The 115,343-nt window shown below is 51.9% G+C and carries 97 protein-coding genes (2 of these 97 cut by a window edge); 58 read left to right on the forward strand and 39 right to left on the reverse strand.

Going from position 1 to position 115,343, the window contains the following annotated elements:
- Window positions 1-265: the 3' portion of an MATE family efflux transporter gene (locus D9A02_RS05285; RefSeq protein WP_120499952.1), read on the forward strand. 1,094 nt of this gene lie to the left of the window's left edge; the window shows 265 of its 1,359 coding nt (coding positions 1,095-1,359); its start codon lies off the left edge, out of view; it ends in the stop codon at window positions 263-265.
- A 30-nt stretch (window positions 266-295) separates the two neighbouring features.
- On the opposite strand, the gene D9A02_RS19150 is transcribed toward D9A02_RS05285, so the two are convergent.
- Both D9A02_RS19150 and D9A02_RS05290 read right to left on the reverse strand, forming a co-directional pair.
- The gene (locus D9A02_RS19150; RefSeq protein WP_162932970.1) at window positions 296-472 is read right to left on the reverse strand and encodes a hypothetical protein; all 177 of its coding nucleotides are present in this window, start codon (window positions 470-472) and stop codon (window positions 296-298) included.
- Window positions 473-514: 42 nt separating this feature from the next.
- Window positions 515-1,402: a LysR family transcriptional regulator gene (locus D9A02_RS05290; RefSeq protein WP_120499953.1), complete on the reverse strand. Its 888-nt coding sequence runs from the start codon at window positions 1,400-1,402 to the stop codon at window positions 515-517.
- Between the two features lie 91 nt (window positions 1,403-1,493).
- Here D9A02_RS05290 and D9A02_RS05295 point away from each other — a divergent pair, with 91 nt between their 5' ends.
- Window positions 1,494-2,504 (forward strand): quinone oxidoreductase, encoded by a 1,011-nt coding sequence (locus D9A02_RS05295; protein ID WP_120499954.1) that lies wholly within the window; start codon window positions 1,494-1,496, stop codon window positions 2,502-2,504.
- A 49-nt stretch (window positions 2,505-2,553) separates the two neighbouring features.
- On the opposite strand, the gene D9A02_RS05300 is transcribed toward D9A02_RS05295, so the two are convergent.
- Together D9A02_RS05300 and D9A02_RS05305 are read right to left on the reverse strand one after the other, a co-directional pair.
- On the reverse strand, window positions 2,554-3,546 hold the full coding sequence (locus D9A02_RS05300; RefSeq protein WP_120499955.1) for an MBL fold metallo-hydrolase: 993 nt from the start codon (window positions 3,544-3,546) through the stop codon (window positions 2,554-2,556).
- Between the two features lie 116 nt (window positions 3,547-3,662).
- Window positions 3,663-4,625, reverse strand: coding sequence for a LuxR C-terminal-related transcriptional regulator (locus tag D9A02_RS05305; RefSeq protein WP_120499956.1), 963 nt, complete (start codon window positions 4,623-4,625; stop codon window positions 3,663-3,665).
- A gap of 159 nt (window positions 4,626-4,784) precedes the next feature.
- Here D9A02_RS05305 and D9A02_RS05310 point away from each other — a divergent pair, with 159 nt between their 5' ends.
- The 7 genes from D9A02_RS05310 (at window position 4,785) to D9A02_RS05340 (ending at window position 12,251) form a co-directional block, all read left to right on the forward strand.
- Complete coding sequence (locus D9A02_RS05310; protein ID WP_120499957.1) at window positions 4,785-5,111, forward strand: helix-turn-helix transcriptional regulator; 327 nt, start codon at window positions 4,785-4,787, stop codon at window positions 5,109-5,111.
- A gap of 13 nt (window positions 5,112-5,124) precedes the next feature.
- Complete coding sequence (locus D9A02_RS05315; RefSeq protein ID WP_120499958.1) at window positions 5,125-6,156, forward strand: permease; 1,032 nt, start codon at window positions 5,125-5,127, stop codon at window positions 6,154-6,156.
- 109 nt (window positions 6,157-6,265) lie between these two features.
- Window positions 6,266-7,513 carry a Na+/H+ antiporter NhaA gene (locus D9A02_RS05320; protein WP_120499959.1) on the forward strand — a complete coding sequence of 416 codons (1,248 nt, stop codon included), beginning with the start codon at window positions 6,266-6,268 and terminating at the stop codon, window positions 7,511-7,513.
- Between the two features lie 191 nt (window positions 7,514-7,704).
- Window positions 7,705-8,358 carry an ABC transporter ATP-binding protein gene (locus D9A02_RS05325; protein WP_120499960.1) on the forward strand — a complete coding sequence of 218 codons (654 nt, stop codon included), beginning with the start codon at window positions 7,705-7,707 and terminating at the stop codon, window positions 8,356-8,358.
- Window positions 8,294-9,895 (forward strand): capsule biosynthesis protein, encoded by a 1,602-nt coding sequence (locus D9A02_RS05330; protein ID WP_254054557.1) that lies wholly within the window; start codon window positions 8,294-8,296, stop codon window positions 9,893-9,895. The genes D9A02_RS05325 and D9A02_RS05330 overlap by 65 nt, the downstream gene beginning before the upstream one ends.
- A gap of 3 nt (window positions 9,896-9,898) precedes the next feature.
- A complete protein-coding gene (kdsA, locus tag D9A02_RS05335) occupies window positions 9,899-10,732 on the forward strand; it encodes a 3-deoxy-8-phosphooctulonate synthase (RefSeq protein WP_120499962.1) in 834 nt (277 codons plus the stop codon).
- 22 nt (window positions 10,733-10,754) lie between these two features.
- Window positions 10,755-12,251: a phosphomannomutase/phosphoglucomutase gene (locus tag D9A02_RS05340; protein WP_120499963.1), complete on the forward strand. Its 1,497-nt coding sequence runs from the start codon at window positions 10,755-10,757 to the stop codon at window positions 12,249-12,251.
- A gap of 69 nt (window positions 12,252-12,320) precedes the next feature.
- On the opposite strand, the gene D9A02_RS05345 is transcribed toward D9A02_RS05340, so the two are convergent.
- The 4 genes from D9A02_RS05345 to D9A02_RS05360 form a co-directional block, all read right to left on the reverse strand.
- Entirely contained in the window at window positions 12,321-12,818 is a 498-nt protein-coding gene (locus D9A02_RS05345; RefSeq protein ID WP_120499964.1) for a hypothetical protein, read from the reverse strand.
- Window positions 12,815-13,297 (reverse strand): RNA pyrophosphohydrolase, encoded by a 483-nt coding sequence (locus D9A02_RS05350; RefSeq protein ID WP_120499965.1) that lies wholly within the window; start codon window positions 13,295-13,297, stop codon window positions 12,815-12,817. The genes D9A02_RS05345 and D9A02_RS05350 overlap by 4 nt, the downstream gene beginning before the upstream one ends.
- Window positions 13,294-15,306 carry a M3 family metallopeptidase gene (locus D9A02_RS05355; RefSeq protein WP_120499966.1) on the reverse strand — a complete coding sequence of 671 codons (2,013 nt, stop codon included), beginning with the start codon at window positions 15,304-15,306 and terminating at the stop codon, window positions 13,294-13,296. The genes D9A02_RS05350 and D9A02_RS05355 overlap by 4 nt, the downstream gene beginning before the upstream one ends.
- Window positions 15,307-15,437: 131 nt before the next feature.
- Window positions 15,438-16,178: a glutamine amidotransferase gene (locus D9A02_RS05360; RefSeq protein WP_120500399.1), complete on the reverse strand. Its 741-nt coding sequence runs from the start codon at window positions 16,176-16,178 to the stop codon at window positions 15,438-15,440.
- Between the two features lie 155 nt (window positions 16,179-16,333).
- On the opposite strand from D9A02_RS05360, the gene D9A02_RS05365 reads away from it, so the two are divergent.
- From D9A02_RS05365 to lpxK, 3 genes are read left to right on the forward strand one after another with little or no spacing between them, the layout of a single operon-like run.
- The gene (locus tag D9A02_RS05365; RefSeq protein ID WP_120499967.1) at window positions 16,334-16,576 is read left to right on the forward strand and encodes a DUF4170 domain-containing protein; all 243 of its coding nucleotides are present in this window, start codon (window positions 16,334-16,336) and stop codon (window positions 16,574-16,576) included.
- 11 nt (window positions 16,577-16,587) lie between these two features.
- Window positions 16,588-17,802 (forward strand): 3-deoxy-D-manno-octulosonic acid transferase, encoded by a 1,215-nt coding sequence (locus tag D9A02_RS05370; RefSeq protein WP_254054579.1) that lies wholly within the window; start codon window positions 16,588-16,590, stop codon window positions 17,800-17,802.
- Window positions 17,802-18,794: a tetraacyldisaccharide 4'-kinase gene (gene lpxK / locus D9A02_RS05375; RefSeq protein WP_120499969.1), complete on the forward strand. Its 993-nt coding sequence runs from the start codon at window positions 17,802-17,804 to the stop codon at window positions 18,792-18,794. The genes D9A02_RS05370 and lpxK overlap by 1 nt, the downstream gene beginning before the upstream one ends.
- A gap of 6 nt (window positions 18,795-18,800) precedes the next feature.
- Here lpxK and D9A02_RS05380 read toward each other — a convergent pair whose 3' ends face one another.
- Window positions 18,801-19,481, reverse strand: a complete 681-nt coding sequence (locus tag D9A02_RS05380; protein WP_120499970.1) for a DsbA family protein — start codon at window positions 19,479-19,481, stop codon at window positions 18,801-18,803.
- 21 nt (window positions 19,482-19,502) lie between these two features.
- The gene (locus D9A02_RS05385; RefSeq protein ID WP_120499971.1) at window positions 19,503-20,015 is read right to left on the reverse strand and encodes a DUF721 domain-containing protein; all 513 of its coding nucleotides are present in this window, start codon (window positions 20,013-20,015) and stop codon (window positions 19,503-19,505) included.
- 80 nt (window positions 20,016-20,095) lie between these two features.
- On the opposite strand from D9A02_RS05385, the gene mutY reads away from it, so the two are divergent.
- From mutY to D9A02_RS05430, 8 genes are all read left to right on the forward strand, one after another.
- A complete protein-coding gene (gene mutY / locus D9A02_RS05390) occupies window positions 20,096-21,157 on the forward strand; it encodes an A/G-specific adenine glycosylase (protein ID WP_120499972.1) in 1,062 nt (353 codons plus the stop codon).
- A 38-nt stretch (window positions 21,158-21,195) separates the two neighbouring features.
- Window positions 21,196-22,335: an alkane 1-monooxygenase gene (locus D9A02_RS05395; RefSeq protein ID WP_120499973.1), complete on the forward strand. Its 1,140-nt coding sequence runs from the start codon at window positions 21,196-21,198 to the stop codon at window positions 22,333-22,335.
- Between the two features lie 148 nt (window positions 22,336-22,483).
- Window positions 22,484-23,734, forward strand: a complete 1,251-nt coding sequence (locus D9A02_RS05400) for a hypothetical protein (protein ID WP_254054558.1) — start codon at window positions 22,484-22,486, stop codon at window positions 23,732-23,734.
- Window positions 23,735-23,849: 115 nt separating this feature from the next.
- Window positions 23,850-25,136 (forward strand): ABC transporter substrate-binding protein, encoded by a 1,287-nt coding sequence (locus D9A02_RS05405; RefSeq protein ID WP_120499975.1) that lies wholly within the window; start codon window positions 23,850-23,852, stop codon window positions 25,134-25,136.
- 247 nt (window positions 25,137-25,383) lie between these two features.
- Complete coding sequence (locus D9A02_RS05415) at window positions 25,384-26,388, forward strand: DctP family TRAP transporter solute-binding subunit (RefSeq protein ID WP_120499977.1); 1,005 nt, start codon at window positions 25,384-25,386, stop codon at window positions 26,386-26,388.
- 60 nt (window positions 26,389-26,448) lie between these two features.
- A complete protein-coding gene (locus D9A02_RS05420) occupies window positions 26,449-27,120 on the forward strand; it encodes a TRAP transporter small permease (RefSeq protein ID WP_120499978.1) in 672 nt (223 codons plus the stop codon).
- Window positions 27,120-28,514, forward strand: coding sequence for a TRAP transporter large permease (locus D9A02_RS05425; protein WP_120499979.1), 1,395 nt, complete (start codon window positions 27,120-27,122; stop codon window positions 28,512-28,514). The genes D9A02_RS05420 and D9A02_RS05425 overlap by 1 nt, the downstream gene beginning before the upstream one ends.
- An 81-nt stretch (window positions 28,515-28,595) precedes the next feature.
- The gene (locus D9A02_RS05430) at window positions 28,596-31,604 is read left to right on the forward strand and encodes an aminotransferase class III-fold pyridoxal phosphate-dependent enzyme (RefSeq protein WP_174232025.1); all 3,009 of its coding nucleotides are present in this window, start codon (window positions 28,596-28,598) and stop codon (window positions 31,602-31,604) included.
- A gap of 60 nt (window positions 31,605-31,664) precedes the next feature.
- Here D9A02_RS05430 and D9A02_RS05435 read toward each other — a convergent pair whose 3' ends face one another.
- From D9A02_RS05435 to rpiA, 6 genes are all read right to left on the reverse strand, one after another.
- On the reverse strand, window positions 31,665-33,050 hold the full coding sequence (locus D9A02_RS05435; RefSeq protein WP_120500401.1) for a Do family serine endopeptidase: 1,386 nt from the start codon (window positions 33,048-33,050) through the stop codon (window positions 31,665-31,667).
- 206 nt (window positions 33,051-33,256) lie between these two features.
- Window positions 33,257-33,454, reverse strand: coding sequence for a DUF2065 domain-containing protein (locus D9A02_RS05440; protein ID WP_174232026.1), 198 nt, complete (start codon window positions 33,452-33,454; stop codon window positions 33,257-33,259).
- Window positions 33,454-34,344: a protease modulator HflC gene (gene hflC, locus D9A02_RS05445; RefSeq protein WP_120499980.1), complete on the reverse strand. Its 891-nt coding sequence runs from the start codon at window positions 34,342-34,344 to the stop codon at window positions 33,454-33,456. Before hflC ends, D9A02_RS05440 begins: the two co-directional genes overlap by 1 nt.
- A gap of 1 nt (window position 34,345) precedes the next feature.
- Window positions 34,346-35,470, reverse strand: a complete 1,125-nt coding sequence (hflK, locus tag D9A02_RS05450; RefSeq protein WP_120499981.1) for an FtsH protease activity modulator HflK — start codon at window positions 35,468-35,470, stop codon at window positions 34,346-34,348.
- A gap of 69 nt (window positions 35,471-35,539) precedes the next feature.
- Window positions 35,540-36,895: a glutathione-disulfide reductase gene (gene gor / locus D9A02_RS05455; protein WP_120499982.1), complete on the reverse strand. Its 1,356-nt coding sequence runs from the start codon at window positions 36,893-36,895 to the stop codon at window positions 35,540-35,542.
- Between the two features lie 12 nt (window positions 36,896-36,907).
- Window positions 36,908-37,696, reverse strand: a complete 789-nt coding sequence (rpiA, locus tag D9A02_RS05460; protein WP_120500403.1) for a ribose-5-phosphate isomerase RpiA — start codon at window positions 37,694-37,696, stop codon at window positions 36,908-36,910.
- Between the two features lie 310 nt (window positions 37,697-38,006).
- Here rpiA and D9A02_RS05465 point away from each other — a divergent pair, with 310 nt between their 5' ends.
- Together D9A02_RS05465 and D9A02_RS05470 are read left to right on the forward strand one after the other, a co-directional pair.
- Window positions 38,007-39,380, forward strand: coding sequence for an L-serine ammonia-lyase (locus D9A02_RS05465; protein WP_120499983.1), 1,374 nt, complete (start codon window positions 38,007-38,009; stop codon window positions 39,378-39,380).
- Window positions 39,380-40,291, forward strand: a complete 912-nt coding sequence (locus D9A02_RS05470; protein WP_120499984.1) for a DMT family transporter — start codon at window positions 39,380-39,382, stop codon at window positions 40,289-40,291. The genes D9A02_RS05465 and D9A02_RS05470 overlap by 1 nt, the downstream gene beginning before the upstream one ends.
- An 8-nt stretch (window positions 40,292-40,299) precedes the next feature.
- Here D9A02_RS05470 and D9A02_RS05475 read toward each other — a convergent pair whose 3' ends face one another.
- Window positions 40,300-40,968, reverse strand: a complete 669-nt coding sequence (locus D9A02_RS05475; RefSeq protein WP_120499985.1) for a thiamine diphosphokinase — start codon at window positions 40,966-40,968, stop codon at window positions 40,300-40,302.
- A gap of 229 nt (window positions 40,969-41,197) precedes the next feature.
- Between D9A02_RS05475 and D9A02_RS05480 the strand changes: the two genes are divergently transcribed.
- The 4 genes from D9A02_RS05480 to D9A02_RS05495 all read left to right on the forward strand — a co-directional run bounded on the left by D9A02_RS05480 (window position 41,198) and on the right by D9A02_RS05495 (window position 44,665).
- A complete protein-coding gene (locus D9A02_RS05480; protein ID WP_120499986.1) occupies window positions 41,198-42,469 on the forward strand; it encodes a hypothetical protein in 1,272 nt (423 codons plus the stop codon).
- Window positions 42,470-42,828: 359 nt separating this feature from the next.
- Window positions 42,829-43,548 carry an FkbM family methyltransferase gene (locus D9A02_RS05485; RefSeq protein WP_254054559.1) on the forward strand — a complete coding sequence of 240 codons (720 nt, stop codon included), beginning with the start codon at window positions 42,829-42,831 and terminating at the stop codon, window positions 43,546-43,548.
- A 68-nt stretch (window positions 43,549-43,616) separates the two neighbouring features.
- Window positions 43,617-44,183 (forward strand): HD domain-containing protein, encoded by a 567-nt coding sequence (locus D9A02_RS05490; protein ID WP_120499988.1) that lies wholly within the window; start codon window positions 43,617-43,619, stop codon window positions 44,181-44,183.
- Complete coding sequence (locus tag D9A02_RS05495; protein ID WP_120499989.1) at window positions 44,180-44,665, forward strand: GNAT family N-acetyltransferase; 486 nt, start codon at window positions 44,180-44,182, stop codon at window positions 44,663-44,665. The genes D9A02_RS05490 and D9A02_RS05495 overlap by 4 nt, the downstream gene beginning before the upstream one ends.
- On the opposite strand, the gene D9A02_RS05500 is transcribed toward D9A02_RS05495, so the two are convergent.
- On the reverse strand, window positions 44,662-45,213 hold the full coding sequence (locus tag D9A02_RS05500) for an ActR/PrrA/RegA family redox response regulator transcription factor (RefSeq protein WP_120499990.1): 552 nt from the start codon (window positions 45,211-45,213) through the stop codon (window positions 44,662-44,664). The genes D9A02_RS05495 and D9A02_RS05500 overlap by 4 nt on opposite strands.
- A 55-nt stretch (window positions 45,214-45,268) precedes the next feature.
- A complete protein-coding gene (locus D9A02_RS05505; protein ID WP_120499991.1) occupies window positions 45,269-45,898 on the reverse strand; it encodes an SCO family protein in 630 nt (209 codons plus the stop codon).
- An 88-nt stretch (window positions 45,899-45,986) separates the two neighbouring features.
- Between D9A02_RS05505 and regB the strand changes: the two genes are divergently transcribed.
- The 9 genes from regB to hslV all read left to right on the forward strand — a co-directional run bounded on the left by regB (window position 45,987) and on the right by hslV (window position 58,518).
- Window positions 45,987-47,372, forward strand: a complete 1,386-nt coding sequence (gene regB / locus D9A02_RS05510) for a sensor histidine kinase RegB (protein WP_120499992.1) — start codon at window positions 45,987-45,989, stop codon at window positions 47,370-47,372.
- A gap of 83 nt (window positions 47,373-47,455) precedes the next feature.
- Window positions 47,456-48,964, forward strand: a complete 1,509-nt coding sequence (locus tag D9A02_RS05515; protein WP_254054560.1) for a PAS-domain containing protein — start codon at window positions 47,456-47,458, stop codon at window positions 48,962-48,964.
- Window positions 48,965-49,004: 40 nt separating this feature from the next.
- Window positions 49,005-49,487 (forward strand): tRNA (adenosine(37)-N6)-threonylcarbamoyltransferase complex ATPase subunit type 1 TsaE, encoded by a 483-nt coding sequence (gene tsaE, locus D9A02_RS05520; RefSeq protein ID WP_120499993.1) that lies wholly within the window; start codon window positions 49,005-49,007, stop codon window positions 49,485-49,487.
- Window positions 49,474-50,496, forward strand: a complete 1,023-nt coding sequence (locus tag D9A02_RS05525) for an aminoglycoside phosphotransferase family protein (RefSeq protein WP_120499994.1) — start codon at window positions 49,474-49,476, stop codon at window positions 50,494-50,496. Before tsaE ends, D9A02_RS05525 begins: the two co-directional genes overlap by 14 nt.
- Entirely contained in the window at window positions 50,472-51,164 is a 693-nt protein-coding gene (locus tag D9A02_RS05530) for a nucleotidyltransferase family protein (protein ID WP_120499995.1), read from the forward strand. The genes D9A02_RS05525 and D9A02_RS05530 overlap by 25 nt, the downstream gene beginning before the upstream one ends.
- The gene (addB, locus tag D9A02_RS05535) at window positions 51,157-54,105 is read left to right on the forward strand and encodes a double-strand break repair protein AddB (protein WP_120499996.1); all 2,949 of its coding nucleotides are present in this window, start codon (window positions 51,157-51,159) and stop codon (window positions 54,103-54,105) included. Before D9A02_RS05530 ends, addB begins: the two co-directional genes overlap by 8 nt.
- A complete protein-coding gene (gene addA / locus D9A02_RS05540; protein ID WP_120499997.1) occupies window positions 54,102-57,464 on the forward strand; it encodes a double-strand break repair helicase AddA in 3,363 nt (1,120 codons plus the stop codon). Before addB ends, addA begins: the two co-directional genes overlap by 4 nt.
- 63 nt (window positions 57,465-57,527) lie before the next feature.
- Window positions 57,528-57,848: a thioredoxin gene (trxA, locus tag D9A02_RS05545; protein ID WP_120499998.1), complete on the forward strand. Its 321-nt coding sequence runs from the start codon at window positions 57,528-57,530 to the stop codon at window positions 57,846-57,848.
- Between the two features lie 115 nt (window positions 57,849-57,963).
- Complete coding sequence (hslV, locus tag D9A02_RS05550; RefSeq protein WP_120499999.1) at window positions 57,964-58,518, forward strand: ATP-dependent protease subunit HslV; 555 nt, start codon at window positions 57,964-57,966, stop codon at window positions 58,516-58,518.
- 42 nt (window positions 58,519-58,560) lie between these two features.
- Here the strand turns inward: hslV and D9A02_RS05555 are convergent, their stop codons facing one another.
- The gene (locus tag D9A02_RS05555) at window positions 58,561-58,959 is read right to left on the reverse strand and encodes a DM13 domain-containing protein (RefSeq protein WP_120500000.1); all 399 of its coding nucleotides are present in this window, start codon (window positions 58,957-58,959) and stop codon (window positions 58,561-58,563) included.
- 163 nt (window positions 58,960-59,122) lie between these two features.
- Here D9A02_RS05555 and hslU point away from each other — a divergent pair, with 163 nt between their 5' ends.
- Window positions 59,123-60,430, forward strand: coding sequence for an ATP-dependent protease ATPase subunit HslU (gene hslU, locus D9A02_RS05560; RefSeq protein ID WP_120500405.1), 1,308 nt, complete (start codon window positions 59,123-59,125; stop codon window positions 60,428-60,430).
- 48 nt (window positions 60,431-60,478) lie between these two features.
- The gene (locus D9A02_RS05565) at window positions 60,479-61,702 is read left to right on the forward strand and encodes an MFS transporter (protein ID WP_120500001.1); all 1,224 of its coding nucleotides are present in this window, start codon (window positions 60,479-60,481) and stop codon (window positions 61,700-61,702) included.
- Here D9A02_RS05565 and D9A02_RS05570 read toward each other — a convergent pair.
- From D9A02_RS05570 to D9A02_RS05580, 3 genes are read right to left on the reverse strand one after another with little or no spacing between them, the layout of a single operon-like run.
- Window positions 61,685-62,266 (reverse strand): Smr/MutS family protein, encoded by a 582-nt coding sequence (locus tag D9A02_RS05570; protein ID WP_120500002.1) that lies wholly within the window; start codon window positions 62,264-62,266, stop codon window positions 61,685-61,687. The genes D9A02_RS05565 and D9A02_RS05570 overlap by 18 nt on opposite strands.
- A complete protein-coding gene (locus tag D9A02_RS05575) occupies window positions 62,263-63,300 on the reverse strand; it encodes a murein transglycosylase A (RefSeq protein ID WP_120500003.1) in 1,038 nt (345 codons plus the stop codon). Before D9A02_RS05575 ends, D9A02_RS05570 begins: the two co-directional genes overlap by 4 nt.
- The gene (locus D9A02_RS05580) at window positions 63,297-63,959 is read right to left on the reverse strand and encodes a Tim44/TimA family putative adaptor protein (RefSeq protein WP_120500004.1); all 663 of its coding nucleotides are present in this window, start codon (window positions 63,957-63,959) and stop codon (window positions 63,297-63,299) included. Before D9A02_RS05580 ends, D9A02_RS05575 begins: the two co-directional genes overlap by 4 nt.
- A 109-nt stretch (window positions 63,960-64,068) precedes the next feature.
- Here D9A02_RS05580 and D9A02_RS05585 point away from each other — a divergent pair, with 109 nt between their 5' ends.
- A complete protein-coding gene (locus tag D9A02_RS05585) occupies window positions 64,069-64,554 on the forward strand; it encodes an FxsA family protein (protein ID WP_120500005.1) in 486 nt (161 codons plus the stop codon).
- 58 nt (window positions 64,555-64,612) lie between these two features.
- On the forward strand, window positions 64,613-65,116 hold the full coding sequence (gene secB, locus D9A02_RS05590; protein ID WP_120500006.1) for a protein-export chaperone SecB: 504 nt from the start codon (window positions 64,613-64,615) through the stop codon (window positions 65,114-65,116).
- On the opposite strand, the gene dnaQ is transcribed toward secB, so the two are convergent.
- Genes dnaQ through D9A02_RS05610 form a run of 4 tightly spaced genes read right to left on the reverse strand, consistent with a single transcriptional unit; the run spans window position 65,113 to window position 67,823 of the window.
- The gene (dnaQ, locus tag D9A02_RS05595; protein WP_120500007.1) at window positions 65,113-65,811 is read right to left on the reverse strand and encodes a DNA polymerase III subunit epsilon; all 699 of its coding nucleotides are present in this window, start codon (window positions 65,809-65,811) and stop codon (window positions 65,113-65,115) included. The genes secB and dnaQ overlap by 4 nt on opposite strands.
- Window positions 65,804-66,397, reverse strand: coding sequence for a dephospho-CoA kinase (gene coaE, locus D9A02_RS05600; RefSeq protein ID WP_120500008.1), 594 nt, complete (start codon window positions 66,395-66,397; stop codon window positions 65,804-65,806). Before coaE ends, dnaQ begins: the two co-directional genes overlap by 8 nt.
- The gene (locus tag D9A02_RS05605; RefSeq protein WP_120500009.1) at window positions 66,394-67,227 is read right to left on the reverse strand and encodes a shikimate dehydrogenase; all 834 of its coding nucleotides are present in this window, start codon (window positions 67,225-67,227) and stop codon (window positions 66,394-66,396) included. Before D9A02_RS05605 ends, coaE begins: the two co-directional genes overlap by 4 nt.
- On the reverse strand, window positions 67,224-67,823 hold the full coding sequence (locus D9A02_RS05610; protein WP_120500010.1) for a nucleoside triphosphate pyrophosphatase: 600 nt from the start codon (window positions 67,821-67,823) through the stop codon (window positions 67,224-67,226). The genes D9A02_RS05605 and D9A02_RS05610 overlap by 4 nt, the downstream gene beginning before the upstream one ends.
- A 403-nt stretch (window positions 67,824-68,226) precedes the next feature.
- Between D9A02_RS05610 and hemJ the strand changes: the two genes are divergently transcribed.
- The 7 genes from hemJ to D9A02_RS05645 all read left to right on the forward strand — a co-directional run bounded on the left by hemJ (window position 68,227) and on the right by D9A02_RS05645 (window position 75,568).
- On the forward strand, window positions 68,227-68,676 hold the full coding sequence (hemJ, locus tag D9A02_RS05615) for a protoporphyrinogen oxidase HemJ (RefSeq protein ID WP_120500011.1): 450 nt from the start codon (window positions 68,227-68,229) through the stop codon (window positions 68,674-68,676).
- A 120-nt stretch (window positions 68,677-68,796) separates the two neighbouring features.
- Window positions 68,797-70,068 carry a transcription termination factor Rho gene (gene rho, locus D9A02_RS05620; protein ID WP_120500012.1) on the forward strand — a complete coding sequence of 424 codons (1,272 nt, stop codon included), beginning with the start codon at window positions 68,797-68,799 and terminating at the stop codon, window positions 70,066-70,068.
- 21 nt (window positions 70,069-70,089) lie between these two features.
- Window positions 70,090-71,376 carry a tRNA uridine-5-carboxymethylaminomethyl(34) synthesis GTPase MnmE gene (mnmE, locus tag D9A02_RS05625; protein WP_120500013.1) on the forward strand — a complete coding sequence of 429 codons (1,287 nt, stop codon included), beginning with the start codon at window positions 70,090-70,092 and terminating at the stop codon, window positions 71,374-71,376.
- A gap of 3 nt (window positions 71,377-71,379) precedes the next feature.
- On the forward strand, window positions 71,380-73,251 hold the full coding sequence (gene mnmG, locus D9A02_RS05630) for a tRNA uridine-5-carboxymethylaminomethyl(34) synthesis enzyme MnmG (RefSeq protein ID WP_120500014.1): 1,872 nt from the start codon (window positions 71,380-71,382) through the stop codon (window positions 73,249-73,251).
- The gene (gene rsmG, locus D9A02_RS05635) at window positions 73,251-73,859 is read left to right on the forward strand and encodes a 16S rRNA (guanine(527)-N(7))-methyltransferase RsmG (protein ID WP_120500015.1); all 609 of its coding nucleotides are present in this window, start codon (window positions 73,251-73,253) and stop codon (window positions 73,857-73,859) included. The genes mnmG and rsmG overlap by 1 nt, the downstream gene beginning before the upstream one ends.
- Window positions 73,852-74,670, forward strand: a complete 819-nt coding sequence (locus D9A02_RS05640) for a ParA family protein (RefSeq protein ID WP_120500016.1) — start codon at window positions 73,852-73,854, stop codon at window positions 74,668-74,670. The genes rsmG and D9A02_RS05640 overlap by 8 nt, the downstream gene beginning before the upstream one ends.
- Window position 74,671: 1 nt before the next feature.
- Entirely contained in the window at window positions 74,672-75,568 is an 897-nt protein-coding gene (locus tag D9A02_RS05645; RefSeq protein WP_120500017.1) for a ParB/RepB/Spo0J family partition protein, read from the forward strand.
- Here the strand turns inward: D9A02_RS05645 and hemW are convergent.
- The 3 genes from hemW to rph are packed head-to-tail and all read right to left on the reverse strand — an operon-like array spanning window position 75,565 to window position 78,032.
- Window positions 75,565-76,734: a radical SAM family heme chaperone HemW gene (gene hemW, locus D9A02_RS05650; protein ID WP_254054561.1), complete on the reverse strand. Its 1,170-nt coding sequence runs from the start codon at window positions 76,732-76,734 to the stop codon at window positions 75,565-75,567. The two genes, D9A02_RS05645 and hemW, sit on opposite strands and share 4 nt — an antisense overlap.
- A complete protein-coding gene (locus D9A02_RS05655) occupies window positions 76,715-77,323 on the reverse strand; it encodes a non-canonical purine NTP pyrophosphatase (RefSeq protein WP_120500018.1) in 609 nt (202 codons plus the stop codon). Before D9A02_RS05655 ends, hemW begins: the two co-directional genes overlap by 20 nt.
- Window positions 77,316-78,032, reverse strand: a complete 717-nt coding sequence (rph, locus tag D9A02_RS05660; RefSeq protein WP_120500019.1) for a ribonuclease PH — start codon at window positions 78,030-78,032, stop codon at window positions 77,316-77,318. The genes D9A02_RS05655 and rph overlap by 8 nt, the downstream gene beginning before the upstream one ends.
- Window positions 78,033-78,147: 115 nt before the next feature.
- Here rph and hrcA point away from each other — a divergent pair, with 115 nt between their 5' ends.
- Both hrcA and D9A02_RS05670 read left to right on the forward strand, forming a co-directional pair.
- Window positions 78,148-79,212, forward strand: a complete 1,065-nt coding sequence (gene hrcA, locus D9A02_RS05665) for a heat-inducible transcriptional repressor HrcA (protein ID WP_120500020.1) — start codon at window positions 78,148-78,150, stop codon at window positions 79,210-79,212.
- A 9-nt stretch (window positions 79,213-79,221) separates the two neighbouring features.
- On the forward strand, window positions 79,222-79,785 hold the full coding sequence (locus tag D9A02_RS05670; protein ID WP_120500021.1) for a nucleotide exchange factor GrpE: 564 nt from the start codon (window positions 79,222-79,224) through the stop codon (window positions 79,783-79,785).
- A gap of 56 nt (window positions 79,786-79,841) precedes the next feature.
- Here D9A02_RS05670 and D9A02_RS05675 read toward each other — a convergent pair whose 3' ends face one another.
- The 4 genes from D9A02_RS05675 to rpsD form a co-directional block, all read right to left on the reverse strand.
- Window positions 79,842-80,450, reverse strand: coding sequence for an extensin family protein (locus tag D9A02_RS05675; RefSeq protein ID WP_120500022.1), 609 nt, complete (start codon window positions 80,448-80,450; stop codon window positions 79,842-79,844).
- Window positions 80,447-81,364 (reverse strand): prephenate/arogenate dehydrogenase family protein, encoded by a 918-nt coding sequence (locus D9A02_RS05680; RefSeq protein WP_120500023.1) that lies wholly within the window; start codon window positions 81,362-81,364, stop codon window positions 80,447-80,449. Before D9A02_RS05680 ends, D9A02_RS05675 begins: the two co-directional genes overlap by 4 nt.
- Window positions 81,361-82,446, reverse strand: a complete 1,086-nt coding sequence (hisC, locus tag D9A02_RS05685) for a histidinol-phosphate transaminase (protein WP_120500024.1) — start codon at window positions 82,444-82,446, stop codon at window positions 81,361-81,363. The genes D9A02_RS05680 and hisC overlap by 4 nt, the downstream gene beginning before the upstream one ends.
- Before the next feature lie 111 nt (window positions 82,447-82,557).
- Window positions 82,558-83,178: a 30S ribosomal protein S4 gene (gene rpsD, locus D9A02_RS05690; protein ID WP_120500025.1), complete on the reverse strand. Its 621-nt coding sequence runs from the start codon at window positions 83,176-83,178 to the stop codon at window positions 82,558-82,560.
- Between the two features lie 346 nt (window positions 83,179-83,524).
- Here rpsD and D9A02_RS05695 point away from each other — a divergent pair, with 346 nt between their 5' ends.
- Window positions 83,525-85,573, forward strand: coding sequence for an ASKHA domain-containing protein (locus D9A02_RS05695; RefSeq protein WP_120500026.1), 2,049 nt, complete (start codon window positions 83,525-83,527; stop codon window positions 85,571-85,573).
- 70 nt (window positions 85,574-85,643) lie between these two features.
- Here the strand turns inward: D9A02_RS05695 and D9A02_RS05700 are convergent, their stop codons facing one another.
- Window positions 85,644-87,899 (reverse strand): NADP-dependent malic enzyme, encoded by a 2,256-nt coding sequence (locus D9A02_RS05700; RefSeq protein WP_120500027.1) that lies wholly within the window; start codon window positions 87,897-87,899, stop codon window positions 85,644-85,646.
- A 164-nt stretch (window positions 87,900-88,063) separates the two neighbouring features.
- On the opposite strand from D9A02_RS05700, the gene mutS reads away from it, so the two are divergent.
- The 3 genes from mutS to D9A02_RS05715 all read left to right on the forward strand — a co-directional run bounded on the left by mutS (window position 88,064) and on the right by D9A02_RS05715 (window position 94,446).
- A complete protein-coding gene (mutS, locus tag D9A02_RS05705; protein WP_120500028.1) occupies window positions 88,064-90,682 on the forward strand; it encodes a DNA mismatch repair protein MutS in 2,619 nt (872 codons plus the stop codon).
- Complete coding sequence (locus tag D9A02_RS05710) at window positions 90,672-92,636, forward strand: CocE/NonD family hydrolase (RefSeq protein ID WP_120500029.1); 1,965 nt, start codon at window positions 90,672-90,674, stop codon at window positions 92,634-92,636. The genes mutS and D9A02_RS05710 overlap by 11 nt, the downstream gene beginning before the upstream one ends.
- Before the next feature lie 211 nt (window positions 92,637-92,847).
- On the forward strand, window positions 92,848-94,446 hold the full coding sequence (locus D9A02_RS05715; RefSeq protein WP_120500030.1) for an autotransporter outer membrane beta-barrel domain-containing protein: 1,599 nt from the start codon (window positions 92,848-92,850) through the stop codon (window positions 94,444-94,446).
- Window positions 94,447-94,557: 111 nt separating this feature from the next.
- Here the strand turns inward: D9A02_RS05715 and D9A02_RS05720 are convergent, their stop codons facing one another.
- Genes D9A02_RS05720 through D9A02_RS05730 form a run of 3 tightly spaced genes read right to left on the reverse strand, consistent with a single transcriptional unit; the run spans window position 94,558 to window position 108,951 of the window.
- Complete coding sequence (locus D9A02_RS05720; RefSeq protein WP_120500031.1) at window positions 94,558-97,644, reverse strand: hypothetical protein; 3,087 nt, start codon at window positions 97,642-97,644, stop codon at window positions 94,558-94,560.
- 3 nt (window positions 97,645-97,647) lie between these two features.
- On the reverse strand, window positions 97,648-101,598 hold the full coding sequence (locus tag D9A02_RS05725; protein ID WP_254054562.1) for a hypothetical protein: 3,951 nt from the start codon (window positions 101,596-101,598) through the stop codon (window positions 97,648-97,650).
- A 9-nt stretch (window positions 101,599-101,607) separates the two neighbouring features.
- The gene (locus D9A02_RS05730; protein WP_120500032.1) at window positions 101,608-108,951 is read right to left on the reverse strand and encodes a hypothetical protein; all 7,344 of its coding nucleotides are present in this window, start codon (window positions 108,949-108,951) and stop codon (window positions 101,608-101,610) included.
- A gap of 431 nt (window positions 108,952-109,382) precedes the next feature.
- Here D9A02_RS05730 and D9A02_RS05735 point away from each other — a divergent pair, with 431 nt between their 5' ends.
- From D9A02_RS05735 to speB, 6 genes are all read left to right on the forward strand, one after another.
- Window positions 109,383-110,006 carry a DUF2796 domain-containing protein gene (locus D9A02_RS05735; RefSeq protein WP_120500033.1) on the forward strand — a complete coding sequence of 208 codons (624 nt, stop codon included), beginning with the start codon at window positions 109,383-109,385 and terminating at the stop codon, window positions 110,004-110,006.
- A 2-nt stretch (window positions 110,007-110,008) separates the two neighbouring features.
- Window positions 110,009-110,710 carry an ABC transporter ATP-binding protein gene (locus D9A02_RS05740; RefSeq protein ID WP_120500034.1) on the forward strand — a complete coding sequence of 234 codons (702 nt, stop codon included), beginning with the start codon at window positions 110,009-110,011 and terminating at the stop codon, window positions 110,708-110,710.
- Entirely contained in the window at window positions 110,707-111,957 is a 1,251-nt protein-coding gene (locus tag D9A02_RS05745; protein WP_120500035.1) for an FtsX-like permease family protein, read from the forward strand. Before D9A02_RS05740 ends, D9A02_RS05745 begins: the two co-directional genes overlap by 4 nt.
- A gap of 5 nt (window positions 111,958-111,962) precedes the next feature.
- Entirely contained in the window at window positions 111,963-113,036 is a 1,074-nt protein-coding gene (locus tag D9A02_RS05750) for a hypothetical protein (protein ID WP_162932971.1), read from the forward strand.
- A 56-nt stretch (window positions 113,037-113,092) separates the two neighbouring features.
- Window positions 113,093-113,599 (forward strand): DUF3299 domain-containing protein, encoded by a 507-nt coding sequence (locus D9A02_RS05755; protein WP_120500037.1) that lies wholly within the window; start codon window positions 113,093-113,095, stop codon window positions 113,597-113,599.
- A 332-nt stretch (window positions 113,600-113,931) separates the two neighbouring features.
- The gene (gene speB, locus D9A02_RS05760; RefSeq protein ID WP_120500038.1) at window positions 113,932-114,894 is read left to right on the forward strand and encodes an agmatinase; all 963 of its coding nucleotides are present in this window, start codon (window positions 113,932-113,934) and stop codon (window positions 114,892-114,894) included.
- A gap of 115 nt (window positions 114,895-115,009) precedes the next feature.
- On the opposite strand, the gene D9A02_RS05765 is transcribed toward speB, so the two are convergent.
- Window positions 115,010-115,343: the end of an endonuclease/exonuclease/phosphatase family protein gene (locus D9A02_RS05765; RefSeq protein ID WP_120500039.1), read on the reverse strand. It continues 764 nt past the right edge of the window; the window shows 334 of its 1,098 coding nt (coding positions 765-1,098); its start codon lies off the right edge, out of view; its stop codon occupies window positions 115,010-115,012.

The following is a 115,343-nucleotide window of genomic DNA, read 5'->3' on the forward strand; positions in this document are numbered from 1 at the left end:
TGCCGCTTTGTTTCAGCTTCTGGATGGCGTGCAGGTTCTGGCACTGGGGTTTCTGCGAGGTATCCAAGATACGCGCGTCCCCATGGTGATCGCCGGGTTCAGCTACTGGATTGTCGGGGTAAGCGCCAGTTACTATCTGGGCTTTGTCATCGAGATGGGTGGTTTGGGCGTTTGGCTTGGTCTTGCGATCGGCCTAGCAGTGGCAGCCGTACTTTTGCTGATCCGCTATTGGCAGATTACAGCGCAATCAAAACCTGACGCCTGAAATCGTCAAAGCCGAGTGCGTGTCTAATAATCACTTCTTATCGCGCGCAGCTTTTTCATCTTTGGTCAGCTTGTTGTTCCAAACATTATTGCTCAGGCCAAGCTCACTGGGCATGGGTTTGGTTTTGCCAACGCTGACTTTGCCTCCGTTATTCAGGTATTCCTGAATAAGCGCGTCATCAGTGGTTTCTTTTGGGACATGTTTCATAACAACTAGCCTAGCTCATGCCCGGTTGTCACGCAACGATGGTTATGTTGGTTGTACACCTGTGCGCAGCAAATCCTTGTGATGATACAAAACCTGCTCGATGACTTTGCAAAGGTCACCTGCAAGTTGATTATCCCCTGTATCACGGTGACGCATTAACCAGATATCTTGCTGAAATTCAGTATTTGGCAAGAGCTTTTTCAAGTCAGAGTGCGCTGCCACATACAACGGCAATAGGGCAATACCTTGCCCCGATTGGACCGCAAGCAATTGGGCATTCAGGCTGTCAAAGGACAGGTTTGGAGCGGTACCATCGGTCAGATCGTGCATCCATTGCGCCAAAAACACATATTGCAGATCACGATCCCAACCAATCAAGCGATGATTGCGCAGATCCGAAACCTTATTCATAGCTGGCATATTCTCTGAATAACCCGCGCTACAAAATAGCCCAAACCCCAAGCGCCCGATCCGCCGAACTAAGTAGCGCCCACTTTCTGGTCGCACCAGTCGAACGGCAATATCAGCCTCTCGCCTGTTGAACTCCACAGGAACAACGCTGGTGGAAATTTCGAGCCGCAAATTAGGTTGATCAACCTGAAACGCGCCCAATTCAGGTAAAATCATCTGCTGTCCCAGAAGCTCGGGTAGCGCAATCCGAAGTGCTACCTTTGCACCCGAAAGTTCATGCCGTTCCAAGGCAATCATATGCTCTTCGGCTTGTTCTGAGATAGTAAAGTAACTGCGACCGATGTCTGTCAGTGCATATCCATCATTACCACGCAAAAACAGTGTGGCATTCACAGAATGCTCAAGCTCTGCCGCACGACGGTGGACCGTTGACACGCTGACGCCCAGCAGTTTTGCAGTTCGGCTCAGCCCACCTGTACGTCCAATCGCCAATAATATCTTGATGTCATCCCAATTCATACCTTTCCATAATTCGAAAATGAATTTCCATCAATCGCTATAGAGCCATCTGCAAAATTTAGGGATTATATAAAAAAGGAGATACATCATCATGAATCATAAAATTAGACATTTCCAATATCAGAAACACGGGGCTGCGGATGTGCTGTCCTGCATAGATGCCAACATCGAATTGCCTGCTGTAGATGATGTTCAAATTCACCATACCGCGATCGGCGTAAACTATCTTGATATCTATCAACGCAGTGGCGCAGATCTCTCAATCTCTCTTCCTTCGGGCATCGGCGTCGAAGGGGTGGGAATAATCAAAGCTGTTGGGGCAAATCAGTCGCGATTTTCGCCTGGGGATCGGGTGGCATATGTCGGGGGGCCGCCCGGTGCATATTCGACAAGTCGCAATATTCCAGCATCACGGGTGGTCAAGCTTCCTGACTGGATTGGGGATCAGGTCGCTGCAGCGTTGATATTCAAAGGATTGACAGCAGAATATTTGACTCACCGTTGTGTAGATGTCCAAGCTGGCCAATCAGTCTTGTTCCACGCTGCGGCAGGTGGCGTTGGTTCTATTGCGTGCCAATGGTTGCACAGCAAAGGTGCAACTGTGATTGGCACCGTTGGATCCGAGGAAAAGGTTGATATTGCATATGAAAATGGTTGCGATCATGTTCTACTGTCCAACGATGCTGATCTCGTTAAAAAGGTGCGTGACCTTACCGGTGGGGTCGATGTTGTTTACGATTCAATCGGTCAGGCCACCTTTATAGCCTCTTTGGATAGTTTGCGCCCGCGTGGTGTCCTGGTCAGCTTTGGAGCCGCATCCGGAGCACCGCCCGAGATTGATGTAAGTGAGTTATCTAAGCGTGGCTCATTGTATCTGACCCGCCCCTCAATTGCCCATTACACATCCGACGCAGAAGAATATCAGCAGGCTGCCAATCATTTGTTCCAAGCAATTTCTGATGGGGTGATCAAGCCTGCGAACATCACCTCTCTTCCGTTTTTTGCCGCAGCAAAAGCACATTTACTTCTTGAGGGTCGGAAAACGACCGGATCCGTGATCCTAATTCCTGAAGAAGATAATGCCCGCCTGGCTGTTGTGTGATCATTTTGGGTCGGAGCACGCCATAGGCGTGCCCCGTCTTTGCTTAATGTTAAGCCGTCTGGGCGTTATGCCCAAAATACATGAATTCCCGATCCATTCCCGCGATCTCGCCCGCTTCAATCGAAAGGCTGGCACTGTCGAGCATTTTATAGCTCTTTTGTGCTTTCACCCAGTCATCCGCAGACTGCAGCGTTGTCAGAGTATAGCTTGTGGTTTCACTCAGATAATGCGTTGGGATAATCACCTTGGGCTTCAACTTTGAAACAATGTCATTGCCCTGATCATACGACAGAATGTGCTGTGATCCGTCCACGGGCATGGTCAACACATCGACCTGACCAATGGCATCCCAGAATTCTTGCGGTGGATCATGCCGGTTATCACCCCAGATCAAGGTGCGCACGCCACCGGTTTCCACCAGATAGACCACCATATCCATATGGCTAACGTTATCAGGTGGGCAGGCCTTAACTCCAAATTCATCCAACGCATTTGTCCAATTGTACCAACCGGGTGCCCTACAGACGTGTTTGTCAGCAAAACCAGTGATTTTCAGGTCGGCAAACTCAAAATTTCCAACCATTCGATCCAGTACCATGGTGGACACAGGGCGGTGAATCGCATCGTGATCAAAATGGGTGTGCGTGGACATGCAGATATCAACAGGTGTTTCCGGAAATTCGTTCTTGAACCAAAGCCCCCATGCGCCAGATGGGTCATCACGCCAAGGATCGAACAATACCGTTGCTCCTCCAGGAGAGGTGATTTTGATCGCGCAATGACCAAAGAAATCAATTCCAACGGCACCACCGACGGCATTGCCCGTTGTCTTTTGCAATTCGATCACACCGTTGTTGTTACCCGGTTGCGTCCAATCCGTCGATTGCGCTTTGGCGCTTGTGCTGCCTAGCAACGTTGCAGCGCCACCGACACCGGCAGCCCCTGCTGCCATAAAAAACGATCGTCGTGATAACCCGGGGGTCAAATCGTCCCGATTCCCCTTCAATAGTGTCGGTTTCAGATTGAGATCCTCTTTTTCCATTTGCTTTCCCCTGTTGTTTATTGCCGGGTCACGCCCGGGTATACGCAGAGTAACAATGAAGCCACGTGTAACCGTCATCGAAATACTATTGGGGAAATATGGGGTAAATCCCCATATTATTGCAGCGACAATAACAAGCTGCGTAAGTTCTGGCCGCTGCGCTTCAAGCCAAGCTTGTGTCGGATATTATTGCGATGAAACTCTACCGTGCTCGGCTCTCGTGAAAGAGTGCGGGCAATATCCTTGGTCGTCTGACCACGCATGATCATCTGCGCGATCTCTTGCTCGGTCGGCGTCAGGGATTCGAAAATCGTTGTCAGCTGGCCGCTCATTGTCGAGGTGATGGACTTTAGGTTTTGTTCTGCCAGCTCAACGTACACACGGCCTGCCGGATCAGCCTCTAACCGACTGCGTAGTTTTGCCAAATGTGGCATCACGAGCCCCTTTATCTGACGCAGGACATTGGCATCATATTCCGCGCGCGAGGTTTCGACACTATTTAAAAGTACTCGCAGGGCGGTGTTGGCCTCTTCCAGATCCGCAGTGCGGTTAATCACCCTAAGTTCAAGTTGATCCAGTGTTGCCTGCAACTCCGCCTCCAACTCCGTACGGTGTTTAATTTCAACCAATAACTCCAAATCCGCTTCAATCACTCTTGCGAATTCCTGCAATCCCTTCCGAAATAAAAGCGCGCGGCGGTTGCGACGGGTGTCGAGAACACAAATAGTGCCGAAAACCGTGCCATCCGGCCACTTCAAGGGATAGCCAATATAGAAGCTCATCCCATGTTCCAGATCATCGTTGTCTGCCCACTCTGGCTCACATGCAGCATCCTCAACCAAAAGTTCTCCATCGCGTTGAAGCACGCCATAACAATAGAGTTTTTCGTTCAGGGTAAATTTGCACCCCGGCTGGTAAGGGTTATCCATACTTTGGCTGGTCACAAAGACCGAATGATACGGCTCATGTGTGCGCATAACCAAACTGGCAGGCACATCAGCAACCCGTGCAATCAAGTCAACAATACGTTGCCACTTCTCAATGGTTTCTGGCGATATTTCAGGTTTATGACCAGTCATGTCAGCCTCAGTATGTATTGCTTTTCCATGTGTGAGGCAAATTTCTCGTAGGACAAAACTCTTTCTCGGCGATCACAGTTTATTTGTTGGGAATATTTTATTTTCATGAATATCGAAATATAACTTGCCATTTACAATTATTTCTATAATTCTAGAAATATGAAAAAGATTGATACTGATAACATAGAACTTCAAGTTGCCGCCTCGACCTTTGCCGCTTTGGGTAGTGAGCAAAGGCTAATGGTCTTACGTGTACTTGTCCGGGCCGGATCTAAAGGCCTGAGCATCGGCGAGCTGGGCCAGCGCAGCGGTGTTACTGGGTCGACATTGACTCATCACATGAAAATCTTGTCGCAAGCGGGGCTCGTGACGCAGGAAAAGAAAGGACGCAGCATAATCTGCGCTGCTGTGGCTTATGATCGGCTGCATCATCTTTCGGAATTCCTGCTGCATGAATGCTGCGCAGACGCACCAGAAGAGCAATAGGCGGACCAACCTCATGGCAGATGCAACTGCAAACAAACCCCTCGGACTTGTCCGGGGGATGGACCGGGTATGGCTGGCGCTTACCTTCATTCTCATCCTAATAGCGCTTGTGGATTGGCCGCAATTCTTTCCAACGGTTCAATTTGCATCAAGCGCATTATTAGGCACCGCGCCATTCATTGCCTTTGCCGTATTTGCGGTGGCTTATCTCAAGGCGACAGGGGCCGAAAGCCTGCTGGCGCGCGCCTTTCAGGGCAATCAGATTCGGATGATTTTTGTGGCCGGACTGATCGGCGGGCTGGCCCCGTTTTGTAGTTGCGAGGTTATCCCCTTCATTGCTGCCATGCTTGCCCTTGGTGCGCCTCTGGGGGCGGTTATGGCCTTTTGGTTGGCATCACCGTTGATGGATCCGGCGATGTTCTTGATTACTTCAGGTACGCTGGGCTGGGATTTCGCAGTAGGCAAAACTCTTTCTGCGGTTGGTGTTGGTCTGTTTGGTGGGTTTATCACCATGATACTGGCAAGATCCCCTTTGTTCGCCGATCCACTACGCGAAGCCCCCCAAGTAGGCTGCGGTTGCGGTTCCAGCAATTCATTTGAAGGCACACCAGTATGGCGCTTCTGGACTGATATAGACCGCTTGAATGCTTTCAAGACATCTGCCCTGAGTAATGCAAAATTTCTGCTCAAGTGGCTTGCGCTTGCCTACGTGATCGAGGCCCTGATGCTGGCTTATATTCCAGCTGAAACCGTGGCTCGTATTTTAGGCGGTGAGGGATTGGGACCAATTATCCTTGGTGCAATCGTCGGCGCACCTGCCTATCTGAATGGATATGCGGCCGTGCCACTGGTGGACGCACTGTTGGCGCAGGGAATGAGCCAAGGTGCCGCGATGAGCTTTGTCATTGCCGGGGGCATCAGCAGTATTCCTGCGGCAATTGCTGTCTGGGCGCTGGTGAAACCGCGGGTTTTTGCAGCTTACATTGGCTTTGCGGTCGTTGGAGCAGTGATGGCGGGGTCTCTTTGGCAGGTCGTTGCGACATGAAAAGCCGCAATTTCATAGAATAACGTCGTTTCGAATCCTCTCCCCTCGGTTGCCGCAATGCAGTAAATATCCTAATCCTTAAAAAACAGAAAAACAGGGTTGGATTTATATGTATCGTGTCTGGAATTTCGTCGCGGAATATTCGCTGCTGTTGATCATTGGCGCAGTTACTGCCCTGATATGGGCCAACACAAATGCTGAAAGCTATCACCATTTCGTCGAGTTCGTGATTTGGGACCATGCACCGATTGGCCACCTGCATGACGGGCATCGTACGCTTACGCTACACTATCTGGTCAATGATGTTTTGATGGCCTTGTTCTTTGCTATTGCCGCCAAAGAAGTATGGGAGGCCGTAATCCTAAAGAACGGCTCCTTGCGCGGAAAAAAGGCTGCAACACCCCTGTTTGCAACCGCTGGCGGCATGTTTGGCCCAATCGGCGTTTACCTTGGCCTTGCGATGCTAATGGGATCAGATACCTATCAGGCCGTCGCGAATGGTTGGGCGATTCCGACGGCAACCGATATTGCCTTTTCCTATCTGGTTGGTCGCCTTGTCTTTGGCGCTGGTCACCCGGCGGTCCGTTTTTTGCTGCTGCTGGCAATTGCCGATGATGCGGCCGGTCTTATCATTCTGGCAATCTTCTACCCCAGTGGCGATCTAGCGCCCGAATGGTTGTTGCTATCTGCGGCTGGCGCATTCTCTGCGTTTTTCTTTTTCAACTACCTGCCGCGCAGAATGGATCGGGGCAATCAAGACCGCCCAAATTCCACCCGCATTCGCAAACTGTTCGGAGGTCTGCCCTATATCATCGGTGGCTGCATCAGCTGGTATGGGTTCATGCGTTCGGGGCTGCATCCGGCCTTGGGTTTGCTACCTATCGTGGCGGCCATACCGCACGCCGACCGGGCCTTTGGTATTTTCAGCGCCGCCGAAAAGCACCTGCATGATTTGTTGAACGTTATGGAACATGCACTCAAACACCCGGTTGAGATTGTTTTGTTCCTCTTTGGTCTGCTCAATGCTGGTGTTGAACTTTCAGCCATTGGTGATGCGACGTGGTTGGTTCTGGCTGGCCTGATTATCGGCAAGCCCGTGGGGGTTCTATTGTTTGGCTGGATAGCCGCAAAACCTTTGGGGTTGGGTCTTCCGCAAGGGATGCGGATTGTCGACTTAGTGGTCGTCGGATGTGTGGCCGCGATTGGCTTTACTGTATCGTTGTTTGTGGCCTCGGTCGCGTTTGATGTCGGTCCGGTTCAGGATGCGGCAAAAATGGGTGCGTTGTTCAGTTTCGGAGCTGCTGTTATTTCAATCATCGCTGGCAAAGTGGCGCGTGTGCAAAAACAAGAGCTATGAACACAAACTTGGTTGAAGCTTTGAACCGGCGTTTAAACGCCGGTTTTTCTCATCAATTGCAAATTTTTTCGTATTTCGTGTGTTACATTTATGTCTTCCAACGTCACGGATCATTATCTGACCAATGAAGCCTTAATAAAACCCGGATATACAACTTATTCAGGCAATCAGGCCAACAACCGGAAATTCGCATGCTCGAGTTCGAAAATGTCAGCAAGTCCTTCTGGACTGGAACCCAGCGCAAGGTCATCCTTGATCAGGTGTCGTTCCGTGTTGAGTTGGGCAATTCCATGGGGATTTTGGCCCCCAACGGAACCGGAAAAACGACGTTAATCAACATGATGGCCGGATTGGAAAAACCCGACGAGGGGACAATCCGCCGCAAATGCCGGATTAGTTTTCCACTGGGCTTCATGGGCGGGGTGGTCAGTCGCATGTCAGCGATGGAAAACGCGCGCTACATTGCCCGTTTATACGGTATGGACCCCGATTATATTGAAGCCTACTGCCGTTGGCTCTGTGATCTGAAGGAATATTTTGATCAACCTCTGGGCACCTATTCCAGCGGGATGAAGTCACGATTCACATTCGCACTGATGCTGGCATTGGATTTCGATATCTATCTGATTGACGAAGGCATGCCCGGATCGGGAGATGTGGAGTTCAACCGCAAAGCCGGAGATATTCTGGCGGAACGTTTACAGACCACAACGATCATCATCGTTTCGCATGATCCCAAAACACTGGAAAACTTCGCACGTTCTGCAGCTGTGCTTAGGAATGGCCAATTATACATGTTTGACACCTTGGAAGAGGCAAAGCAGCTATATGACTATGAAACCTAAAGTCGCAAAATACCGTACTGCGCATAAGAGCAAAGGCAATGCTGACCAAGCAGGTGATTCCGCAGTTGTTTCTTCAAGCGATGACAACACTACAACCGAGATCAGCACAATCGCTCAAGAGCTTGAGAGTATTCGTCAAGAAGGGCTGACAGGCCGGCAACTGCGTATGGCTCGTAAACTGGCACAGCGTCACAATCTTGCGGCAACTTCGGATTACGACGCCGTGCGCCTGTTACGATCGCGAGGCCTTGATCCGTTCAAACGCCCCAATGTGGTGGGTGTGGAATCTTCGGCTGGCAATGACAATACCCAGCCTAATCGAGTTCAACTACCCCAAACCACGACATCGGCTCAGAGTAACCTACCAGCACACGCTCTTAGTCCGATGGAGCGTCGCGAATTAGAAATCTCAGAAATTCGTCAAGATATTGCCCGCCGCCGCCGCCGCAAACTGTTGCTCTTGCTGAGCAGACTAGCAGCCTTTGTCTTCCTCCCAACATTGGTAGCAGGCTATTACTATTATGCGGTCGCCACACCGATGTATTCTTCGAAATCTGCCTTTCAAATTCTGACGGCAGATGGCGCAGGCGGCTCTCCGGCCGGAGGGCTATTGCAAGGAACATCTTTTGCAACTGGCCCAGATTCAATTGTGACGCAGGATTATCTTCAATCAATTGGAGCCATGACCCGGCTGGATGAAGATGTACAATTCAGAGACACGTTCAGTGACGAATCCGTTGACCCATTACAGCGGTTGGATCCGGATGCAACAAACAACAAAGCCTATAAGCTTTATAAGAAATACGTCAAACTGGGATACGATCCCACTGAAGGCGTTATCCGCATGGAAGTGTCATCCCCTGATCCGCAGGCAAGCGTGGCATTTTCCGAAAAGCTGATCGAATATGCGGAACAGAATGTCGACCAATTAAGCCAAAAAAAACGGCGTGATGCGCTCGAGGTCTCTTCGGTCAGCATGGATGCCGCCAAAAACGAACGCCGTCTCGCACAACAACGGCTTGTAGCACTACAAGAAGGCTCTATTCTTGATCCACAAGGAGAAATTGCTAGCATCAGATCATTGATCGCAAATGTTGAAATACAGTTGCAAGAAAAGCAACTGGCGCTCAACACCCAACTGAGCAATAGCCGTCCCAACAAATCCAAAGTTGAAGCCCTTCAAGGCGAGGTTGCCGTTCTTGAAGCTGAATTAGCACGCCAGAAAGCGCGCCTAACTCAAGCTACTGATGGTGAACTTTCTCTTGCAGCGAAGGCAGCAAAAATTCAGATTGCACAATCTGATCTTGCCACCGCAGATATCGTACTACAATCAGCATTAGAAACTAAACGTCAAAGCGAAGTCGAAGCTAACAAACAGGTCCGATATCTGACTGTCAGTGTCCAGCCCGTCGCCTTAGAAGCACCTTCGTACCCAAGAGCATTTGAAAACACCGTCCTTGCGTTCCTGATCTTTGCTGGTATCTACCTGATGCTATCTCTGACCGTTTCAATCCTCAAAGAACAGATGTCATCGTAGAATATGAAACAAGTTACATGCTCCGGGCTGACCATTGCAAATGACCAGCCACTTTGCTTGATTGCTGGCCCCTGCCAGCTGGAAAGCGTTGATCACGCCCAAATGATCGCAGGCAAAATGAAAGAAGCCTGCGAAAAATCTGGCGCACAATTCATCTTTAAGGGCTCTTTCGATAAGGCCAATCGCACCTCACTTTCGGGCAAGCGCGGCTTGGGCGTAGATGAGGGACTCAAGATCATGCAGGCCGTCAAAGATGCATTCAATGTGCCAGTGCTAACTGACGTACACCTGCCGGATCAATGTGCTGACGTCGCCAGCGTCTGTGATGTGTTACAAATTCCTGCATTCTTATGTCGCCAAACGGATCTGCTGATTGCCGCCGGTGAAACAGGCGCGGTGATCAACGTCAAAAAGGGTCAGTTTCTAGCACCCTGGGACATGCCCAATGTCATCTCAAAAATTGAGAGTACTGGAAACACCCGGATCATGCTGACTGAACGGGGCACGTCATTTGGCTACAACACGCTAGTCGCAGATATGCGGTCGCTTCCGCAGATGGCGGCCACAGGCTATCCCGTGGTGATGGATGCCACCCATTCAGTACAACAACCAGGTGGGCAGGGTGTAAGCAGCGGTGGCCAGCGCGAATTTGCCCCCGTGATGGCGCGTGCTGCCATCGCTTTGGGCGTGGCATCGGTTTTTATCGAAACTCATGAAGACCCAGACAACGCCCCCTCAGATGGGCCAAATATGATCCCCTTGGACAAAATGCCCGCGCTACTGGGTGAGTTGATGCAATTCGATCAACTTGCCAAAGCCAACCCAATCCATATTTAACGATCATCAGGACACTTTTCCCATGACCAAGCCAATTTACGAAGTCACCCCAAATACGTGGTCATTCCTGCGCGATGCGATGATCAAACCTACCGGGTTCCGCGAATACGATGCGCGCTGGCAGTACCCCGAAGAAATCAATCTCCCGGGTATGACCGCACTTGGCCTTGGTTTGGGGACGCAAATGCAGCGCCGCGGAATTCCACCAGTGATTGCCGTAGGTAACGATTACCGTGATTACTCAGTCGCAATCAAAAACGCACTGATCATCGGGTTGATGCAGGCAGGTATTCAGGTCAAAGATATTGGTCCAGCTCTTTCGCCAATGGCCTATTTCGCACAGTTCCATCTGGATGTACCTGCTGTGGCAATGGTTACCGCCAGCCACAACCCCAACGGCTGGACCGGGGTGAAAATGGGTTTTGAACGCCCTCTAACCCATGGGCCTGACGAAATGAACGAACTGCGCGATATCGTGCTCAACGGTCAAGGTGAACCACGCGCAGGCGGCAGTTATGAGTTTGTCGATGGTGTGCGCGAGGCCTATTTAGATGATCTGGTTGGTGACTTTAAAATGTCCCGCAAGCTTAAAATTGCCTGCGCCACCGGCAATGGTACGGCTTCGGCCTTTGCACCCGAACTGTTTGAGCGTTTGGGCGTCGAAGTGGTTCCAAGCCATAACGAGCTAGATTACACCTTTCCGCACTACAACCCTAACCCGGAAGCGATGGAAATGCTGCATGATATGTCCGCAACCGTAAAAGCTTCGGGTGCAGATATGGCGCTGGGTTTTGATGGTGACGGCGATCGCTGTGGTGTGGTTGACGATGAAGGCGAAGAGATATTCGCCGATAAGGTCGGCGTGATTATGGCCCGTGACCTGTCCAAGATTTATCCTAACGCAACTTTTGTTGCCGATGTGAAATCAACCGGTCTGTTTGCCTCAGACCCTGAACTGAAAGCCAACGGCGTCAAGGCGGATTATTGGAAAACCGGCCACAGCCATATGAAGCGCCGGGTGAAAGAAATTGGCGCATTGGCAGGGTTTGAAAAATCCGGTCACTACTTTTTGGCTGAACCTGTGGGCCGCGGTTATGACTGCGGCATGCGGGTTGCCGTTGAGATCTGTAAGCTGATGGATCGCAATCCCGATATGTCGATGTCAGACCTGCGCAAGGCGCTACCGACAACCTATAGCACGCCAACGATGTCTCCATGGTGTGCCGACACTGAAAAGTATCAAGTGCTGGAGCGGTTGGTAGAAAAATTAGTGACCAAGGCCGAAGCGGGCGAAACAATGGCGGGTCGGGCGATCAAAGAGGTGGTCACCGTCAACGGCGCGCGGGTCATTTTGGATAATGGCAGTTGGGGCCTTGTGCGGGCATCTTCAAACACCCCCAATCTAGTTGTGGTTTGCGAAAGCTCTGAAAGCGAAGCTGAGATGCGCGCGATTTTTGCTGATATTGACGCAGTCATTCGCACCGAAGGCGCTGTTGGCGATTACGACCAGACGATTTGATTTAGCTCCGGGTCGCTAACGCGACCCGGCTCGTATCGGGCACACTGGCTCCACATTCTTCGAATACGATTAGAACGCTTTTTCTTTGCAGATGTTACCGCGCATACATAGTGCAGATGTATCAAGCATTTCCTTTGTCGGTTGGCCAAAACCCATGCCGCCACAAGGGTCGAGCTCGAGCAAATAGCCGTCATCATCTTTTTTAAGAAACGCCAGATATTCAATACCAGATCTAGCGCCACCACACCATGGTCCAAAACAACGGACATTCAGAGTGATGTCTTGATCAAAGGACTGAGAATAGCCATCCAATCCCAATGAACGTCCCTTTAAGGTTGCAGGAACAAAGGTATCAGGTGGGGTGTTCTCTTGATTATCGAAATCTTCTTTTGGCACTCTTTTTTCATCAAATGACAGAACACCATGGACGATAACATAAAGATCTTCCACCTCTGATGCGGTTTTAAACGTCCGCGCCACGTCCGGTGGCAGGCACGATAAAGATAAAGCCGGCTGGGCGCAGGCTGCAAGCGCAGTCGCCAAAATAAGATTACGGGAAAAGATCATAGCTGCGCTCCGAATTCTTGAACGACTTGTTGGTACACTTCCCGTTTGAACGGCACGATGTTATCGACAAGATCGTTCACTGGTAGCCAGCGCCAGTGTGAAAATTCCGGATGCTCCGTCTGGATATTTACGTCACTATCGATTCCGTGAAACCGCAACAAAAACCATTTTTGTTCTTGCCCACGGTAGCGGCCTTTCCAGATTTTGGGCACCAGATCATGCGGAAGATCATAGGGTATCCAGTCTTTGCTTACAGCCAAAACAGAGACTAATTTAGGCAAAACGCCCGTTTCTTCCCAAAGCTCACGCAACGCGGCATCATGGGGGTCCTCACCCGGATCAACACCGCCCTGCGGCATTTGCCACGCAGGCGCCTCATTATCGAGCCGCTGACCTACCAACACCTCGTTTTTATCATTCACCAGCATTACGCCTACGCAAGGGCGATAGGGAAGGTTTTCAATCTCTTGCGGAGTCATGCGGCCAATCCCCGGCCTTTCAGCAAAGCCTCAACCCCCGGCAAACGGCCGCGATAGGCAAGATATAATTCCTCGGCATCTTTGGAGCCACCCGTCGACAAAATATGCGTTTCCAGCGCTTTGGCACGCTCCACATCAAACGCCCCTCCAGCCTCTTCAAAGGCCGCAAAGGCATCGGCATCCATTACTTCGGACCACATGTAACTGTAATAACCACTGGAATAGCCATCACCTGAAAAGACATGCGCGAACTGCGGGGTTGCATGACGCATGGTAATCGCCAGCGGCATGCCAATCTGGTCCAGAACTTCAGCCTGCTTCGCCATCGGATCGGACGGGGCCGCGCCTTCGTGAAAAGCCAGATCAACCAAAGCCGACGCGACATATTCCACGGTCTGAAAACCCATATCAAATGTCGCAGCACCCAAAACCTTGTCGAGCAGTTCTTTGGGCATGGCGGCACCAGTGTCCGCATGCGTGGCGAATTCCGCCAACACTTCAGGAACCTCTAGCCAATGTTCATAAAGCTGGCTTGGCAGCTCAACAAAATCGCGTGCAACATTTGTGCCAGATACCGATTCATACGTCACATCCGACAGCATCTGATGCAGGGCATGACCAAATTCATGAAACAACGTGCGGGCATCATCATAAGACAGCAGGGCAGGGTCACCCTTGGCAAAGTTGCACACATTAATCACCACCGGCCCTTGAACCTTGGGGAATTTCGCCTGACCTCGCATCGCGCTGCACCAAGCACCCGAACGTTTGGACGCACGCGCGAAGTAATCCCCGATGAAAACAGCCACGTGTTCGCCGTTACGCGTTACTTCCCACGCGCGACAATCAGAGTGGTACAAAGCCACATCTAGCGGCTTGAATTCCAACCCAAACAGACGATTGGCGCAGGTAAAGGCAGCGTCAATCATGCGATCCAACTGAAAGTACGGTTTAAGCTCAGCCTCATCCAGATCATGTTCTATTTTGCGGCGTTTCTGGGCATAGTACCGCCAATCCCACGGTTGCAGGGCGGCATTTACGCCATCAGCCTGCATCATACTGGTCAGTATGTCAGCATCAGCGTTGGCCTGCGCTTTGGCGGGTGCCCAAACTGCCATTAACAGGTCACGCACAGCGTCTGGTGTTTTGGCCATTTCGGTTTCAAGTTTGAAATCGGCGAAGCTATCATATCCCAAAAGATTGGCACGCTCGTGCCGCAGGGCCAGAATTTCGGCACAGATCACCCGGTTGTCTGTAGCGTCCCCATTCGCTCCGCGCGCCGCCCAAGCCCGAAAAGCCACTTCCCGAAGGTCGCGACGCGGGGAGAATTGCAAGAACGGAACAATGAGCGACCGCGACAGAGTAATCACTGGGTTTGACAGATCTTTTTCCTTACCCGCAGCACGTGCGGCCGTGATCAGAAATTCGGGCAACCCTTCCAGATCAACTTCTGACAATTCCATTTGCCAGCTGGCCTCATCTGCCAAAAGATTTTGGGTAAATTCAGTGCCTAATCCAGCCAAACGCGTCATAATTTCACGCATCCGTCTTTCTTGCGATCCGGTTAGTGCCGCTCCAGATCGTCGAAATCCACGGTAGGTTAGCATCAAAACCCGAGCCCGCTCTTCGCTTAGCTCCAGCACATCACGCTGCTTCCATAGGGTTTCAATGCGGGAAAACAGGGCTTTGTCACTGTATATATCAGATGAATACGCCGCCAATTTCGGGCTGAAAGCACGCTGCAATTCCTGCCGCTTTGGGTTGCTGTCTGCGCCTGCCATGGAAAAGAAAACCGATAAAACCTTATCCAGCTGTTTGCCTGCACTCTCTAATGCTTCGATCGTGTTGGCGAATGTGGCTGGGGCATCTTGTTGCCCAATCGCAGCAATTTCGTCCTTAGCTTCCGCTAGTGCAACCTCAAACGCGGGGGCAAAATCAGCATCGCTTACCTTGTCGAACGGGGCCATTTCAAACGGGGTTGTCCATTCAGACAAAAGCGGATTGGTCATGGGCGTATCTCCTTTGTGTCTTAGCTATGCATTTTTGCGGCTCGTCGCAATCGCACTTGCACCATCGTGGCGAAACTGTCGGATTGTTCGCTTGTCAGCAGGTGTGAAAAAGCCGACTGAACTTACGCGGATTAAACCGCATATCGCTGGACAAAATTCCGCAAAATGACTTCTGGCGCATACACATCAGCGGCGTGGCACATTGCAATCAATGCATCAGCGTCTTCGGGTGGGAAATAGCCGCGGTGTTTGTAGATATTTATACGTGTGGAAAATCCGTCAGCATCTGCTTCGGGGTGGAACTGTGTCGCGTATACATTGCTTTTGTATCGCACCATCTGAAACGGGCAAGTCGGAGCGCTAATCAGATGTTCACAGCCATCAGGCAGTTCTTGCAAAGCTTCCTTATGGCCCACAAAGGCAGAAAATTTTTCAGGTATTTTTGCTAGAATAGGGTCTAATCTTCCAGTTTCAGTCACGGTACAATCTGCAGCGCTAACCGGTTCACCATAAGCGCGTTTGCTAACATCAGAATGCAAATGCTTCCCAAGAATTCCAATACCGTAACAACAACCCAGAAATGGTGTATCATTATCAGATATTTCAGGCATCAAAGACAATATGTCTGCTTCAATCCGGGCTTCGATCTTTGGTTTGGTATTCGGGTCATCACTAACACAGCCCGGACCACCCCCGACGATCACCCCAGCGTAATCCTGGAGGTTCAGATCATTCGGCATAGGCATCTGGTCCAAGCGAATTCGACGCACCTGTGACGAATCCAATGCCCCTTTGCGCAGAAAGGCAGCAAATTCATCGTCAGCAGCTTCGTCTTCAGGCCGAAGCTGAAAAATCAAGAATGGCTTAGACATCTGAATAACCCTGATGGCATCATTTCCTTGTGGTTGGCCGGTTTCTTTGTCGAGGTCAAGCCAGACGCCGCTCCATATGCTTAACTGGTACGCTTGACCCCGGGCAGTAAACGAATAGTGTGCCGGCAATTTCATACCGCCGAAAGGATCACAAAATGGCACAACGCCTGCATCTCGTTTTTGGGGGGGAACTGATCGAACCTTCAAAAAATGTATTCAAGGATGTCAGTGGTTTACATATCGTTGGGATTTTTCCGGATTACGATACGGCCTATAATGCCTGGAAAGAAGAGGCACAAAAAACCGTTGATAATGCTCATATGCGGTATTTCATTGCCCACCTTCACCGCCTGCGCGACGAAAATATTGCCGCCTCTGCCACAGAAGAGTTGGGTTAATTGCAACAATGATGCGCCAATTGCCGATAAAAAATTATCTGCCAGCGGCACGTCGTTCTGTAACTTCGTCCTCACAAACCCGTACGTCACGCCCCAAGGGGCGGCTAATTTGGGCGCATGCAATTGATTCCGCACGTTATGACGCGCTTGTTCAATTAGCCGAACGTCTGGTGATGCAAGGCGACGACGTGCATGTGCTTTTGACAACCTCGATGAAACTTTCACCGCCTGATCGCGCGGGCAATGGCCTAATCTGGCAACCCCTGCCAGAAGACCGGCGCAATGCGGCCGAAGATTTCATCACCCACTGGAAGCCCGATTTGTGTCTTTGGACAGGAGGAAAGCTGCAGGCACACATTTTGGCCAGTGCGGAGCGAGCAAACATCCCCCTGCTTCTTATAGATGCTGAACAAAAACTACTGGGCCGTCAAAACTGGCGTTGGTTTCCGGATGTGTCACGCGCGTCGTTAAAAAAGTTCACCCACATTCGCACCCGTGACTCCAAAACCCATAATTTTCTACGAAAAATGGATCTGGGCGGCGTCTCTATCGAAATCACCGGCCCGCTTTTGGAAGGCGCGGTTGTGCTGCCCTATGTAGAAACGGATCGTGATGAATTATCGGTCTTGCTACGAGGGCGGGCAGTATGGATGGCTGCGATGCTGCAACCTGAAGAGATTGAGGCCGTCTTAACCGCACATCGTGAGGTATGTCGGCTGTCACATCGGGCTTTGCTAATCATTGTACCTGATGACCTGAAACAAACCGAGGCATATAGCGCCGCGCTCAAACAGCAAAAATGGCGCTGCATTAACTGGTCAGACGGACAGTTTCCTGAGGAAACCACCCAAGTTATTCTGGCCGATACTCGTGGCGAAATGGGGTTGTGGTACCGTATTGCACCGGTAACCTTTATGGGGAGCTCATTAAGAACCGGCCAAACCGGGCGCGATCCCAACGAGCCTGCGGCTCATGGTTCAGCCATATTGTACGGGCCAAACGTTCGCCGCTATCGAAACAGCTATGACCGATACGCCAAATCTGGCGCGGCACGGGCGATTACCGATGCGCGTACATTAACTATCGGTGTTCAGAGACTAATAATGCCGGAACAGGCTGCAAAGATGGCTTTAGCAGCTTGGGATGTAGCTTCGCAGGGGGCCGGAGTGATGGACCAGATCACTGATCTGGTCCAAGATCAGTTTGACCAGATGGATACACGATAATGCGCACGCCCACCTTTTGGTTCACGCCTCCAGATACGCCATCGCTACGTACCCGACTATTGGCACCGTTGGGGTGGATTTATGCCCAAGCCACCGCCCGCCGTTTGCAGCAAAACGCCAAGCACCGGCCCGATATTCCCGTGATTTGTGTTGGCAATATCAATGCCGGCGGAACAGGTAAGACACCGACTGTGATCGCGTTGATCTTGGAGTTACAGGCACGAGGTCACACCCCCTATGTGGTGTCACGTGGGCATGGCGGCAAGCTGCAAGGACCGGTTCAGGTCGACCCCAAGCAACATACAGCAAATGATGTTGGCGATGAGCCTCTGTTGACTGCGGCGTTTGCTCCCACCTTTGTGGCCAAAGACCGGGCTGCTGCCGCACAGGCCTCTGAGGCTGCAGGCGCGCAGGTGATCATCATGGATGATGGGTTTCAGAACCCGCAGATCGCCAAGGATCTGTCGATTGTTGTAGTCGATGCCCACAAAGGTTTTGGTAATGGGCGCTGTATTCCCGCAGGCCCTCTGCGGGAGCCTGTTGATATTGGAATGATACGCGCTGACCTTCTACTCTCGATAGGCTCTAATTCGGCTCAAGATAGTTTTCTGACCACTTGGGCCGCGGAAGTTTCCATACCTCACCTCAAGGGTCATCTTGCACCACTCAATACAGGCATGGATTGGTCAGGCACCCGAATTCTAGCCTTCGCAGGAATTGGTCACCCAGAGAAATTTTTTGAAACCCTACGTAGTTTGGGCGCCACTTTGGTTCATGCAGAGCCATTAGAGGATCATCAAAACCTCAGCCCTGCTTTGATGACCCGCCTGAGCCGCCAAGCACAGGCTTTGAATGCGCAACTGGTCACAACCGAAAAAGACGCCGTACGCTTGCCTCCTGAATTTCGCGGTCATGTACTGACAGTACCCGTACGGCTGGAATTCAAAGAGCGGCACCCACTGGATGCCGCCCTATCAAAACTTGGATTATAGCTCGGATTACGACTCAAGTTTGCCGTCGATCAGCGCCTTGAGGTCATCATAGCTCATATTGCTGTGCTTCTTGCCATCGATGATCAAGGTAGGCGTGCCGCTGATTTGATCAGCCTCTGCATGTTCCTGATACCAAGCCACAAGCGTTTTAGCCTTCTCATTGTCATTCAGGCAGACATCCAGCTGCTCTTCTTCTAATCCAGCGATTTTGCCAATCCGACGCAGGTTATCGGCAATTTCAACTGGGTCTTTGCCACCAGCCAGCCAGTCTTTTTGCTGATTATACAGCATATCCGAAATGCCAAAGAACCGTTCTTGTCCGCCACAACGCGCGACCATGGACGCCCACAGGCCGAAGCGATCAAAATACACATCGCGGTAGATGAATTTGACCTTACCAGTATCGATAAAGTCCGATTTCAACTGTTTGAACGCGCTTTTGTGGAAGCTGGCACAATGCGGACAGGTGAATGAGGCATATTCGATAATCGTTACTGGAGCGTCTTCTGCGCCCAATGTCATTTCAACGATTGATGAGGTATCAATTTCAGCGGCATCGCTGCTTTCTTGGGCGTTTACCGCGCCATATGGCATGTCCGGTGTCGCAACCGGGGTGGAGTTCGTCCACCAGGCACCGGCAGCGATGGCTGCAACGGCCACTGTTCCGACAAGAGACAATCGTTTCATCTGTTTCACCTTATTGATCTGTTATTTGTTTTTGGACAGAACATTCTGTCCCAAAATTTCGAGCGCTTCCCGCAAAGTGCTATCCCCGACCGGCAACGTCAATTCTGACGCTTTGTCGCGGGCCACTTTGACCGCCTGCTCTGAGGGCGGTTTTTTGGCTGGAGCTTGATGAAGAAATTCCACCTTGCCGTCGCTAAATCCTGATGCTGCCGTCTGAGTTACACGCACCCGTGCGATAGCATTATAGCCGTAAACCGCGTTGACCCGCTCGCGGATAATTTCTTTTTGCATCTCAAGTAGGGGGGCCAACGCACCGTTAGTCAGCACACTAAGTGTTGCCCCCATGCCTTGACGACCATAGGATACCTCGACCGGGCGGCCCATTGTGGCAATTTCAGAGCCGACAATTTCAGCCCAATGCGTCAGCACCCGTGACACAGCAAAGCCGCGCGATTCCGACGCTTGCCGGATCGGTCGCTGCAAAAGCTGCGAGGTGCGTTTAAAGCCCGTGAAACCGGGCCGCTTACTGGGCATAGGGCCTCCTGTACTTGCGGGCCATCTTAGGGCATGTGTCATGACATGCCATAGCCTTTGCCGCAAGACAGGGATCAAAAATGCGTGACACGCAACAAGCCGCCGATTTACTGGACTGGTATGATCGCCATGCCCGTACCCTGCCGTGGCGGGTTAGCCCAGCGGATCGGACAGCAGGAGTTGTGCCCGACCCTTATCGCATCTGGCTGTCTGAAATCATGCTTCAACAAACCACCGTTGCCGCCGTAAAAAAATATTACGAACGCTTTACTTTCCTTTGGCCAAATGTGGCTGATCTTGCGGCAGCGGATGATGCTGACGTCATGGGGGAATGGGCCGGTCTGGGGTATTATGCTCGGGCGCGCAACCTGTTGAAATGCGCCCGCACCATTGCACAAGATTATGGCGGGACGTTTCCTGACACCCACAAAGAGCTGCTAAAATTACCCGGCATCGGGCCTTATACGGCCTCGGCCATTTCATCGATTGCCTTTGACCGCGCAGAGACTGTTGTAGATGGCAATGTAGAGCGGGTGATTTCGCGGGTGTATAACATTCGCACACCATTGCCCGCCTCTAAGCCGGAAATTACCGAAACCGCTAAAAAGCTGACGCCCAAGCAACGTCCCGGTGATTATGCGCAAGCAATAATGGATTTAGGCGCTACGATCTGCACGCCCAAATCCCCGGCTTGTGGTATCTGCCCATGGCAAACCTCCTGTCAGGCGCGAACCTTAGGCACGCAGGCCGAATTGCCATTCAAATCCCGCAAAGCCCCCAAGCCCACACGCCTTGGCATCGCTTATGTCGTGCAGAGATCCGATGGTGCGCTTTTGCTAGAACGGCGCCCTAACAGGGGATTGTTAGGTGGAATGCTGGGATGGCCCGGCAGCGATTGGAACGATGCACCTACAGACACACCCCCAATGGATGCCGACTGGTACATTCTGCCCGAAGAGGCACGACATACCTTCACACATTTTCATCTGCGCCTCCAAGTTAGGATAGCCCGCGTTAACCACGATCAGATCCCAGATCGTGGCAATTTTGTTGAGGTTGACGCATTTGCACCGTCAAAACTCCCCAGCGTAATGCAAAAGGTTTTCAAGCTTGCACGTGACGCGATCGACCCTATCACTTAGAATGATTGAATAAGTCGCGATAGATGACGGATGTTACGATGATCACGCAAGATCAGTTTGCCAGACTAAGAAGTGCAATCCCGTTTTGGATGTCATTACTCTTTGTTCCGATGGTAATGTTTGGTGCATACAAAGGGGGATGGGCACTTTGGGTTTTACCATTGTTTGCCTGGTATTTTTTTGCACTTCTTGATGCTTTTCTCGGACTCAACCTCGACAACGCTAATCCAAATTGGGGTGATGAGCATATAAACTGGTATCGGTTGGTCACAGTAATCTGGGCTCCGCTTCAGTTTGTTCTATTGTTTGGCATGATCTGGTATGCCAGCCATACATCACATCTGTCTGTCTGTGAGAAGTTTGGCCTCTTTTTTGGGGTCGGCGTGATTACTGGCACTGTCGGCATCAACTACAGTCATGAATTGATGCACCAAAAGAACCGCAACGAACGCTTTTTGGGCGATTTTCTTTTATCCATGGTGCTTTATTCACATTTTCGGTCTGAACATTTGCTGGTGCACCACCGCCATGTTGGCACTCCGCGTGACCCAGTTACAGCGCGCTACAACGAAGGGTTTCACCGCTTTTTCCCGCGTGTGCTTAAACAATGCTGGATCTCTGCTTTTAATGCAGAAAAAGCAATGCTGGCCCGCAAGGGAAACGAATGGGTTGACCTGTCGAACCCGTTTTTTAAATACTGGAGCTTGCAAGGGGTAATGATACTGCTGGCCATTCTTCTTGGCGGCTGGATTGGTCTGATATTGTTTATCTGGCAAGCGTTTGTCGCCGTCTGGCAGTTGGAGTTGGTGAATTATATCGAACATTACGGCCTGACGCGTAAACATCTGGGTGATGGGAAATATGAACACGTCAAACCGCGCCACAGCTGGAATGCGGCACACAAAGGGTCAAACTGGTTATTGATCAATCTGCAACGCCATTCTGATCATCATTACAAACCCGACCGACGATTTCCACTGTTGCAAAACTATGATGCCAGCGAGGCCCCACAGTTGCCTTTCGGTTACCCAGTGATGACCGTTGCAGCGATGGTGCCACCCCTATGGCGGCGGGTCATGAACAAACGGGTTCGCCGCTGGCGCAAAATGTATTACCCAGAAATCACCGACTGGAAACCTTACAACAAGGCTCAAAACCCTGTCCGCATCTCGTCATGAATCCAAGCAATATTCAAAGGGATTATCATACCCCTTTGTCCGGGTTTTGTTTGCAATTACTGTAATCTGGTTGCTGTCCAGCGAACCTGTGTATGCCCATGCCTCGGAACAGGGATATATACTGCTTTTACCCACAGATATTTACATCATGGCAGGGGCCGCCACGGTGATCTTGACCCTGCTACTACTGATTTTTCTGCCCGCCTCGGCAACAAGGCGGCTGTTTGAAACTTGGTCACTGTGGCACTGCCGTCCCTTGCCATTTCGACATCTGATCAGCTGTATCAGTGCCATTGTTCTTGCGGCATTGATCTGGCAGGGCTTGATCGGCACGCGCGATCCGTTGGCCAATCCGCTCCCGCTTGCGGTTTGGGCGGTGTGGTGGATTGTTTTGGTGTTTCTTCAGGGTTTTTTATGCGACCACTGGAAATATATCAATCCATGGACCGGCCCAACAGCCGGGTTGGCGTGGCTCACAGGGCTACGCCCGCCATTTCGATATCCGCGGTGGTTTGGACATTGGCCCGGGGTGGTATTACTTCTCGCGTTTGCCTGCATTCTAATGGTTGATCCGGCCCCGGCTGACCCATCAAGACTGGCACGTTATGTAGGGATTTACTGGTACCTGACGTTGCTGGGTCTGGTCCTTTTCGGCCCGGTCTGGTTGATCCGTGCCGAGGCCCTGACCATCATGATGCGTACCTATCGGCAGGTGGCCATCATCGGGTGTAAAAATGGTCGTCTGGCTTTGGGTCTGTCTGGTTGGCAAATGACCCATCGCCCGATTCCCAAGCCCGGATTGGCGGTTTTCATGCTGGTATTGCTGGGCTGTGGCAGTTTTGATGGGCTCAATGAAACCTTTTGGTGGATGGGGCAACTAGGCATCAACCCGCTAGAATTTCCCGGTCGTTCCGCCGTAGTAGTCCCCAATTTCGTGGGCATGTTGCTGGCAAATATATTACTGATTGCCAGTTTTACAGCCTGCCTGTGGCTTGGTCATCTTCTGATCAGGAAAGGCACAGGACTATTGAACGCATTTTGCCTTTATGCCCCAACATTACTGCCCATCGCATTAGCCTATCACCTTGCACATTACCTGCCCAGCTTTCTGGTTGAAGGGCAGTATGTTCTTAAACTGGTGAATGAATTTTTGGGCCTTAATGATGTCTACGTCACCACCGGGTTTTTCAGCCGTCCAGATGCGGTCAAGGCAATTTGGTTAACCCAAGCTGGGGCCGTTGTTGTCGGCCATGTCATTGCCATTTTACTGGCGCATCTGCTGGCATTGCGCAGCCATTCCACCCATTCGAAAGCTTTGATTGTGCAGCTTCCACTGGCAGTATTTATGGTGTTCTATACTGTGTTTGGCTTGTGGCTTTTGGCCTCGCCGCGCGGATGATAAGGCCGATTTCCACGAGGTAAAAAGCTGGACAAACGGTAAAATTCCCCTCAGACAAGGAGCTTACCATCCCTATATTGGATGCGCAGAAAACGGATTTGGGAGCAAAAGCACCATGATCACCCCTAAAAACAACACAACCCGTCGCAATGTTCTGAAAACGCTCGCCGGTGGCGCAGCCGGGGCTGCCGCCCTACCGCTCTGGTCACGTTACGCGCAGGCGCAGGCGTCTGAGCCGATCAAAATCGGCTTTCAGGTTCATCGCACCGGAATCGGGGCGGCTTATGGGCGCTGGTATGACCGCACCACTATGGCCGCGGTCGATCTGATTAATGAGCAAGGTGGCATTAATGGCCGCCCGGTTGAAATCGTGACTGAGGATGACGGCACCGACCCCAAGCGCGGTGCTGAAGTGGTTGAAAAATTCACCAATCAGCATGGTTGTGATGTCGGCTTCGGGACGTTGTTTTCTCATGTTGTGATCGGCTCGTCCCCACGTGCGGGTGAGCTAAAGCTGCCTTATTTTGTGGTCTCCGAGGGGCATCACGTTGCCTCAGGCATGCTCAACCGTTACACTTTGCAGCCCGGCATTACGGACGTAAAAAGCCAAGTGCAGGCGATGGCCCCCTTTGTGGCTGAAAATCTTGGTAAAAAGGTCACGATGGTGTTCCCTGATTTTGCCTTTGGTCATGATCACCGTGATTTCTTTACTCAAGCGATTGAGGCGCAAGGTGGTGAGGTACTGGCCCATATTGCCATTCCTCCGTCAGAGACGTCTTTCACCAAGTATTTCCCGAAAATTCCTCGCGAAACCGAAGTTTTATACCACGTGATGGTCGGCCCCGCAGTTTTGACTTTTGTCAAAGAACTAGGTGAGTTTTTTGGTCCTTCTCGCCCCGAAATGTTCGGCTTTATCGACAGCCTTGAGGCGGTTGATATCTCCAGCCCGGGTCTGGAATACCTTGAAGGCACCTATTTCTGGGAGGGCAATCCTCGCCACACACAGGATGATCAATCAGAGCATGACCAGTTCTACCGCGCCGCAGTGGGTGTTGATGATCGCGGCGCATCGATCAGCGACCCGTCGGATGTATCCACTTACGCCCACATGTTCGGCTGCTGGGAAACCCTGCATGTGATCAAAGCTGGGATGGAGACCGCAGGCTATCAATCCCACGCCGACCGCGCGGCCCTGATCGAAGCGGTTGAGGCTATGACCGACATGCCGCTCAGCCAAGCACACCCGCAAGGTGCCAAGCTGTTCAACGGCAAAACCCACCAGGTCTTTGGCCATCAGTACATTTCAAAAGTCACTGACGGAAAACTGGTCAAAGTCCACACCACATCAATCGAGGATACGCTTTATCCAGATGAGGTGGACTACACCACGCAAAGCTTCTGATAAAAATGCCCCGGTTTGAACGTCGGATCGGGGCATTCAGTTGGGACATTTTGTCCAACTCGCGGCTTTTTCTGTGTCATCTTGGAGACAGCATAATCCGTCAACTCTCTGAACAAAATAATATTCCGGTTTATCAAATCATTTCACCTGCAACCCTTGATTGGTGCGGCGGATCGGGCTTTGATGCTGCCATGAACCCTCATCAGGTTCTCGGAATTTTATCTGATCGCATCTGGGAGGAAAGATCATGAAATTTGTTACCGCCGCCGTGGCCGCGACTATCGCGCTCAGCGCCACAACCATTTCCGCAAATGCCGCATGTGACGATGGTGAACTTGTCATCAAATTCAGCCATGTCACCAACACTGACCGCCATCCCAAAGGTATCGCAGCATCGTTGTTGGAGCAGCGCGTTAATGACGAGATGAACGGCACCGCCTGTATGGAAGTGTTTCCAAACTCGACGCTTTATGATGACAACAAGGTGCTAGAGGCATTGCTGCAAGGTGACGTTCAACTGGCTGCGCCATCGTTGTCGAAATTCGAAGCTTTCACCAAGAAATTCCGCCTGTTCGATCTGCCCTTCATGTTCGAAAGCGTTGATGCGGTGAATGCATTTCAAGGCTCTGACGCTGGTCAAGAACTCAAAGACAGCATGCAACGTCGAGGCCTGCAGGGGTTGGCATTCTGGCACAATGGCATGAAACAAATGTCGGCGAATGTGCCATTGATCGCACCCACAGATGCCAACGGTTTGCGCTTCCGGGTCCAGAGCTCTGACGTTCTGGTCGCTCAAATGGAGGCCATCGGCGGTAGCCCGCAAAAAATGGCCTTTTCCGAAGTTTACGGCGCCCTGCAACAGAAAGTTGTCGATGGGCAGGAAAACACTTGGTCGAACATATACGGCAAAAAGTTCTTTGAAGTTCAGGACGGTGTGACCGAAACAAACCACGGCATTCTTGATTATCTGGTTGTCGCTTCAACGGAGTGGCTAGACGGTCTTGAACCAGATGTACGTGATCAATTCCTGACCATTCTATCCGAGGTCACAGAGACACGGAACGCGGAATCATTTGACGTGAATCAAAAAGCCCGTCAGGCGATCATCGATGCCGGTGGTGAAATCCGGGAACTTACCGATGAACAACGCGCGATATGGGTAGAAACCATGAAGCCGGTTTGGGACAAATTCGCCGATGATGTTGGTCAAGAGAACATCGACGCGGCACAGGCGATCAACGACAGCCTGTAATCACTTTATCATCGGGGCCCATCTGTTGCGGGCTCCGATGGCCCAAACCAAGGCGCCACGATGCATCCAAAATCAAGACAAAGCTTTACCGATCGGATCGAGGAAAACCTAATCGCCGCCTTATTGGGGACGATGACATTGATCACATTCGCCAATGTTGTGGCCCGCAAAGGTTTCAATTCCAACATCCTTTGGGGGCTGGAATTAACGGTGTTTCTGTTCGGATGGCTGGTGCTTTTGGGCGCGTCTTATGCAGTCAAGAAAAGCGCGCATTTAGGCGTGGACGCCCTAATCAATATCGTCTCGCAGACAACACGCCGGATACTTGCGCTGATCTCCGTCACCGTTTGCATTGTGTTTGCACTACTCTTGTTGAAAGGGGCCTGGGATTACTGGGCCAATTTTGCCAATCTTCCCGCGACTGAAGGGCGCTGGTTTCCTCTGGGTTTTGAGGACAAGTTTTTGGCCAAAGGCTGGTATGAAGTCGACGACATCCCGCACCCCACCTTTCTGAAATGGATGGAAAATGCATTCAACGAGGGCGAAGCCTATTCCAAACTGCCCAGAATGATCCCCTATCTGGTTTTGCCTATGTCGATGGCGCTTTTGCTATTTCGGTTTATTCAAGCTGGCATTGCCATTTGGACTGGCATGATTGACCGGATTGTTGCCAGCCACGAGGTTGAGGATGAGCTTGAAGAGGCTCACGACCAAATCAGGGAAAACACCTGATGTCCGTCGTGCTATTGTTCGTCATGGTGATCGCCCTACTGATGATCGGGGTTCCGATAGCGGTATCTTTGGGCATGTCATCAGTCCTGTTTTTGCTTTGGTTTTCAGACACCTCTCTGGCCTCAGTCGCACAAACATTGTTCGAAGCCTTTGAGGGCCATTACACGCTGCTGGCCATACCGTTTTTCATCCTCGCGTCCAGCTTCATGTCAACCGGCGGCGTGGCCCAACGAATAATTCGGTTTTCCATCGCCTGCGTTGGGCACTTGCGCGGGGGCTTGGCCATCGCAGGTGTTTTTGCTTGTATGCTGTTCGCCGCTTTATCCGGATCATCACCCGCCACAGTGGTTGCTATCGGATCAATTGTAATCGCCGCCATGCGACAGGCGGGATATTCCAAAGAGTTCGCTGCAGGCGTGATCTGCAATGCTGGCACATTGGGCATTCTGATCCCACCGTCGATTGTCATGGTCGTTTACGCGGCAGCTGTAGAGGTTTCTGTCGGCAGGATGTTTTTAGCCGGCGTCATCCCCGGAATTCTTGCAGGCCTCATGCTGATGATCGCCATTTATATCATGGCCCGCGTGAAAGGCATGCCCAAAGGCGACTGGTTAGGTTGGGGAGAGATATGGGCGTCGTTTCGTGACGCGGCATGGGGCTTGTTGCTGATTGTCATCATTATGGTCGGAATTTACGGCATTCCAGGCGTAACAGGGGCCTTCTTTACCCCAACTGAGGCGGCCGCAGTCGCATCTGTCTATGCCTTCTTTGTCGCATGCTTCATCTACCGCGATATGGGCCCCTTGGCCGCGTCACAAGACGGGCAAAAGCTTAACCTGCTTAGCAAACCCATCGCACTTGTCACCGCATTTTTTCACGCAGACACGCGCCGGACACTATTTGAAGCTGGAAAACTCACCGTCACGTTGATGTTTGTGATCGCCAATGCGCTGATCCTGAAACATGTCCTGACCGAGGAACAAATTCCACAACATGTGGCCAATGCAATGTTATCCGCCGGGTTTGGGCCGGTCATGTTCCTGATTGTAGTCAACGTTATCCTGTTGATCGGTGGTCAATTTATGGAACCTTCAGGTCTTTTAGTGATCGTCGCGCCCCTTGTGTTCCCCATCGCGATCGAACTGGGTATTGATCCCATTCATCTGGGTATAATCATGGTCGTGAACATGGAAATCGGGATGATCACGCCGCCTGTTGGTCTGAACCTTTTTGTCACGTCTGGGGTGGCAGGTATGCCAATGATGTCGGTTGTGCGGGCCGCCCTGCCATTTTTGGCTGTACTGTTCGTGTTCCTGATCATGGTGACATACATTCCATGGATATCGACAGCTCTTCCCAACAGCATCATGGGCCCCGAGATCATCACGAAATAACGTCCCTCGTGGACAACATGACTTGCCAATTCCATCCAATGCTTGCTTGATGCACGTGCGCATCAGAACGGAGCAATATGTATGTTGGGACATTGGGCAACTGTCTTGCAAAAACAGTGGGGCATCGACGCAGAGCTGACCCGGCTGAACGGGGAATATGACCTGAATTTTTTGGCGGAAACCAATGATGGTCAACGCTATATCCTCAAGGCGATGCGCCCCGATTGTGAAACAGGGTTGGTAGATCTTCAAATCAAAACCCTGCAGCACATCGCAGAACACGCCCCGCATTTGCCGTTTCCCCGCGTTTGCAGCACATCGGGTGGTCAGATGCTAAAGGCTGCCCTCGACGAAAATGGGTATAGCCGCCTAGTCTGGGTTCAGGCTTGCCTCCCAGGACGCTGCTACGCCGCTTCAGAGCCTAAATTACCTGAACTTATCCAAAATATTGGCAAAAACCTTGGCGAAACAGACAAAGTTCTAGAGGAGTTCAAACACCCCGAGCTGGAGCGTGACTTCAAATGGAACCTGATGCAGGCCGCTTGGATCGGCGCGCATTTGGATGCCATTTCCAACCCCACTCGGCGTGCTCTGATCAATGACATCACCACCAAATTCATCACAATCAAAGAGCAATTAGCGGCCTTGCCAAAGCAGGCCATTCACAATGATGCCAATGACTACAACATTTTGATTGATGGCACCTTGTCAGAACCACAAACAGTTTCGGGGCTGATTGATCTGGGCGATATGTGTGCTGCACCACGCATCTGTGATTTGGCAATTGCTGGGGCCTATATTGTTCTGGATCACCCCAAACCAGAGCAAGCGCTTGCAGCATTGGTACAAGGGTATCATGAAACCAATCCTCTCTCTACAAATGAGGTCGATTTGATCTGGCTTTTGCTGCGCATGCGTTTAGCCGTATCGGTGGTAAATTCCACAGTGATGGCGATAGAAAATCCAGATGATCCTTATGTTACAATCTCGCAGGCCCCAGCGTGGCGGTTTCTTGAGAATGAAACGCTCAATGCTGATCTGATGCCCGCTCGGCTGCGCGCAGCTTGTGAGTTGCCTGTTATTGACGGCGCTGAACGTGTCCACGCTTATCTGAAAGATCAACGCGGTCAGTTTGCACAGCTTTTTGGACAAGATCTATCTAGTACGCCAATGGGATCACTCTCAGTTGAGCATTCGACTTGGCCACAAAACCCGTTTCACATGCCACTAGAGGAAGCCGCGCGCGTGGGCGAGGAATTTGGCCCAGATTGGTGGCTGGGATATTATAACGAGCCGCGCCTGATATATGCTGAACCGGGCTTTCGTAAGGGGCCGTGGAGGGCCAGTGACCGCCGCACTGTTCACTTAGCTGTAGATGTCTTCGCCCCGGAAGGGACGGCCCTTTATGCACCGTTGGATGCAATTGTCGAAGTTGTCGAAAACCGCAACTATCACCTTGATTATGGCGGGGTCGCGATTTTGCGCCACGAAACGCCTGATGGGGATGGCTTCTATACGCTCTACGGTCATCTGGATCCGGAACTTTGCGAACGCCTGACGCCGGGTGACAAGATCACCAAAGGCGAAAATTTCGCCAAGCTGGGCGACCCCACGCAAAACGGCGGCTGGTCGCCGCACGTGCACTTTCAGCTGGCCTTGACCACCGTGGGTATGGAGGCCAACTGGCCCGGTGTCGGTGACCCGGATGAAATGCAGCTGTGGCATGCTGTTTGCCCAAACCCGGCGGCCCTGTTGAACCTGCCAGATGAGAAAGTGTTCTATCAGCCCACCGACAAGCACCAGATCAAACAGGGGCGCAACGATCATTTCGGTCGAAACCTGAGCTTGACTTATGACGATCCGGTCATGTTAGTTCGGGGCTGGAAGCATCATATGTTTGATGAATGGGGCCGTCCCTATTTGGATGCCTACAACAACGTGCCGCACGTCGGCCATGCACACCCACGTATTCAAGCAGTGGCTGCAGATCAACTGAAACGGATGAATTCTAACACCCGTTATCTGCATCCTGCGCAGACCGCGTTCGCTGAAAAAATTCAGTCGAAACTTCCTGATCATCTAGAGGTTTGTTTTTTCGTCAATTCAGGTACAGAAGCCAATGAACTGGCTCTGCGACTGGCGCGCGCTCATACCGGCGTCAAAGGTATGATTACCCCTGATCATGGGTATCACGGTAATACCACCGGGGTGATTGATGTCTCAGCATATAAGTTCAACGCCCCAGGTGGCGTTGGGCAGCCCGACTGGGTTGAACTGGTTGAGGTTGCAGATGATTATCGCGGCCAGTTCAAGCGGGATGATCCTGACCGCGCTGGTAAGTTTGCTGACCTGATCGATCCTGCCATTGCGAAGTTGCAATCAAATGGTCATGGATTGGCTGGCTTCATTGCAGAAACCTTTCCATCTGTGGGCGGGCAGATCATTCCGCCCAAAGGATATCTTGCAAAAGTTTATGATAAGATCCACGCCGCAGGCGGTGTCTGTATTGCAGACGAGGTTCAAACTGGTTTGGGTCGATTGGGTGAATATTATTTTGGCTTTGAACATCAAGGCGCACTACCTGATATCGTTGTAATGGGTAAACCGATTGGCAATGGCCATCCATTGGGCGTTTTGGTTACAACCCGCGCCATAGCGGACAACTTTGCCAATGGGCCAGAATTTTTCTCAACCTTCGGCGGCTCAACCCTGTCGTGTCGGATTGGCAAGGAGGTGCTTGATATTGTTGATGACGAAGCCCTTCAAGAAAATGCCCGAGTGATGGGTGAACGCCTAACGCAGGGCCTACAGCAGATCGAGACTGAGTTTAGCTGCGTTGATGATGTGCGCGGTATGGGTCTGTTCTTGGGGGTTGAATTGATCAACTCCGATGGCAGTGAGGGAACTGCGATTTGCAAATACATCAAAAACCGCATGCGCGACCACCGCATTCTGATCGGCAGTGAAGGACCAAAAGATAACATCCTGAAAATTCGCCCGCCGCTAACAATCGAAGCCGAAGATGTGGATATGATCCTGCACAGTCTGCGTGAAATTCTACAGGAAGTTCAAGACTCAGAAGTCACATGAAAAAGGCGTCCCGATTTGCATCGAGACGCCTTCACGAGGTAGGTCCTGGAGGAGACCTAGTTATTCGCTGCCATCCAGCGAAAGCGCAACAAAACGCGGGTCACCGGCACGACGCACCAGCAGCAATATCGATTTACGGCCCGCCTCTTTGGCGTCTTCAATGCGTGTTTCAAGATCCTCAATGCTGGTCACGTTTTGCTGACCAGCTTCGGTGATAACATCGCCAGCACGCATGCCCTTGTCATACGCCTCAGATAGGTTGTTCAGATCGCGTACCACCAGACCAGTGGCATCGGCGTCCAGATCAAGCTGTTTGCGCAACTCGCTGTTCAATTCACTCAACTCCATACCAAGTACGGTTTTTTCAGTTGGGGCGACATCTTCTTCCTCAACACCCTCTTCAGGCACAGCACCTTCGGCCGCTTCGCGACGACCCAGCGTGATCTTGAGCGTTTGGGTTTTCCCATCCCGGAAAACCACCATACGAACAGTTTTACCAACTTCGCTGTTGCCGACTTCACGAACCAACCCGCGTGTATCCGAGACGTCCTTGCCATCAAATGACATGATCACATCACCCGCCAGCACACCGCCCTCGGACGCAGGGCCCTCTGGGACATCCGTCACCATCGCGCCAGCTGCTTTTTCAAGGCCAAGCGCCTCGGCCATATCTTCGGTCACATCCTGAATGCGGACACCCAACCAACCCCGGCGGGTTTCACCAAATTCCTGCAACTGATCGACCACCCGGGTCACAACGTTAGAGGCCATTGAAAATCCGATACCGATTGATCCGCCGTTAGGCGACAAGATCGCGGTGTTCACGCCAATCACTTCACCGTCAAGATTGAACAGTGGTCCACCAGAATTACCTTGGTTAATGGCCGCGTCAGTTTGGATGTAATCATCATAAGTGCCACTCAATGCGCGATTACGGGCCGATACAATCCCGGCACTGACGGAAAAACCCTGACCCAGCGGGTTGCCCATAGCCACAACCCAGTCCCCTACACGGGCAACATCACTATCGCCGAATGAAACAAAGGCCAAAGGCTCATCTGCTTCGACCTTCAGAAGGGCGATGTCGGTCTTGGGGTCCGTGCCAACAACCGTAGCTGTCAACTCTTTGCCGGAATAGAATTCAATGATGATCTCATCGGCGGATTGAATCACATGGTTGTTTGTCACCACATAGCCGTCTTCAGAGATTACAAAACCTGATCCCAGCGCCTGTGTCCGCTGTGGCCGGTCGCCTTGGCCGCTGCGATCACGAAATTCACGAAAGAAATCCTCAAACGGGGATCCCTCTGGCACGATCGGTGATGGCCCACCATTCGCGACAACCGTCGACGTTGTGATGTTTACCACCGCCGGGCTGAATTGTTCGGCTAGATCGGCAAAACTATCCGGGCGGGCCGAGGCTGCGATGACCTGCAGAAGCAACATGGCAAATGCTAGTGCCAATAACCAAAATGACTGCAACACACGATGAACATTAAATTCTGCTGATACTGTTCGGGCTTTCACACCGGGGCCTCCTGTTGTGCGGCCTACGTAACCGCTTTATCTTTATGCAATGTAGGTACAATCACGCAGATCGCAAACGACGCTACATCATGTCACGTGCATGTGAACGTTTTCACAGCCATAAATCAAGCACCAAGCGCCTTGGCGATCCAGATCGCGAAAACACCCAGTGCCATAGCGACCAATCCCATCACACGCCGGCTGCCTTCGGGCATTTCTTTAAATGCCGTAAGGAACTGCTCAACAAGAGAAGGGGCCAGCGCGTAGACCAGCCCCTCAACCACCAAGACCAGCCCTACGGCCAGAAATAGCATCCCGATCATTATTGTGCCGGAGCAGAAGCAGGTGCACCGGAGTCAGAACGCAAATAATTGAAGAACTCGTGGTCCGGCGACATCACCATCGACGAGTTACTACCTTGCAACGCTTGTCGATAGGCATTGAGCGAGCGGTAGAATTCAAAGAACTCTTCGTCCTTACCAAAGGCCTCTGCAAAGATTGCGTTACGTTCGGCGTCTGCCTCACCACGGACGATCTCGGCTTCGCGGCGTGCTTCAGATGTGACTTCAACTACGGTTCTATCGGCTTGCGCCTGAATACGCTGCGCCGCTTCGTTACCACGAGCCCGCTCATCCGTTGCTTCACGAATACGTTCGGCGCGCATCCGATCGAATGTGGCTTCAAGGTTTTGTGGCGGAAGGTCAGTGCGTTTCAGGCGCACGTCGACGATCTCAACACCCAGCGAAGCAGCATCATCATAAGCTCCATTGCGAATTTGCAACATCAAAGCTGCACGGTCTGTGCTAAGGATGTCATTCGACGAAACCGAGCCCAGAATTTCCCGTGTTTGCGCACGCAGAATCGAATCCAACCGGCTTTCTGCTGTCGCGATCCCACCAGTACCAACCGCCAAACGGAATTTTTCCACATCTGCAATACGATAGCGTGCAAAAGCATCAACCATGAGACGACGATCATCCAACGGGGTGATTTCCAGAGGATCAATGTCCCGGCTGAGAATACGGTCATCATAGGTTACAACTTGCTGAATGCCCGGAATCTTGAACCCAAGACCAGGATCTTCTTTCACAGCGACGATACGACCAAATTGTAAAATAAGTGCTTTCTCACGTTCATCTACGATGAAAATGGACGACAAAACACCAGCAACACCAAGCGCCAGAATTGGCAGGATGAATTTTGACTTACTCATATTATTGTCCTCCGTCGTTCGAGCGACGCAATTCGTTCAGTGGAAGATAAGGAACAACACCCTGACCGCTCCCTGATGTGTCATCAAGAATGATCTTATTAACCCCGCCCAGAACATCTTCCATCGTTTCCAGATAGAGGCGTTTACGGGTCACTGCAGGCGCTTTTTCATATTCTGTAAGAACAGCCGAGAAACGGCTAGCCTCACCCTGCGCCTCGTTCACAACACGGGCACGATAGCCTTCGGCGCGTTCCAGTTCTTGCGCGGCATCACCACGGGCACGAGCCAAAACCTTGTTCGCATAAGCATCCGCTTCGTTTTGAACCCGGCTACGTTCCTGTTCAGCGGCCTGAACGTCCAAAAACGCATCAATCACTGACCGCGGTGGGTCGGCTTTGTCAAAGTTTACACGCACGATGTTCACACCACTGTTGTAGCTATCCAATGTGCTTTGAATCAGCTCTTCCAGACGCGAGGCAATTACACCCCGATCCCGGTTCAAGATCGGCGCAAGATTGGATTGCGCAATAATCTCACGCATCGCGGATTCACTCACCGCAACAATCGTGGCTTTAGGGTCTTCGAGATTGAACAGATATTTGGCTGGATCACTAATGTTCCAAACGACCTGGAAATCAATGTCGACGATGTTTTCGTCGCCGGTCAGCATTAGGCCCGCTTCAGACCCGCGATTGCCAACACCGATATCTTCGTTTTGCTCCCGCGTAACCGGCAATTTTTCATAGGTCACAAAAGGCCAAGGCGCGACATTCAGACCAGAGTCCGCGGTTTTGTAGTATTTGCCAAGGAACAGCTCAACAGATTGTTCTTCAGGTTTGACAGTATAGACACTTGCCATCAGCCAGAGCCCGACAGCAATCAGGCCGCCAAGCACAAAAGTCCCCTTGCCAAATCCAGGGCCACCCTGACCAGAGCCGCCAGACTGACCATCGCCGCCCTTGCCGCCCATCAAGACACGCAAGTGGTCTTGGCCCTTTTTCATCAGCTCATCAATTTCAGGAATCTGAGGGCCGCCCTCGGGCGGGCGTTGACCGCCGCGATTCTTGTCATCGCCACCGCCTGAGTTTCCGCCGCCGCCCCATGGGCCGCCAGAATTTCCAGCCATCTATTCTCTTCCTCTGTTGCCTCGCCTTTGCAGGCGCTTCATTCTAACCTGTGCAGGCTGGTTGAAAAATCAACCTGTCCTGACGGGTGTTTTCATGGTTACGATTTCTTCCGACATAGTCGGATGAACTGCAACCGTTCGGTCAAAATCTTCTTTTGTGGCGCCCATCTTCACCGCCACACCAGCCAATTGGATCATTTCACCGGCGCCGGGGGCCACGATGTGGCATCCTAGAACCTTGCGTGTGGCTTGGCTAACGATCAGCTTCATCATCACCCGCGCCGCACGCCCAGCAAAGCTTTGCTGCATCGGCTTGAACGATGTTGCATAAACCTCAATCGGTTCTTGCTCGCGCGCGGCTTCTTCACTCAACCCAACGGTGCCAATCTCAGGCTGGGTGAAAATTGCTGTAGGGATCAAGTCATGATCAACCTTGGTTGGATTGCCGTTAAACACGGTTTCAACAAAAGCCATGCCTTCACGAATAGCCACAGGTGTCAGATTGACCCGATCGGTCACGTCGCCCACAGCGTAAACCGATGGCACCGAGGTCTGAGAATACTCATCAACGACAATCTCGCCTTTGCGACCCAGTTTCACACCGATGTCTTCAAAACCCATATCGCCTGTATTTGGGCTACGACCGGTAGCAAACATAACTTGTTCAAAGACCTGTTCGGATCCGTTGGTCGCTTTGACATTGTAGCCACCTTCAACCGGTTCCATCGAGAGGATGTTTGTGCCCAGATGCAGGTCGATACCTGCGGCGATCATTTCCTCTGACACCAACCCGCGCGCCTCTTCATCAAAGCCACGCAAAATCTGTGCGCCGCGATAATACTGCGTCACATCCACACCAAGACCATTCAGGATGCCCGCGAATTCACAAGCAATATAGCCACCGCCGATAATCAGAATGGATTTTGGCAGCGCATCAAAATGGAACATGTCATTGCTGGTCAACCCATGCTCAGCACCCGGCAGATCGGGTTTCACCGGACGACCGCCTGAGGCCACCAAGATATGCTTGGCTGTTTTACGAGTACCATCAGCCAGCTCAACTGTATGAGCGTCAGCCAGTCTGGCACGACTATCAAATGTCTCGACCCCGTTGGAGTTCAGAATGTTGCGATACACGCCCTCAAGCCGGTCCAACTCTGCGTTGAGTTTACCTTTGAAGGCATCCCAATTGAAGCCACCAGCATGCACGGTCCAGCCATACGCCTGCGCATCGGCTATGTGGCCAGGATACTCGCTGGCGAACACCATCAGTTTTTTCGGCACACAACCGCGGATCACACAAGTACCGCCATAGCGATCCTCTTCGGCCAGTGCGACCTTGGCACCACCCTGTGCCGCAACTCGCGCGGCTCTTACGCCGCCAGAACCGCCGCCAATCACAAAGAGATCATAGTCAAATGCCATTGTTATTCGCCTTTAGTCTTGTAGGTCAGTGAACAGATTATCGGATTCTTGAAATTCAAGACGGTCCTTCGCCACTGTACCCTCGTTAATGTCACGTGTTTCCACCCGGCCATCGCCATAGCCAAGGATCACGACATCGCAGATATCAATGAACAGCCCGTTTTCAACCACACCAGGGATTTGGTTCAGAACCATCGCCATCTGATACGGGTTGCCAATGCGACCCAGATGCAGGTCAAGAATGTAATTGCCTTCATCAGTTTTAAATGGGCTATCACCTGTCATCCGCAGTGAAATTTCTTGTCCCAGCACGTCCATACTGACCAAAAGTTCTTCTGTCAGTGACTTGGTCGTCTTCCAGCCAAAGGGAATTACCTCAATCGGCAGTGGGAAAGAACCAAGGGTTTCAACCTCTTTGCCAACATCAGCAATCACAATCATTTGATCGCTAGCCGTGGCCACGATCTTTTCTTGCAGCAGCGCACCACCGCCGCCTTTGATCAGGTTCAGATCTTTGTCAAACTCATCTGCACCATCAATCGTGATGTCCAGCCATTTGGCCTCATCCAGCGTCACAACCTCAATGCCAACCTCGCGGGCCAGTTTGGCGGTACGGGTCGAAGTCGGTACACCCTTTATCTTGAGCCCGTCTTTTTGAACCAGTTCGCCCAGGCACCGCACCATCCAAGCGGCCGTGCTGCCGGTTCCCAGGCCAACACGCATTCCGTCTTCGATAAAATCCACCGCACGTTTTGCAGCAACAAATTTTGCCTTGTCGATGGGTGACAGCTCTCCGGCCATGGCAGCAACTCCAATAGTTTTGAAGGTTATAGCAAGTTCTCCGCCACGCGCGAGGGGGGACAGCAACGTTTTTGAGCCCATGGCCGCAAAATCCCCTGAAAATATACACGCACAGCCGCAAATACATCGCTTCGACCCATTTTTTGCCAAAGAACGAATGGGGCTATTACTGGGTTATTCTTCCCTGTTATGATTGAAATTCAATCACGGCGTTCTGTACCTTATAAAACATGTCGCTTTTGCGATATTATGTTCGCCTATATTCGGGCATGTGCGCAGAAAGCCAATACTAACTTTGGAGAATTCAGGAATGTTCCTGTCGGTGTTTGACATGTTCAAAGTGGGCGTTGGTCCATCCTCATCCCATACCATGGGACCCATGGTGGCAGCGGCCAACTTTCTGGAAAAAATGCGCGCCGCACCTTTTGACTTCAAAGGATTGCGTGGGTCTTTGCACGGCTCACTTGCGTTCACGGGTATTGGCCACGCCACTGACCGCGCGACCATCCTAGGGCTGGCCGGATTCATGCCCGACACCTATGACAACGACAAAGCCGAAGCAGCGTTGGAACATATTCGCGACACACACACCGTGACCCCCGAAGGGTTGCCGACGCTGACCTTTAATCCAAAAGAAGATCTGGCCTTTGATTTTGGTCCAAACTTGCCCGGCCATGCCAATGGCATGATTTTGATGGCAACAGATGCGCAGGGTGATGTCATCTTGCAAGAAACATATTACTCCATCGGCGGCGGTTTTGTTGTGACCGAGGCCGAACTGGCTGAGGGACAATCCACGCAGGATGAAACACCTGTGCCTTATCCGTTCACCTCTGCTGCGCAAATGCTGGAAATGACGGAGACATCCGGTAAATCCATTGCACAAATGAAGCGTGAAAACGAAATTGCGCAGAACGGCGAGGATCATTTGAAAAATGGTATCGCACGTGTTTGGCAAGTGATGAATGACTGTATTGAACGCGGCCTTGTCACCGATGGCATCTTACCGGGCGGCTTAAACGTCAAACGCCGTGCCAAGAACATTTATGATGCCCTTTTGGAAGAACGCGGATCAAATCAAAACGCCCCACATAAAATCAATGACTGGATGAGCGTCTACGCCATGGCAGTTAATGAGGAAAACGCCGCTGGCGGGCAGGTTGTCACGGCCCCCACCAATGGTGCCGCTGGCGTTGTGCCAGCGGTGATCAAATACTGGCTGGAACATGTGCCCGGTGCGTCTGAGAACCGGATTGAAGAATTTCTTCTCACTGCTTCTGCAATCGGTGGCCTGGTTAAATTCAACGCCTCTATCAGCGGAGCTGAGGCCGGATGCCAGGCCGAAGTAGGCAGCGCATCCGCTATGGGAGCCGCTGGATTGGCCGCCGTTTTGGGCGGCACACCGATGCAAATCGAAAACGCGGCCGAGATCGCGCTTGAACACCACATGGGCATGACCTGTGATCCGGTCAAAGGTCTGGTCCAAGTCCCCTGTATTGAACGCAACGGACTGGGCGCAATCAAAGCTGTGTCTGCGGCATCACTTGCGATGCGTGGTGATGGTACTCATCTGGTACCGCTAGATGCCTGCATCGAAACCATGCGTCAAACCGGTCTCGATATGGGTGAAAAATACAAGGAAACATCGCTGGGCGGGCTTGCGGTCAACATTCCGAACTGTTGATGGATCAGGCAAACCGCACCAGTCTGGGTATACTGATGATGGTGGGGTTTGCCATTCTTGCCCCAGTGATGGATGCCTGCGCCAAATTGATTGGTGATGGCCTTGCTGTTGGGCAAATCGTAACCACACGGTTTATTTTCCAAACTGCGATTTTGCTACCTATCGCGACTTACTATGGTTGGCTGCACAGACCCACCAAACATGAGACCTCATTACATCTGGCGCGAGCGGTCTTGATCATTATTGCAACGTCATTTTTCTTTACCGCACTGCGGTACATGCCCATCGCCGATGCTATCTCGATCTTTTTTGTTGAGCCATTCATTCTGACCCTGCTGGGGGCTTGGTTGCTGGGGGAACAGATCGGGCCACGTCGCTACATCGCATGTATCATTGGGTTTGCAGGCGCACTTTTGATCATTCAGCCCCGTTTTATAGATATCGGGTTTGCAGCATTCTTGCCGTTGGTCACGGCGATGTGCTTTGCTTTTTATCTGATCCTGACACGGCAAATGGCAACCCGCATGCACCCGATCACCCTGCAGGCCTATACCGGCATAGCCGCACTAATTATTGCGTTGCCGTTGCTTTGGGGGTTTGACGGGTCAGGATTTTCACCACTTGATCCGTCTTGGCCAGATCAACACGAGCTTTGGCTATTAGTAATCTTGGGTTTGATTGCGACGATGTCGCATGTCTTTATCAGCTTTGCATTATCTCTGGCACCTGCATCCTTGATTGCGCCAATCCAATATCTAGAAATCGTCAGTGCCACCATCTTGGGCTACTACATCTTTAATGACCTACCCGACCGTATGACATTTTTGGGCATCTTTTTGATCGTCGGATCAGGATTGTTTGTCTTTCTGCGCGAACGCCATATGGAACGCCGTCCGACCCCAGCCCCATAATACCGAGGTCAATCCCATTGTGCAGTCACCTCTTGCAAGGCTTGCGCAACTGTTTTCAAGGTATGATGCGGAAGAATGACAAGCATCTTGGGCGCCGTAACATCCAGTTGCACCGCGCCCGTTGTTCGGTTTGATGTACCAATACGCCCATCAGGTGCGAAGTTCAGTCCGTTGATTGGCCATTGCAGCCCATCTGACATCCCCTCAACCGCACCCATAGGGAACAATGAGATCCGGCAATCTGCTGGTAGATCCAGAGATATCGATGGTGGGCAAAGAAAAACTACCTCGCTCAAACCCACCAAAACACAGCGATGTTGCGGAAACCGAACCAACGCATTGTAGGCCGCAAGTTGGTGGTCCTGACGGTCTCCAGAAAAGCCCACAGCCAAAAGTAGAGGCGCAGCGATATTGCACAGGCATTTTTCAAAGTCGGTGCTGTCTTGTTCTGCCATCGGGAAGAGCCGCGAATCTGGTAGGTTGGCCTTGGTAATTTCTGAAATCGAATCAAAGTCACCAATCACGGCAAGTGGGTTCAGTCCTTTATTCACGACAAAATTAGCGCCGCCATCTGCTGCGATCAATTTGGGCGCAATTGAAAGAACCCGACTCAGATCATCCTCTGATATATTTGCACCACCAATGAGGGTTATTGGATCTAAACTATCAACAATCACGATACTTTTCCAAGAATTAACCAGTTGCCTGAAACAAAACACATTCTGACCATCAAATAATACGCTAAAATTCTAACAATCGAGCATCTTTAGTCCTGCTGAGGATGGTATACGAATTATTGTACGCAAAAAAAGCGAAGTAAATATGGTTAGTTCAAGTAAAATTCTTACGGTTTCCTATGGAACTTTTTCATGCACGTTGGAGGGGTTTGACGACTCTTTTGAAACCATGAAAGCAATCGCGGAATACTTCCGGGATTTGTCCGCTGATGACCGATATTTTGGCGCTGAGCCGTCCATTCCGGATACCGAAGTTCTGGCACGTATCGCGGAAACCAAAAGTGCCCAGCGAGTAGAGGCGCGTCAAGACAATGGCAATGTTGTACTGCGCACTGAAACGCCTTCCGAAGCGTTGACAGATAATGACATTGAAACCAAAGACGCCGATTCAGGTGAAACCAATGCTGTAACACCTGACATTGACAAAACATCCGAGACTGAAACCGCGCCTGATAGTGCGGCGTCAAAGCTAAACCGCATTCGCTCTGCCGCGCCAGAATCCGACATCGCATACGAAGAAGACTATAGCGATGATGAACCCATCGACATCATTGATGAACCAGATCAAGCATCGCGCTTTTCTGCAGCATTGTCTGAAGCTGATGGCATGGAAGAACCGCTGACGAATCCAGACACGTTGTCCCAACTGGTGGATGACGCTCGCCCTGATTACATAGACCAAGAGGCCATCCCCAGTAGCAACCAACCTGACGCGCCCAAAAACACATCACACGATAAGATTGATAAAGTCCCCTCTGTTGACCCTTATGAGGCATCTGATGATGTTTCGCGTATTTTTGAACAAGCCGAAGATCAGCGCCATGCGCCTGAATCCAGCACTCGCCGCAGCGCCATTCAGCACCTGCGCGCAGCAGTTGCTGCGGCACGCGCGGAAAAGTCTGCGGGGTCAGAGCTGACAAAAGACGTCGATGAACAACCTTATCGCAGTGACATTGAAAGCGTCATGCGCCCACGACGGCCGCGCATCCTAGGAACTCATTCCCCAGAGCGGCCCGACACTGAGCAATCTTCCGCGCCATTGAAACTTGTTGCAGAGCAACGCGTTGACACAGCGCAAGATCCCATTCTGCCACGTCGACTGTCGGCCGAGATGGCCGCGTCGACAACGCCCACCAATGCCATTGGATCTGCACATGGTACGTTCATGGAATATGCTCAGGAAATGGGCGCTGATGACCTTGCAGATTTGCTTGAGGCAGCAGCGGCATACATGTCTGATATTGAAGGTTTACCTCAGTTTTCCAGACCCATGCTGATGGGGAAACTGAAAGAGCTTAAGAAATCAAACTACTCCCGCGAGGACACACTGCGTTCTTTTGGGCAGCTTCTGCGCCGGGGCAAGATCAAAAAGCTCAAAGGTGGACGTTTCTCTATCACAGATGAAACAGATTACCGCGCGGATGATCGCAGCGTTGGCTGATACTGTAACATTTGCTAGACCAAACTTGTTAAGAACTTACGATTTTTGAACATTTGTCGGTTCGCGTGGCCATTTCCCGCTGACCGACAAACATCTTCGTGATCGGGTTTGCAGTTGTCTTATGTCGCCGTTAGCTAACGCCAATGAAAAACAGCGCCCAGCATAAAAACGCCCCAAGGCGCCAGCTTGTCTATTCAGGGCTGAGCGCACGTATTCAATACTGTATATTGATGACGCTGTATCGCTTCGCCTTTACACGAGGGGCGTATGGGCGATTTGCCCGGAGCCTCAGCCGACTGTTTCCCTCAAATAATGCTGTATGGTTGCATCTTGATGATGGTCCCGGATTTCGTATTACCATGGATGACGCGTATTGGACACGCTTTGCTCTTTTTCATTTTCCCTATGAGCCAGAAATTGACACGATTTTACGCACCTCCGTTGGTCGAACCAGCCTTTTTTGCGATCTTGGCGCAAACAAAGGGTTTTGGACAAGCCGCGCAGCACCTTTGTTTCAAAAGGTCATTTCCGTCGAAGCCTCAGCCCAAACATTTAGCATCTTGAAGCAAAATGCCAAAGATCTACAAAATGTCCGACTGCACCACGCCGCCATCCACAATCAAACCGGCGAAGAGCTGACTTTCGTGAACACATATCTCAGCCACGCCTCTGCCAGACTTTTGCAAGACGGCACTGCCGGGCAGGCGGACCAGACTGAAACGGTCACGACGCTTAAGGTCGATGATCTTGTACCTGTAGGCATGCCTGCCCTGATCAAGATGGATGTCGAAGGCGCTGAGGTAAGCGCAATTGAAGGGGCAGCGCGCACGCTCAACGATGGCTCCGTCCTGATTTACGAAGATCACGGCGCTGACCATGATTGCGCCCCCAGCGCGCATTTTCTGTCGCGTCCGGAAATGCGTCTCTATTCGATCGAAGATGGGCTGAAACCTGTGAAGTCGCTGGATCAAATCCGCCAGATTAAAACTGACACCTACAAAGGGTATAACTTTCTGGCCGCGCAAAAAAACTCTCCTTTGCTGGGCGCTATTGTCGAACATTTTGCAAATCACACTTGAACCGGCTAACTCTGACGTTCAACTTTGCATAAGGATCACACGTGCCCCAACCTCGCGCATGGCAAAAAATGTTGTCCGGTCGCAGGCTTGACCTGCTGGACCCAACCCCAGTGGATGTTGAGATCGAAGATATCGCGCATGGCCTGTCTTTTGTCGCGCGTTGGAATGGCCAGACCTCTGGTGACTTTGCCTATTCCGTTGCTGAACACTCACTTTTAGTCGAAATCTTGTATCATCGGCTTAATCCTAAAACACCGGCCAAATGGCGTTTGGCCGCATTGCTGCATGATGCCCCTGAATATGTCATCGGCGACATGATTTCACCGGTAAAGGCTGCCGTTGGGCCCAGTTATGACCAACTTGATGCACGATTGAATGCAGTCATTCATATCCGCTTTGGTCTGCCTGCAACACTTCCGGTAGCAGTCAAAAAGCAGATCAAAAAGGCCGATAAGATCAGCGCTTGGATGGAAGCCACAAAAATCGCCGGTTTTAGCGAGACTGAAGCCAACAAATTCTTTGGCAAGCCAGATCGATCTGTAATGGATGGACTTGATATTCATCTACGCCCGCCAACACAGGTGCGTGCCGATTATACCGCGCGACACAATGTTTTATTGGCAGAAATGGAATGATCTATATTCGCCATGCCGGGGCACTGGATGCCAACGCAATGGCCAGACTGCTGAATGAGATCATCCACAAAGGCGGCACAACTGCGTTTACTAACCCCGTCACTTGCGACACCATCACCCAATGGCTAACCCATCGCCATGACGCATCTGCATGGCAGGTGGTAGAAGATGACAACGGCACCCTATTGGGATTTCAATCCATCGAGCCCCGTCAGATCCTGCCAGCAGATGCCTGCGACATTGGCACATTTGTCAGTCCCGATAGCGTCGGATTGGGTGTTGGCACAAAATTATTCGAAGCCTCACACAAAGCCGCAACCGCACTTGGGTATCGCTGGATCAATGCGACCATCCGCACTGACAATGCCGGGGGGCTGGCCTATTACCAAAGTCGCGGCTTTGAAAATTACGCCCTCCACCCCAATATTCGGCTTGAAAACGGGTTGACGGTGGACAAGATCAGCAAGCGCTTTGATCTTTAACGTGGCGAGCGTTTCGCCAAAATACGCTGCAACGTCCGGCGGTGCATGTTCAGACGCCGCGCAGTTTCAGACACATTGCGATCGCAAAGTTCATACACCCTTTGGATATGCTCCCAGCGCACACGGTCCGCGCTCATCGGGTTTTCCGGGGGTGGGGGAAGCTCATCACTGCTGGCCAACAGCGCATTGGTGATGTCCGTCGCATCCGCAGGCTTTGACAGGTAATCAGTAGCACCAATCTTCACTGCAGCCACCGCCGTAGCAATCGCCCCATATCCGGTCAGGACAACAATTCGACTGTCGGGGCGTTTTTCGCGAATGGTTTCAACAACATCCAAACCATTGCCATCCCCCAAACGCAGATCGCAAACCGCATAGGCCGGGGGACGCGCCGTGGCAATCGCCTTGCCAGCCGCAACTGATTCAGCCGTTTCAACATCAAATCCGCGTTTCTCCATGGCTTTCGCCAATCGTTTGAGAAACGGCTCATCATCATCCAACAGAAGAAGCGAGCGATCTTCGCCAAGGTCCCGCAGGTTTTCGGCCATCATGCCTCTCCATATTCAAGCGCTAAAGGATTTCTAGCCCGCCGCCTCTTGCGCGTCAAACCGCATCCAGAAAACAGGCCACCCGATCTGCCACTTGTTCGGGCGTCAGGACTCGTTGGAAAAACTCAACAAAGCCATATTCTGGCAATGTCAGATAGGACATTGTCGTATGGTCCATCAGATAGAAGTCTTCATCACCATCCTCAGACGGCTGCTTTTGATAAAAGACGCGGTAGGCCTTAGCCGCAGCGCGAACCTGCTCTTCACTGCCTGTCAGCCCCTGCATATTAGGGTGCATATATTCGGTGTATTCTTTCATCACCTCAGGCGTATCGCGTGCGGGATCAACAGTGATCATCACCGGTTTGATGTTTTCGCCACGTTGCTTAAGGATATCCGCCGCTGCTGCATTGCGCGCTGAATCCACGGGGCAGACATCGGGGCAAAAGGTGTAGCCGAAGTAGATCAATGCTGGCTTATCGATCACCTCTTTGTCAGTCACCGTCGCTCCAGTTCCATCAACCAATGTAAAGGAACCGCCGATTTGCCCGGCACCACCTGCAATTTGGCTACCGCGACATTGCGCAAACTGGTCGTTCGATCCGGATTGGCTGCTGACATAATATGTCACCCCCAACAAGCCTACCGCTGCCACACCTGCGATTACCGCAACCATTCGTGCCATTTCACTATCCTTTTGCTATCGGGCTTGCGCATCCACCTGCCGCACATCTAGCATTGGATCAGAAACTTGCAACGGGACGGAAGCGCACATGCCACAAAACGCAGATACTGCGCTGAAACACCGCTACTGGATTCGCCTGCGGACGCTTGTTTTGCTGCGTTGGTGGGCGATTATTGGTCAGACTTCGGCCCTGATCATTGCTCAGCGCCTGTACAATCTCGATGTGGAAACCGGCCTCTGTTATGCCGTCATCGGCGTTTCTATCATCAGCAATTTAGTTGCGGCGTTTATTTACCCCGAAAACAAGCGGTTGTCAGAATCTGAAACCTTCTTTGTTGTTCTGTTCGACCTATTGCAACTGGGGTTGATGCTTTATCTGACTGGTGGACTTAACAATCCGTTTTCCATCCTGATTGTTGGTCCTGTCACTGTCTCGGCCTCGGCCTTATCCGTCCGGTCCACAGCAGCATTGGGGCTGGTGGCAATCGGCATTGTATCTGTGTTGTTGTTCTATTATTTACCACTGCGCACTGATCAAGGGTTTGTCCTGCGTATGCCTGACATATTCCGGTTCGGAAACTGGGCTGCGATCATCATTGGAATTGTCTTTTTAGGTGTCTATTCCCGCTGGATTGTATCCGAAATGACCGCCATGCACGATGCCCTGCAAGCCACTCAAATGGCGCTCGCCCGCGAACAAAAGCTTACCGATCTTGGTGGAGTCATCGCCGCAGCGGCCCATGAAATGGGAACGCCACTGGCCACCATCAAGCTAACCAGCGCAGAACTAGCTGATGAGCTTTCAGACAATGAAGACCTGCAAAGCGATGCCTTGCTAATCCGAGAACAGGCAGATCGTTGCCGTGATATTCTGCGCTCCATGGGGCGGGCCGGAAAAGATGACCTACAAATGCGCTACGCACCCATTTCCACCGTCATTGAAGAGGCGGCAGAGCCGCATACTGACCGCGGCAAGTCGCTTAATTTTGATTACGCATCAGCAAGTAAAGTCAATTCGTATCATCCGGTCATACAGCGGCGCTCTGAAATCATTCATGGGCTGCGCAACCTGATACAAAACGCCGTCGATTTTGCGCAAAGCACGGTATGGATCGAAGCCCACTGGAACGCTGATAGAATATCCATTCGCATTATGGATGATGGCAAAGGTTATCCAATTGATATGATAGGTCGAATAGGTGATCCTTTCATGCGTCGCAGGGCGTCTGCACCTGACACCCACAGACCCGGTTATGATGGCATGGGGCTGGGGTTGTTCATTGCCAAAACTCTACTGGAGCGCTCTGGTGCAGATCTAAGTTTTGCCAATGGTACAGAAGCAGATAGCAAGCGTTTTGGCGGCGGGCATAGGTTAGGCGCAATTGTCGAAGTCAGCTGGCCACGTGCAAAGTTAGAAGTGGCTGAGGGCGCAGATCGCAAGCCATTAGGGGAAAACCAACCGCATCTGGCCTGATACAAAGCAATGTCGCCGTCTTAACCTTACATTAACTATGTTTGCCCAATCCTGAAGATCTCAAACACAGCTCTGGGGGCACTATGTCTGTATGGGTTTATATCGGGGTCGGGGTTGCGGCGGGGATATTGTCTTTGGTGGTAATCAGCATCGCCGCCTGGCTATTCTCTTCTCAAGCCGCACCAGATGGCCCCCAGAGCAATCATACCACTTCAAGGTTTCTGTTTCATGCCGATCAACTGATTGACCATAACCTTAATGATCTAGACAGCCCACATACCGTAAAACCGACCCTTCAGACCTGGCAGGATTTTCGCAACTGGACAGCAGGGCGATTTGGCACGCTGCCCGAAACACTTGCCCATCACGCACCACAAAATGTAAAGATTTTTGATGAAAACGATGGTTCTGCCACGCTTGAGATCCGTTACAAAAATTGTAATCACCTTGTCATTTTGAGCGACGCCTCTGAACTTTCACCCGTGGGAAAACATCAGCTGCTACGCAACAGCAGAGCGCGAATGGCAGAGCAAGGCACATTAGAATCCGCACCCTGCGCGATCTTACAAATCAATCCCCAAGACGGACAGCGTCAGGAAAGCGCCCTTTGGCAACAGTTCACCAATGATCAGAAGGATATTCTTGATCGTGATATCACCGAAATGCTCGAACAAAACATCACACAACCCAGACAGATCGCCCTCAACCAGGCATCGGGCACGCGGTGGGTAGAACTTATGGTGCATGAAACCGAGGACCTCCGATCGTGCTATGCCACAGACATTTCAGAATTGGTTGAAGCTAAGAACGCGCAACGAGCCTTTTTGCAAACCTTGACTAAAACATTTGCGAACCTGTCTACGGGTCTATGTATTTTCGATCGTGATCATCAATTGGTGCTGTTCAATCCTGCCCTTGTTAACCTGACTCATTTACCGATTGATTTTCTTAGTGCACGGCCAAATTTGATGAGCTTCTTTGACAAATTACGCGACCTTCAGATGATGCCTGAACCGAAAAACTATGCCGCATGGCGCATTCAAATCAACCAGATGATCACCAGTGCCGTTGGTGGAAACTATGATGAAACATGGCCGCTGCCAAACGGGTTGACCTATCGCATCACCGGGCGCCCACATCCGGACGGGGCTGTCGCATTTCTGTTTGATGACATCACAGACGATGTTGTGCTAACCCGTCGGTTTCGCACCCAAATCGACATTCGGCAAACCACCCTTGATTCACTCGAGGATGCCATCGCTGTCTTTTCCCCAGCCAAAACCCTGTTGTTCTGTAATGCAGCCCTGGCCCGCCTGATCGGATTTGACCCCGATCAAGGCATTACTGAAATTTCTGTGATTGACCTGATTGAACGCTGCGCAATTGGTTCCACTGAATTACAGAGCTGGAACGAAATTGAAAAGCAGCTGTCGACACCAACACACCAAATAGCGTTTTCTAAAATCATTCAAGGCAAGTCTGGACCACGCTGGCAATGTCATATTGCGCCCCTTGCAGGGAATTTGCTCATGCTGCGGATTTGCAAGCCTGACATCAAAAAGCTGGTCAAAACACAGCCGGAAATCGCCTGATCTACATTGCAGGCAGCGGCAGCACGTGTAATGTCGTATCATGCCAACCTTTAGCCAAATCATCACCTCTCACTCTCCTGAAGAGACGTGCAAACTTGCACAACAATTGGCACCCTGTCTGGATGTCGGTGATGTTGTATTGTTATCGGGTGGCATTGGTGCCGGGAAAACACATTTTGCTCGCTGCTTCATTCAGGCCCTGCTGGACGTGCCCGAAGATATCCCATCGCCGACATTCACATTGGTTCAAACATACACCGCGAAGGGGTTGGAAATCTGGCATACTGACCTTTACCGCCTCAGCGATGTCTACGAAATCGAAGAGCTTGGCCTGACAGAGGCCTTTGAAACCGCCATCTGTCTTGTTGAATGGCCGGATCGGTTAAGAAATTTCGCACCCAAGGGCGCATTAAATATCACTCTCAGCAGCACCCAACAGGATGATCAGCGCAAGCTGCATCTGAGCTGGGATAATCAAAGTTGGGGTGAAAAACTAAAAGGGCTTTTGAATGCCGTCGCGTAACGATTTACTCAACAATTTTATCACCCACTCTGGATGGAGTGAGGCCGAGATCAGCATGGTGGCTGGCGATGCGTCCAACCGAAAGTACTTTCGTCTGCGGCAACACGATAACACCACTGCTATTATCATGGATGCCCCGCCCGAAAAGGGTGAAGATGTTCGGCCTTTTGTCAACATATCAACCCACCTGTCCGGGCTTGGCTTTAGCGCACCCCGCATTCTGGCACAGGATGATACGGCCGGGTTCTTGTTGCTCGAAGATCTTGGCGATGATCTTTTTGCGCGGGTGTTGAAAAATGATCTTTCGAAAGAAAACCGTCTCTATTCCGCGGCAACAACGTTATTGGCAGATCTTCACACCCATCCTACACCAGAGGGCCTGGGCGCATACAGCCCAGCCGTAATGGCAGATCTGGCCGCGCTGGCATTTGACTGGTATCTCACGCAGGCAGATAAAAAAAATAACGCCGCTGCTCAAGAGTTTCGCCAGAAAATGCAGCAGGTTCTTGAGGATTATGCCCCAGATACAAATGTCCTCATTCAACGGGATTACCATGCTGAAAACCTGCTGTGGCTGCCTGATCGCAACGGAACCGCGCGGGTTGGGCTTTTGGATTACCAAGACGCCCTCAAGGGTCACCGCGCCTATGATCTTGTCTCGCTATTGCAAGACGCTCGCCGTGATGTCAGCCCGCAGGTCCAACAAGCCATGCTGGAACAGTACATTTCGCAAACTGATGTCAACGACACGAAATTCCGCAACGCCTATTATTGCCTTGGTGCACAACGCAACCTGCGTATTGTTGGCGTCTTTGCCCGACTTTGTGTACGTGACGGCAAAGCGCATTATGTTGACCTGATCCCACGGGTCTGGGCCCATTTAATGCGCGACCTCGACCATCCCGCGATGGCAGACGTTGCGACATTGGTGCGTGATACCCTGCCCAGCCCAACCCTCGAAACCCTGCAAAGGCTCAAAGACAAATGCGCAACGCTCCAGACGCCGTAATGTTGTTCGCTGCGGGCTTTGGCACTCGCATGGGTGCACTGACCGCAAATTGCCCCAAACCGATGATCCCCGTCGCAGGCAAACCACTGATTGATCATGCGCTGGATCAGATCACTGATTTCGGTATGGGCACCATCGTCGCCAATCTGCACTACAAACCCGAGCAGATTATATCACATCTGGCCAGATCTGATATCCTGTTTTCTGACGAAAGCGATGAAATCCTTGAAACCGGTGGCGGCCTGCGCGCTGCGCTGCCACTATTGGGTAGCCGACCCGTATTTACCATGAATACCGATGCCGTGTGGAAGGGGCCTAATCCTTTGGATCTGCTGGCAAAGGGTTGGAATCCTGAAAAAATGGATGCGTTACTACTTTGTATTCCGCTTGCAAATGCGGTCAATCACACCGGTAAGGGTGACTTTCTTATTGATCCATCTGGCCGTGCCAGCCGGGGGCCTGGCCTTGTGTATTCGGGTCTCCAGATTCTGAAAACTGATGGGTTACATGCGATCCCAGAGCGCGCTTTTTCCTTGAACCTATTATGGAATAAGATGCGGGAAAATCAGCGACTATTTGCTATTGCCTACACCGGTCACTGGGCTGATGTCGGGTCACCCGAGGGGATCACCGCCGCCGAATCCATGCTGGATCAGGATCATGTTTGACGCCTTGGACCACCCGCGTGTTTATGGCGTGTCGTTGGGGTCCGACTTTCCCAAAGCTTTAGTTAATGGGCTGGTTGCGCGCACAGCAAACTTGCCGCCCGATGCTTTGGCCCGCTGTCATTTGGTGGTCAACACCCGCCGTATGGCCCGGCGCGTTCGTGCATTATTTGATCAGGGGCCACCATGCTTGCTGCCCAAAATTTCTCTAATCAGCCAATTACCTGACACCTATTTTCCCAGTCAGATTCCGCCAGCCGCACCACCATTGCGCCGCCGGCTTGAAGTGGCGCAATTGATCACCCGTCTGCTGGAAAGTGATCCAAGTATCGCATCTCGGGCCTCGGTTTATGATCTGGCGGATCAGCTGGTCGCACTGATGGATGAAATGCAGGGCGAGGGCGTCTCACCTGATATGATCGATGCACTTGATGTTTCAGATCAGTCCGGTCATTGGCGTCGCATAAAATCATTTTTAGGCATTGTTAGTCCCTATTTTGAAAGTAATCAAAACGAACCTGATCCTGAGGCACGTCAACGTCGCGCCATCGAACAGCTAATCGAATCCTGGCACGCATCCCCACCTGATCATCCAGTGATCGTCGCCGGATCCACCGGGTCCCGTGGTGCGACACAGATCTTGATGCAGGCGGTCGCAAAGCTACCTCAGGGTGCGATTATTCTGCCCGGTTTTGATTTAGATATGCCGGGCGCGGTCTGGGATCGCCTTATGCCCAACAACTCTGACGGGCTACCGCTTGAGGATCATCCCCAATATCGTTTTGCCGACCTAATGGAAAAACTGGGCCTGCAGTTTGATGATGTGCCGCACTGGCATCAGGCGCCCCCCGCAAACCCAAACCGAAACAAGGTCTTGTCACTGGCCTTAAGACCCGCACCTGTTACGGATCAATGGTTGATTGACGGCCCGAACCTGCCCGATTTGCCCGCAGCCATGCAGGATGTCACCTTGCTGAATGCTGCCTCACAACGACATGAAGCGATGGCCATCGCCCTGCGTCTGCGGCAAGCCGCACAAGATGGCACGACCGCCGCGCTGATCACACCTGATCGTAACCTCACCCGGCAGGTATCTGCTGCGCTTGATCGTTGGAACATCACCCCGGATGATAGTGCAGGCATGCCATTGCACCGCTCGGCTCCCGGGCGATTTTTACGTCACGTCGGTGATCTGTTGCGCCAACCCCTGACGGCAGAATTACTGCTGACTTTGCTCAAACACCCGCTATGCCATGCGGGGCAGGGACGCGGCCCACACCTGCGATTAACCCGCGAACTTGAACTGCATTTGCGCCGCAAAGCTGCCCCATATCCAGATGAGGAAACCTTGCATAACTGGGCTGAAGGGTGCGGAATTGAAGGGGCAAAAGACTGGATAGTCTGGCTCTGTTACTGCTTAATTGGTCAAAATAATGCAGCAGATCAACCAATGTCAGATCTCATCGTGCATCATATTGATCTTGCTGAACGGCTTTCAGGTGGGATCGATCCGGATGATGCACCCGCATTGTGGTCTGGCGATGCAGGAAAGGCCGCACATCAAGTAATGCAGGAACTGGTTGAGGCCGCGCCTGCCGCCAGCGTGCTGAATACATTTGACTATATCAACATCTTTTCTGCTGTCCTTGCGCGCAAAGAAGTTCGCAACCCAATTACACCCAACCCAAACATTTTGATCTGGGGCACGTTAGAGGCTCGCGTTCAAGGCGTTGAGCTGCTTATTCTTGCCGGGCTTAACGAAGGGTCTTGGCCCGAAAGTCCCAGCCCGGACCCGTGGCTTAACCGCGCCTTGCGTCACCAAGCGGGCCTGCTTTTACCGGAACGTCGGACGGGGCTATCGGCACATGACTTTCAACAGGCCGCCTGTGCACCAGAGGTTTGGTTTACCCGGTCTCTTAGATCTAACGATTCTGAAACGATTACCTCTCGCTGGGTGAACCGCTTACAAAACCTGCTTTCTGGCCTGCCTGACCAAGGCGGCCCAGAAGCCCTGCAACAAATGCAAGCCCGCGGGCAGCTGTGGCTTGACCGTGTTCAAGCTCTTGAAAACCCTACTCCAATAGACCCAGCCCCGCGCCCTGCACCATGCCCACCGCCATCTGCACGGCCAAAGCGGTTATCAGTGACCGAGATCCGCCATTTGATCCGCGACCCCTATGCCATCTATGCCAAACACATTTTAAACCTACGCCCGCTTGACCCGCTTATGCGTGGCCCAGATCCGGCAATTCGCGGCACGGTATTGCATAAAGTGCTCGAAAAATTCATCCGCGCCACGCTGGATCATTCAGAAACCTTAACTAAATCCCATCTGTTACAATTGACGCAAGATATTTTGGCCACCGATGTACCATGGGCTGAGGCGCGCACATTATGGCTGGCGCGAATGGAACAGATTGCAGATTGGTTTATCGAAACTGAACAGGTACGCCGCACGGTCGCCCGCCCAACCGCGTTTGAGGCGCGCGGCAGCGCCAGTTGCACGGACCCCGAATTTTCCCTGAACGGCACAGCCGATCGTATAGACATGGATGAAACTGGTGCTGTGCATGTCTATGATTACAAGACCGGCACCCCACCAACCAAAGATCAACAGGTTCATTTTGATAAACAACTACTGCTAGAGGCCGCAATTGCACAGCAATCCGGCTTTGGCAACCTTGCTCCGGCCCATGTTGCACGCGCGGTATATATCGGCCTTGCCAGTGGCGGCAAAGAGGTTGACGCCCCGCTTTTGGATGAACCGCCCGAGGTAACATGGGATAAGCTAAAAATGCTAATTTCGGCCTATTCAGAGACCGAAACTGGCTATACAGCCCGACGCGCGATGCATCTGAAGCGTGATTATGGTAACTATGATCAATTGGCCCGATTTGGCGAATGGGACATCACTGATGATCCGGATAAATCAAGGGTCGGATGATGCAATTTGATGACGCCACTCAAAAACAGATCAACGCTGCACGCCCGGAAAGGTCAACTTGGTTGTCGGCCAATGCCGGATCCGGCAAAACCCGTGTTCTAACCGACCGTGTTGCCCGGTTGTTGTTGGATCAGGTCGACCCGCAACACATTTTGTGCCTGACCTATACCAAGGCCGCCGCGAGTGAGATGCAAAACCGTTTGTTCAAACGTTTGGGCGAATGGGCAATGCTGAATGATCCAGATCTGACCGATGCATTGCAAGTGCTGGGGTATGAAAGTGCGATTACCTCACAAATTCTTGCCGATGCCCGCCGCCTGTTTGCCCGCGCGATCGAAACCCCCGGTGGGTTGAAAATCCAAACGATCCACTCGTTTTGTTCATCCTTGCTACGCCGGTTCCCTCTGGAATCTGGCGTCAGCCCACAATTTGTTGAAATGGACGAACGCGCAGCGGCTCAGTTACGGAGCCAAATCATCGAAGATCTTGCCAATGGCCCACAAGCCGAAGTTTTGGCGAAAACCGCGCTGTATTTTACTGGTGAAACGCTAGCCGATCTGGCAGCCGAGGTTGTTCGTCAGCAAACGGTATTTGAAAAACCCTATGACACTTCTGCACTTCATCAGCATTTTAGTCTTGATCCTGACATAACCACTGGCGATTTGATTGCCTCTGTCTTTCTTGGTGGGGAGCTGGAGCTGCTGAAAGCACTGATTGCCGCACTGCGCCAAAGTGGTGCCAATGATCAAAAAGCGGCAGCACAGCTGATGTTGGTTAAGTTCGCAGATCAAAATGCTTTGCCTATTTTGGAATCTGTTTTTCTGACAAAAAGCGGAAAAACACCTTTTTCAGCCAAAATTGGATCTTTTCCAACCAAGGCTTGCCGAGAAACACTATCTGATCTCATGCCTCAAATCGAAGATTTGATGCGCCGCGTTGAAACCGCACGAGAGGCCCGCATAGCCCTGAGTGCCTTAAATAAAACCCGTGCACTATATGACTTCGCGCAGGCATTTTTGCCTGCGTACTCAGCCGCCAAACAATTTCGCGGCTGGTTGGATTTTGACGACCTGATCCTGAAGGCACGTGCGCTTTTGACCAATTCGGATGTGGCAGCTTGGGTATTGTTCCGTCTTGATGGAGGGATCGACCATATTCTTGTGGACGAAGCACAGGACACCAGCCCAGTGCAATGGCAGGTAATCGAACGTCTGGCACAGGAATTCACCAGCGGAGAGGGCGCGCGAGCGGATGTGTTGCGCACAATCTTTGTTGTCGGCGATAAAAAACAGTCAATCTATTCCTTTCAGGGGGCCGATCCGGGTGAATTTGACCGGATGCAGCTAGAATTCGATAAGCGCCTGTCATCAATAGGCACACCCCTGCAAGGGCTGGAGATGGAGTATTCATTCCGCTCGTCTCAGGCAATTTTGTCTTTGGTGGATCAAGCTTTTCAGAACAATGAAACCAGTGGGTTTGCCGCCAATCTGACTCACAAGGCATTTCACGCCGATATGCCAGGTCGGGTTGATCTGTGGCCGCTTGTTGAAAAAAACAATTCCGAAGATGGCCCTGAATGGTTTCAACCTGTTGATGTCAAAGCCGCTAGCGATCCGACGGTGATTTTGGCACACACCATCGCCACCAATATCCGCCAGCTTATTGATAGCAAGTCCGCCATTCCCGACGGTCAGGGAATGCGCCCCGTGCAAGCTGGTGACTTCCTGATCTTGTTTCAAAAACGGTCTGAACTGTTTCACGAGATCATTCGCGAGTGCAAGGCGCAAAGCCTGCCCATTGCCGGCGCTGACCGTTTGAAAATCGGGGCCGAACTGGCGGTTCGCGATCTAGTGGCAATTTTGTCATTTCTCGCCACACCCGAGGACAGCCTGTCACTGGCTATCATCTTAAAATCACCGCTGTTTAATTGGTCAGAGGCACAGCTATATAATTTGGCCCACGCTCGAGCCGACAAATACCTTTGGACCAGTCTACGCAATCGTGCAGATGAATTCTCAAACGTTATGGACGTCCTTGATGATCTGCGGCAGCAGGCGGATTATATGCGGCCATATGAATTGCTAGAGCGTATCCTAACCCGTCATGATGGACGTCGCTTGTTCTTGGGCCGCCTTGGGTTTGAGGCCGAAGACGGCATTGATGCGCTGCTGGCTCAGGCAATCGCATATGAACAACAGGCCGCCGACAGCCTGACCGGGTTTTTGCAGTGGATGCAGGCAGATGATCTGGAAATAAAACGCCAGTTGGAAAATTCCGGTGATCGTATTCGCGTCATGACCGTACATGGCGCCAAGGGGCTTGAGGCCCCGATTGTCATTCTGGCAGATACCGCAAAGCAGCAAAGCCGTCAGCATAATCAGGTCATAACTCAGGGCGATCTGGCATTTTGGCGCACCAAAGCTGATGAAACGCCAAAGAATCTTGCACAGATCACGGAACATTTGAAAACCGCTGACACTGCAGAACGCAATCGCCTGCTTTATGTCGCAATGACGCGTGCGGAAAAATGGCTGATCGTTGCTGCGGCGGGTGATCTCGGTAAATCTGGTGATACTTGGCATGATAAAATTCGCACAGCGATGGAGCATCTTGGCGCGGTAGAGCATTCTTTTCTGCGTGGCACTGGATTGCGGTTGGAACACGGAGATTGGTCCGAACCTTCACAGACCAGTGAAGAACCGTCGCCAGAAGATATTGTCCCTTTGCCTGATTTTTATCATCAAGCAGCCCCCAACCCGCAACAGCCGACCAAAACGCTCAGCCCTTCAGAGCTGGGCGGAGCAAAGGCCTTACCCGGTGATGATGGGCTAGATGAAGAGGCAGCCAAACGGCGCGGGCGGCAAATTCACCTATTGCTGGAGCACCTGCCCAAATTTGCCACCACTGATTGGCACAGCATGGCAGTTGAATTACTTAATTCAGGCTCTGATTCAGCCCAACCTGATGAAATTAGCGCGATCTTTGCCGAAGCGTCAACAGTTCTCAACACATCGGATTTGGTAACGCTCTTCGCTGAAAATACGCTGGCCGAAGTACCCATAACCGCAACACTTCCTGTGTTGAATTGCCAACGCATTCATGGCGTCATTGACCGGTTGATCATCGATGAACACCGCATTCTTGCCGTGGATTTCAAATCAAATGCAACTGTGCCCGCCACGCCACAGGATTGCCCAGAAGGGCTATTACGACAAATGGGGGCCTATGCGCTGGCGCTTAGTCAGATCTATCCAGATCACAAAATTGACGTGGCCTTGCTTTGGACCAGAACCGCAAGCCTCATGTCACTGCCGCACGATCTTGTGACTGATGCCGTGTCGCGTACCGTCATCCCTTGACGCCCCGGCCTGTCGTTCTTAGGTTCGCAACCAAGTTCAACGCCCCATTTTCAGGAGACTGCCATGTCCACCGTCGCCGTTACAGATGCCACCTTTGATGCCGAAGTCAAAAACTCTGACGTTCCTGTTGTTGTAGACTTCTGGGCCGAATGGTGTGGCCCCTGCAAACAAATCGGCCCCGCTCTGGAAGAGTTGGCGGCAGAAATGAACGGCAAGGTTAAAATCGCCAAGGTTGACGTTGACAGCAACCCCAATGCTGCTGCGGCCATGGGTGTACGCGGTATTCCCGCGCTGTTCATTTTCAAGGATGGCGAAGTGGTGTCTAACCGTGCTGGTGCCGCACCTAAGGCAGCACTGCAAAGCTGGATCGAAGACAGCATCTAACCTTGCCATTCAGGTTTTATATCAGGGCTCGCTTTTGCGGGCCCTTTTTATTGCACAAATTCTTGCACCTTGGTCCAAGCCCTTCCATATAAGTTACCAACATGACGGAGGCCCCATGAATAACGAATTCCCCGGTTGGCACGGCACAACAATTATCGGCGTCAAAAAAGGTGGCGAAGTTGTCATCGCAGGTGATGGCCAGGTCAGTCTTGGCCAAACCGTAATCAAGGGTACGGCCCGTAAGGTGCGTCGCCTGCAGCCCGGTGGATATGACGTAGTCGCGGGTTTTGCCGGGTCAACCGCCGATGCCTTTACCTTGCTGGAACGGCTAGAGGCCAAGTTGGAGGCAACACCCGGTCAACTGCAACGTGCCAGTGTTGAGCTGGCCAAGGATTGGCGCACGGATAAGTACCTGCAAAAGCTAGAGGCAATGCTAATCGTCAGCGACGGTCGCGAGCTCTATGTCATTACCGGCGCTGGCGACGTGTTAGAACCAGAGCATGACGTGACGGCCATTGGATCGGGGGGTAACTTTGCCCTCGCAGCCGCTCGCGGCATGATGGACAGTGAGAAATCAGCCGAGGAAGTCGCTCGCTCAGCCATGGCGATTGCCGCAGATATTTGCGTTTACACAAACGGAAAGCTGACTGTTGAAACGATAAAGGGCTGACGCAAGCCAGCCCAATACCGTTTTTCCGTGAGTGGAATAAATTCAGTGTTCGTCACCCAATTTGGCAACACCCAGTGGTACGCTGAACTTGCGGCACCAGATGTAAACCTCGTTATATTTTGAGACGTCGATGCCTGCAGGTACGGCATAACTTTGCTTGCCCTTCAGGTTTTTCAATTCGCCCAAATCTGTATTTGGGTCAAATTTACCGTCCTTACCCAGACCAACACGTGGATCAGGGGCACCATCCAGGCTGAAGTCTTTGAACAATACAACTTCGTTTTTTGCAACTTCGGCCTTGCCGGTTGTGATATGGTTATTACGCCCAGAGAATTCGCCAATACGGCCATGTCCACCCGCAAATGCTGGCGCAAACCCCGTTGCAATTGCCGCTGTGGCAGCAGACGCCGTAAATTTTAAAAATGTTCTACGATTGGTCATATCGTTCCTCCCGATCCGATTGGCGCAAAGATATACCCTTCAGCACAAAGTGGAATGGGCTTCGCCGTTTCGTGATTAAGCGCGAGAAATTCGTGTACAGACTTGCGTTTTTCGTGATCGCGTATACCTAGCAGCAAACGACTTTCATCAAGGGATGACTATTTTGACCGATCTGACACCACGCGAAATCGTATCTGAGCTGGACCGTTTCATCATCGGGCAAAAAGATGCCAAACGCGCCACTGCCGTCGCACTACGCAATCGCTGGCGCCGCAAACAGCTGGATGATGATATTCGCGAAGAAGTCTATCCTAAGAACATCCTGATGATTGGCCCTACCGGTGTCGGCAAAACCGAAATCAGCCGCCGCTTGGCAAAGCTAGCACGTGCTCCTTTCATCAAGGTTGAAGCCACCAAGTTTACAGAGGTCGGGTATGTCGGCCGCGATGTCGAACAGATCATTCGCGATCTAGTTGACAGTGCCATCATCCAAACCCGCGAGCTGATGCGTGAAGAGGTTAAAGCCAACGCTCATGCCGCCGCCGAAGAGCGGGTGATTTCCGCCATCGCCGGCGAAGATGCGCGCAAAGGCACCCGTGATATGTTCCGCAAAAAGCTGAAATCAGGTGAGCTGGATAACACTGAGATTGAGCTGGAGCTGGCAGACCATTCTAATCCCATGGGCATGATGGACATTCCCGGCCAACCCAGTGGACAGATGGGCATGATGAATTTGGGCGACATTTTTGGCAAAGCCTTTGGCGGGCGCACTGTCAAACGCAAGATGACAGTCGCGGAAAGCTACGAAGTTCTGGTCAGCGAAGAGGCCGACAAGCTGCTGGATGATGAAATAGTTAATCGCAGCGCCATGGAGGCCGTCGAACAGAGTGGTATCGTGTTTCTGGATGAGATCGACAAAGTCTGTGCCCGCAAAGAGGCTCGCGGTGGCGATGTCAGCCGCGAGGGTGTGCAGCGCGACCTGCTGCCACTGATTGAGGGTACAACCGTTTCCACCAAACATGGTCCGGTGAAAACCGATCATATCCTGTTCATCGCCTCTGGTGCGTTTCACATCGCCAAACCATCCGATCTTTTGCCCGAACTTCAGGGCCGCTTGCCGATCAGGGTGGAGTTACGCGCGCTGACCGAAGAGGATTTCGTGCGTATCCTGACCGAAACCGACAATGCGCTAACACGTCAGTATTCGGCACTGATGGGCACCGAAGAGGTTGAGGTTGAGTTTACGGATGACGGCATTGCCGCACTCGCACGCATCGCGGCCGAGGTGAACCAATCCGTTGAAAACATTGGTGCGCGGCGGCTTTATACCGTTATGGAGCGGGTGTTCGAAGAACTATCATTTACCGCACCAGAACGGTCGGGCGACAAGATCACCGTCGATGCCGAGTTTGTGGAAACCAACCTGGGCGAACTGATGGGTTCTGCTGATCTGAGCCGCTACGTGCTGTAAGTCGACGATTTTTCTTTCCTTCCGGGTTTTTCCGGGCAAAAGGGAAGAATGGTCGTTTTTGATTTCATCCGTGACAATCTGCGCTGGCTGTCTGCCGGTATGTTGCTGACGTTTCTCAGCAGTTTTGGCCAAACGTTCTTTATCTCGATCTTTGCGGGTGAAATTCAATCCGCCTTTGATTTAAGCCACGGCCAGTGGGGTGGCATTTATTCACTGGGCACCACCGCTTCGGCCATATTGATGATCTGGGCAGGTGGTCTGACAGATCAATTTCGTGTCCGTGTTCTTGGACCGGTTATCCTTGCTTTGTTGACAGTGGCCTGTCTGTCGATGGCCATTTCCGCACAGTGGTGGATGCTGCCGTTTGTGATCTTTGCCTTGCGGTTCACCGGGCAGGGGATGAGCAGCCACATCGCGGTGGTCGCCATGGGGCGCTGGTTTGTGTCAACACGAGGTACCGCCCTGTCTATTGCCACGCTTGGGTTCGCAATTGGCGAGGCTTTGCTGCCAATTATCTTTGTATTGCTTATGGCCAGCTATGACTGGCGGATATTATGGGTTGTTGCCGCAGTCATTGCTGCCTTGGGTATCCCCATATTGCTGCGCTTATTAATGCAAGAACGTACCCCACAAAGTGTTGCAAAGCTCAACCAGTCCGTTGGCATGGATGGTCGTCACTGGACGCGCAATCAAGCTTTCAGCCACAGGTTATTTTGGTACATGATCCCAGCGCTGTTGGGGCCATCGGCATTTTCAACCGCTTTCTTTTTCCATCAAGTGCATTTTGCCAGCGTCAAAAACTGGGAACATCTGCAATTGGTGAAGATTTTTCCGTTTTATACTGCCGTCGGCATTTGCGCGATGATTGTCTCTGGCCACGCATTGGACCGTTTGGGGACAGCGCGCTTAATGCCATTCTTTCAAATCCCTATTGCTATCGCTTTTGTATTTTTCGCCATCGCAGACACCTTGATGACAATGTATGTCGGATTCTTCTTTTTTGCCCTGACGGTTGGCGCAAACGCAACTTTGCCAAATGCGTTTTGGGCGGAGTTTTATGGGACAGCTAATCTGGGTTCAGTCAAAGCTATGGCCGCGGCTGTGATGGTTTTAGGGTCCGCCATTGGGCCAGGCATAACCGGCGTTGGGCTTGATTATGGTATTAGCATCAATCTGCAATACCTGTTCGTTGCTGGCTACTTTGTTTTTGCAACAGTTCTGATGTGGATCGGGATCACACAAGCCAAACCTGATTTACCGGCTCCGTCGTAAGTAAACATAATAGGCGCCACCTCCACCATGCCGCAAATGTGCCTCGCTTACTTGTAAGACCAACTGATTAAGCGGTGGAATAGACAACCACTGCGGCACCGCATGACGTAACACACCAAATCTAACCGGGATCGGCCCGCCATCATCACGTTCCTTGCCCTTGCCCGTCACCACAAGAACCAGCCGTTTCCCATCGGCCTGCGCCCGCAGAATAAAAGAAGTCAAAACCGGTTGGGCCTGTGCCAAGGTTTTCCCATGTAGATCAATTTTTCCCTCTGGTTTGAGTTTGCCCTTTTTCAATCGCCCGAAAGCCTTGGCGTCCATACCCAACGGGGCTTTGGCCAACTGTTCCCGAATACCCGGCAATATGTCATGGGCTTGTGTTGGTTTTGATGGCGTTGCACCAACGGAAAACGGTTTGGGTTGAAACCTCTTGGGTTTAGGGTTTTCAAATATCTCAGGCGTAAAAGGATCTTCTTTTCGCTCAGGGTGAAACCTTTCAGTGGTCCTACTCACCCGGTGCCACAGCGCCAGGTCTTCGGCAGATAAACGGCGTTTTTTCATTGCAGACCCCCGGGCAGCATGGCGTAAGCCCGCTGAATTGGAAGCAGCACAACCATTCGCCCCGGATCCCTCAATTGCCCCGCAGCGCGCCCCGCTGTATCGCCGGTGCCAAAGAATATATCCGCTCGTTGCGGGCCTTTGATGGCTGATCCGGTATCTTGTGCAATCGTCAGTCTACGGATTGGGTTTTTACCATCTTTTTCAACCCAGACCGGCGCACCGAGAGGCACATATTTTGGGTCAACAGCAACGGTTCTGCCCGCTGTGACAGATCGGTTCATCGCACCATAAGGTCCTTTGTCCGCAGGTATTTTGGTTAGCTTCCTAAAAAACACATAGGTGGGATTATGATAAAGCAGTTCCTGCCCTTCAATCGGGTTCCGACGCACCCAGTTTTTGATCACCTCAGCCGACACCTGATGTACATCATAAATCCCGCGTCTCACCAACTCTGTCCCGATAGATTGGTAGTTATGCCCATTTGATCCACCATAACCCACCCGGATCATGCGCCCATTGGGCAGGCGAATACGGCCAGATCCTTGAATTTGCAGGAAGAACAGCTCAACTGGGTCATCGACCCAAGCGATCTCAAGACCACGGCCTTTCATCACCGGACCTGTTTCAATCTCGCGCCGGGTCAACCAAAGGCTTTCATAAGGGATCTCAGGGGGTTTACGATAAATCGGGTATTTATATTTACCGCCCGGTGACAATGATCCGTTCAGCTCAGGTTCAAAATAACCGGTGAACAGCGCCTCAATCCCGTCGCCAATCACCACTGGCTTGAAAAGCAGCTCAAAGAACTGCTTTGCATCTGGGCTTTGCTGTGCAAGCGCACAAATTGATTGCCAGTCTGGATCTTTGAGGTCCTTGCAGGTCATCAAAAAGGCGCTGAGCGCCTGATCATGATCGTCGCTTTCCCAGGATTCGAGATCCTTGAACGACAATATCTTATGCGCAATATCATCCGATGCCGCGCCAATAGTGGCTATCAGCCATATATTCAGCGCCGCAATAAGCCGGAAAATCATTCGCTGGTGGCAACAAGCCGCCAGTTCGGATCGTCGGTTCCCATAACGCGCTGGAATGTCCACAGGTCTTTCTGGCGCTTGGATTGACCCGGTTTGCCCTCAATTGCATTGCCATAGCTGTCGCGTACAACAGAGATCAGTTCACCAATAAAACGAACCGAGACCTCGGCAGTTTTGCTGCTGCTGTCGAATGTCGCATCCGCAAGCGTTGTTTCACGCACCCCGACAAATTCCGCCTCGATTGTTAGCCCCTGATCTTCGCGTGATTTGATCACCTGCGAAAATGCATCGCGTACATCGTCGGATAGAAACGATTCAATTTCTTCAATATTACCACGCTCAAAGGACATCAGGATCATTTCATAGGCACCTTTGGCACCCTGTAGGAAGTCGGCCACGCCAAAGTCCTGCTCAATCCGTTTCATTTCAGCCAAAGCGCCAGCAGCTTCAGAATCTTCAGCGACGTGATCTATTATATCACGATCTGGGCCATCATTGCTGATCACTTCGAAATCGCGGCGCGTTTGATTTTCTGCCGGAAGCTGAGAGCGCGGTGGTCCTTCAAAACCATCACGTGTTCCCAGCACATTTTTCAGGCGCAAAATCAAAAACACTGCAATACCAGCCAAGACCAGCAGCTGAATAATGGGAGAATCCATTGAATACCTCTTTTCGTGTCTGGCATGGTAAGATGTGCCACATGCTCTTATCTAGGTGAGAGTAGCGGGCAAGTCTAGCAGTGCGCCTGTAAATTCAGAGGACAAACTTATGTGGCTATTTATCGCGTTTCTTTCAGTGCCATTAATTGAAATCGCGTTATTTATTCAGGTCGGCGGCCTGATCGGGCTTTGGCCAACGCTGGCTATCGTCATTATTACAGCAATATTGGGGACCTGGCTGGTCAGATCCCAAGGGCAAGCCGCAATGAATGATCTGCGCGGCTCTTTTTCACAACTTGATGACCCATCAGAACCGCTGGCCCATGGGGCGATGATCTTATTTTCAGGTGCCTTACTGCTAACACCGGGGTTTTTCACTGATGCCGTTGGGTTTGCCCTGCTTGCCCCGCCGATCCGAAAAACAATCATCTCCTATGCCAAGACGCGCATCAATGTTCAGCATATTCAGATGGGGCCTGATCCACGCCGACCGCACCAACCTGACAACAACGCTGATGTGATTGATGGGGATTTCGTAGAGGTTGAGCCAAATCATTCAGATCAACCCGGCGACTCTGGCTGGACAAAGCATTGAGGCTCAAATCACATCCTGATAAGCAATGCCCAAATTATTTCCCTAAGGAGGCGCCCCAATGGCTGAACAAGAAAACGGTGCAGCAGACGCTGCAACCCAAGCCCAAGCTCAAGTTAAACTTAATGTACTGACTCAATTCGTCCGCGACCTGTCATTTGAAAACATTCTGGCACAACGCGGTATTGGCGGCGACGTACAGCCCGACGTTCAGGTTGCTGTCAACCTGGACGCCAAGAAGCGCTCAGCTGAAAACCAGTATGAAGTCACCACAAAAATCACTGTGAACTCCAAAAACAAATCCTCAGAAGAGCCCCTATTTTTGCTTGAGATGGAATATGTTGGCGTGTTCCACATCGAAGGTGTTCCAGAAGATCAGTTGCACCCATTCTTGTTGATTGAATGCCCACGCATGACATTCCCGTTTCTGCGCCGCATCGTCAGCGATGTAACCCGTGATGGCGGCTTCCCGCCACTTAATCTGGAAACCATTGATTTTATGAAACTTTACAGAAATGAAATCGCACGCCGTCAAGCCGAAACACCAAAAAAAGCTGACGCCTAATTATACGTCTTCCAAAGCGCACCATCGCCTAGTTGTTCAACAAAGGTCTGGTGCGCTTCTTTTTCCTGATCAGACAGCCGCGAGGGCAATGTCTTTTCGCGCGACTGCGGTCGCCAATCTGAATTCCCATTCTGAGCAACATCCGCAGAAGCCTCCGCCACGACATTCAGTGCAAAATCAGGTTGACGGCCACCAATCAGCTCAAGATACACCTCAGCCAGAATTTCCGAGTCGAGCAAAGCACCGTGAAGTGTCCGCGATGAATTGTCGATGCCAAAACGACGACACAGCGCATCCAAAGACGCTGGAGAGCCGGGAAATTTTCTGCGCGCAATATCAAGGGTATCAAGCGCCTGCTCCCAAGGGAGCTGCGGCAGATCAATCCACTTCAATTCCGCATTCAGAAACTTCATATCAAATGCAGCATTATGAATGACCATCTTTGAATCTTGGGCAAAATCCAAAAATTTCTGGGCGATCTTTGAAAACACCGGCTTGTCGCGCAGAAAATCATCGCCCAAACCGTGGACATCGAAGGCCTCTTTTGGCATCGAACGTTCCGGGTTGATGTATTCATGAAACGTCACGCCTGTAGGCATGTGGTTGAACAGCTCAACCGCACCGATTTCAACAATCCGGTCACCTGAAAAGGGATCAAAACCGGTTGTTTCAGTATCCAGTACGATTTCACGCATTGCCCAATGTTTCCCTAATTTCACTTACGATCATATGGACCTGCTGTTTGGCATGATCCAGTGTTGTGGTTTCAACAATATAATCAGCGCGTTCACGTTTTTCCGCATCCGGCATTTGTTTACTAAGAATAATCTGAAAATGCGCCTCTGTCATGCCAGGTCTGGCAAGCACGCGTTGTTTTTGAACTGACGCTGCCGCAGTAACACATACCACCGCATCCATTTCACCCTGACTTTTGGTTTCAAACAGCAATGGAATGTCCAACACGATAATGTCTCGGTTTGAATTTTGAACAAAACCGGCGCGATCCGCACGTACCAATGGATGAATAATATCTTCGACCTGTTTCAACGCCCCTGGATGGGATGAGATGATTTGCTTCAACTTGTCACGCGATACAGCATCATTTTCGATCGCATAAGGGAAAATCTTCTCAATTTTGGCAACCGCCAGACCATTTTTGGAATACAGCCTGTGCACCGCCGCATCTGCATCCCAGATATCGCAACCCTCATTCGCAAACAGGTTAGCGGTGGTTGATTTCCCCATTCCAATTGAACCCGTCAGACCCAGTATAAATGTCATTTTAATGCGGCTTTCCGAGTGTCTTCATCAACTTCGGGTCGCACACCAAACCAACGTTCAAAACCTGGAACCGCTTGATGTAGCAACATGCCCAATCCATCAACTGTTGGGCAACCGATAGCTTCGGCCTCGGCCAACAGCGCGGTTTTCAAAGGGGCATAGACAATATCTGTCACCAGTGTCTTTTTGTTTAGGTTAGCAAGTGAAAGCGTCAGTGGGGATTTACCGGTCATACCTAATGATGTGGTATTCACTAGCGTGGCAACGTCGGATACGGCATCATCCGCCTGTTCCCAATCCACCACCTTAAGTCGCGCACCAAATTCCTGACACAGCGTTTCAGCGCGAGCCTTCGTTCTGTTGGTCAGCAGGATTTCAGGAACCCCAGTGTCCAACAATGCAACAATGATCGCCCGCGACGCACCGCCCGCACCCAAGACAAGAGCCGGTCCTAACCGTGGATCCCATTTTGGTGCTGATTGGCGAAGGTTTTGAATAAAGCCATAGCCGTCTGTGTTGTCGGCGTGAATTTTACCATCAGCAGTAAATACCAACGTATTCGCCGCGCCTATTTTTGCCGCATGATCCGAGACAACATCGGCAATTTCCAAGGCCTGTTCTTTATGAGGAATTGTGATATTCGCGCCAACATAGCCCAGCTTAGGCATATTTCTAAGAACATCTCGCAAATTCTCTGGTTCCACATGCAACGGAACATAATACCCTTTAAGCCCAAGCGTCTTTAACCAATGGCCATGAATTTGTGGCGATTTTGAATGCGCAATTGGGCAACCGATAACACCGGCCAACGGAATTTTATTGTCGCTCATATCTCAAGATCTCCACGGTCGATCAAAAAGGTCATGACCTCCAATAATGGTAAGCCCAGCACATGGAAATAGTCGCCATCAATCCGTGAAAACAGCCGGCTACCCTCTTCCTCAAGTTTATAGCCGCCAACGCAATAATGCACACTGTCCCAATTTCGATCTGCATAGTCATCAATATAGTCCTCTGACAGCTTGCGCATGGTCATTTTTACCACACCAATGTGACGCCAGACTGGGCTAAAGTTTTCATAGATCACCGCGGCTGAAAGTAGCTCATGTTTTTGACTACTCAATGTTCTGAGTTGATCTTTCATCTCATCCTTATTGGCAGGTTTCGAAATAAGCCCACCATCAAAAGACAGAGCTTGATCACAGCCCAACACCAAAGCGCCGGGCCGTTTTGCACTGATTTTGCGCGCCTTTTGTTCAGCAAGTGCATCGGCAATATCACGGACCCTTGCGCCCTCAGCGATCATTGCAGATTTAATCGCAGGTTCATCGACTCTTGCTGGAAGGGCTTCGACCGAAATACCCGCATTTTTCAAAAGCGTTTGTCGTATTTCCGATGATGATGCCAGAATTATACTTTGGGACATGTGGAAACCTAATGAATAAGTTTGGGATCATTAAAGGCAAATCGCACAAAATTCCAAGACTTCCGTAGATTTTGGGTTTCATCCCAGCCTTGTCAGAAAATTCAGCCGAGTTTTCCTACTGTGTAAAAGGATATGTTTGTATTTCCTGAATTTGATTTTTAGCCAAATTTTTATACTTTATCCCCGGAAATAATTTTTGTGTTCCTGAACTAATCATTTGTATATACTATATTTAATAATGAAATTATCTATTTCTCCATAACCTTTTCCACAGTTTAAATTTTTGTGGATAAAGCGACTTAAAACTTTTGATCCACAGATTTTTATTATCCTACTTAAATCATCAATTCTTTTTCTTTTATATATTATTATATGTGTCATTGGCGAACCTCGGGGATAACTCATGATCGATTTTCTAAGCATTGCGTATCCTTGGGTTAAAGCCCTTCACATCATGTCCGTTATCGCCTGGATGGCAGGTATTTTTTATTTACCACGATTATTTGTATATCACGTCGAAAAATCTATTTACGGTGATCAACAAGATCAGATTTTTCAAGAAATGGAACACAAGCTTCTGCGCGTGATCATGAACCCGGCGATGATTGCGACTTGGGTCTTTGGATTGGTTTTGGTTTTTACACCAGGTGTTATTGATTGGTCTGCTGTCTGGCCTTACACGAAAATGGCAGCCGTTTTAACGATGACATGGTTTCACCATTGGTTGGCAAAACGACGTAAAGAATTTGCATCGGGCAAAAATATTTTATCCGGCCGCCAGTACCGCATGATGAATGAGCTTCCTACAGCGCTGATGGTGATCATTGTGCTATCTGTGGTGGTGCGCTTTTAGTTCGAATTGACTCGGGGCTTCAGGCGGCTTAAATAGCCCTCTAAGACCCGTCCGGGTTTGTATTTCTCCGAAACACACATTGAATTGCTGCGATGCGGTGAATTCTATAGGTATATCTCTATGTGCAGTCAGCGCCTGAACCTTTCTGAACTTAAGGCACAAAGTGCCAAAACACTTCTTGCGATGGCGGAAGAGCTGGAAATTGAAAACGCTTCGACCATGCGTAAAGGCGAGATGATGTTCTCGATCTTGAAAGAGCGGGCCGAGGAGGGTTGGATCGTTTACGGTGACGGTGTACTTGAGGTGTTACAAGATGGTTTTGGATTTCTACGCTCACCAGAGGCCAATTATCTTCCGGGTCCGGATGATATCTATGTTTCGCCAGATATGCTCCGGAAATATTCTCTTAGAACTGGGGATACGATCGAAGGTGAAATTAGACAACCTGATGATAACGAACGTTATTTTGCAATCACATCAGTGAGTCAAATCAACTTTGAAGAACCAGAGAAAGCGCGCCATAAGATCGCCTTTGATAACCTGACACCCCTTTATCCAGATGAGCGTCTGAAGATGGAGATCGAAGATCCAACCATCAAAGATAAATCGGCCCGTGTGATCGACTTGGTTGCACCGATAGGTAAAGGTCAGCGATCGTTGATTGTGGCGCCACCGCGCACCGGTAAGACGGTTATTTTGCAAAATATTGCTGCAAGCATCGAGAAAAACCATCCTGAGTGCTATCTGATCGTTTTGCTCATTGATGAACGTCCCGAAGAGGTGACGGATATGCAACGTAGCGTGAAGGGTGAGGTTGTCAGCTCAACATTTGATGAGCCTGCCACACGTCACGTCGCCGTATCAGAAATGGTGATTGAAAAGGCTAAACGTCTGGTCGAACATAAACGAGATGTCGTTATTCTTCTCGATTCAATCACAAGACTTGGTAGGGCATTCAATACCGTTGTGCCATCCTCTGGGAAGGTTCTAACCGGTGGTGTTGATGCTAATGCACTTCAACGTCCGAAGCGCTTCTTTGGTGCCGCACGGAATATCGAAGAGGGTGGATCTTTGACGATTATCTCAACTGCTTTGATCGATACCGGTAGCCGTATGGACGAGGTGATCTTTGAAGAATTCAAAGGTACTGGTAACAGCGAGATTGTACTTGATCGTAAAATTGCTGACAAACGCGTCTTCCCGGCAATTGATATTCTTAAATCTGGCACGCGGAAAGAAGATCTTCTTATCGATAAAATTGATTTGCAAAAAACTTTTGTGCTGCGTCGAATTCTCAACCCGATGGGAACGACCGATGCGATTGAATTCCTGTTGTCCAAGTTGAAACAAACAAAGACTAACACGGAATTCTTCGATTCCATGAATACTTAACCCGATTTGAGAGGGTGAGACATGGAAACTGTATTCGCCCTTTCATCGGCCGAGGGTAAAGCAGGCGTTGCAATTATTAGGATTTCAGGCCCTGATGCCTTTAAATCTGCAAAATTGCTTTGTGGTGATTTACCACAGGTACGAAAACCATCTGTTCGGGAACTGAAAGCTTCTGACGGAACTCAGTTAGATGAAGCTTTGATAGTTTTGTTTGATAAAAACCATAGCTTTACTGGAGATGAAACTGTTGAGCTTCATCTCCACGGTAGCCCCGCAATTGTGACGTCGGTGTTGGCTGAACTATCTTTAATCGATGAACTGTCGCCCGCAAATCCAGGGGATTTTACGCGCCGAGCATTGGAAAATGGTCGACTTGATTTGTCTCAGGTTGAAGGATTAGCGGATCTTATCGATTCAGAAACCGAGGCGCAGAGGCGCCAGGCTATTCGTGTTTTCAAAGGTGAGTTTGCTGATAAAACCGAAGGTTGGCGTAAGAAGTTAATTCGCGCTGCCGCGTTAATCGAGGCAACGATAGATTTTGCCGATGAAGAAGTCCCTACAGATGTTTCGCCAGAAGTGAATGCGCTGATTGACCATGTTGTTTCTGAGATCCAAGATGAGATCAATGGAGTTAAATCGGCTGAACGGATTCGATTGGGTTTCGAAGTTGCAATTGTCGGTGCGCCAAATGTAGGTAAATCAACGCTATTGAATCGCATTGCGGGTCGAGAAGCAGCAATCACATCTGAATATGCTGGCACCACCCGCGATGTTATTGAAGTCCGAATGGATCTTGGGGGGCTGCCAGTAACTTTTTTGGATACTGCAGGGTTGCGTGAGACGGACGATTTTGTTGAATCGATCGGTATTGACCGTGCTAGAGAGCGCGCCCAGATGGCTGATTTATGCGTTTTCTTAAAGGAAGAAGATCAGAAACCTGAATTTGACCCGCGCCCGGATGATATCATCTTGACGCCAAAGGCTGATATCCAAGATAATGAAAATGGAGCAATATCTGGGAAAACTGGATTTGGTGTTACAGCATTGCTGGATAGAATTTCGACTACTTTGAAGTTACGCTCATCAAATGCTGGTCTTGCTACACGCATTAGACATCAGGAAGCCATGATATCCGGCGTAAAGTCGCTTAGAGTTGCGCAAAATTATGTAAATGGCGGTGGAGATGTCGCCGAATTTGCGGCTGAGGAAATTAGGTCGGCTGTTCGAGCGTTGGATTCTCTGGTAGGCAGGATTGGAGTTGAGAATCTTCTCGATGAAATTTTTGCTAGCTTTTGCTTGGGCAAGTAAGGAGTGTTTCACGTGAAACATTTTGATGTCATTGTTATTGGTGGTGGACATGCCGGAACTGAAGCTGCGCATGTTGCCGCAAGAATGGGCGCTAATACCGCGCTGGTGACGCTGACTTTTGATTCTATAGGCGTCATGTCCTGTAATCCTGCAATTGGCGGATTGGGAAAAGGACATCTGGTTCGAGAAATTGATGCTCTTGATGGTGTAATGGGGCGGGTTGCAGATAAAGCAGGTATTCAATTTCGCTTACTAAATCGGCGAAAGGGCCCAGCGGTACAGGGGCCAAGGGCTCAATCTGATCGAAAGATTTATCGCGAAACTATGCAAGCTGAGATTAGGGTTCAGAAAAACCTTAAAGTTCTAGAAGGTGAAGCGACTGATCTTTTGGTTAAGAATAACCAAGTATATGGCATCAAGCTAGATGATGACCATGAGGTGTATGCTAAATCAATTGTTTTAACCACGGGTACATTTCTACGTGGCGTCGTTCATATCGGGGATACATCTTACCCGGGTGGTCGTATGGGCGACAAACCATCTATAAAGCTTGCTGAACGTATGGATGATTTTGGCCTTAATTTGGGCCGTTTAAAAACTGGTACGCCGCCAAGGCTAGATGGAAAAACAATAAATTGGGATGTGTTGGAAAAGCAGCCAGGTGACGATGATCCGACATTCTTCTCATTTTTTACAAAGACAGCTGAGGCAAATCAAATTTCTTGCGGAATTACTCATACAAATGAGCAAACGCATGATATTATTCGCAACAATCTAGAACGCTCAGCTATGTATGGTGGTCATATCGATGGGATTGGCCCGCGATATTGCCCCTCCATCGAAGACAAAATTGTTCGGTTTTCAGATAAATCATCTCATCAGATTTTTCTCGAACCGGAAAGCCTTTCGGATTCTGTAATTTATCCAAATGGAATCTCCACCTCTCTGCCGGGTGAAATTCAGAATGATTATGTAAAATCTATTAAAGGCCTTGAAAATACGACAATTCTTCAACCGGGCTATGCTATTGAATATGATTATGTAGACCCACGCTCATTGTGTCTGACTTTGGAGCTGAAGGGTGTTGATGGACTATTCTTGGCTGGACAAATCAATGGGACGACCGGATATGAAGAAGCAGCTGCACAGGGCCTCGTGGCGGGATTGAACGCTGGTTTAAAATCTCTGGATAGGGAATCTTGCGTGTTTAGTCGTTCAGAAAGCTACATTGGTGTAATGATCGATGATCTCACAACACGTGGCGTAGCAGAGCCGTATCGCATGTTTACATCTCGTGCTGAATTCCGACTTTCACTCAGAGCAGATAATGCAGACCAGCGGCTAACACCGAAAGGTATTGAAATTGGGTGTGTTGGTGTTGAGAGAAGCGCTCTTTTTTACAACAAGAGCAATAAACTTGAATCTGGCATGGATCAATTGAATGCTAGAGTATTTACACCAAAGCAAGTGAAAGAAGTTGGTATAGATATCAATCAGGACGGAACTAAACGATCCGCATTTACGTTGCTCGCATTCCCAAATATCAAATTTGATGATCTGATTTTGCTGGATTCTGAACTAGAAGCTATTGATCAGGACACGCGGGATCAACTTTCTAAAGATGCTTTGTATGCGAATTACATCAAACGCCAAACGCGGGACATGGAGTTAGTCAAAAAGGATGAGAAGGTTGAGATACCTTTGAACTTTGATTTTTCCGCGGTAAACGGATTATCGAATGAGTTGGTACAAAAGCTTTCGGAAGGAAGGCCAGAAAATTTAGCACAAGCTTCTAAAATTGACGGCATGACACCAGCTGGCCTAACGTTGATTTTGGGCGCGTTGAAGCGTAAACGCAGGGAGAAATTCGCTTAATGAGTGATCTACTTCAAAATGTTTCACGTGAAACACAAGAACGATTATCGATCTATCTGGAGTTACTCAAAAAGTGGAACAAAAAGATTAATCTTGTTTCTCCGGCGACACTGAAGTCAGCTTGGCAGAGGCATTTTGTAGATTCCATTCAGATATGCCAACTCTCAGATAAATCAGGGCAAAAGTGGGTAGATATGGGGTCTGGTGCAGGTTTTCCGGGTTTGGTTGTTTCGATAGTTGGAATGGAAGATGACACTCCCCACCATGTTACGTTGATCGAAAGCGATATGCGGAAATGCATGTTTTTAAGAACCGTGATTCGCGAGGTTGGCGCACCAGCGGAAGTGATAAATGACCGCATTGAACGTATTTCTTCATTGGAGGCTGATATTGTTTCTGCTAGGGCGTTGGCGGATCTAAAAATTTTGATGGGTTATGCTGACCATCACTTGAAACCAGACGGAATGGCTCTTTTCCTAAAAGGAAATAATTGGAAAACTGAGTTAAAGGATGCCGAAACACGCTGGACTTTCGATTATAACGCTCACAACAGCCTAACAGAAAACGGATCTGTCATTATGAATGTTTCAGGAATTCAACATGTCTGATCCTTTGCACATAGATGAACCCAAAATTATTGCCGTTGCAAACCAAAAGGGCGGTGTTGGAAAAACAACCACGACAATCAATTTAGCTGCCGCTCTGGCAGAGCAGGGGCGTGAGGTGTTGATTGTAGATCTTGACCCGCAAGGCAATGCGTCGACGGGGCTTGGAATTGAAATGTCTGATCGTAAGGTAACAACTTATGATCTGTTGGTTGATGATGCGCCGCTTGAAGACGCAATACAAAGTCTTGAGATTAAAAACCTAAGCATCATTCCGGCTAATGTAGACCTTAGCTCTGCTGATATAGAGTTGATATCTAATGAAAAAAGGAGCTTTTTGCTTCATGACGCTTTGCGCCAACCATCGATCGACGCTTATGCATTCGACTACATCTTGATTGATTGCCCGCCATCGCTAAACCTGTTGACAGTTAACGCGATGGTGGCTGCTCATTCTGTTTTGGTGCCGCTTCAAAGTGAATTTTTTGCACTCGAGGGCCTATCACAATTGATGCTTAGCATTCGGGAAGTACGGCAAACAGCAAATGAGAACCTAAGAATTGAAGGTGTCGTACTAACCATGTTTGATTCGCGGAATAATCTTTCGTTACAGGTTGAACAAGATGCGCGTGCGAACCTTGGAAATCTGGTTTTTAAAATCTGTATTCCAAGAAACGTAAGGGTAAGCGAGGCACCATCTTATGCACTGCCTGTGCTGGAATATGATAGCGGTTCCAAAGGGGCGCGGGCGTATCGAGCATTGGCGATAGAGTTGATTGAAAATCAAAACCCGTCACCAGGACATAGGGGGTAATATGGCAAAGAAGACTAAACAGAGAGGGCTTGGACGCGGCCTGTCTGCACTTATGGCTGACGTTTCCGAAGACAATAACAATAATACATCTGATCCCAAGTCACCTGACATTTTGGTCCCGATCGAAAAGGTGCAGCCAAATCCAGATCAGCCGAGGCGTATTTTTGATGAAGAAAAGCTACAGGAGCTGGCCTCATCAATCCGTGAAAAAGGTGTAATCCAACCCCTTATTGTTCGTAAGCATCCGGAATTAGAAGATAATTACGAAATTGTTGCTGGCGAACGACGTTGGAGAGCGTCACAGATTGCCCAACGCCACAATATTCCGGTTCTGGTGCGTGAATTTACCAATACGGAAGTTTTGGAAGTTGCGATTATCGAGAATGTGCAGCGCGCAGATCTGAACGCCATGGACGAGGCTTTGGGCTATAATCAGCTGATGGATAAATTTGGCCATACGCAGGAAAAGCTGGCTGAAGTTCTGGGCAAAAGCCGTAGCCATATTGCCAATTCTGTACGTTTGTTGAACTTACCAAATGAAGTTCAAACCTATGTCCGCGAAGATCGGCTATCAGCGGGTCATGCCCGTGCGTTAATACCGGCAGGCGATCCAGCGTCTTTGGCGAGGCAGATCATCAAAAAAGGTCTGTCAGTTCGGGATGCCGAAAAGATCGCTAAATCGGCGCAAGCTGAGGGTGCAGTAAAAAAGGCCCGGCTGAAAACGCAGCCTACTAAAGATGCGGATACCAAAGCATTAGAAGGCGACTTGACGGCCAATCTTGGAATGAAGGTCAGTCTTAATCACAAGCCGGGTCAGGAAAAAGGCCAGTTGGTCATTTCGTATGATAGCTTTGATCAGCTGGATACTATTTGCGGAATTCTGTCTAAATCACATTAATCGCGCAGCAGTTCTGCGGTAACGGCATTCAGCAGCGTGCGCCCTTTAGTCGTCACGCATAAACGGCTGTCGCAAAGAGTGAGCATTCCTAGTTCCTCTAGGTCTTTGACAATGGCGGGATTCAATTGAGATCCTGAAATTTGCTCATAACGCACCATATCTACGCCTTCGGTCAAACGAAGACCCATCATAAGGTACTCTTGAGATTGTTCAGTGGCTGACATTTTTGTGATTTGTTGGTCTGAATTTCCTGATTTAACTTTGGCCAGCCAATCTTCAGGCTTAAGATGTGTTTCTGTCGCATAGCGTTGATTGTTCAAGGTGATACGGCCATGCGCGCCGGGGCCGATGCCGATGTAATCACCATAGTGCCAATAAATCAGATTGTGCCGCGATTCAGCGCCCGGCAGGGCGAAGTTTGAAACTTCGTAGTTGTGAAATCCAGCATTTTGGCAGAGTCCGCGAGTGAATTCAAACATATCGGCGCTTTGATCGTCGTCTGGTAAGCCACGTAATTTCCCGGCCATAAAGCGATCGGCAAAGGCGGTGCCGTCCTCAATGGTTAGCTGATATAGCGACAGATGATCCCCGGCGAGGGTAAGCGCTTGATTTAATTCAGACTCCCAAGACTGTTGGCTTTGATCTTGGCGTGAATAGATCAGGTCAAAACTGACACGCGAGAAATGTGTTTTAGCAATATCCAGAGCACGTAGGGCCTCGTCGGCGGTATGCAAACGTCCCAGTCGTTTCAAATCAGTATCATTCAACGCCTGAATGCCAAGAGACACACGATTCACACCAGCATTTGCGTATTCCTTGAAACGGTCCGCCTCAACTGAATTTGGATTGGCCTCTAGCGTGATCTCAATATCATTGGCTAAGGTCCAGCTGTCACGGACCTTGTCTAAAATACCATGTACTAACGCAGGCTCCATCAGACTGGGCGTGCCACCCCCAAGATAGATTGAGTTTAACAAACGTCCGGGGACTAATGCGGCGTATCGCTCAATTTCACTTAGGTATGCCTTGAGCCAAAGCTGTTGATTTATGGTTTGGCGAACATGACTATTAAAGTCGCAATAGGGGCATTTGGCTTGGCAAAACGGCCAGTGCAAATAGAGGCCAAAGCCCCCGTTTTTCCAATCTTCAGGCAAAACAATTTGCAACTAGTTTTTCAAACGCGCGTGCGCGATGGCTGATCAGGTTTTTCGCGGCGGCGTTCATTTCCGCAAATGTCAGATCAGATCCGTCAGGTTGAAAGATAGGGTCATACCCGTGACCAAGCTTCCCGCGCATCGGCCAGACAAAGTCGCCGTCGAGCGTTCCGGGGAATACTTCGTCATGACCGTCGGGCCAGGCCAAAACTAGCGTACAACAAAACCGGGCTTTCCAAGGGCGTTCTTGCCCGGACTGCAGCAGCAAATCATGTGCTTTATTCATGGCCATGGTAAAGTCGCGACCATTTTCTGTTTCGGCCCAGTCAGCGGTATACACACCGGGAGCGTTATCCAGTGGCAGGATCTCAATACCAGAATCATCAGATAGGGCAGGTAACCCCGAGGCCCTGGCCGCGCTATGGGCCTTGATCCGGGCGTTTCCGACAAATGTGGTTTCGGTTTCGTCTGGTTCACCAAGACCCTTTTCGGCGGCACCAATGACATGCACTCCGAAAGGCTGAATTAAATCAGAGATTTCTGCTAGTTTGCCAGCGTTATGGGTGGCAACCAGTAGCGTATCGTCGGTGAACTTACGCATTGCTGGCCTGTAGTTGCATAGCAACCAGTTCATCAACGCCTTTTTCTGCCAGATCCATCAACTGGTTCATCTGATCACGGCTAAAGACAGAACCTTCGGCGCTCATCTGTACTTCGATCAGCTTTTTCGATCCGGTCATTATGAAATTGCCATCAACACCTGCGTCGCTGTCCTCTGGATAATCCAGATCCAGCACGGGCTGACCTGCATAGATCCCGCACGACACGGCTGCTACAGGATCAACCAATGGGTCAGAAACGATATCGCCGGCTTTCATCAGTTTGTTGACAGCCAACCGCAGGGCAACCCAGCCGCCTGTGATTGAGGCGCAGCGCGTTCCACCGTCAGCCTGAATAACATCACAGTCGATGGTGATCTGACGTTCACCCATGGCAACACGGTCAACGCCTGCGCGCAAGGAACGCCCGATCAAGCGTTGGATTTCAACCGTACGACCACCTTGCTTGCCTGCAGTGGCTTCTCGGCGCATACGCGATGTGGTTGAGCGTGGCAGCATGCCGTATTCTGCAGTGACCCAACCCAGACCAGATCCTTTGATAAAGGGCGGCACACGGTCTTCGATTGTTGCGGTGCACAGAACATGCGTGTCGCCAATACGGATCATGCAAGATCCCTCGGCGTGTTTGGTAACATTGGTTTCAATTGAAACCGACCGCATTTCATCTAAATTTCGTCCTGAAGGGCGCATGATCAATCCTCTTTCTGTTGGTTTGGGCAATACAGGGGAGAGCAGGGAGATGGCAAGCCTGATTGACCTTTTTGAATTCCCGCATTTAATGGTTTTCTGAGGAAGGCACGAACAAATGACAAACGCGAGCAAACTTCTTGATGAATTGAATGAACGCTCGCGCGAGGTGTTTCGCCGGGTTGTGGAAACCTATCTTGCCACGGGCGATCCGGTAGGATCACGGACTCTGACGCGAGAGTTAAGCGAAAAGGTCAGCGCGGCGACCATCCGCAATGTTATGCAAGATCTGGAATACCTGGGACTGTTAGATAGTCCCCATATCAGTGCAGGTAGGATACCTACGGAAAGTGGTCTTCGCTTATTTGTTGATGGCTTGCTTGAGGTCAATGATCTGCAGGTCAAAGACCGAGAAATGATCGACGCTACTGTGGGCAGCAATACACCAGACGTACAAACAGCACTTGATCGTATTGGTGCGGCTTTATCGGGCGTGACACAGGGCGCTTCACTGGTTTTGGCGCCCAAACACGAAGCTCCTATCAAACATATCGAATTTGTGGGTCTCGGGGCAGATCGGGCGCTTGTGGTTCTTGTCTTTGCTGATGGGCACGTTGAAAACCGGGTGTTCACACCGCCACCAGGTTACACACCAAGCGCCATGCGAGAGGCAACTAATTTTATCAACGCACTGATCGAGGGTAAAACACTGACTGATATCCGTCGTGATATCACGGCGCAGATTTCCCAGAGACGGCAGGAAATCGACAAGCTCTCAAGCGATATGGTCGAAAGCGGTTTGGCCATCTGGGCAGACGAAGAAGAAAATCATGAGCGATTGATTGTCCGCGGTCGGTCGAATCTTTTACAATCAGACGCCGCCGGAGAAGAGCTTGATCTGATAAAAACCCTGTTTGATGACCTCGAGCGCAAGCGTGATATCGCCGAATTTCTCGAATTGACCGAAGAAGGCGAGGGTGTGCGCATTTTTATTGGCTCAGAGAACAAACTTTTTTCACTTTCGGGTTCCTCTTTGGTGGTGTCTCCATATATGAACTCTGATCGAAAGATCGTAGGCGCGGTTGGGATCATTGGACCGACGCGTCTGAATTACGGAAGAATTGTGCCGATTGTGGACTATACGGCGCAGTTGGTCGGCAAGCTGATTGCAGACCGAAGCTAGAGGTGAGACATGGCTGAAACGCAAAACGAAGAGTTTCTCGACGATATTGATCAGGCAGAGGCCGAAGAAGACGAGATCAACATTGAAGAGATCTCGGATGCCGAGGCAGAGATTGACGCCTTGAGGGCGGAACGCGATGCCTATCAGGATAAATTCATGCGCGCGCTGGCGGATGCGGAAAATGCCCGCAAACGCTCTGACAAAGATCGTCGCGAGGCTGAAAACTATGGTGGGTCACGTCTGGCACGCGACATGTTGCCTGTGTTTGACAACATGAAGCGTGCGGTTGATTCCGTTACCGAGGATCAAAAGCAAGTCGCCTCAGCGGTGATCGAAGGGATCGAGCTGACGATGCGCGAACTGTTGAACGTGTTCCAAAAACACGGTATTCGCATGATTTCCCCAGAAGTCGGCGATCGCTTTGATCCAAATGAACACGAAGCCATGTTCGAAGCCCCGGTTCCCGGCACCAAAGCTGGCGAAATCATTCAGGTCTCAACGCAAGGCTTTATGCTACATGACCGTATTCTGCGCCCGGCGCAGGTGGGTGTATCGTCAAACACCGGATCGTAATTTCCTCAGGCTTTTTATTCGGCGCAGTGTGTTAAACACCTGCGCCGAATTCACTTTTAGCGGCAGTATGCGCCGTTACCATGTTTTGCCATGTCGAAATGGAAGTGGTCCTTATGATGCGCGTCTGAATTCGGGCCAAGCACCGTGCCAAAGGGTTTACCACAGGCGGTTTTGTGCATCTTCTTCAGAATACGGCCGTACTTTCCGCCCCCCCAATGCTCCTCAACCGAAATTTCGGATCCGTTACGCAGGCGGAAGGCTGAAATATCAATTGCATTTCCTTTCGCATGTTCAGACAATTTTGCACCGCGTTGGCTGTTGCGGGTACGACAGGCATAATGCGCGGCGACTTGGATTTGTGCGACACCTCCACCTGTGTTGCCCACAGCCTTTCGCATTCCTTTCCCGATCCAAGATTTCATTCCCTTGGCGGTTTCACAGCGCATCAATGACGGCTGACTTAGTAAGATTCCATTAATCGAAGTGACGCGCACCCCATTATCAAACCCGCATCCTGCCTGGCTGCCTGATACCTTGCCAATAAACTCGCCACGAATGTCAGGATCACCACAAACGGCTCCCATGCTGCGCAATGGGTTTGGATTTTGTGAGCCAGAACAACTGCTTAGCAGTACAGCTGCTATCAAGATAGCGTGATGCTTCATTTTGACCCTCCTCGGCCAAAGTCCGGCGCAGCGGTGTCCTGTCCGGCTTCGATAATTCCCCGGCGTACGGCACGTGTGCGGGTAAAATAATCATGCAGATGCGCGCCATCATCCGTTCGAATGGCACGTTGCAAGGCAAAGAGCTCCTCGGTAAAGCGTCCCAGAATTTCTAATGTGGCATCTTTGTTTGACAAAAATACGTCACGCCACATTGTTGGATCCGAGGCGGCAATTCGGGTGAAATCCCGGAAACCTGCGGCCGAGTATTTGATAACCTCAGAGTCAGTGACGCGCTGCAAATCATCGGCCACACCGACCATAGTGTAGGCAATCAAATGCGGAACGTGGCTGGTGACAGACAATACCAGATCATGGTGATCGGCATCCATGCGCTCGGTCAGGCTACCGAGGCCTTGCCAGAATTTCTCAAGCGCATCGCTTGCCGTGTCATCTGTTCCGTCGACGGGCACGATCAGACACCAGCGATTGTCAAACAGTTCAGCAAAGCCCGAGCGTGGTCCGGAATGTTCAGTTCCGGCCAGTGGGTGTGCCGGTACAAAATGAACGTTGTCAGGTAAATGTGGTGATACCGCATCAATCACGGCGCGTTTGACGGACCCGACATCGCTGATGGTGGCACCGGGCATAAGTGCTGGTGCGATCTCAGCAGCTACAGCCCCCATGACCCCGACAGGCACACACAATACAACCAGATCCGCACCTTCGACGGCGTCAATCGCGGTGTCACAGATCCGATCACACAGGCCGATCTCGCGTGCTGTGTTGCGAGTTTCTTCAGATCGGGCATAGCCAACCACCTCATTGGCCAGACCCGCACGTTTGATAGCCCAGTACATAGATGAGGCGATCAAGCCTAATCCAATCAAGGTCACGCGGTCATAAATGGCAGTCATTCGCTGTCTCCCATAAACTGGCCTATGGCGTGTGCCACACGGCGGCAGGATGGTTCATCACCAACGGTAATCCGCAGGCAATGGGGCAGGTTGTATCCGCCGACGCGGCGCACAATCAGACCTTGAGATTTAAGGTGATCATCACAGGCTTCTGCAGTTGCCTGATTGGCAAAACGAGCCAAAATGAAGTTGGCGCAAGAGGTGTCAGACGGCACGCCATGCCCTGCCAAGGCCTCAGCAAGCCATGCGCGCAAGCGGGTGTTATCCGTGCGGCACTTTGCAGTCCAGTTAGTGCTGCGTACAGCAGCCTCGGCCGCGGCAAGCCCTGCCTGCGACAGGTTGAAGGGGCCGCGTACACGGTTAAGCACATCGATCACATGTTGCGGGCCATATCCCCAGCCAATACGCAACCCACCTAGGCCGTAAAGCTTGGAAAAGGTCCGGGTCATCACCACATTCTGACGGGCTTCGATCACTTTGAGGCCGCCATCATAACCTTCGACATACTCAGCATAGGCCCCGTCCAATACCAGCATAACCTGTGGCGGCAATGTATCTGCCAAACGCGCAATCTCGCCATCACCAATCATGGTGCCGGTTGGGTTGTTTGGATTGGCGATGAATACCAGCTTTGTTCGTTCTGTGCAGCCTGCCAGAATGGCGTCCACATCAGTGACGCGGTCCCGTTCACGCACTTCGACCGGGGTTGCCCCGGCTGCCAATGCGCTGATCCGGTACATAGCAAAGCCGTGCTCGGTATAGACCACCTCATCTCCTGGGCCGGCATAGGCTTGGCACAAAAATGCAATGATTTCGTCGCTACCTGCCCCGCAGATCACCCGTGCAGGGTCAACACCGTGTACTTCGCCAATTGCGTCGCGCAGGGGTGCGTGATCAGATGATGGGTAACGATGTAGCTCGAATGATGCCTTGCGAAAGGCCTCTTTCGCGGCTTCAGACGGTCCAAATGGGTTCTCGTTCGAGCTCAGTTTGACGACGCTTGATACACCTTCAACATGTGACGCCCCGCTTTGATACAAAGCGATATCCATGATCCCTGGTTGGGGGGTGATCTTTGTCATGCCTGTTACTCCTTCGCAGGTTTTCTAGCGGGGGGTTACGATCTTGGCCAGCACCAAAAAAAAGGCCGCGGCGGTTTCCCGTCGCGGCCTCTGGCAGAAATAGCGAGTTGCTTAGTTCTGCGCGTAGAATTCGATAACGAGGTTCGGTTCCATGATCACTGGATAAGGCACATCAGCCAGACCAGGCGTACGAACGAATGTTGCGGTCATTTTTGAATGGTCCGCATCGATGTAGTCAGGAACGTCACGCTCAGCCAGTTGTACGGCTTCCAGCAGAACAGCGATCTGCTTGGAACGATCACGCACTTCGATCACGTCACCTTCTTTAACACGGTAAGACGGGATGTTGACGCGCTGGCCGTTTACCTTGACGTGGCCGTGGTTCACGAACTGACGTGCGGCAAACATGGTTGCAACGAACTTGGCACGGTAAACAACCGCGTCCAGACGACGCTCCAGCAGACCGATCAGGTTTTCGCCTGTATCGCCTTTTACACGCTCAGCTTCTTTGTAAACGCGACGGAATTGCTTCTCTGTCAGGTCGCCGTAGTAGCCTTTCAGCTTCTGCTTGGCACGCAGCTGCAGACCGAAGTCAGACAGTTTGCCCTTGCGGCGCTGACCGTGCTGGCCGGGGCCATATTCACGACGGTTTACTGGTGATTTTGGGCGACCCCAGATGTTTTCACCCATCCGGCGGTCAATTTTGTATTTGGCAGCAGTTCTTTTTGTCATCTGCTGATCTCCTTCGTTCAAGGTTTCGAAGGGCGTTGTCCTCTCTCCGGATTTTGCCGAAGTGACAGGATCCCTTTTGCAAGGGCCACCAACACCAATGAATGCGCGCTTATACAAGGGTTGTGGGCAGAGTCAAGCGTCGCTTTGCAGGCAGTAGAGGCATGAAATTAAGGGAGCGAACTGTGGTTTATAAACACCACAAATCAGCGCTTTTGTAATTGGAAATGCTAAGGCTTGGGCGGATATGACGCGGCTATGACAAATTTTGCCGGTTGTAGCCTTCCTTTATGTCCACAGCTGATTATTGTCTGATCTCAGCGCGCAACAAAAGCTAAGGGCCATTATCATGAGCACCGATCCCCTCGTCGTTTTTACCCCCTCTGGTAAACGTGGTAATTTTCCTGTTGGAACACCGGTTCTGACAGCCGCCCGGCAATTGGGCGTGGACCTTGATTCGGTCTGTGGTGGGCGCGGGATCTGCTCCAAATGTCAGATCACCCCTAGCTATGGGGAGTTTCCAAAACATGGTGTGACGGTTGCCGATGATGCCTTGTCTGAATGGAATTCGGTTGAGCAGCGTTATGATGACAAACGCGGGCTTAAAACCGGGCGTCGCTTGGGCTGTCAGGCCACCGTTCAGGGCGATATTGTCATCGATGTGCCGCCAGAAAGCCAGGTGCACAAACAAGTTGTCCGCAAGGCGGCATCGGCCCGGGTAATCCAGATGGATCCAGCCACACGTCTATATTTCGTTGAGGTGGACGAGCCCGACATGCACGAACCCACTGGCGATTTGGAGAGGTTGGAACGCGCCTTGCGCGATCAATGGGAAATTGACGGCATCACCGCTGATGTCACTCTTTTAACCAAGCTTCAGCCAGTTCTGCGCAAGGGCAAGTTTCAGGTCACTGTTGCGTTGAACAAAGCTCATAATGATACGGTTGCGCGGGTCATTGATATCTGGCCGGGCCTGCACGAGGCTGGCCTGTATGGCTTGGCAATCGATTTGGGCTCAACCACCGTTGCTGCCCACCTGACGGATCTGGAAACCGGGGAGGTCAAGGCTTCATCAGGTATCATGAACCCGCAGATCCGCTTTGGTGAGGATTTGATGAGCCGGGTCAGCTATTCAATGATGAACCCCGGTGGCGATAAAGAAATGACCGCCGCTGTGCGCGATGCGATCAACACGCTGGCGGATGAGATTGCCAAAGAAGCTGAGATTGATGCGGCTTTGATCGTCGAAGTGGTATTTGTCTGTAACCCGGTGATGCACCATTTGCTGTTGGGCATTGATCCCGTGGAACTGGGCCAGGCACCATTTGCGCTGGCCACTTCCGAGAGCCTGTCGCTCGAAGCCCGTGATCTTGATCTGACAGCCATCAATCGCCGCGCACGGACTTACATACTGCCCTGTATTGCTGGGCACGTTGGTGCAGACTGTGCCGCCGTGGCTTTGTCGGAAGAGCCGGGTAAATCTGAAGATCTGGCTTTGATCGTGGACGTGGGTACCAACGCTGAGATTCTGCTGGGCGACAAAGAGCGCGTGTTGGCCTGTTCATCGCCCACAGGTCCGGCGTTTGAAGGCGCGCAGATCAGTTCGGGCCAGCGTGCAGCCCCTGGCGCGATTGAGGCGATCCGCATTGACCCTGAAACTAAAGAGCCGCGTTTCCGTGTGATCGGCTGTGAGCTGTGGTCAGATGAAGATGGTTTTGATGCGGCAACAGCCACCACCGGTATCACAGGTATCTGTGGCTCTGGGATTATTGAGGCGGTGGCAGAGCTGCGCATTGCCGGGCTGATGGATGAAAGTGGTCTGATCGGGTCCGAGGCGCAAACTGGTACCAGCCGCTGCGTTCCCGAAGGGCGTACCAATTCCTATATGGTGCATGACTCCAGTGCTGAAGACGGCCCGCGTATTACTGTGACGCAGAATGATATCCGCGCCATTCAGCTTGCAAAATCAGCGCTTTACGCTGGCGCACGTCTGTTGATGGATCAACGCGGTGTCGACAAGGTAGACCGTGTTGTTCTGGCCGGGGCCTTTGGCGCGCACATCAGTTCCCTGCACGCGATGGTGTTGGGTATGATCCCTGATGTTCCGCTGGATAAGGTCATGAGCGCAGGCAACGCCGCCGGAACCGGTGCGCGGATTGCGCTTTGTAATATCGCGGCCCGAACCGAGATTGAACGTGTTGTGCGCGAAATTACCAAGGTCGAAACGGCGATTGAGCCAAAGTTCCAGGATCATTTCGTTGCAGCCAACGCCATCCCCCACAAAACCGACCCGTTCCCGGAACTTGCGAAAATTACCAATCTGCCGAACCCGTCGTTTAACACGAAAGGGGATTCCAGTAGTGAAGATGGTGGCCGTCGTCGCCGTCGCCGGAGTTGACCAACCGCTCATTAATAATAAAGGCCCCGCATGACATCATGCGGGGTCTAATTTTTCTAAATTACTCTGATTAGCCGATTTTACATGCCGCAAGAACAGCCATGTTTAGAATATCGTTTGCGGTTGCGCTGGTTGAACACAGCTGAATTGGTTTATCGATACCTGACAAAATTGGACCGATCACAGTCGCACCGGCCATTTCTTGCATCAGCTTGACCGAGATTGAAGCTGAGTGGCGCGCAGGTACCACCAGCACGTTTGCCGGGCCAGTCAGTCGCTGGAATGGGTAGCTTTCCTGCGCCGTAACATTCAACGCCACATCGACAGTCATTTCGCCTTCAAACTCAAAATCAACGCCGCGTGTTTCCAACACTTGCGGTGCCCGGTGCATTTTTTCAGCTCGTTCCGAGCGTGGATAACCAAAAGTCGAGAACGAAACAAATGCCACACGTGGCTCTAGCCCCAGATGGCGTGCCACTTCGGCACCGCGCTGGGCGATGTTGGCCAGATCTTCCTCGTCTGGCCATTCATGAACCAATGTGTCGGCGATCAAAACGATGCGGCCTTTGTGTAGTAGCGCGGTCACGCCCACGGTGCCGCTGGCGGCATCGGCGTCAAACACGTGGTTGATCAACTCCATCACGTGGGCCGACTTACGTGTCGCTCCGGTGACCAACCCATCGCCATGGCCGTGGGCCAACATCAGAGCTGCAAACACGTGCCGGTCACGGGCGGCTAAACGGTGCACATCGTGCCGGTCAAACCCCTTACGGCGCAGGCGTTTGTACAAGAACGCCTTGTATTCGCTCAGCCGGTCGGCTTTGGCTGCATTCATGATTTCCAGCTCACGCGCAGCATCGCCAAGACCCGCTGCCTCAAGCTTTTCTTTCACATCTTCATCACGTCCGATGACGATAGCCTTGCCCAGACCAGAGCGTTGATACTGCACGGCAGCACGCAAGACGCGGGGGTCATCGCCCTCGGCAAAGATCATCCGCGCCTGTGAATTGCGCGCGCGGGCATTGATCGACCGCAGGATCGATGCAGTTGGATCCATTCGTGATTTCAAAGTCTGCTCGTAGGCATCCATATCCACAATTGGGCGACGTGCGGCACCGGTATCCATGCAGGCTTTGGCGACCGCTGGTGGAATGGTGTGGATCAAACGTGGATCAAACGGCGTTGGGATGATGTAATCACGCCCAAACGACAATTTTCGACCATAGGCAATATCCACCTCATCAGGGACATCTTCACGGGCCAGATCAGCCAGCGCACGGGCGCAGGCGATTTTCATTTCATCGTTAATAGCGCGGGCATGTACATCCAGCGCCCCGCGGAACAGGTACGGAAAGCCCAGAACGTTGTTGACCTGATTAGGATAGTCCGAGCGACCCGTCGCTATAATCGCATCTGGGCGAACCTCGTGGGCCTCTTCTGGCGTGATTTCCGGATCAGGGTTCGCCATGGCAAAGATCACCGGGCTATCAGCCATTGCGCTGACCATGTCTTGTGTCACGGCACCTTTGACCGACACACCAAGGAAAACATCCGCGCCTTGCATCGCTTCTTCCAATGTGCGCAGCTCGGTTGAAATCGCATGCGCTGATTTCCACTGGTTCATGCCCTCGGTGCGACCTTGGTAAATCACACCCTTGGTATCGCAGACGATGCAATTGTCATGCTTCGCGCCCATTGATTTGAGCAATTCAATACAAGCAATGCCTGCAGCCCCTGCGCCATTGAGGACAATTTTGACGTCTTCGATCTTTTTTCCCGAAATATGCAGGGCATTCAAAAGCCCGGCGGCACAGATCACGGCCGTGCCGTGTTGGTCATCGTGGAATACCGGGATATCCATGATTTCCTTAAGTCGTTGTTCAATGATGAAACACTCTGGTGCTTTGATATCCTCCAGATTGATTCCACCAAATGTGGGCTCCATCAATTTGACCGCATCGATAAACTTGTCTGGGTTTTCGGTATCCAGTTCAATATCGATGGAGTTCACGTCTGCAAAGCGTTTGAACAGAACGGCTTTGCCTTCCATCACCGGCTTTGATCCCAAGGCGCCCAGATTGCCCAATCCCAAAACGGCCGTCCCGTTTGAGATCACTGCCACAAGATTTCCCTTGTTGGTGTAGTCATAGGCGGTTTCCGGGTTGGCCGCGATTTCCTCACACGGCACTGCAACACCTGGCGAATATGCCAATGATAGGTCGCGCTGGGTGGTCATTGGGACCGTGGCGGCAATCTCAAACTTGCCCGGTGTGGGCTCGATGTGGAACGCAAGGGCTTCTTCGCGGGTAAACTTGGGCTTTGACATGGACCTGTCCAGATTTGGATGTGTTATCTCTCCATAGACGTGCTTGACGAAAGGCTCAACCAAATGCCGGATTTGGCTTTCGTCTGGTCGCATCGGTTTGTAAGCTCTGCGCAGGCCAAATCAGGGGGCAAATTGTGACAACCGGTAAATCAGCCGTAACGCCAATGATGGCGCAGTATCTGGAAATCAAAGGTCGCTATCCCAATGCCATGCTGTTTTACCGCATGGGCGATTTTTACGAGCTGTTTTTCCATGACGCCGAAGAGGCTGCAGTTGCCCTCGATATCGCCCTGACGAAACGCGGCAAACACGAAGGTGATGATATCCCGATGTGCGGCGTACCGGTTCACGCAGCAGAGGGCTATTTGCTGACGCTTATCCGCAAGGGCTTCCGCGTTGCTGTGTGTGAGCAGCTTGAAAGTCCGGCCGAGGCCAAGAAACGTGGCGCAAAATCAGTAGTTAAACGCGATGTTGTTCGTTTGGTTACCCCGGGCACGTTGACAGAGGAAAGCTTGCTTGAGGCGCGTCGTCACAATTATCTGGCAAGCTTTTCTAATGTACGCGGAGAATCCGCACTGGCCTGGGTCGATATTTCAACCGGCGCATTTCATGTCAGCTTGATCCCCGAGGTGCGTTTGGGGCCAGAATTGGCACGCCTTATGCCAAGCGAATTGATTGTTGCCGAAGGTGAGGATCGGGCGCTGGGGGAAATGACGGATGAGTTCGGCATTGCCCTATCCCCGCTTGGTCGCGCGGCTTTTGATAGCACAGGCGGCCAAAAGCGCCTGTGTGATTTGTTTTCAGTTGGCACGTTAGAAGCTTACGGAAATTTCACCCGCGCCGAAGTTGCGGCAATGGGGGCTGTTGTCGAATATCTCGAAATCACGCAAAAGGGCAAACTGCCTCTTCTGCACCCGCCACAACGCGAGGCACAGGCGCGCGTGCTTCAAATCGATGCGGCCACCCGGCGAAATCTTGAGCTGACCCATGCCTTGTCTGGTGGGCGTGCTGGGTCGTTGATAGGGGCTATCGACCGCACAGTGACGGCCGCAGGTGGGCGTTTGCTGGAGCGTCGTATTTCCAGTCCATCACGACAAATTGAGGTGATTCAGTCTCGATTAGAGGCGGTTTCATTTGGTTTCGAAAATAGCGGTTTTAGCAATCAAATTCGCAGTATGCTACGCAGAGTGCCGGATCTTGACCGCGCGCTTTCACGTCTGTCGATTGATCGCGGCGGCCCACGTGATTTGACATCAGTGCGCAATGCATTGGCGCAGGCTGGTGATCTGGCTGATTTTACACATGATCATGATATGTCGGATTTGCTCAAGACTGCGGCGCAGGGTTTATTGGGTCATGAGGATCTTGTTTACCTTCTGGATGAGGCATTGGTCGATGAACCTCCATTGCTGGTGCGTGACGGCGGATTTATTGCGCCGGGCTATCATGAGGAATTGGATGAAGCCCGTAAGCTGCGCGATGAAGGCCGGGCCGTAATTGCGGCCATGCAGCAAGAATACGCGGGACTGACGGGTATCCAGTCGCTCAAGGTCAAGCACAACAATGTATTGGGTTACTTTGTTGAGGTGACTGCGACGCATGCTGAGAAGATGTTATCGGAGCCTTTGAGTGAGACTTTCAAACATCGCCAGACCACCGCAAATCAGGTGCGTTTTACCACCTTGCCTTTATCCGAAATGGAAACCCGCATTCTGAATGCAGGTGGTCAAGCATTGGAGATTGAAAAACGTCTCTATTCCAGCTTAAAAGATGCAATACTGGAAAGTGCGGCAGAGATTTCACAAACCGCACGGGCTTTGGCTGAATTCGACCTGTCTATAGCCCTGGGAGAGCTGGCGCGTAACGAAAGCTGGTGTTGCCCTAAGGTTGATCAAAGCCGTGTGCTTCACATTGAAGGCGGTCGTCATCCCGTGGTGGAGCAAGCGCTCAAGGCACAAAGTGGTGAGCCGTTTATTGCTAATGATAGCCACCTTGGTGAAGACAGTGACATTTGGCTTCTGACCGGTCCGAACATGGCCGGTAAATCCACGTTTCTTCGACAAAACGCATTGATTGCGCTGCTTGCACAGATAGGTAGTTTCGTTCCCGCTAAGTCCGCACATATAGGGATAGTCAGTCAGCTGTTTAGCCGTGTTGGGGCTTCGGATGATCTGGCGCGTGGTCGGTCTACATTTATGGTGGAAATGGTCGAGACCGCCGCCATTCTGAGCCAGGCAGATGATCATGCATTGGTAATTTTGGATGAAATCGGTCGGGGAACCGCCACTTACGATGGCCTCTCCATCGCTTGGGCCACGCTGGAGCATCTGCATGAATCCAATAAGTGCCGCGCGCTTTTTGCCACGCACTATCACGAGCTGACCAAGCTTAGTGAAAAATTGGATCGTGTCGACAATGCGACTGTAACGGTTAAAGAACACAACGGTGACGTGATTTTCCTGCACGAAGTACGGCGCGGCGCGGCGGATCGATCTTACGGTGTACAGGTGGCCAAACTGGCTGGATTGCCTGCATCGGTGGTGGAGCGCGCGCGCGTTGTTCTGGATGCATTGGAAAAAGGCGAGCGCGAAGGTGGCAATAAACGTGACACGTTGATCGATGATCTACCGCTCTTTTCAGCGGTCCCGCCGCCGCCCCCCAAAATACACGCTGCCGATAGCCGGGTAGAGATCCGTTTGGCAGATATATTGCCTGACGATCTGACGCCAAAACAGGCGCTTGAGTTGATTTATGAATTGAAAGGTATCGCCGATGATGATTGATCCCGACTATGGCATTACATTGTCTGATGGCACAAGGTTATCTGCAAAGCTTTGGTTCCCTGAAGAGGCAAAAATAGACACTGTTCCAGCCATTATTGAATATTTACCTTATCGAAAGTCCGACGGTACTGCCGCGCGAGATGACACGATGCATCCGTGGTTTGCTAGCAATGGTTACGCCTGTTTGCGCGTGGATCGTCGCGGGACTGGGGATAGCGAGGGGCTGTATGATGATGAGTATTCTGAACAAGAGCTAAGCGACGGTGTTGAGGTGATCAATTGGATCGCTGATCAAAGCTGGTGCAACGGAAGTGTTGGAATACAGGGTATTTCGTGGGGTGGCTTTAATGGTGTGCAGTTGGCTGCACGTGCGCCCGAGGCCCTAAAGGCTGTGATTAGCATTGGCACCACCGTGGACCGTTACAATGATGATATCCACTACAAGGGCGGTATTCAGGTTGGCGAGAACATCGGTTGGGCGGCAACCTCAATGTCGTGGCTGTCTGTGCCGCCTGATCCGGCGCTGCTTGGTCACCACAAAGCACGGCATATGTGGTTGGAACAGTTGGAAAATACGCCATTCCTGGCAAGTCGTTGGATGCGACATTCGGACAGGGATGATTATTGGAAACACGGCTCCATCTGCGAAACATATGATAGCCTGCAAGCGGCTGTTCTGGTTATTGGTGGGCAGCACGATGGATACCGTAATGCGATGCTGGCGATGGTCGAAAACCTGAAATGTCCAGTGCAGGGCATCATGGGACCATGGAGTCATAAGTATCCGCATATTAGTACGATTGAACCATCGATCGATTATCACAATCTTGCTCTACGTTGGTGGGATAAGTGGTTGAAGAACATTGATAATGGGGCGGAGAATGATCCGTCTTATCGTGCATATATTTTGGATAGCGTGGCGCCGGACCCGTCACTTGATGAACGGCCCGGAGACTGGATTGCGGTCAAAGATTGGAGCACGACAGACAAAGAAAACACGGTTCTACCGCTTGGTGATAACACCCTTGGGAATAGAGAAGCTTTTGATATTAAGGTGAAAGCTGACATGGCTTGTGGGAAGGCTAGTGGTGAATTCTTCCCTTTTGGGTTTGGCCCGGGAGAGTTGCCGGATGATCAGCGATGTGATGATAATTTGTCGGCTTGTTTTGATAGTGTACCCTTGCAAGGCGATCAAATTATCCTTGGTTCTCCAGAGGTTAGTATCAAACTCTCGTCTAATAAGGCGCGTGGTCAGGTAATCGCACGGCTGTGCGATGTACGCCCCGATGGCAGCAGCATGTTGATTTCACTGGGTATGTTGGATCTGCGTAATCTTGAAGGTTTTGAGGTGAAACAGACTCTTAATCATGATCAAAAGATTGAGGTTAACGTATCGCTGGATCAAACGGCTTACCGCATTCCCGAAGGGCACAAATTGCGTTTGGCGATTAGTGGAAGCTATTGGCCTTTTGTTTGGCCCGAAGGGGAAAACTTCACCCTGACACTGACTGAGGGCACGTTGACATTGCCGAGTGTGAACCCGGATTTGTGTACAACTTGTACCTTTTCACCCCCAATTGCGTACCAAACCCGACCTTATAAAAAGCTGCGCCAAGGAACGGAAGCAAAGCAGTGGCATGAGGATACTGAAACAGGAAGAATTACGCTGGAAATTTCCGGGGATCACGGACGCCAGAAAGATGAGGTTTCGGGCCTTGTCACCGAAAGCGCAATGACCGAGCGTTGGAGCATCCGACGTGGTGATCCGGCGAGTGCAGAAGTTGAGATGGCCTGGACCCGGTCCATGAAGCGTGACGATTGGGAGGCAAGCACAAAGGTGGTCGCCAGAATGCGCGGGCTGAAAGATACCTTTGAGATTGAGCAAAGTTTAACGGCCTGGGAAAATGACACGCAGGTGTTTGATAAGTCTTGGGCGGATTCGATAGAACGCTAATTTTGCAGCCCCCAAGCCGTTAGTTTGTTGGCATCGGAAAGAGAGAAGCCGAAACAATATCTAAACAAGGCGACGCCAAAATTTTACCCAATTTAATCAGCTATTAAGGGCGCGTTAATGATTGTTTGGCGCGTTGGCTTTCTGCTGTCCGCTAACTAAGTGTACCTGTTTGTAAAAAATTTAGACGGATTACTTGAAAGAAAACCAGACAATGAAAATAGCAAAGCCCTTTACAAAATTCGTGATCGCCATGCTGTTGTTACCTGCATCGTTGCAGGCGAAAGAAATCACCATCAAAGACAATATCACAGGCCGTAGTGGGGCGGCGACAAATTCTTTGAATAATCAAGTTAATCCTGGCCGGCAGATCCTGCTTTCACAGCATAATTTTGCATCGAAGACACAGGTTACGCGATTTCAGATGTTATCAAGTACTGCTTTAACTACAGCTAATAGTTTTCGTTATGTCGTGAGGGCCCTTGATGCCCCCAATGTTGAGCTCTTCTCAGGGACAGCGACCCGCACCAGCAGGACACTTTACACAGCGATTACGCAGGGTGGGAACAATACTAACCTTGATGAGTTTTCAATCGTTGGTCTGACGCTTGATCCAGGCACTTACTATTTTGGCGTACACTCCAGTGACGGTAACGCATACCAGTCGATTGCTAGTACCGGTGCCGGTGCAGAGAAGCTTTTGGCAGAGAATGGGGGCACTCCGTTTTTAGCAGGCGCAGATTTTCTTTTGTATACAGCCCTGTTTGGTATGACGGCCATTGTTGAAAAGTTAAATAGCTTTGCCGAACAGACAAGTATTGCGTTTGAGACGATTCCGGTGAATTCCTCGTTGGTCAATTCTGCAGGTATGCTCATGAATGATCAGATCAACCAGCGCTTATCCGCTTTACGAAATAATGCGCAAACTTCCTCGAATGAGGGTGTTTCACGCGCTGCATTGTATGGCGGCGGAAATGGCGATGATAGCATTTTTAACAACTTGAGGTTCTGGATTGACGGAAACTTTGCGGATCTTGACCGGGATACGAGCAGCAGCTTTAGCGGTTATGACAGTACATCAAGCGGTGGTCAGTTGGGTATAGATTTTGCAATCACACCATCGCTTTCGTTTGGAATGTCTTATGGTCGTACTGATATGGAAACTGGCATTTCCGGAAATCTGGGGAATTCAGACGTTACCGGAAACCATTTCTCGGTCTATGCTCAACATATTGCAACGAACGGCGTGTATGCCAATTTGGTCTACAGCTACGAAGACTATGATCTGGATCTAGAACGGAGTGCAGGCAGTGCTGGGCGCGCGACGGCATCGACAGATTCCAATGCCCATAACGTGCAGGCAGCTGTTGGATATCTGTTCCCGTCGCGGGGCGCGTTTTCATATAGTGTAGAGGCACGCGCTAATTATTCGGATATCCATGTCGATGGGTATTCAGAAACCGGCGCGATCGGAGGGTCGCTGGCTGTAACTGGCCAAAATACAGAGGCCTTATCTGCCTCTGTCGGCTTGGATATGCGATATGACCTTGGCAAGTTTCAGCCCTATGCAGGTGTGTTTTACGAATATAGTGAGCTGAGTTTTGATGATATCTCTATTGCTTTGACTTCGGACGCGAGCTTCAGCAGTACGCAAGGTATAGATACCAGCGATGGGGAACAGGTTAATTTCGACATCGGTTTTGACTATCTTATCTCTGATGATGTGGCGATGAATGCTGGCTACAGCACCTCGTTTTTTAATTCTAGCAGTGAAAACCACAGCCTGTTTTTGGGTTTGTCTTACAGTCTGTGATGTATTCGCCCCACTAATGATCTTTAGCGGGCTTGATGGGGCATGCAGGCCTTCGACGATGGGGCCTGCGACTTGTAGCAAAGATGGGGCCTGTGTGTAGGCGGAGAGGTTTCAACTAAGCAATGCGGCAAGAAAGACCGCCAGATTTGCACCGTCGCTGCCGTCGGGGTCGGCTACATTGGGCGTTTGTGGGATAACGGTTGCATCATCGGGGCCTTGCCAGTTGGGCTCCAGCCGTCCTAATCCACCTTGTTCGACAAGGTCAGATACAAGCGAGAATGCTGCAGACGGGCGCTGCAATCGGATAAAGTCGGACGTCGGAAGGCCCATCGCATCACGCGGACTAACGCCAAGGCGGTCGGCCATGGAAAGCACACGTTGGTTTCGGACTTTTGCGCTATATCCTTGCGCAACCGCGTGATCGACGGATGCAATGGCGGCGCTGCCATCAAAGCTTATGCCGCGCCGTCTGAGGTGTGTGGCGCCGGTCAGCGAATAGACATCATCCACCACAACCGTTGTGCCGGGCAAATGTGCAGCGCGCCCAGGAAAGCCGCCCGGATGAAAGGCCACGACCCGGCCCGCTGCGCTGGCTTGCAGCGCTTGTATCGCCTGATTTCGCATCTCAATCGCTGCCCGCACAAAAGGTGGCGGGGTAAAATCGGTTTCGCGCGGCGTGCAGAGTACGACCTTGAGCCTTGGCTGTGCAGCCAGCCGGTCGGCGAGGATCTGGATCAGGTCAATTGTCACCGCGCCGCTATCACCGCCGGGATGAACCGTGCGGGCCAAGCCCGCGGTTTCAATATAGACCAGCTCTTCGGCCTGATGAAAGGCCCGGGCCAACGACCAAAGCGTATCGCGTGACCCATGCACAGATAGCTCATATTCGCGGCGCAGCTCATTCAGTAAGCGGTTACCGTTGGTCACATCGATTGTCGGTGCCGGTATACCAAGAGCGCTGGCAATGTCATTGATCACCGTTTGCAGATCAATCGGGCTAGCAGAGTCCAGCGGATTGCCGGGCGGTAGCAATGATAGCTCAGGCGTTTCGGCAACGGCACCAATGGATTGCAACAATACACCAGATGATGTTGCACCCGCCGGTGGAGCACCGGCGCGTTGTGGTGGGTTCATATTATTGCCCCCCGACATTGCAAGCCAACCTGGGGCCTGCGCAGGAGGGGGGCCGCCCGGCAAGGGGATAAAGGGCTGTGCCCGACGCACCGCATGGCGCGCAAGGTCATAGGCCAATGCGCCTTCGACGTGGACACCGCCGTTGTGAGTATCAGGACCCGGCGGATTGCCGGGATTGCCTTGCGCGTGATTGGCCGATAACGCAGCACGCGACCAAGAGGTGCCACTTAGGACGCCCTCCCAGTCTAATCCGGTACTGATGGCCGCGGAACCGATGCCGCTGACAACAATGGATTCCAACCGACCCATGGTTGGCAGGCGCGGGCCGGTTCGGGGTACAGTTTCCGAAGCCAAGGCTCGTGCTGCATCAACGGGTGTTCCTGCGGCGCTGTCATCTGGTCCGTCGTCGGTGCCAAACAGTGGGACAGGGGCCACAGATTTTACATTGTCGGTCAATCCACCCATTCGGTCTAAGGCAGGAGCAAAGACATCCGTTGGCACTGGCGCGGGGCCTGCTGCAATGGGCAAAGACCGGGCCGCAAACAAGCGGCGATTTTGCGCCCGAGGGGTGATCACAAGATCAAATACCAATGTGGCGGGGCTGGGTTTTGGATCGCCGGATTCTAGGCCAAGTGGATTATGAACCAAGATGAGTGTGGGTTGGCCGGCAACGGCTATCGCTGCGCCGCCATCTCCACGTTTGAAGGATGGTGTTTCGCCGATCGCCGGGATTGAGATGAAACGCTGATTATAAAGCCGTAGACTGCTGCCGTCTGGCACGGCATTTGCAGCAAGTTGGACAACCACATCCTCATCTGCAGTCCAGGTGGCGGTTGCCCCGGTAAGGGGCGCGGGGGTAGGCCCGAAAACACCGGCACCAGCAGGTGCCGGGAATGCAGGCCAATGGGCCGGGGCCCCCGGCGCGGGTGGAGTGGGTACGGCATCATCAAGTTTAGGCGCAGCTGCGAACAAAAGCGGGCTACCGGGGGCACCGTCAAGCCGGGCCAGAACGTTATTGGCGCGCGCAATCAGGTCGGGGCCATCTACGGCATAGTCAATGACCACTTCGGTGCGGACCTGAGGTTTAAGATCATCAGGCATGTCTCCGTCTTCGGCCGGGACTCCGATGATCGGGCTTGTCGTGCGGTTGCCGCGTAAGTGCCAATCTAGATCGACAGCATAGGCGCGCAGAAACTGACGGGTTAGTGCGACACCACCGGGCAGACCGGGTTGGGCCAATGGCCCTGTCCCCAATGCACCACCTGTGGCCCAACCGATGCGAACCCGACTTGCGGCATTCGTTCCGGTTGCTGCGAGTAGTTCGCCCGCGGCAAGCGTCACGATCCCGGAAGCATCCAGATTGCCGGTTGTGCTGGCTGCGCCGTCTTGTTTTTCAACGCCGACATCACCAAGAGCCGCTGTAAAGGGATTTCCGTGCAGATCCACCACCTGTGCAATAATGCCCGATGCCAGCGCCGTAATGCTGCCAACGCCACCTGCCGCACCGGTTCCGGCGCCATTGGAAAAGTCGAGCGCTGGCAATGTTGTCATCAGGTCATCAAAAATTGCGGCGATCGAAATTGGATCAATAATCAGGCCCCGGTGATCATGAAAGCTCATCGGTTCTGACCTGCCAAGGCTTTCGCCGGGCTCATAAGTTTGCGGCGAGCGGTCAGGCGCAGGAACAGCACCGGTAAACACCAACGTCTCTGGAACTGGCCGGTGGTGCGGATTTGCAGCCACTGCATATCGCTGCATCAACCGGCTGAGACGTTGGACAGCTTGCGGGTGAAGACGAAACGCAGCAACGGGCCCCGCGATGCCAGCCCCTGTTACATCCCGAAACTCATGCCCTTGATCAAGATATTCAAGCGTTCCGCGGAAAGGCGCCAGCGCATTGCCCGAAGGGGTCAGGCGTAGCGTATTGGCATCAAAGGTTGGATCAGCCGTCCCCCAAGCGTTTGAGAGTCGCGCCATAGTAAGCCCCAAAGCGTCAAGACCATTATCTTGCAACGCCTGTGCCGCGGCCTGAGGCGTAAGTGTGAAGACATTCAACTGTGTCATCGGCTACTCCCGGTCTGTGCTTGAGACGCTGCGCCCATCGGGCATGATGATTTCGAACGTGATGTCGCGGATATCTGTGCGGGCGAAAACGGTCACCCCTGTGCGCCCTCCGATTTGCTGACGGCTTGCGGAATATAATGGGGTCTGGGAACCGGCTGTTGACGGAACGCTGCCAATTGGAACCGCGGACAGTGGGGCTTCGTAGACCAGTTGCCTGCCTTCTTTTTTGAACTGCGATGCGGGACGGTTTACACCAAGATCCAGAATTGGGCCGGGGCGTGGTTCGAACCGTGGGGTTCTTCCGGGTGGTCTGCCGAACCGGCCAAAAATATCGGGAATTTCTCGCAGGTCGCGCAACCGATCTGTGCCCAGTATGCCACCGCTACCCGATGTGGGTCGGATGGCGATCCGCAGCCTATATTCAAGCGGTCCCGAAATTGGCGCGTCGGTGGTAACCGAATAGACTGTGCCGCGCCCAGAAATTCCAAAGCTATCAATGTCACTTAAATCTGGTAGCGGAATAATTGACCCGGTTCCGAAACTGGTAAGGCGTTCGGTCACCCGGCCCAGTGGGTCGGTCATGCGAAGCAGAATGCTGCCTGCGGGCATTGGGCCCGGGCGTCTAATGAACAGGCGGTAATTGCGATCCAGACCATCAGGTTCACGCCAGAGTGCGGTTTGGCTCATTTCGGGCACTTCTGAGATCAGATCAAGCGGGGTGGCACCGGGAAGTTTTTGCCCGGGATTCAGTGGGTCATCTCCGGCACCCGGAGCAATCGTGTAGTAGTGGGGTTGCGGATCACCGTCCAAACGCACCTCAGCTGATAGCACATGAGGACCAAGCGAGGTTGGCATGATTGGTGCGGTTGAGATGGTGGAAACAAGAATATCGCCGATATTGCCACCACCCGGCCAGCTTAACACTGGTGGCGAGAGCGGCGGCGGCCCGTCTGGCGGGACTACAACCGCAACAGCGGGTGAGGGTCTTCCGCGGCCTTTTCGAACGCCGCGTTGCGGATCATCCAGCCCCCAGGCAATGGCGCGGTACCATTGTGGTTTCCAAGAACCGCCGGGCTCATCTTCTCCGGTGATGTCTGTTATCCACGTTTCTGTTCCATTTGTATCTGTGCCAGCAACCCAGCTGGCGGTGCTGCCGGTCAAAGATGCCAAAGGCGGTCCCATGCTATCCAGCTGGCGGGCAGCGTCCGCGACGCGGGTGCGATAGATGTCGACACGTCCGGGGCGCGCGCCAGAAGCGGGGCGCGTTTCAATACGAATGCGCGCCGCAAAGCCGCCGGGGCGTTCAATCCGCTGTGCTTCGATTGTTGGGGGCGCAGGATTGGCAAGGCGCGGTGCCACATATGGGATCATCGCTTCGTCCGCGTCTGGGCCACTGGGCCACGGGCCTTCGACCCCGCCGACGCTGATTGGAATGACAACGAAAAGATGGATTGCCTGTGATCCGCGCGGCAAGGCGACATCCAAATTTGTGCCCGTCAGCAATGTCTTGTTCACACGGTTGAAATCGCGGCGGTCAGGGGATGCGGTAAAGGCGTTTTTCAATGTCGTCAGGCGAGTGCTAAGCGTCACACCGGGCAGGGCTTCTGACATGCCTCTGCTGGCCAGCATTCTGGTTTCGGTGCTTTGATACAGAATATACCCATCGGCACCCGGAACAGGTTGCCATTCTACAATCGCATGGCATTCACCTTTGGCATCCGGGAGGCTGGCCAAACGTACGATGTCGATGATTTGCGTTGGGCGCGATCTTGGATCAGATGCATAGGTTAGTTTGCTGCGCGGTCCGTAACTGCCCGATCGTCCGGGAGGCAGCGCCTCTCTGAGCCGTGCGCGAAGCGCCAGACCAACATGCGGGGACCCTGCATAGTCAAGCGAGAAACCGGGGATGGTCACACGGTAGCGGCGGGCATGGCCTTGGCTGGAAAATCCGGGGACTGCCACTTCTGCTCCGCCTTGTGCGTCAAGGTTGATGACGCTTGCGGCGCCGTCAAGGCCGGGAACGCTTGGGTCTGTCAGGGCGGGCACGTCACCTGCAAAAGTAATGAAAACATTCTGTGGCGCGCCTGCGATGCTTTTTTGCAAACCGCCCGGCAGGCCAGCAGGGGCTGGTGTGTGACGGGTGGCGGCTGCAAATAGCCGCCCCCGAAAGTCAATCCGGGCAACTGAGCGAACGCGCCAGTCTACAACAAACTCAACCACGAGATCGGCAGGACAGACAGTGCCGCTACCGGTGTCGACTGGGCGCAATTCTGCAGAGATGATGTTGACGGTATCAGGATCAGGTTGGGTGCTGGAAAATGGCTGTGTTGCCCATGGGCTCCAGATGCCAAAAATGTTCTGCGTGGCAGCGCCATATTGCGCACTGACAGAGCCGGGTGAATTCGGGATCGTAAACCCGGTATCGGATGCAGATTGACGTGGGTATTCTGGGTCTTTGCGGTTTTCGTTGTTGCCAATCGGCATGAGCCCTTTGCCCGAAGGGCGCGGCTCCATCAAGGGTGTTGCTGGGCCCGCAACACCGCCTTCAGCGCGACCGAAGGCGAAACTTGAAACTGCATTGAGATTATCCAAAGGCAGGCGTTCCCAACTTGCGCGGCTGGTCGCGATCCAATTGCCATCTGGGGTAGCCGGGCGTTGGTGGGCTAAAAAATGCAGTTTCAAATCACCCGGAACAGGCGGGCGCAATGCACGGCGCGGACGCGGTATGATCGCGGCCAGTTCACGTGCATCGCTATCGCCATCAAGGCCTTTGGACCAGAACCCGGTGATCATAAAGTCATAATCAGCCATCTCTGAAGAGCCCAGAAAACTCATGGCGCCAAGATTGATCGGATCCAGATCGACATAAGGATACCCGGTTCCGAAACCCATCAATACGGATTGCATCGGGTCAGTGGCCACGGCCATCTGTAATAGCTTGATCGACGAGATATGCGCCTCTCCATCGTCGGCAGGCATTGTATCGCCATTGGTATTTTGAGGCGGATGGATCAGGTGGCGTTCCAGAAATTGCGCCTGTTGGTTTGGCGGCTCATGCATCGCCTTGTGCAGCATCGCAAGGAGGGTACCATCTGCGTCTGCAATCATTCCATCGGGGTCGGGCATCTCCCAGATGGGTGATGTGTCGCCAGTTGGGAAGGCCGGATACCAACCGAAAGGGTTGATACCCCTTGCAAACCGCTGTTTCGCCGCCTCGGTTGCGGGGACTTCGGCACCAACAAGGCCCTGTTCTTTGCCATGTGCCTGATCACCGAGGTCGCCAAAATCATTCGGATCAACCGGCAACCCAACCGTTTCAATCAATTCCCAACCTTCTATCTTATCGGCTTGGGACAATGGTTCGCCTGCGATCGTTACCTCTTGACCATCAGCGCCGTTAATCAGCACCGCAGTGATGTAGGGGGCGTAGAACCTATAGGTGCGCTCTCCATTTGCGGGAATAGCGAGGCTTTCAAAACCAAGCATATTCTCAAAGCCAACACCATTGGCAAGTGGAACGATGGTCACGCCCAAGGCGGGGCCCGTGCTTTTGACGCGGACAATGATTGACATCACCGGTTCAAAGAACTGATGCACTGTGCCAAGTGGGGGCAGGTTGTATTTTTGAGTTAAAATCCCAGTGACATCCTGCAACAGAGGGAAAGCAATGCGGCGCCACACTTTGAAAGGTTCAGAGGGCAGGCCAACAGCGGGGTTCAATTGCCAACGCAAAAATACGGACAGCACACGATTGCCAAAGTCCTTGAGATCAAGCTCCTGAGGGGCCCGGTTTCGGGATAAACGCAAAACCTCGCGGCTGGCCGGGCTGTCAGCCGCAGGCCCGAGGGGTCCGGTGACAACCCCGTTTTCGTCGGCAAAGGGGCGCAGAAGCGAATCTGCGGTGATCATCGCGCCCTGACCGCGGAACCAATATGGGCTGAAAGTACGATCCACCGATGCCTCCTATTCTTCTTCCCACGGCGCGCGGGCCAGGTCTGTTGCAATGATCTCAATTTCCACGTCGCTTGCGAAACCTTCATCCAGATAAGGTTCAGCAAATGCCTTGCGGATCATATCCATACGCAGGCTCTGGCCACGTGATCCCGGTTTCAGAGTGATCAGGGCGCGCTGAGCCCCCGGCGCAAAGAGAATTTTGTCCACGATATCGTCAGAAGAGGCGTTTTCAGCGATCGACAACCATGGTGTCGGTTCCAGACGCCAGCGTGTTGTGGCAATGCCGTCAGGATCTTCTTCGGTCACTTCTTGCGGAATTGGCCGCGTCCGGTGCATTGGCTCACTTGCATCTAGCAACACCGCAGCCGGTTGCGGATCAGCGGCCGGGTTGACCTGTTCCCAGAATACGGTGATGCGTGCGGCACCCGGCACATCCATGGGTTCTAGCCCTGCGCCGATCAGTTCTTCATCCAGCTCGGGGCCCATTGCAGTCAACAGATCCTGCCCAGCAACGATACTGTCCAATTCACGGCCAGCAAAGCGAGGGTCGTTGGCAATTGCCTGCAGGACGCCTGCTTCGGTGTAGCGATGCTCGGTCAGGGTTGCTTGGAAATCACGGGCGAAGTCCTCGGTCAGGCCGAACTGGCCGGTTGAGAAATTCAACCGATAGACACGATCACCAACCGTTTCAGCCGGGGCCCCAATATCAACGGATTCAATGTCCATGATGTAGTCAGTGTAGGGATCAAGCGGAATAGGCAGGGTGAGCATGGAATGACGCACACGTTCGCCGTCAATCGGTACGCAAGGCCCGGTTTCTTGCAACACCTCTTGGATTACCGTTTCAAACGGGGAAAGCACATGCGCTTTTATGTTTTCCAATGTGCCTGCATCAATCGGAACAGGGTGCGGCAGGCCAGGTTCATCAACCTGGCGGAACGATGCCGCCTTGAGCCGGACACGCAATTCTTTGCCGTAAGCCGCAAACAATTGATCAACTGCATTTGTGGCAAAGACAACGCGTGGCGCATCCAGACCGAAGACATGTGCCTCGCTCTCGGCGGGCAATGTGCACAGAATCCATGGGTCCAACCGTTTTGGCGCGGCGGCATCTGTGCGGAACCAGAACGTTGCGGTTTGAGCTGCTGCATCGCTTTCGGCACCTTCGTCGTCGCGGATACGTACATCGCTGCTACAGCTGACACGGTAGACAGAGTTGGGGAACAGCAACGCAACATCGCCGCTTTGCGGGCCAAGGAATTCTTCTAGAACCTGACGGTCTTTTTCGATTTCTGTATTGTCATATTCTTCGCGTTCAACCTCACCCATGCGGGTCAGTTCAATCGCGCCAACATAATAGGGACGACCCTGTTGTTCGAACCGGCTTGCTTGTTTTTTATCGAGGTAAAGCACGCCAATCCGGAACTTTTCGGTGCCGTCGGGCGGATCCAGTTTCACGCAAACTGGCTGACGTGGAGACAGGCGGGACTGACCGTACAATATGGTGTGATACAGGTCCTCGAACCATGGCCCATTCATGTCGGCCCAGCGTGTGGGCAGGCTGGTCACCGCCAGCAAATCCGAGACCCGGACAGGCCGCGTGCCCAAAATATTATCCTCGGCATCAAGGAAATGGATCATCATTCCACGACCTGATCCTTGCTGATCGTTCAGAAGGCCGCGGTTCACCCACATTAGCAGATGACCTTCGAGGATGGCGCCGCTGTCGACTTCGATGACGTCTGAAAGTGGGCCATGCTTGATTCCCAGCTCAGCAAGCTGATCGGCGATATCGTCGGCACGGCTTAAATCACCGAATACGACCGGTTCACCGGTGTCCCACAGGGGGGATGCCAATACCCGTCCAGGGCATCTTGGTCCATCATGGGTAGGACCACCCGGAACGGTGGTACCATGTGGAGCGGCGGCGGTGACTGGGCCATTTCCGACGCTCAGCAAGGCGCTGCGGTTAAGGTTCAACCCTTGATCGAGACGGCGCACAGCTTCGCTTAGGTCAAGGTGTTCAATACTGAGATTATCAACTGCCCTGCGTGAGCCGAATGATCCAACCACAGCCCGATCAACCAGATCCCGTTCGACCAAGCGGCGCGCCCGGGCGCCCCCCAGCGCATTGGTCAAATTGGTTTCGGCGTGTGAAATCGCACCGTCATTCAGCGTGCCCACTCCCAGAGAAAGATTTCGGCTGATCGTGTGTGCGGACGGATTGTTTGCCAAAATACCGGAGGTCACAAGATCACGCGGGCGACGGGCAATCGCCAGATCACTCAGACGCCCGGCAATGTTGCCGGGGCCATCTGGTGTGTCATCTTTTGGCTCTGGGGCGCAGTTGACCAAACCACCTTCGACAATGGCAGGGACAATCCCGCGGAGCTGGTCCAGCATTAGATTGCCGGAACGCCATGTTTCATGAACGTGCAGATCTTTGTCTGCCTCTACAGAGCGCGAGCTATCCACCGGGTCCGGCCAAGCAATGCCCTTCAGATCCCAGCCATCGGGGTCCGGACCCAGACGTTCGTCTGCAAAGGTCCACAGAACTGGCGCAGCAGGTGCCGCAGGGTCGCAGACATTTCCCCACCGTTCGCGGATTGTCTCTTCGAGGATCTCGGACCGTTCCAACGCTTTGGGCGCAGGATTGGGAACCCAGTTGAGAAGAGATAGGTGTGTTGTCAGGTTTTCGCCATCGGGAGGCTCAAGTGTCCACCAGGTTGACGGCGTATTACCAGGCATTACAGCGTCTGCCTCGCCCACACGTTCCAGTGTGACGTCTGTCATTGTGTAGCGATAGCCAAAATCACCACGCCCGATGAAGCCACCCGCTGGGGCGCCAGTGCTGCCACCCGGGGTTTCGCCCAATGGTGCAATACCACCATCAAGGGCAGGCATTGCAAGGCTGATCACCGGAATTGCATCGATGGGAACGACGGGCATATCGTCGTTAGCGGGCTGGTTGCTGTCACGGGGCATTTCGCCAATTTTACTGTCGATGCCGCGATCAACGCCGGTGCCTTCGGCCAGTGCAGGGGTGCGGCTGACAAGAACAGCGCCGGCATAAAGTTCTGGCGGAGGTGGGAGGATTTTTGAATCCTCACCAATGTGGAAATCAACACAGCCTTTGATGGTGAAGAAGAACAAGTCCAGCTCACCGCAAACTTCGCCATCGATTCGGCTGACCTGTGTTCCGTCTGCGCGTTCGCCCACCTGAGCCGTCAGTGCCGCCGAGGCGGAAAGACTGATGATAAATAGTTTGAGTTCACCGCGCAGGTAGAGCAACCCGCCAACATAGAAGGGCTGGAAGCCAATGATTGCGTTAAAGCCAGCGGTGACCTTGAGATACAGATTGATCGAGGTGTTACCCCAGATGATCGAAACCTCAAGCCCTGCGGCGATGCCGAAACCGTTGACCTGACTGAGCGCAGGCAAATTATTACCGGGCGGCTGATAGCTGGGAATACCATGACCCGAGAACATGACATATCCTGAGCCGTCAAACGCCCCCAGAATAGAGGCCCGAATTGGCCCGGGCAGGGGGTTGCCCTGCATGTCTGTACCTTCGAAACTGCCCAGATAGACGTGCCAGAACTTGCCATCTTCAAGGTTAAAGAACGCTTCGATCGGGATTTTGATTTCAACCAGAGGATCAATTGTAAAATCAATTGATATGCCAATGGTCAGAGTGCCGCGTCCAAAATCCAGATCGATCACACAAAGGAACGTGCCTTCGGCGTTCTTGTCCTTAAGGGCTGGCAGGACCGCCAGAAGGTTCGCCTTGACCACCAACAGAACGCGCGGGCCGGGCAGTTCCAGTAAGAACATACCTTTGACATTGAAAATGATCGGGCTGCCCATTGTGCCCAGTGTGATGCCCACGCCAAAGGCCCAGCTATCGACGTTTGTTTTCCATGCTTGAAGGTTGGTCGGGTCGCCATTCGCCCGGTTCTTTAGCCATTCCAGCGCTGGGGTCAGCGATGTGATGCCGTCTTCATCGCGGGCGTAGTGCATGGCAAAAAGGCCAACAAAACCGTAGATGCCAAACCCTGATTGTGCCAACGGGATGGCCACAGGTAATTCGACCTCGAGTGCGACGGCAACACCGGTTGCGGGACCGCCTGCGCTTTCTGGAATTTGGGCAATTGCGATTTGCGCTGCGATCCGCATTTTCACTGGGATCAGGCGCACATCTATGCCGCCCTTGATTTCGGTGCCGTCCGGTCCATCGTTGAATTCCATGTACCCGGTGCCTTCCAGCACGCCGGGCACCTTGAGCCCTGCCCCGAACGCCGTCAGTTCCGGTGGGCCTAAGGGGTCGACAGGCAGACGCACCCGTGCGCGATCAACTGAGATCACACCAAGGTCGATGGCAAAGCCCAGATCGATTTCAAAGCTCAGCGGGTTGGTGCGGGCAATACGTGCACCCAGCACTTGCAGGATTTGGCCCAGCGGTTCGGCAACACGAATGGCACCGGGGCCAGAGACATCAATGGAATACCCTTTTGAGCTATCAAACACAGGGCGGAATTCAAACCGCCCGCCACCGCCGGGGGGCTCGCCGAAACTAAGACCGATTGCTTTGTACCGTACGGCCAGAGGCGTATCGCGCGGAATTTCTAACAAAGGATCCCCACCGCCAAAGGCGATATTGACCGACACGGCAGTTTCAACATCAAACAGGAAGCTCATCTGCCACAGATCGTCTTGCCTGCGGAATGCACCTTCGCCACCAAAGAGGATCACCCGTTCGATATTGAAGAATCCGGCCTGTGCCAGCCCGGTTGCCACCCCAACGACAGCCGCTGAGGCAACGATCGGGGCGATGCCGCCATCAGCAGGGTTAGGGGGGGCAATTTCTGACAGCAACGGCGTGAAGATCGTGGTCATACCCAAAAGATCGCGCCCGAAATTCTTAGGCTTGAGCGCCTGACCTGGCAGCTGACCTGTCATGAGCAACCCGTCCTTATCGGCGGGATCAGCGCCGATATAGAGCTTTACCTCGTCTGTCTGGCTGGCTGGATCGGTTTGATAAAGGAACAAGAAGTCGGTGATGCCGTCAGCGGGATTATTGCCAATTCCACGAATATCATCCGGGGTTTCGGTGGCACCACCACGCTGTAGCGCGCTTTCCATACCGGTTTGGAAATCAATTTGCCCCGAAAGTTCAAGCGCGACGAACTGATTGCGGATAATCCGCACTTTGAGCCGTGCAGAACGGAACCAATCTGGCGTGGCCGGATCGCTGGGTGGGGTGTCCGTCACCACCGGTGGTGGCAACGGATCAGGCACATCAGGTCGGCGGATATCTCCGGTGATCACCTCACCGGGCAGATTGACTGAAAAACCGGAGACCTCTGCATTCCACCATTGAGAACGGTTAGGCTCGCCTTGCATTTTCCAAGTGTTGTCACGCCAGTTTACAGTGTGATTGACGCCAGTTGGCTCATCCGATCCTGTGAATCCGGGGGGGAACCTGTCATCTAAAAGCGCGCGCAAACCGCTGGCGCGGCGTTGGCTGAGCAACCAGTTATATTGTGCTTTTCCGTCATTCCCATCATAGCTGGCAGTGCCGGTAATCGTGACGTCCTTGGGGTTTATCCGCGATAGAATATCGGCCTTGGCCACATCAAATGCAGTTGCACCGGGCCGCCAGTTTGAGGTTTTGCTGGCGATCAGGGCCTGATCATCCCGAATGTTGCCGGAGACACGGCAATAGTTCAGCGGGTCATTCTTAGGGGGTGTGTCAAACCGGAAATAGCCAGTCAGGGATGTTACCGCATCATCGGGGGTGCGGGCCTCGATGGTTTTGGCTTCGCCGCCGGATACATCGATATCAACGCTGGTGCCCACAGTGGGCGGGCCGCCATCGATGCGCCATTCTGTGGCGGCTGGGATGCTGGAACCTGCCAGACTGACACGAGCGGTACCCGCTTGACGATTGTCATTCAACAGGGCGAGTGGAGGGGCTGCCAGTGGTTGGCCATCGCGTGTGATCGATGTGGTCGATAAGATCGCGGCAAGGGGTTCACCCGGAGGGGGCGTAATTGCCGGAGGTGCACGTCGTGCCGCAGTGATTGTAAGTGTTGCCTGCTTTGGCGGTGCGCTGGTATCTGTGGCAGTTATTGTGATGGTTTGTGTGCCGGTTGCAGGTGTTGTCACATCATGAACAACGCCTGCCTGTGCACCACTACCCTGATCAACCGTTACGCTGTAAGGGGCGCGTCCGCCACGTACATCGACGGCCAAACGTGTGGTTTCGGGTAATGCGGCAGTGGCGCTGCTGGGTCCGGTTCGGATGATCCCGATGCCGCGCTGGTCGCTGGTGAAGAAATTTGCACCGATTGCCAGATCGCCACCGCCTTGATTGATCACAGCAACGTCAAAGTCGCCGGTCACCCCGGTTGACCCACCAATTCCGATTAGCAGGTTTTCTACACCGGCATTAACAGCAAAATCTTCGGCTCCGTTGGGGGCAAAGAAAATGCGGATTTCGGGCAGGTACAAGCCAGTCCAAGCTTCATCAAAGCCGAATTGTGACAACACTTCGGGCGGGGTATACCCGTCTGACAGGTCAAGGTAAGCGGACCGAAAGCCAAACCCCACGATCCGGCCCGGCCCAATGAACGCATGATGCGGTTCCATCGTGACCAATTCTGCCGCCGCAAGGGCGCCGGGATCGTCCAAGCCAGAAGCCCCTAGTGACATGAGGCAAACCTGCAGCTGCGCGTTCGTATCTGACCCTTGTGTCAAGCGTAGCTTGATCTTGGGGAGGTGAAATACAACATCGGTGCGCGTTGGGTGCGGTACCAACAGGCCATCGGGGCGCATTTGTGCTGGCTGTAAAAATGGCGGACGCAATTCAATCCCGGCAAGGATCAGATCTAGCGTAAAACCAGTATTGGGATAATCCGACGGCGGAGGATCAATCGGGGGCGCGTCCAGGGTATCGAGCACATCGCGCACGGGCTGAAATGCTGCATTTCCACCGGGCACAGAGGCAACACCATTGGCAATAATTGTTCCGGCGACACGCGGCACGGTCATCGAAAATTCGACGCGGCTGTCGGTGACATCAAGCCAAGGTTCAGATCTGTCAGGTTGATTTCGCGGATGGCCTTCGGTGTTTGCCGCACCTGCGGTCAGGGTGCCAGTGGTGGGATCAAACGTCGGAAGATCAACATCTCCTGAGAATCGCCCGACACCGCGAATAACCATGCCACCAGGGCCTGACGCAGTTTCGTAGCTTTCTACATAGATCACTGAAAGAACGGCGTGCCACGCCGTCGATTCGCCCTTAAGAATATAGGGCCTGAACAAGTCTATAAGAGCCAGATCGAAGGGCATATTTAATGACCTTTGCGAATATCTTGGAGCGAAAAATTCTAAAAATGGGCAAACTCTGAATATTAAAATACAACCATGAATAGACGATTCTGTCAATTTGATGCGCGTAAAACCGCCCGTTGTTCGGCGTCTCGCAGTCCTTCAGCGGCTTGTGCATCTTGCTAATATGGCGGGTATTGCCAAGTGTGGACGGCCCCAATTCGCAAGGGTTTTAACGCTGTGGTCTGTCGCGCGGAGGGGTCTGGGCAAGCTGCTTTCTTGTTGCAATGTACGTTATATCATAACATACATTGCATAGACTCAAAATCGAAAGCCAGTACTATGCGAACCAATACAACTTACAGATTTTGTGCGTTGCCTTACTTTTTTGTAAACTGAAAAGCGTGCCCGCGTAAGTTTTGCAACTGGTCCTGACCAATGAAAGCCTTGTTATGAAGCAAAAAATTCTCGTTATATTATCTTGTCTTGCGTCCCCTGCCCTTGCGGAGAATGCGCGCCAACTGGATGCACATGAACATGGCGTTGGAGCTTTGAACATTGCATTTGATGGCGCATCTGTAGCCATGGAGCTCCATGCTCCGGGTGCGGATATCGTTGGGTTTGAATATGCGGCCGAAAGTGACGAAGATCGCGCGGCTGTTGAGGCTGCCGTCGCAGCGCTGGCGCGTCCGCTGGAGCTATTCGAATTTCCGGCAAGTGCGCAATGCAGTGTCACCCAGGCCAGTGCGGTTTTGGAAAGTGAAGAAGAACATGACGCGCATTCTGATGAGCATGATGATCATGCAGACCATGATGATCACGACGATCACGATGAGCATGACGACCATGACGAACACGAAGAGGATCATGCAGAGGAAGCAGGTCACACTGAATTTCACGCCGAGTATCTGTTGACCTGTGACGACATGAGTGCGCTCACGAGCCTTTCCTTCCCCTATTTCAACGCGTTTGAGAATGCCCGCGAGCTGGAGATTCAGATTGTAACCGCCTCGGGTGCTCAGGCGTTTGAAGTGGAACGCTCTTCCCCTGAACTGGATTTGCGCGGTATGTTCTGAATGTGAACGAGCAGAACGCCATTCTTGTGCTGAATGACGTGCGGTTTCAATGGAAATCCCGCGCGTCATTTTGTCTGTCAGTGCCTACGCTTTCCATCAAGGCGGGGGAAACTGTGCTATTGCTTGGCGAAAGTGGTTCGGGCAAGTCCACATTGTTATCTCTTATTTGCGGCACCATTCTTGCGGATCAGGGGCAGGTATCTGTGGCAGATGTTGATTTGGCACATCTTTCTGGTGGCGCACGTGACCGATTTCGTGCGGAAACCATCGGTATGATCTTTCAGCAGTTCAACCTGCTGCCGTTTGGTTCAGTCATGGACAATATTCAGCTGCCTTTGCAATTTGCTCCAGAACGTCGCGCACGTGTTGCAGATGCGGCAGCTGATGCGCGGGCACTTTGCGCGGCTCTTGGCCTTCAGCAGACGGTGATTTTGTCCAAGTCAGCCGCTTTGAGTGTCGGACAGCAGCAACGTGTGGCCGTGGCCCGCGCTCTGATTGGACGACCACCAGTTGTGATTGCGGATGAACCGACTTCGGCGTTGGATGCAAACAGTCAGGCGGCGTTCTTGGATCTGCTGTTTGAGCAGGTGCATGCGCATGGTACAACCCTACTCATGGTAAGTCACGACCCCCGGCTTGCTAACCGTTTTGACCGGGTGTTGCGTATGGAAGACATTGCTTCGGTCGAAAGGCAGGTTGCATGATCCTTCGTCTGGCCATCGGGTCACTGTTGGCCCGTGTCTTAACAGTTGGCATGACGGTGCTGGCCATTGCTTTGTCCGTGGCCCTGTTTTTGGGTGTTGAAAAGGTGCGCACCGGGGCCAAGGCGAGCTTTGCTGATACGATTTCAGGCACTGATCTGATCGTCGGGGCCCGGTCAGGGTCTGTTCAACTGTTGCTTTATTCCGTTTTTCGCATTGGCAACGCTACAAACAATGTAACTTGGGAAAGTTATCAAGATATCGCCAACCGGCCCGAGGTGGACTGGATCGTGCCTATTGCGCTTGGTGACAGCCATCAGCAGTTTCGTGTGATGGGCACCACGGCAGAGTTTTTCACGCGCTACAAATATCGTCAGGGGCGGGCCCTTACGATGCAGGACGGCGTAGTGATGGCGGACCTTTACGATACGGTGGTCGGCGCGGATGTGGCTGCGACACTCGGTTATGGCGTCGGTGATCCAATTGTGGTGGCGCATGGTCTGGCTTCGTTCACGAAACACAAGGATCAGCCGTTTCGGGTTTCTGGCATTTTGAACAAAACGGGCACGCCGGTCGATCGCACGGTGATCACCAGCATGGAGGCAATCGAAGCCATTCATGTGGATTGGAAAAACGGTGGGCAGGTTCCTGGGAAAAGCACCCCTATAGATGAAATTCGGAAGATGGACCTTACCCCAAAAGCGGTGACTGCAGCTTTGGTTGGGGTTGAGAGCCCACTGCAAACGTTTGCCTTACAGCGTGCGATCAACGAATACCGGCAAGAGCCACTGCTGGCCGTGTTGCCCGGTGTTGCGCTGCAAGAGCTCTGGGCTATTGTTAGTATTGCCGAAACCGCGTTGCTGGGGGTTTCGGCCATGGTGGTGGTTACAGCGCTGATCGGAATGATGGCGACGATCTTTTCCAGCCTGAATGAACGCCGCCGCGAAATGGCAATCTTTCGTGCCATGGGGGCACGTCCGACAACCATTCTGGGGCTGCTGGTACTTGAGGCGGTGCTGACAGCCGCTGCCGGGGCGGTTTTGGGGTTGGGTTTGCTTTATGTCGGTTTGGCTATCGCTCAGCCGTTTGTTGATAGTGCCTTTGGTTTATGGTTGCCAATTGAGGCCCCATCTCTTCGCGAATTCGGGGTATTGGTGGTTGTTGTGCTTGCTGGGGCGCTTGTGAGTCTGGTGCCCGCCCTGCGGGCCTATCGTCTGTCGTTGGCAGATGGTATGATGGTCAGGACATGATACCATTGGCGCACCTTACCCAACCTTTGCGAAAGTTGGCCTTTCCGCTGGTTTTGTCCGCTGTTTTGGCTGCGGGGCAGGCAACGGCCTGTTCGTTCCATTATTATGTGCCGGAACAAACCGCAGTGGATTGGCTGGTTGAAGGCAAAGATGTGATCTTGGGCAGGCCCTCTGCCGAGAACGAATTCGCCTTTGCGACCGCCAAGGTCTTGCGCGGAAACGCCCCAGGCGAACCGCTCCCTTATCTGGTGGACAGCGTTTTGCGCAAAAAGATGGCCCGTAACACAGAGGATTACGTTCTTTTTGCACGCCAAGGTGATGAAGAGTGGGAGTATGTCAGCTATGTCAATGCCGCTTTTCTGTCCATGATCGAGCAGGTGGAGGCGGACGTTTCTAATTGGGATCCGGGTTATGGGCCGAAGCGCTTTGCCATGTTTGCAGCGTTTTTAGACCATTCTGACCCTACACTCCGAAGGCTGGCCCTGCGCGAAATTGACAAAGCCCCTTATCGGATGTTGCAAAGCATTGATCTGAACATCCCGAATGACGATCTTTTAAGTCAACTTTGGACCAGACAGGGATATGCCTTCCAGTCAATCCGCATTTTGCTACTGGGATTAAGTGGTGAGGATACAGCACGCGAAGAGATTTATGCGTTCTTTGATCGCAGTAAAGACTGGGACTGGGCCACCAATCTTGGTGCTTTCGCCACAGCATTGATTGAGCTGGATGGTGTCGAAGGTGTGCTCCGCCTTGAGTCCGTTCTGTTGTCCGGCCCGAGGCAACCGTTGGATAAGCTGGAACAGGCGATTGAAGCGCTGGCCATTCACAATGGGATTGCTACGGCAGATTTGCGCAGAGCAATAGCAAGTGCCCTGTCGCGAATGGTAGCAATGCGGCCTGAAACAGCATCCATTGTTGTACGACAATTCGGTAAGCGAAATGACTGGTCTCAGGGTGAAGCCCTAGTTCAAGTGATGTTAGACAAAAAAGTCCGTGACCCTTCTGAACAACTTGCAATTGCAAACTATATTGGACGCGCGCAACGAGCTTCGGCGAAAATGAGCTTGGAAAACTAATCGTGAATGATGGGCACCTATCGATTCAGGGATGCCGGTGGTAGATTGAGAAAACAATGACACATCTGAGCCGCAGACAGCTAATAGCAACCACCCTTTCAGGGATGGCCGTACCTTCCAGCCTTTGGGCCGCAAACCCGCGTGAAATTGGTTGGGATGATCTTATTCCAAAGGGTGTCCCTTATTCTGAAATCATTGGCGAAGGCGAGATGGATGAGGTCAATGATACATGGAACCCTATTTATGATGCCAATGCGACCAAGTTAAATGATAAGCTTAACGGTGCTTATGTCCGCATGCCCGGCTTCATCATCCCGCTTGAACTGGGATCCAAGGGTGTGACAGATTTCATTCTTGTCCCCTATGTCGGTGCCTGCCTACACACGCCTCCTCCACCGGCAAATCAGTTGGTTTTTGTGAAAGCAGACCCCCCGTGGCCGAACCAAGAGTTCTGGGCTCCGATTTGGGTTACTGGTGTGATCCGTACACAGTTACAGTCCACTGAAATTGCTAAGACGGGTTATTCCCTTTCGGCTGACAACATCGAATTCTACGAGTGGTAGTCTCTTATCAAGCGGCCAATCCTTCGTAGAAATATACCTGCACATAGCGGATGTTTTGCCGCTTAGATTAATCTGTTGAGACAGAGACTGATCAAGGTTCAATACAGAGACATCCATCGGCCTTTACATTGGTCTTATCCACCCGTCAGGATGAGCCACTTGGCGGCTTGTGCGATCTTGTCTGTGTTGTCAGAAAAGGTGATAATCTGACAATACATTGGTTCAGAGTGGCATGGTCGACATCAACACCGTGTTGTTGCACAATTTCTTGCAAATCGCCGTAACCGAAACACGAAAATTTTGAGACAGAGCCCAAAAGAAGTGGAGAAAACATGTCAGGACATGGATACGAATCTGGTCGATTGAACCTGCCTTTTGTCGGCATTTCGACCTTTGGCAAGAAACCCTACGTAGAGAACTGGGATGCAATCGATGCCGATGTGGCGATTTTGGGGGCACCTTTTGATTGTGGCTGCCAGTTCAGGCCCGGAGCGCGGTTTGGCCCGCGTTCGGTACGTGAGGCCTCAACACTTTTCAGCTTTGGCCATGCTGGCGCTTATGATCATGAAGACGACGCAACATATCTGGGTGAAGATGTGCGTATTGTCGATATTGGCGACGCCGACATTATCCATACTAAGACAGATGAGAGCCACACCAACATTGAATATGGGGTGAAAAAAATCCTGGATGCGGGGGCGATTCCGGTCACCATCGGTGGTGATCATTCGATCAACATTCCCTGCATTCGCGCTTATGAGGAAGACTGCGCTAAAAACGGCCCCATTCATGTGGTGCAGATTGATGCGCACTTGGATTTTGTCGATGAGCGCCATGGCATCACCGAAGGTCACGGCAACCCCATGCGTCGCGCGATTGAGAAAGACTATGTCTCTGGCATGACGCAGCTGGGCATTCGCAATGTCTCATCAACCGCGAAAGAAGGCTATGAGGACGCGCGTGCGCGTGGCTCTGACATTCTTTCTGTGCGACAGGTGCGCAAGCTGGGAACGCAAGGCGTTCTGAATCGCATCCCAGAAGGTGCGCGGTATTATGTCACCATCGATATCGATGCTTTCTGCCCTTCAATTGCGCCCGGCACGGGAACACCAAGCCATGGCGGTTTCCAGTATTATGACGTGCTGGAGATCGTGCAGGGCCTAACCAAACGTGGTGATGTTATTGGGATCGACTTGGTCGAGGTCGCCCCTGCTTATGATCCTACTGAAAGTACTCAGGTTTTGGCAGCGCAGTTACTTTTGAACTTTATCGGTTTCATCTTCCACAACAAATAAAGTGCTCTCTAACAGTGGCATGTTTGAACACTCATGCCGCAGTTTCCTGACATGTTAAAGACGTAGAATTAGGGTGGCATCCCGTGCGTGCACTCTGCCGCCCTACGCGCTTGTCTCATCCCATGTCAGAGAGAAAACGAGTGAGATAGGCATCGGAATAGTCGACCTCAAGCTCGACCCAGATCGGCAGGTGGTCTGACATCTCGAACGTCATAAAGTTGTTGGCGTATTGAGACGCGAAGTCGGCGTAAGGGGATTTGCCATAAGCAGAGCGCATTGCGGCATTGATAGGTTCATAGTGCGCAAGGTGTTCGGCATCCGTTATTCGGGTGACAAATTCCGGGTCATCGGGTGCAGCAGGGTCGCGACCCTGTGTGGGCCCGTAAACCGCATTTCGCCAGTCGAATAACCCGTGACGTAAGAGGCGGGTTTTACGGGTAGAGGCACCT

The organism is Roseovarius sp. EL26 (genome assembly GCF_900327775.1).
Taxonomy (GTDB): Bacteria; Pseudomonadota; Alphaproteobacteria; order Rhodobacterales; family Rhodobacteraceae; genus Roseovarius.

What these genes read in the sequence shown, in the direction of transcription:
- hemJ (WP_120500011.1), top strand. Translation starts at nt 68,227, where the DNA reads ATGATCGATTTTCTAAGCATTGCGTATCCTTGGGTTAAAGCCCTTCAC.
- D9A02_RS05675 (WP_120500022.1), bottom strand. Translation starts at nt 80,450, where the DNA reads ATGAAGCATCACGCTATCTTGATAGCAGCTGTACTGCTAAGCAGTTGT.
- D9A02_RS05480 (WP_120499986.1), top strand. Translation starts at nt 41,198, where the DNA reads ATGAAAGCAATCGCGGAATACTTCCGGGATTTGTCCGCTGATGACCGA.
- hslV (WP_120499999.1), top strand. Translation starts at nt 57,964, where the DNA reads ATGAATAACGAATTCCCCGGTTGGCACGGCACAACAATTATCGGCGTC.
- rph (WP_120500019.1), bottom strand. Translation starts at nt 78,032, where the DNA reads ATGCGCCCTTCAGGACGAAATTTAGATGAAATGCGGTCGGTTTCAATT.
- addB (WP_120499996.1), top strand. Translation starts at nt 51,157, where the DNA reads ATGTTTGACGCCTTGGACCACCCGCGTGTTTATGGCGTGTCGTTGGGG.
- D9A02_RS05670 (WP_120500021.1), top strand. Translation starts at nt 79,222, where the DNA reads ATGGCTGAAACGCAAAACGAAGAGTTTCTCGACGATATTGATCAGGCA.
- gor (WP_120499982.1), bottom strand. Translation starts at nt 36,895, where the DNA reads ATGGCATTTGACTATGATCTCTTTGTGATTGGCGGCGGTTCTGGCGGC.
- coaE (WP_120500008.1), bottom strand. Translation starts at nt 66,397, where the DNA reads ATGACATTTATACTGGGTCTGACGGGTTCAATTGGAATGGGGAAATCA.
- D9A02_RS05610 (WP_120500010.1), bottom strand. Translation starts at nt 67,823, where the DNA reads ATGTCCCAAAGTATAATTCTGGCATCATCATCGGAAATACGACAAACG.
- D9A02_RS05435 (WP_120500401.1), bottom strand. Translation starts at nt 33,050, where the DNA reads ATGTTGCTTCTGCAGGTCATCGCAGCCTCGGCCCGCCCGGATAGTTTT.
- D9A02_RS05465 (WP_120499983.1), top strand. Translation starts at nt 38,007, where the DNA reads ATGTTCCTGTCGGTGTTTGACATGTTCAAAGTGGGCGTTGGTCCATCC.
- rsmG (WP_120500015.1), top strand. Translation starts at nt 73,251, where the DNA reads ATGAGTGATCTACTTCAAAATGTTTCACGTGAAACACAAGAACGATTA.
- speB (WP_120500038.1), top strand. Translation starts at nt 113,932, where the DNA reads ATGTCAGGACATGGATACGAATCTGGTCGATTGAACCTGCCTTTTGTC.
- tsaE (WP_120499993.1), top strand. Translation starts at nt 49,005, where the DNA reads ATGCCAACCTTTAGCCAAATCATCACCTCTCACTCTCCTGAAGAGACG.
- D9A02_RS05490 (WP_120499988.1), top strand. Translation starts at nt 43,617, where the DNA reads ATGTTGTCCGGTCGCAGGCTTGACCTGCTGGACCCAACCCCAGTGGAT.
- D9A02_RS05305 (WP_120499956.1), bottom strand. Translation starts at nt 4,625, where the DNA reads ATGACTGGTCATAAACCTGAAATATCGCCAGAAACCATTGAGAAGTGG.
- D9A02_RS05710 (WP_120500029.1), top strand. Translation starts at nt 90,672, where the DNA reads ATGATGATTGATCCCGACTATGGCATTACATTGTCTGATGGCACAAGG.
- D9A02_RS05300 (WP_120499955.1), bottom strand. Translation starts at nt 3,546, where the DNA reads ATGGAAAAAGAGGATCTCAATCTGAAACCGACACTATTGAAGGGGAAT.
- D9A02_RS05515 (WP_254054560.1), top strand. Translation starts at nt 47,456, where the DNA reads ATGTCTGTATGGGTTTATATCGGGGTCGGGGTTGCGGCGGGGATATTG.
- D9A02_RS05505 (WP_120499991.1), bottom strand. Translation starts at nt 45,898, where the DNA reads ATGGCACGAATGGTTGCGGTAATCGCAGGTGTGGCAGCGGTAGGCTTG.
- D9A02_RS05370 (WP_254054579.1), top strand. Translation starts at nt 16,588, where the DNA reads ATGCGCCAATTGCCGATAAAAAATTATCTGCCAGCGGCACGTCGTTCT.
- D9A02_RS05365 (WP_120499967.1), top strand. Translation starts at nt 16,334, where the DNA reads ATGGCACAACGCCTGCATCTCGTTTTTGGGGGGGAACTGATCGAACCT.
- D9A02_RS05355 (WP_120499966.1), bottom strand. Translation starts at nt 15,306, where the DNA reads ATGACCAATCCGCTTTTGTCTGAATGGACAACCCCGTTTGAAATGGCC.
- D9A02_RS05485 (WP_254054559.1), top strand. Translation starts at nt 42,829, where the DNA reads ATGGATGACGCGTATTGGACACGCTTTGCTCTTTTTCATTTTCCCTAT.
- D9A02_RS05645 (WP_120500017.1), top strand. Translation starts at nt 74,672, where the DNA reads ATGGCAAAGAAGACTAAACAGAGAGGGCTTGGACGCGGCCTGTCTGCA.
- rpiA (WP_120500403.1), bottom strand. Translation starts at nt 37,696, where the DNA reads ATGGCCGGAGAGCTGTCACCCATCGACAAGGCAAAATTTGTTGCTGCA.
- D9A02_RS05715 (WP_120500030.1), top strand. Translation starts at nt 92,848, where the DNA reads ATGAAAATAGCAAAGCCCTTTACAAAATTCGTGATCGCCATGCTGTTG.
- D9A02_RS05585 (WP_120500005.1), top strand. Translation starts at nt 64,069, where the DNA reads ATGTGGCTATTTATCGCGTTTCTTTCAGTGCCATTAATTGAAATCGCG.
- D9A02_RS05360 (WP_120500399.1), bottom strand. Translation starts at nt 16,178, where the DNA reads ATGTCTAAGCCATTCTTGATTTTTCAGCTTCGGCCTGAAGACGAAGCT.
- hflC (WP_120499980.1), bottom strand. Translation starts at nt 34,344, where the DNA reads ATGAGTAAGTCAAAATTCATCCTGCCAATTCTGGCGCTTGGTGTTGCT.
- D9A02_RS05720 (WP_120500031.1), bottom strand. Translation starts at nt 97,644, where the DNA reads ATGACACAGTTGAATGTCTTCACACTTACGCCTCAGGCCGCGGCACAG.
- D9A02_RS05330 (WP_254054557.1), top strand. Translation starts at nt 8,294, where the DNA reads ATGGCCAATTATACATGTTTGACACCTTGGAAGAGGCAAAGCAGCTAT.
- D9A02_RS05530 (WP_120499995.1), top strand. Translation starts at nt 50,472, where the DNA reads ATGCGCAACGCTCCAGACGCCGTAATGTTGTTCGCTGCGGGCTTTGGC.
- D9A02_RS05525 (WP_120499994.1), top strand. Translation starts at nt 49,474, where the DNA reads ATGCCGTCGCGTAACGATTTACTCAACAATTTTATCACCCACTCTGGA.
- D9A02_RS05570 (WP_120500002.1), bottom strand. Translation starts at nt 62,266, where the DNA reads ATGAAAAAACGCCGTTTATCTGCCGAAGACCTGGCGCTGTGGCACCGG.
- D9A02_RS05400 (WP_254054558.1), top strand. Translation starts at nt 22,484, where the DNA reads ATGGCAGGGGCCGCCACGGTGATCTTGACCCTGCTACTACTGATTTTT.
- D9A02_RS05470 (WP_120499984.1), top strand. Translation starts at nt 39,380, where the DNA reads ATGGATCAGGCAAACCGCACCAGTCTGGGTATACTGATGATGGTGGGG.
- hisC (WP_120500024.1), bottom strand. Translation starts at nt 82,446, where the DNA reads ATGACAAAGATCACCCCCCAACCAGGGATCATGGATATCGCTTTGTAT.
- D9A02_RS05405 (WP_120499975.1), top strand. Translation starts at nt 23,850, where the DNA reads ATGATCACCCCTAAAAACAACACAACCCGTCGCAATGTTCTGAAAACG.
- D9A02_RS05695 (WP_120500026.1), top strand. Translation starts at nt 83,525, where the DNA reads ATGAGCACCGATCCCCTCGTCGTTTTTACCCCCTCTGGTAAACGTGGT.
- D9A02_RS05380 (WP_120499970.1), bottom strand. Translation starts at nt 19,481, where the DNA reads ATGAAACGATTGTCTCTTGTCGGAACAGTGGCCGTTGCAGCCATCGCT.
- D9A02_RS05745 (WP_120500035.1), top strand. Translation starts at nt 110,707, where the DNA reads ATGATCCTTCGTCTGGCCATCGGGTCACTGTTGGCCCGTGTCTTAACA.
- D9A02_RS05575 (WP_120500003.1), bottom strand. Translation starts at nt 63,300, where the DNA reads ATGATTTTCCGGCTTATTGCGGCGCTGAATATATGGCTGATAGCCACT.
- D9A02_RS05325 (WP_120499960.1), top strand. Translation starts at nt 7,705, where the DNA reads ATGCTCGAGTTCGAAAATGTCAGCAAGTCCTTCTGGACTGGAACCCAG.
- D9A02_RS19150 (WP_162932970.1), bottom strand. Translation starts at nt 472, where the DNA reads ATGAAACATGTCCCAAAAGAAACCACTGATGACGCGCTTATTCAGGAA.
- kdsA (WP_120499962.1), top strand. Translation starts at nt 9,899, where the DNA reads ATGAAACAAGTTACATGCTCCGGGCTGACCATTGCAAATGACCAGCCA.
- D9A02_RS05430 (WP_174232025.1), top strand. Translation starts at nt 28,596, where the DNA reads ATGTTGGGACATTGGGCAACTGTCTTGCAAAAACAGTGGGGCATCGAC.
- D9A02_RS05755 (WP_120500037.1), top strand. Translation starts at nt 113,093, where the DNA reads ATGACACATCTGAGCCGCAGACAGCTAATAGCAACCACCCTTTCAGGG.
- D9A02_RS05605 (WP_120500009.1), bottom strand. Translation starts at nt 67,227, where the DNA reads ATGAGCGACAATAAAATTCCGTTGGCCGGTGTTATCGGTTGCCCAATT.
- D9A02_RS05295 (WP_120499954.1), top strand. Translation starts at nt 1,494, where the DNA reads ATGAATCATAAAATTAGACATTTCCAATATCAGAAACACGGGGCTGCG.
- hrcA (WP_120500020.1), top strand. Translation starts at nt 78,148, where the DNA reads ATGACAAACGCGAGCAAACTTCTTGATGAATTGAATGAACGCTCGCGC.
- D9A02_RS05310 (WP_120499957.1), top strand. Translation starts at nt 4,785, where the DNA reads ATGAAAAAGATTGATACTGATAACATAGAACTTCAAGTTGCCGCCTCG.
- D9A02_RS05700 (WP_120500027.1), bottom strand. Translation starts at nt 87,899, where the DNA reads ATGTCAAAGCCCAAGTTTACCCGCGAAGAAGCCCTTGCGTTCCACATC.
- D9A02_RS05680 (WP_120500023.1), bottom strand. Translation starts at nt 81,364, where the DNA reads ATGACTGCCATTTATGACCGCGTGACCTTGATTGGATTAGGCTTGATC.
- D9A02_RS05315 (WP_120499958.1), top strand. Translation starts at nt 5,125, where the DNA reads ATGGCAGATGCAACTGCAAACAAACCCCTCGGACTTGTCCGGGGGATG.
- D9A02_RS05350 (WP_120499965.1), bottom strand. Translation starts at nt 13,297, where the DNA reads ATGACTCCGCAAGAGATTGAAAACCTTCCCTATCGCCCTTGCGTAGGC.
- D9A02_RS05385 (WP_120499971.1), bottom strand. Translation starts at nt 20,015, where the DNA reads ATGCCCAGTAAGCGGCCCGGTTTCACGGGCTTTAAACGCACCTCGCAG.
- D9A02_RS05440 (WP_174232026.1), bottom strand. Translation starts at nt 33,454, where the DNA reads ATGATCGGGATGCTATTTCTGGCCGTAGGGCTGGTCTTGGTGGTTGAG.
- D9A02_RS05340 (WP_120499963.1), top strand. Translation starts at nt 10,755, where the DNA reads ATGACCAAGCCAATTTACGAAGTCACCCCAAATACGTGGTCATTCCTG.
- addA (WP_120499997.1), top strand. Translation starts at nt 54,102, where the DNA reads ATGATGCAATTTGATGACGCCACTCAAAAACAGATCAACGCTGCACGC.
- mnmE (WP_120500013.1), top strand. Translation starts at nt 70,090, where the DNA reads ATGGAAACTGTATTCGCCCTTTCATCGGCCGAGGGTAAAGCAGGCGTT.
- D9A02_RS05420 (WP_120499978.1), top strand. Translation starts at nt 26,449, where the DNA reads ATGCATCCAAAATCAAGACAAAGCTTTACCGATCGGATCGAGGAAAAC.
- regB (WP_120499992.1), top strand. Translation starts at nt 45,987, where the DNA reads ATGCCACAAAACGCAGATACTGCGCTGAAACACCGCTACTGGATTCGC.
- D9A02_RS05395 (WP_120499973.1), top strand. Translation starts at nt 21,196, where the DNA reads ATGATCACGCAAGATCAGTTTGCCAGACTAAGAAGTGCAATCCCGTTT.
- D9A02_RS05415 (WP_120499977.1), top strand. Translation starts at nt 25,384, where the DNA reads ATGAAATTTGTTACCGCCGCCGTGGCCGCGACTATCGCGCTCAGCGCC.
- D9A02_RS05290 (WP_120499953.1), bottom strand. Translation starts at nt 1,402, where the DNA reads ATGAATTGGGATGACATCAAGATATTATTGGCGATTGGACGTACAGGT.
- D9A02_RS05345 (WP_120499964.1), bottom strand. Translation starts at nt 12,818, where the DNA reads ATGATCTTTTCCCGTAATCTTATTTTGGCGACTGCGCTTGCAGCCTGC.
- D9A02_RS05565 (WP_120500001.1), top strand. Translation starts at nt 60,479, where the DNA reads ATGGTCGTTTTTGATTTCATCCGTGACAATCTGCGCTGGCTGTCTGCC.
- secB (WP_120500006.1), top strand. Translation starts at nt 64,613, where the DNA reads ATGGCTGAACAAGAAAACGGTGCAGCAGACGCTGCAACCCAAGCCCAA.
- D9A02_RS05555 (WP_120500000.1), bottom strand. Translation starts at nt 58,959, where the DNA reads ATGACCAATCGTAGAACATTTTTAAAATTTACGGCGTCTGCTGCCACA.
- D9A02_RS05735 (WP_120500033.1), top strand. Translation starts at nt 109,383, where the DNA reads ATGAAGCAAAAAATTCTCGTTATATTATCTTGTCTTGCGTCCCCTGCC.
- D9A02_RS05425 (WP_120499979.1), top strand. Translation starts at nt 27,120, where the DNA reads ATGTCCGTCGTGCTATTGTTCGTCATGGTGATCGCCCTACTGATGATC.
- dnaQ (WP_120500007.1), bottom strand. Translation starts at nt 65,811, where the DNA reads ATGCGTGAAATCGTACTGGATACTGAAACAACCGGTTTTGATCCCTTT.
- D9A02_RS05500 (WP_120499990.1), bottom strand. Translation starts at nt 45,213, where the DNA reads ATGGCCGAAAACCTGCGGGACCTTGGCGAAGATCGCTCGCTTCTTCTG.
- hflK (WP_120499981.1), bottom strand. Translation starts at nt 35,470, where the DNA reads ATGGCTGGAAATTCTGGCGGCCCATGGGGCGGCGGCGGAAACTCAGGC.
- rpsD (WP_120500025.1), bottom strand. Translation starts at nt 83,178, where the DNA reads ATGACAAAAAGAACTGCTGCCAAATACAAAATTGACCGCCGGATGGGT.
- D9A02_RS05655 (WP_120500018.1), bottom strand. Translation starts at nt 77,323, where the DNA reads ATGCGTAAGTTCACCGACGATACGCTACTGGTTGCCACCCATAACGCT.
- D9A02_RS05580 (WP_120500004.1), bottom strand. Translation starts at nt 63,959, where the DNA reads ATGGATTCTCCCATTATTCAGCTGCTGGTCTTGGCTGGTATTGCAGTG.
- mutY (WP_120499972.1), top strand. Translation starts at nt 20,096, where the DNA reads ATGCGTGACACGCAACAAGCCGCCGATTTACTGGACTGGTATGATCGC.
- D9A02_RS05730 (WP_120500032.1), bottom strand. Translation starts at nt 108,951, where the DNA reads ATGCCCTTCGATCTGGCTCTTATAGACTTGTTCAGGCCCTATATTCTT.
- D9A02_RS05495 (WP_120499989.1), top strand. Translation starts at nt 44,180, where the DNA reads ATGATCTATATTCGCCATGCCGGGGCACTGGATGCCAACGCAATGGCC.
- rho (WP_120500012.1), top strand. Translation starts at nt 68,797, where the DNA reads ATGTGCAGTCAGCGCCTGAACCTTTCTGAACTTAAGGCACAAAGTGCC.
- lpxK (WP_120499969.1), top strand. Translation starts at nt 17,802, where the DNA reads ATGCGCACGCCCACCTTTTGGTTCACGCCTCCAGATACGCCATCGCTA.
- mutS (WP_120500028.1), top strand. Translation starts at nt 88,064, where the DNA reads ATGATGGCGCAGTATCTGGAAATCAAAGGTCGCTATCCCAATGCCATG.
- D9A02_RS05320 (WP_120499959.1), top strand. Translation starts at nt 6,266, where the DNA reads ATGTATCGTGTCTGGAATTTCGTCGCGGAATATTCGCTGCTGTTGATC.
- D9A02_RS05640 (WP_120500016.1), top strand. Translation starts at nt 73,852, where the DNA reads ATGTCTGATCCTTTGCACATAGATGAACCCAAAATTATTGCCGTTGCA.
- trxA (WP_120499998.1), top strand. Translation starts at nt 57,528, where the DNA reads ATGTCCACCGTCGCCGTTACAGATGCCACCTTTGATGCCGAAGTCAAA.